This is a genomic window from Streptomyces sp. CC0208, from assembly GCF_003443735.1.
Taxonomy (GTDB): Bacteria; Actinomycetota; Actinomycetes; order Streptomycetales; family Streptomycetaceae; genus Streptomyces; species Streptomyces sviceus.
Genome location: NZ_CP031969.1, coordinates 7,532,902 through 7,643,851 on the forward strand (window position 1 = coordinate 7,532,902; position 110,950 = coordinate 7,643,851).

Sequence of the window (110,950 nt, forward strand, 5' to 3'; positions counted from 1 at the left end):
GGGGCTGTCGAGGTCGTTGAAGACCAGGTCGAGCAGGGCGGCGCGGGTGCCGGGGGCCGCGGGGCGCTTGCGGTAGCCGTACTGCTGGAGCAGTTCCTCGACCCGCGCGCGGGTGTGCGGGGACACGTCCGACCGGCCGTTGACCACGCGGGAAACCGTCGGCACCGAGACCCCGGCCTGCCGGGCGATCTCCGTGATGGTGACTCTGCCCCGGGGCACGGCGTCGGCCTCGCCTGCTGTCACTTGCCCACCTCCGCGTCGGAGCCTCGAGAACGTCGGGCTCGAAACTTCCAGGAGTCTTCCGGAAACGTGGGCCCATACACAAGGCGTCACAGGGAGTGATCGCCGATGGACATGCGTCGGGGCCGGTGCGCAGACAGTCGCTGCGAGCCGGCCCCTCGAGGTCCCCGGGCGGTACGGCGGCCGCCGCCCGGTCGTGCTCAGGCGGCGGTGGCTGCCGCGACTGGGCGGTGCGGGGCGATGACCCGACCGTCGGGCAGGAGCTCACCGGTGTCCTCGAAGAGCAGAACGCCGTTGCACAGCAGGCTCCAGCCCTGTTCCGGGTGGTGCGCCACGAGGCGGGCGGATTCCCGGTCGGCGGAGTCGGCGGTGGGACACGGTGGCTGGTGCTGGCACATTGGTGGGATCTTTCGCTGTGTTGTGGTCATGACGTCCCCCGTTGCGATAACTCAGTCGGAACCCAGTGTTGCCCTACGGGCGTCAATCCGCAGGGATTTCGCATCACCACTTCTTCACAGGTTGGAGACGCATCACCCGGTCGGACGGTTCAGCCCAACTGCACTGTCCCTTCGGGTGGTTCGAGGGGGCCGGAAAGGGCTAGCCCACCTGGAGCCGGTCCCGCAATCGGCTCGTCCGAGCAATTGCCTGCTCGTACGAGCAAATGGCTTCCGGGTGATCCCTGGGGATTGCGTAACGACCTTAATGGCGCACGAAACGGAGTCGTACCCCGCTACCCGGAATTCGGGGCGCGGGGTACGAGCATGGCGGGCGGGGTGTCAGGCGGGTGAGCCGAGCAGCGGGGCCGGAGTCACCCGATGGGTCAGTACCGGCAGCAGTTCGGCGGCCCGGTGCGGGCGGTGCGCGGCGATACCGGGCGGGGCCGGTGCCAGCGGGACGAGCAGGTCGGTGGCGGCGAGGCGGCCCGTGCCGGCGTCCGCCGCGCAGTCGCCGTGCAGCCACAGCGCGAGCATGTACAGACCCGGAATCGACAGCAGGCGCGGCTGGTAGGGCTGCTGCATCACCTCGGCCTGGCGCAGCGCGCGCTCGGTGGACGCGATGTAGGGCCCCTCGAAGAAGTGCGAGAACGCCCAGCCGTCCGGGGTCAGCATGGTCTCGGCCGCGGCCACCGAGCGTTCGCCGCAGCGGATCAGGAACCGCCATCCGGCCAGCCTCGTGCCGGTTCCGTCCAGGATGTGCACGGGCAGCGGGAGCTCGGGTGTGACGGGTCCCTGCGCGCGCAACAGGGAAGGAGTCCGGGCCTCGCGGACCGCGGTGGGCGAGGCGAGTGCGGTGAGGACGGAGCGAAGTGCTGGTGCGGGAGCCGGAGGGACATGCAGCGGCATGGTGGGTCGCCTCTCATTCGACAGGCACGGTGGCGCGAGGGCGGGGGCGGACGACGCTGTCAGCTCAAGGGGTCAGAGAGGCGGGGGCCGGGGTCCGGTGACGCAGGTGCGGGTGAGGCTGCCGGACGTCACCTGACGGCAGGATCCAGGACCGCGGGTGCCAACCCTCTGCCTTGTTCGCGGAGTTTATACGACGTGTGTTCAGTCGATGTTTCGTCTAGCCGGTTCCGCTGTATCGGGCAAGGACTCATTCGGTCGGCGATACGCGGGAATCATCCCGATACCGCGGCTACTTCGCGCCGGTGACCTCGGGGAATGTTCGGGAAGCGGTCGGCCAATTCTCGTCGGCGTTTTTCACGAGTTCTTCGGGGCACTCGAAACTGCTGGCAGCCCCATGCCGAGTGAATGTGCCACCGGTCACATCCGACAGCGTAGCGGGTTCGGGGCCGCGCCGGGACGTTATCGATCGTTCCGGCTGGGCATTATCCCACCTGACGCATGACGCAACGAGGAGGGACCCTTCATGGGGGAGAAGGTCGTGGCAGGCCAGTTCGACCTGTCCGATCGCCAGCGCTACCGCGACAAGCTCCGCAGGTGCCTGACGGGGCTGGAGCGGCTTCTGGCGGAGCAGCGGTTCGATCGCCCCAAGAACCTGATGGGTCTGGAGATCGAATTGAATCTGGTCGGCGCCGACGGTATGCCGAAAATGCTGAATGGAGAGGTGCTGGAACGCATCGCAAGCCGAGATTTCCAAACAGAACTCGCCATGTTCAACCTGGAAGTCAACATAGCCCCACACCGGCTGGGCGGGCGGGTATTCGACCAGCTCGCGGAGGAACTCCGTACCTCACTGGCATATGCCGACCGTAAAGCGGGCGAGCTCGACGCGGGAATCGTCATGATCGGCATCCTGCCGACCCTGGACCGGGACGACCTGGTCTCCTCCAACCTGTCCGACGTCGACCGCTACACGCTGCTCAACGACCAGATCGTGGCCGCCCGCGGTGAGGACTTCGTCCTCGACATCGACGGGGTGGAACGCCTCACCTGCACCTCGAAGTCCATCGCCCCGGAGGCCGCCTGCACCTCCGTGCAACTGCACCTCCAGGTCACCCCCGGGCGCTTCGCCGACGTGTGGAACGCGGCGCAGGCGGTGGCCGGCGTGCAGATCGCCGTCGGCGCCAACTCGCCCTTCCTGTTCGGCCGCGAGCTGTGGCGCGAGTCCCGGCCGCCCCTCTTCCAGCAGTCGACGGACACCCGCCCTCCGGAACTCCAGACCCAGGGGGTGCGGCCGCGCACCTGGTTCGGGGAGCGGTGGATCTCCTCGGCGTACGACCTCTTCGAGGAGAACCTGCGCTACTTCCCGGCCCTGCTGCCGATCTGCGACGACGAGGACCCGCTGAAGGTGCTCGACGAGGGCGGCGTGCCCTCGCTCGCCGAACTCGTCCTGCACAACGGCACGGTGTACCGCTGGAACCGGCCCGTCTACGACATCGCCGACGGCGTCCCGCACCTGCGCGTCGAGAACCGTGTGCTGCCCGCAGGACCCACCATCACCGACGTCATCGCCAACGCGGCCTTCTACTACGGCCTCGTCCGCGCCCTCGCCGAGGAGCCGCGGCCGGTGTGGACCCGGATGCCGTTCGAGGCGGCCGCGGCCAACTTCGACGCGGCCTGCCGGCACGGCATCGACGCGCGCATGACCTGGCCCCGGCGCGGCCGGTACGGCGGCACTGTCGAGGTCGACGCGGTGACCCTCGTACGGGACGAACTGCTGCCGCTGGCCGAGGCGGGGCTCGCGGCGTGGGGCGTCGAGGCCGCCGACCGGGACCTGTATCTCGGGGTGATCGAGGAGCGGTGCCGGCGCCGGGCCAACGGGGCCTCCTGGCAGGCGGCGACGTTCCACCGGGCCCGGGAGGCGGGAATGTCGCGGGACGCGGCGCTGGCGGCCACGACGCGGCGGTACGGCGAGCTGATGCGCACGGGAGAGCCGGTGCACACCTGGCCGGTGGGGCTGCCGGAGCCGGCGCCGCTGGGGTGAGGGGCGTCGCCGGGCGTGAGGTCAGCCGCCGCTGCCGCCCTGGGCGCCCGCGGCCACGATCGCCTTCAGGATCACCGTGTGGATCTGGGCCGGGTCGTTGACCTGCTGGCCGGAGCCGCCGGTGGCCTCGGCAAGCTGTTCGGCCTCCGCGCGGTCGGCGTCGGGGCCCACCGCGATCACGATCAGGGGGACCGGGCGGGCGGGGCTGGAGAGCTTCTCCAGTTCGGAGATCAACGCCCCGCGCGAGATGCTGCCGGGGTCCTGGTTGACCCCGTCGGTCAGCACCACCAGCGCGTTGAACTTCCCCTTGGCGTAGGAGGAGGTGGCCGCCTTGTACGCGGCGAGCGTGGTGTCGTACAGCCCCGTGGCGCCGCCCGGCACCGGCTCCAGGCCGCCGAACGCGGCCGACAGCCGCTCCCGTTGGGTGGTGCCCGCGGCCGTGCTGTCGCCCAGCCGGTCCGTCGGCACGAGGATCTTGTAGTCCTTGTCGCCGTCCAGCTCGGTGGAGAACTCCCACAGGCCGATCTCGTCCTCCTGGGTGAAGGTGGCGAGAGCCTGGAGGAGGGAGGCCCTGGTGACGTCCATCCGGGAGCGGCCGGTGCCCGGCACCGCCTCCGACATGGAGGCGGAGGCGTCCACGACCGTGGTGATCCGCGCGCTCTGGACGGTGATCGTCCAGGTGCCGAGGGCCTCCTGGAGCGCTGTCGCGGAGGCGGGCTCACCGGCCGCCGCCGCGTACGGCTGCGGCGCCCGGCCGCCCGCCTTCGCGACCAGTGAGGCCGACACCTGGTCGTCGGAGGTCCTGAACCCCCGGTCCGTCAGCAGCTGTTCCTGCTCGGGCCTGCGCAGGTACGTCATGAAGCGGATCGCCGCCCGGCTCTCGTCCGTGCTCAGCCGTGTCTCGTCGACCAGCGCGTACGGGTAGTCCAGCCGCGGTGAGCCGTCCTTGGGGTAGAAGAAGTCCAGGTCGTCCCCGGACTCCGCCGAGGAGTTGTGCGCGAAGGCCGCCTGCTCGGACACGACCAGCGCCTGGTTGCGCTTGGGATTGCCCTGCTCGGTGCCCGAGGAGTCCCGCGGCAGCGTCTCCACGAGCTGGCCGTCGCTGTCGGAGATGCGCTGCGAGAGCGACTTCATCATCGCCGCGGCCTGCGTCGCCCCGCCCTTGACCTGTCCCGCCGCACTGCTGAGCCGGGTCAGGGCGAGCAGCCCGGACGCGCTGCGCGCGGGATCGGCGGCGCCCAGCTTCAGGGAGTCGTCCCGCAGGGTGGCACCCGCCAGTTCGAGCCAGCCGTACGTCTTCTGCGGCCAGCCCAGCGACTTCGCGGCGGCCGGCACCATCGCCATCCCGACCGGACTGGAGGCCACGTTGCCCACGCGGGCCACCTTCGTCGCGCCCGCGTCCGCGGAGAGCTGCTCCAGCCACACGTCCGAGTCCGGCACCCACACCTGCGCCCCGGGGTCCTTGCCGGCCCCGAGCGTGTCCCTGACCTTGTACGACTCACGCGCGGTCACCGAGATGTCGAGGCAGCGCCCGTCGGAGGTGAGGTTCTCGTCGTGGGCCCGCTCGGCCGCGGCGCGCAGTACGGGGGCCACGTCGGGGGAGGCGGCGACCTCGATCCGTACCGCCTCCTCCCGGCAGGAGGAGCCGAAGGAGAGCAGACCGCCCTGGACGGCGGCGGCCGTACCGCCGGCGACGGTCAGGACGAGCACGGTCGCGACGGCCACGGTGCGGCGGCGGGTGCGTGGACGGGGGTCGCTGCCGCCCGCCCCATACTGATCGGGCAAGCTGTGACGTCCCATGACGGTGGTGCCCTCCCCTGATCCTCGTGCCGGCACAGCCTTGGCGGCAGGAGGGAGGGAGGCACGCCCCCGTACGGCGTCCGTCCCCCCGACGGCCTTGCGCACGATCTTCGTAACTTCTTTCGAAGGACCCTAGCGGGGCGGGGATACGGATGAGGCTGGATTACTCAACTGGAGGCAGGTGTGCAGGCGGAGGAAGGGGCAGTGGCCGATTCTTTTCCGCAGATGGCGCTCTCACGGAAGTTCTTCCGTGACGAGACGCTGCTCGTTCTGGGGCTTTCGCTCGGTGCGAGCGGTGTGTCCGCGCTGATTAGTTTTGTCGGATCGGTCACGAAACCAGGGGGTCTCAAGGACCAGGCAGCCACCCTCAACGCCTCGGCCGCGCCCGGCCGTCCCTGGCTGGATCTCGCCTGGCAGCTCTTCGGGATCGCGTCGGCCCTGGTGCCCGTGCTGCTCGTCGCGCACCTCCTGCTGCGCGAGGGGCAGAGCCTCAGAACCCTCGGCTTCGACCGCACCCGGCCCGGCCCCGACCTCGCCCGCGGAGCCGGGATCGCGGCCGTGATCGGCAGCACCGGAATCGCCTTCTACCTGGCCGCACGCGGCCTGGGCTTCAACCTCACCGTGGTGCCCGAGGCGTTGCCCGACGTGTGGTGGAAGTACCCCGTGCTGATCCTCTCGGCGATGCAGAACGCGATCCTCGAAGAGGTGATCGTCGTCGGCTATCTGCTGCGCCGGCTGAACCAGCTGGGCTGGACTCCGGGCACCGCCCTGGTGGCCAGTTCCGTACTGCGCGGCAGCTACCACCTGTACCAGGGCATCGGCGGCTTCCTCGGCAACATGGTCATGGGCGTGGTGTTCGTCTACTTGTACCGGCGGTGGGGCCGAGTGGGCCCCCTGGTGGTGGCGCATTCCCTGCTGGACATCGGGGCGTTCGTGGGCTACGCGCTGCTCGCGGGCAAGGTGGGCTGGCTGCCCACGGCGTAAAGCCCCTGGGGCGTGAAGCCCTTGGTCAGACGAGCAGCTCGCCCTCGATGACCGTGACCGCGCGGCCCGTCAGCAGCGTGCGTTCGCCGCGCAGCCCGGTGCGGACCCGGCCGGAGCGGGGCGAGGTCTGCAGTCCGGTGAGATCCGTACGGCCGAGACGCTCTGCCCAGTAGGGCGCCAGGGCGGTGTGGGCGCTGCCGGTGACCGGGTCCTCGTCGATGCCGACGTTCGGGAAGAAGCAGCGGGAGACGAAGTCGTGGCCCAGGTCCGGGTTCTCGGCGCGGGCGGTGGCGATGATCCCCCGCTCCGAGCAGGCGCCCAGGGCCTTGAGGTCGGGGCGCAGGGCATGGACGGTCTTCTCGTCGGCCAGTTCGACCAGCAGGTCACCGATGTTCGGACCGGTGTCGAAGGCGGTCAGCGGCTCGGCTCCCAGCGCCTCGGCGAGTCGCTCGGGAAGCGCGACCGGCGTCAGTGGGGCGGTCGGGAAGTCCAGGGTGATCGAACCGTCCTCGCCGGGCATGGCGACGAGGACACCGCTGCGGGTCGCGAACCGCACCGGGCCCCGGTGGGCGCCGGTGCCGTGCAGCACGTGGGCCGTGGCGAGCGTGGCGTGCCCGCACATGTTCACCTCGGTGGCGGGCGTGAACCACCGCAGCGCCCAGTCGGCCTCGCCGCCCGCGGGGAGCCGGTGGGCGAAGGCCGTCTCGGCGTGGTTGATCTCCAGGGCGATGTTCTGGAGCCGGTCGTCGTCCAGGAACGCGTCGTCCAGGAGCAGGACCCCTGCCGGGTTGCCGGCGAAGGGGCGGTCGGTGAAGGCGTCGACGATTCGGATGCGCATGCGCCGACGGTACGGCGCGCTCTCGCGGCCGGGACAAGGCCAATCGGAGGTCGCTGGACCGATTTCCCCCCTCTGGGTGTGATCTGGGTCACAGCCTGTCACAGGGTCCGCCCGCCCGGTGTCTTGAGGCCGAACCCCTTGAGACGGAGGAGACACCATGAGCACCGAAGTCCTCGTGATCGGCGGCGGATACGCGGGCGTCATGGCGGCCAACCGCCTGACCCTGCGCGCCGACGTGACGGTGACCCTGATCAACCCGCGCCCGGACTTCGTCGAGCGGATCCGGCTGCACCAGCTGGTCGGCGGCTCCCACGACGCGGTGGTCCCGTACCGCAAGGTCCTCGCCGAGCGGGTGCGCCTGGTCGTCGGCACCGTGACCGGGATCGACTCGGCCGGGCGCGGCGTGACGCTGACGACCGGGGACACGCTCGGCTACGACTACCTGGTCTACGCCGTGGGCAGCGGCAGCGCCGACCCGGACGTGCCCGGGGCGGCCGAGTTCGCCCACCCGATCGCCACGCTGGAGGACGCGCGGCGACTGCGGCCCGTCGTCGACGCCGTGCCCACGACGGCACCGGTGACGGTGGTGGGGGCCGGCCCGGCCGGTATCGAGACCGCCGCCGAACTGGCGGAGGAAGGGCGCGCGGTGACCCTGGTCTGCGGTGGCGTCCTCGGCCCGTACCTGCACCCGCGGGGCCGGCTCTCGGTCGCGCGGCGCCTGGCCCGGCTCGGGGTGACCGTCCTCGAAGGCCCGGGCGCCAGGGTGACGGCCGTGACCCGCGACGCCGTACGGCTCGACGACGGTCGCGAGCTGCCGAGCGAGGTGACCGTCTGGACCGCCGGATTCGGTGTGCCCGACCTTGCCGCGCGCAGCGGGCTGAGCACCGACGCCCTCGGGCGCCTGCGCACCGACGAGACCCTGACCAGCGTGGACGACGAGCGCATCGTCGCGGCCGGCGACTCGGCCGCGCCGTCGGACCTGCCGTACCGGATGGGCTGCCAGTCCGCGGTACAGCTGGGCCCGCAGGCCGCGCAGACCGTGCTCAGCCGGATCGCGGGCGAGCGGCCCGCGACCGTCGACGTGGGGTTCGCCGGTCAGTGCATCAGCCTGGGCCGACGCGTCGGGATCTTCCAGTTCGCGCGCAAGGACGACACCGCCATCAGCCTCTACCTCGGCGGCTTCCTGGGTGCCAGGCTCAAGGAGATCGTCTGCCGGAGCACCGTCTGGCAGCTCGGCTACGAGGCGCGCAAGCCCGGTGTGCGCACCTGGTGGGCCAAGGACGCCAAGCGCCGGGAGAAGCTGACCGCGGAGAAACTGACCGAGGCGCCGGTCACCGCCGAACAGGCGGCCTAGGCCGCGCGCTGCGACGGGGGAGGGACCCACACATGAGCGAGCGCACCACCGACCCGGCGACCGAGACGTTCGTCGCCCACCGCAACCTGCTGTTCACGGTCGCCTACGAGATGCTCGGGTCGGCGGCCGACGCCGAGGACGTCCTCCAGGAGACCTGGCTGCGGTGGATCAAGGTCGACCTCGGGCAGGTCCAGGACCGGCGCGCCTACCTGGTCCGCATCACAACCCGGCAGGCCCTCAACCGGCTGCGCACCATGACCCGCCGCAAGGAGGCGTACGTAGGACCCTGGCTGCCCGAGCCGCTGCTCACCGCACCGGACGTGGCCGAGGACGTGGAGCTGTCCGAGAGCCTGTCGATGGCGCTGATGTGCGTCCTGGAGACCCTGTCGCCGACCGAGCGTGCCGTGTTCGTACTGCGGGAGGTCTTCGACGTCGACTACGACGAGATCGCGGCCGCCGTGGAGAAGAGCTCCGACGCGGTGCGCCAGATCGCCCACCGCGCCCGCCGGCACGTTGACGCCCGGCGGCCCCGCAGGACGGCGTCGGTCGGTGAGGCGCGGGCGGCCGTGGCGTCCTTCCGGCGGGCGCTGGAGACCGGGGACCTCCAGGGGCTGCTCGACGTGCTCGCCCCCGATGTCGTGCTGGTCAGCGACGGCGGCGGCGTCAAGCAGGCCGCGCTGCGTCCGATCGTCAGCGCCGACAAGGTGGCCCGCTTCATCGCGGGTGGAATCGCCAAGTACACCGTCACCCTCACCGGCGAGGCCACCGAGGTCAACGGCAGCCCGGCGCTCGTCCTGCGGGTGAACGGCGAGATCGACGGTGTCCTCGCGGTCCGTGTCGAGGACGGCCGTATCAGCGGCCTGTACTACGTCCGCAATCCGCAGAAGCTGACCCGCGTCGCGTCGGAGACCCCGCTGACGCTTCGGTCGGCGCCGACAGCGGAGTGAGACTCCGCCCATTGCGCTCCTGGCGGCGAGCATCCATCATCAGGATTCCTGTTATTTTAATCTTGCAGCGATGGGTGCTCAGTTATGCCGTTCAGCCCCGGAATCAAGGCCAGGGGGATCCAGCTCCTGCTCGGCCGCATGATGTCCCGTGTACACAAGGACCTGCGCTTCACCGACATCCCGGCGCGCACCGAGACCCTCCGCGTGGAGACCGGTGCCGGACCGGTGACCTGCACCGTCTACCGCCCGCCGGCCACCCCCGCCACCCCCGCCCCCGTGTACGTCAACTTCCACGGCGGCGGGTTCGTGGTCGCCCGCCCCGAGCAGGACGACCACATCTGCCGCTACATCGCCGCCACGGCAGGCTGCGTCGTCATCAACGTCGACTACGCGGTCGCGCCGCAGCGGCCGTACCCCGCACCGGTCACCCAGGCCTACGACGTCACCGCCTGGGTCGCCGAGAACGGCGCCGCGAACGGCTGGGACGGTTCACGGCTCGCCGTGGGCGGACACAGCGCCGGGGCCAACCTGACCGCCGCGGTGTGCCGCCTGGCCAGGGAGCGCGGCGCCTTCTCGCCCCGGCTCCAGATCATCGACTCGGCACCGCTGGACCAGGTCGCCGACCCGGCCACCAAGCGGTCCCTCGTGGCCAAGCCGCTGCTCACCCCGCAGCTCATGAGGATCTTCACCGCCGCTTATGTCCCCGACCTCGCCGACCTCGCCCACCCCCTCGTCTCGCCTGCCCTCGCCGACGATCTCGCCGGGCTCCCTCCCGCCCTGGTCGTCACCGCGGAGAACGACCGCCTGCGCGACGAGGGGGACGCATACGCCAAGGCCCTGGAGGCCGCCGGGGTCCCGGTCACCCACCGCGTCTTCGAGGGGGTCGACCATTACTTCACCCACACCGGCCCGGTGGCGGCCGGAAAGGAAGCCATCGACCTGATGGCCGGCACGCTGCGCGACGCCCTGAGGTGACGTTCCGCCCCGACGAAGTCAGTCCCTCGGCAGGGAGCGCGCAAGCTCGCGGGTGTGTCGTGCCTGGGCGGCGGACGGACGCCGCGCCGCCCACAGGCTAGTGAATCTGGAGCGTTGTTCCTCCTGTGAGTGAGCGGACCAGCCGCAGGAGGTCACGGCGTTCGGCCGCCGGGAGACGCGCCGTCGAGCGAGGACGAAGAGGTCGATGGTGTGGAAGCCCAGTGCGGGCGCCAGCCGCCGGAGCGCACCGCACGGACCTCGCCTTCGCCCAGCCCGGCACGGTCGGCCAGGTCCTGCCGGCCGAGGCCTCCGTGGTTCAGCCCGCAGGCTGGTCACGCCGACCCGGCCATGCCCGGCCTCTCGACCTGTTGCGACAACTCGGTCGACGCAAGCCCCCCGGGCTCGTAGCCTCTCGCTGTGATCGACACGACCGAGGCCGACGGCGCTTTCCAGAACCGGTGTGAGCACGCGGCGCGCACTCTCGCGCCGTGCGTCGGCCATGTCATCCACCGCATCGCGTTCGACGCCTTCCCCGAGGCCGGCTCACTGGAGATCACTCTCCGCGCGGGACCGCACAAGCCCGACATCGTGGTCTCGCTCGCCGGCGTGCGCTACGTCTCGGTCGCGAAGGACTCCGGCCTCGAGGGCTTCGTCGACGAGATCTCCCTGGTCCACCTGCCGCGGACACCGCGCCCCTGGCCCGCCGAAACCGCCGACATGGTCGGTCGCTTCGGCGGATTGCCCGAGCTCGCATGGCTGAGGATCGTCGGTCCCGTCGAGGTGGACGTCGTCGCGTCGATCGTCACCGTCTACTCGGCCATGAGCGACGACGAGGCCGCCGCGGACCGGACCGCCTGAGGGGTCGGGCGAACCGGGCCGGATCGGTGGAGACCGGGCACGGACCGTTGTGGTGCGTCACGCCCGACCTGCGCATTCTGCGGGGTACCACTTCCAACGTCCAGGCCGGTCAGTTCAGCAGGGCAGCCGTGAACGTCTCGCGGTGGTCCACCAGCCACTTCTGCATGCGGTCCCAGCGTTCCCATCCATCACGCTCGGCCAACGCCCGGAGATAGACGGGGTCTCCGTCGGCCACGCGACGGGTGACGAAGGCCCGGCAGACCTCCGTGGCCTGCTCGATGACACCGGGCAACTCGGCGCGGTCCCCCGCCGAGAGGCCGTAGCCGTCCGCAAGAATCCGCAGCCGTGCGGCCGCATCCAGCCCGGAGGGATAGAGCGCGGCCGCGGACCCGGGATCGAGCATGGGCACCCAATAGCGGGCGGTCATGGCGATGTCCCAGAGGGCACGGCCCGGGGCGGCCAAGTCGAAATCGATCAGGGCCGCGGCACGACCGTCGCAGAAGACGACGTTCTCCGGGCACACATCGTTGTGGCACAACATGGTTCCCCCCTCCGGGTCGGCAAGGTCGCGAGGCCACTCGGCACGGGTGTCGACCGCGACGGCCGCGCTGGTCTCATGCAGACGCCGCAGCAGGCTCCCCACCGATTCGAGGGCAGAACTCGTCATCGCCCAGTCCGGGAACGGCGGCAGAGCCACGTCGCCGGGGATGAAGGCCAGCTGCTCACGGCCGTCCGCGGTGAGACCGACAGGGGCCGGCGCCGCGTCGAAGCCGTGCTCCTTCAGCGCGAGGAGATAGGCGTGCAGGGCACGCGCGTTGCGCGGTGCCGGTCGCTCCACCAACTCCCCCCGGCGGAAGACCGCCCCCGCGTTCGCCATGCCGCCGACCAGCGCCTCGCCTTCAGCCGTCATGAGGATCACGCTATCGCCGGATCGATTCCGCGGGCCGGGTCCTCCGCTTTCAAGCACACGACGGAACGCGCGACGCGGAAGCCCACGATCCACGTCGTGGCCAGCGAGAACGGGGAGCACGTCACTCCGTCCGCGTCGACATGGAAAGTCGGATGGCCCACTCGATGTCTTCGGCCTCGGCACGGAAGTGGTACACGGGCGTGAGGCCGGCGCGCCGGGAGAGGGCGTTGCAGAACCGCGCCGCGTCCCACCAGGAGACGCCTTGTCCTGTCTCAGCGAAGTTAGTCGTCTGCGTGGCGCTGACCTGCGTGGACTGGATTGGGTGAGACGCGTGGACTCGGTTCGTTGAGACAGACTGCATCTGTCCGTCTCATGTGACCTCAGTTGATCGGGTTCGCCTGAGACGACGTCGATGGAGTGTCGCCGTGCCGCATCCGCCGACGCCGCTGGTTAATTCCCAGGTCAGCAGCTTGCTTCGACTGACAGGATCGGCGCCATGTCGATGGATGCGTTGGTGGTCCGAGCCCGTGGGCTCTGGGAAGACCTGGCCCAGGTGCCGGTGTCGTTCGCCCCGCAGGGCGGTGTGAACGTGGTGGTCTCCCCTCGGTCAGGGCTGTGCCCGGTGGGCTGGGTCGGAGTGGTAGCTCTGGGCGGATCAGCGATTGTGACCGCGCCGAGTGACAGTGCCGCCGTGATCGTTCGTGGCGCATTCGGGAGACTGCCGGTTGAGGCCGTCGTGGATAGCGCTTTGGTCCGGAAGGCCCTTCCGGTGGCTCGGGTGCTCGGGCCAGCGGCGCTGTCATATGTGTCCCCAGGCAGTTTCCGGCCGGTGGAAGCTGGCGCGTTGCCGGTGGAGCAACTGTCAGCGGCTCACCCGGATTTGCGGATACTGGAGCAGGTGGCTGGTCATGAGGACGCTGGTGAGGCTGCTCTGGACGAGATCACGTCGCCCGCGTTCGTGGTTCGCGAGCATGGCCAGGTTGTTGCTGCTGCGGGATATCTGGCCTGGCCGAGGCGGACGGCCCATATCAGCGTACTGACGGCGCCAGAAGCGCGAGGGCGAGGTCTGGCACGAGTGACGGGCTCAGCTGCGGTCGCTCACGCCTTTGCCGCCGGGCTGCTGCCGCAGTGGCGCGCGCGTCCTCCCGCCTCCCGGCGTGTTGCGGCCGCATTGGGCTTCGAGGAACTGGGCTCGCAACTCAGCATCGAGATCGCTTGAGAGGGGCGGTGCCGTGGGGCTCGGTGGGGATCAGTAACGGTAGTAGGGGTGGAACGGGCTCCACCGTGTTTCGGCGTCGGTTTCATTCGGCTGGCGTGGTGGCGGGATGGTTTCGCGGGGGAAGAACGCGTCGTAGATCGTCGGACTTCGGTGGAAGGCGACGAACTTGTGGATGGAGAAATGCTGCTCAACCCACTGGATCAGAGGGTCCGTGCGCTCCTTGGGGACGTAGCCGAGAAGGATGTTGCGGGCGGTGATCTGCTCGACGAGCCAGGCGACGTGGCCGGTGGCGACAGCGCGGCGTTCCCACTCCCGGCCGGCGAGAAGTCCGGCGAGCGTCACGACTTGAGGGTGGAAGACCATCGTGAGCGTCAGGTCGGGAGAGGGGAGGTTCCCGGTGCCGTCGGTGAGGATGTGGCGTGCAGTGTCGAGCAGATCGAACGGGTCAGCGGACTGCTGCAGCCAGGCGAAGTACATCTTTCGCGCATCCGGATAGGCGTTGCGAACCCAGCGGCGGCCGTGGCGGGCCACCAGATTTCGGTGGTGTCTCTGAGCTCGTAGCGTGTCAGGGAGCCTGCTGACGTCGACTTGCTCGTCGGCGTTGGCGATGCCGTTACCGATCCAGAGGCGGTGGCGGAGACAGACGTTGCGGTCATGAGTGGTCCAGCAGGTCACGGTCATGGTGATGCCTGCGGCGTGGGTGCAACGGCGGCAGGCGGGGCGCTGGATGGCGGTGTGCAGGGTTGAGCGCGGACGGCCGATGGTGCCGGGCATGTCGGTGGCGTTGGCGTCGAGGAATTCAGGCAGGGCCAATTCCAGGGCGCGTTGGCGGACTCCGGCCGCGACGGCGAGAGGCTCAAGGAGCGCGCTGGCCGGAGTCTTCCTGGTGCGGCGGATCGCCAAGAGGGGCAGCAACTGGTCGGCGGGAAGGTGGTTGGCTGCGGCGAGCCTGTGGAGGAAGGAGTCCAGGGTCTCGTTGTGAAAGGGGGGAACGGTGCGCGGAAGCGGCTGTCGCGGCGGCACTAATCGTCGCGTTCCCGCAGACGGCGGAGGTCGGGGAGGGCTCTGAGGCGTTCACGGTGGGCCGCTGCGCGGCAAAGACGGGAACACCACACCGGCTGGCACCGACTTCCGCGTGAGGAGCCTGTCTTCTGCTGCAGATCCTGCCCGCAGTGTCCGCACTGCCCCCTGGCCCACCGGGCTTCATAGGAGGCTTGCCTGCAAGGTTCGGAACACCAGCGAAAAGGGCGGTTGCGTTCGACGACGGTGCCGCAGCGGGCGCAGGGTGCTCTATGGACGGTGTGCCGGCGGGCGCCTTGGGGCGAGAGCGGGACGCGCTTGCGGCGGGCGATCACGCGGCAGCGGTCGGAACACCATCGTGCGGGTCGGCCCTTGACCCTCCGGGAGCGTAGGGGCTGGAAGCAGTTGCCGCATCGCGTGTCGATCAGCGCTTGTTGCAGATCAGCAAGGGGACGTCCCGTGACCGCGGCCACCTTCTCGACGAGGGGCGGGCCGACGGAGCCCACCGCGCAGAGGTGGGAGCGCAGATCAGCGGGCGGGAGATGGTTGGCGTGCGCCAGGCGCCGGATATAGGAGTCGACGGTGTCGTCGTCGGCCGGGCGAACGTAGATCGGCAGGCGGGGAGGAGGGATATCGATCATCGCTGCCTGGTGGGCTTTCGAACGGGACGAACGGATTCCGCAGCGTGATCCAGGGGGATGGCGTCGAGGCCTTCCTTGGTGACGCGCTCGGTGCCGTTGAGGATCGCGTCGATCGCGGCGCCCCGGATGGCGTGGGACAGGGCTCCGATCATCCCGTCGGTGCGGTTGTGCAGGTAGCGGTCCAGTTTGACCAGGCTGCGCGGTGGATGGTCGTGCAGGATCAGCGTCTCTTCCATGGTCGCGATCAGCCCTTTCCATTCGTCGCCGTAGGGGAACGGGCCGGTGGGGACGAGGGTGAAACGGCCCGCGATCTGAGCGCCTCGCGTCCCGACCAGCAGTTCACTGGTCTCCAAGCCGATCCCCGCATAGACGAAGGTGGCGGGGATCCGCTCGGAGAAGTACTTCAAGGTGTCGGAGACCTCGGCGCCGGCCTGGGTCCTCTGCGAGATGTTGTGGATCTCGTCGACGACCACAAGGCCGGTGCGGGTGTCGGTGCAGACACCCACCACGGCCTCGATGATGTCGGTCATGTTCGACCGGGGACGGACCGGAAGTCCTAGGAACCGGGCGAACTCCGCCGAGACCATGCGGGCAGTCGCGGCAGGCGGAACCGTGATGTAGAGAACCGGAATTCGGTCGCCGACCGTCGGGTGACGGGCCCGGTCGAGAAGTTCGTGAGCGCGACCGAGTTGAGCGATGGCGCTGGTCTTGCCTGTGCCTGGAAGGCCCGAGACCATTAGCCCGCGGCGGGCGCTGATCGCGTGCCGGTTCAGCAGGACCAGGCGACGGCCGCAGATCCGCGTCTTCTCGACGAATGACGTGGAGACCGTGAGCATCCGGGCGTGATGGTCGAGGCGGTCCTCGTCGTAAAGGTCCCGCTCGGTTGGTGACAGATGCCGCAGTTCATCCGCGGACAGCCGGGCCGGGGGCGGAGGCGGGCCGTCGATGAACTTCCGCCAGCCGGCCAGAGTGGTCAGCTGCCGGTTCGCCTCGGCGTCGGCCTCCTGCACTGTCGTGGGCCCGGCCGCTGGGCAGGAAAGGGTCATGGTCGCCTCCAAGGGTTGGCGAGCGGGTCGAACAGGCCCAGCGGGATGACATCGGCGAGCTCGGTGTCCGACTCGTCGTTGTGTTCGGGCTCGGTGACGGGCGGATCGAGGACCGGCCGGTCGGTCGTGGTGGCCCGGGTGCGAGCGGCGACGCGGCGGTCGCGCTTCGAGCGCTTGGTCCGACGGTCCTGTTCCGCAGCGGGACCGTCGTGGGCCCGCCGCAGCAGGGCCGCGGCCGCATCGGCGATCTCTTCCTCGGTGCCGCCGGGGACCTGGGCGCGAGCGTGGTCCCAGGCGAGCTCGCCGAAGGGGACTCCGACGCGGCGCAGATGCTTCCAGAACACGGTGATCCACCGATCGGCGCGGGAGTCGCGTACCCAGATCCGGGAGATGTCGTAGGGGTCGTAGTGGACCTCCCACAGACCCTTCTTCGTCGTCACCCCGGAGCGCTGGCGGCGCAGCGGGTTCAACTCGGGGCTGTCATAGGTGCGGTGCTTGATGCGGATCCCGTAGGCGTTGATCGCCTGCCAGCGCTCCGGCAGCAACTCGACGTAGTCCTCCCCGCTGAGCGGCACGGGCACGTATCCGCAGGACTCGAGCAGCGTGGCGTACTTCTCGTTCGGCGAGAACGCCCGTGCCGGTGAGTCCGGGTCGCGCAGAGAGTCGTGGGGCCTGGCCTGCCAGACGGCGATGATCCATTCGTCGAGGAGGTTCTGAAGTTCGGGCAGCGACCACAGCGGTCCTTCTTCCAGGCCACGGCCGCGGCGGTCTGTCGTCGAGCCGGTGTATCCCGCGACGAACTGGGCGAACAGCGTGGCAACAGAGCCCAGGGACTTCTCGATCGTGCCCTTGTCGGTCGGCGTCGCCTTGTGCGCCGGCTGCAGGTTGATGCCCAAATAGCGGCAGGACGCGCGGAAGGCGTGCGAGATGAAGACGCTGCCGTGGTCGCAGACGATCGTCTCCGGCACGATCACCGGGCGGGCGGCCGCGTGTTCCAGGCGCTTGTCGATGCTCAGCAGCCGCCGGTGCGGCAACGCTGACCGGGACATCCGCAAGGCTTCCGCCCAGCCAGGACGCATCGGCTCAGGGGTAACACTGCGAGCCAGCAGCGCGGAGGCGTCCGCGGCCTTCGTGGAGGGACGCAGCACCGCTGCGGTGATCGACCTGGTGGCGATGTCGACCATGGCCGTCAACTCGACCTTCTCGGCGACGCCGTCATCCAGCCGCACCAGCACGTCCATCGGCGTGGAATCGATCTGCATCAGCTCGCCGGGCGCGCTGGCCGGCACTTCGCCGAACGGCCCGGACGGCCGTGCTCCGACGGAGCGGCGGGTGCGGGCCGACCCGTTGGCGTGGGTGCCGACGGCGAGCCTGTCGAACAGCCGGTAGAGCGTGGCCCGTGACGGCAGCTCAACCTCGGCGGTCTCCTCCCGATCGGAAAGGATCTGCTGGGTCCGCCAGATGATGAAACCGATGGTCCTCGATGACGCGTCGGCGGTCTCCGTGATTGCCTGTCGCATTGCGTCCACCACGGCCGACTCGACCTGGCCGAAGGCCTGCATCCGCTTGGCCGACCGGCCGTCCGCTAGCCCGACCAGCCCATCCCGCTGGTAGCGCTGGCGCCGCTGTTTGATGCCGCTGGCTGACACCTGGTGCCCAGCCGCAGTCAGCTCGGCCGCCTTGGCCCGCTCGCGCTGGGCCAGCGAATGCCGTTTCGGATCGAACCCTGGCCGCGGCCTGGTCCCTTCCGGAGCATCGGGCGGCAGACCGTGCAAGACCTCCAGGATGTGCCTCTCCCACCAGCAGGCCTGTTCAGCGGCGGCCTCTGGGAACTCCGCGATCCGGGACGTCGGCGGCACCCGCCTCTTCCCGGTCACCGGTCAACTCCGTCGGTCAAGTGCACGATCGTGTGCGGTCCCAGCAACTCGGCCGCCATGTCCTCGGCGCTCAGCTCCTGAAGCCAGAGGAGGTGGAACAGCACGGGCAGCGTCGCCAGCCGGTCCCCGGCGGCTTCTGCCCCCACCATGAGAGGTCCCGGGGCTGCGAAGACCTCCCGGAGCCGGGCAGCCGCCGGGGGGTGCAGACACCGTGGATGCCGGTAGCGCGACAGCCACCGGACATTCGCGAGCAGCACCGCGTCCGGCACCCCCAGCCGCTCGAACCTCCACCCGGCCTGGGCGCAGAGCAGACGCGTCACCTCGAACGCCTCGGCGTCCTTCGGCTCGATCCGATCGTCCGCACGAACATCGACGACCACCGCCGAGCCGTCCGCGCGGCGCACGAAGTAATCCGGGGCGTGCCGACGCTCCCGCTCACCGTCATGCCAGTGCAGCCAGAACGGCTGCGAGCCGATCCCCACCACGCTCGGATCGAAGTCCATCAGCAGCAGCCGGTCCCGCTCCAACCACGACTCAAAGCCGACGTGCCGTCCGGTCGTCGCCGACCAGTACCAGCCCGGGAAGTGACGCTCACCGCGCGACCAGCGAAACGTACGCACGGGATCGACATCCTCGAACCGGCCCGTCACACAGTCCCGTAGCGGACGCCGACGACGCTCGTGCACCGCGTCGACGTACGACAACTCGATACACCGCCCTGCCTGATCCACCCCAGCCGGTACAGCCATCCAGCACCCCCAACGCGCTCAACCGCGCGACTAGGTTCGCTGAGACAGAAGCCCGAACGACTCGGTTCGTTGAGAAAACGACTCGATTGAGTGAGACAGGACAACGCCTTCCCGCAAGAAGGGTCTTGCCATGCGATCGGTTCCGATATATCGTTGAAGCATCGCGACAGATCAACGATGGATGGAGTGATTGAGATGCGTTCCCACGGATTCGAGCGTGGACATGGTGGAGCCGGTCGTCGGGGCCGTGGTGGTCCCGAGAGCTTGCGGGGTGCCTTCGGGCCCTTCGGGCCGGGCGGCCCCGGTGGCCCCGGCTTCGGAGGGCCGGGCTTCGGCCCCGGGCCCTGGGGGCCGAGGGGTCGGGGCGGACCCAGGGGGAGGGCGCGGCGCGGTGACGTGCGCGCCTCGATCCTGGCCCTGCTCAAGGACCGGCCCATGCACGGTTACGAGATGATCCAGGAGATCGCCGAGCGCAGTGGCGGGGCGTGGAAGCCCAGCCCCGGTTCGGTGTACCCCACCCTCCAGTTGCTGGAGGACGAGGGGCTGATTGCCAGTGAGACCGAGGGCGGCAAGAAGCTGTTCTCGCTCACCGAGGCCGGCCGTACCGCGGCCGGCGAGGGCCCCGACGCGCCCTGGGAGGAAGCCTCCCGCGGCATCGACTTCGAGGCGCTCGGCGAGATCCGGCAGGCCGGCTTCGGTCTGATGGAGGCCTTCGGCCAGGTCTGGAAGACCGGCAGCAAGGAACAGCGAGACAAGGCGGTGGCCGTCATCAACGAGGCCCGCAAGAAGCTGTACCTCATCCTCGCCGACGAGGACTGATCACAGGCGTACGGCGGCGACAGGCGCCCCGGGAGGAGACTCCCGGGGCGCCTTCCTGCGCGCCGCCGTCAGGACACCAGCCCGGCCAGCTTGCGCAGCGACTCGTTCAGCGCGGCGGTCCCCGAGTCCTTCAGCTTGCCCGCCATCAGGGAGACGGCGGCGCCCGTGAACTCGCCGTCGATGCGGACCGTCGTGGCGTCCCCGTCGGGAGTCAGGGTGTAACGCGTGGCCACACTCACCGCCATCGGGCCCTTGCCCCGGATGGCGAACAGCCGGGCCGGCTCCACCTGGTCGATGGTCCACTCGACCTCGGCCGGGAAGCCCATCAGCTTCATGTTCTCCTGGAAGGTCCCGCCCGGTTCCAGGACCGTCGGGCCGCCGTTGGGGAAACTGGTGTGGGTCGCGTTCCACTCCCCGTACGCGGACCAGTCGGTGAGCTGGGCCCAGACCTTCTCCGCGGGTGCCGGGATGCGTGCCTCCGCGCTGATTTCCGCCATGCGGCCACCTCTTCGTGTCGGGCTGTGGTGTCGCGGAAAGTAGCCGCCGGGGGCGCAACATTCAATACTGATGAACCGTCAGAAAGCGGGGATGTGGGGAGGTGTGCTCACCCCACCTGACGTGTGCTCACCCCACCTGCCGTATCACCGCCGCGTCGAACAGGTCCCGCGCGCGCGGGTACGCGCTCTCGTCGTGACAGTGCCAGGCCTCCCAGAACAGGTCGGCGAGCAGCGCGTCCTCCGGGGCGTACACCCGGTACACGTACTGTCTGCCGTCCACGGCCGGCAATGCCACCAGCCAACTCCTGCTCTCCACTCCTGTGTGGGACGAACGGCGTCGTACGGCGGTTGCGCGAGGGGCGCACGGCAAGGCGGCGCACGCCCACCGGGGCGGAACGGCGTGATCTCATCCGTAAGGAGGAGATCCCGGCCCCGGCGTCCGCTCTCCGTGGGACGCGAAGATGCTTCCCCTCGGGGATGCCCGGATTCGGTGGGACTGATGGGATGGGGGATGTGCACCCCCGTATCCCCCGGCAGTCGGCCCGCGAGCAGAGCGGCCCGCCGCCGGTCCGCCCGGACGGCGATGTCAGGCTCAGCGCGGAACTGGCAGCGGTGGTGTCCGGTGCCCGCAGGCGCGCGCTGAGGGACGGGGACCGGCAGATCGACACGGCCCATCTGCTGCACTCGCTGCTGGACGCCGACGCCGAGGCGTACGCCGTCCTCGACGCGGAACCCCAGCTGCCGCGGCTCCTCGGATATCTCGTGCAGCGCAGCATCGGCTACGGACTGCGCTGGCAGGGCACCGTCGAGGACTCCGGCGCGGTCCCCGTGGTGCCGGTGGCCGAGGGTTTCTCACCGCTCGCCGCGGGCGCGATGGAGTACGCCTGCGCCCGGGCCGAGCACCGCGCCGATGGGCCCGCCCGCGGGATCGACCTGCTCGCGGCGATTCTGGTGGACCCCGAGTCGCGGGCCGTCGAGGTGCTGACCCGTGCGGGAATCGACGCCCTGGCCGTGTCGGCGCGGATCGACGACCGTCTGCGCGGGGGGCTGTGGGGCGGCCCCCCGCGGTCCAGCCGATGAGACAGGAGTCAACGGGGGTGACGCTCATGTCGTGCCCTGTCATCATGGGCCGGTGCATACGTCTGAGAGCAGCAGGGCCGGTGGCGGCAAGGGAGTCGGTCCCGGTGACGGCAAGGGCGTCGGACTCGGTCTCGCGCTGGTGTCCGCGCTCGCCTTCGGCGGATCCGGGGTCGCGGCCAAGCCGTTGATCGAGGCGGGCCTCGATCCGCTCCACGTGGTGTGGCTGCGGGTGGCCGGCGCCGCCCTGGTGATGCTGCCGCTCGCCGTCCGCCACCGCGCGCTGCTGCGCAGCCGTCCCGCCCTGCTCGCCGGTTTCGGGCTGCTCGGCGTGGCGGGCGTCCAGGCCTTCTACTTCGCCTCGATCTCCCGCATCCCGGTCGGTGTCGCCCTGCTCGTCGAGTACCTCGCCCCGGCCCTGGTGCTCGGCTGGGTGCGGTTCGTGCAGCGAAGGCCGGTCACCCGCGCCGCCGCGCTCGGCGTGGTCCTCGCGGTGGGCGGGCTCGCCTGTGTCGTCGAGGTCTGGTCGGGCCTGAGCTTCGACGCCCTCGGACTGCTCCTCGCCCTCGGCGCCGCCTGCTGCCAGGTCGGCTACTTCGTCCTGTCCGACCAGGGCAGCGAATCCGGGGACCAGGCTCCCGACCCGCTCGGAGTGATCGCCTACGGCCTGCTCGTCGGCACCGTCGTCCTGACCGCCGTGGCCCGCCCCTGGACCATGGACTTCTCCGTCCTCGCACAGCGCGCCGACATGAACGGCACCCCGGTCGCGGCCGGGCTGCTGCTCGGCTGGATCGTGCTGATCGCCACCGTCCTCGCCTATGTCACCGGCGTGGTCTCGGTACGCAGGCTGTCACCGGCCATAGCCGGGGTCGTGGCCTGCCTCGAAGCGGTCGTCGCGACCGTCCTCGCCTGGGTGCTGCTCGGCGAGCACCTCTCGGCCCCGCAGATCGTGGGCGGCGCGGTCGTCCTGCTGGGCGCCTTCATCGCACAGTCCTCGACCCCGGCCAAGGGGTCCGCGGAGCCGGTCGCCGCCGGCGGCGCCGAAAGTCGGTTGTCCGCCCGGGAGAACGCCGCCTAGGCTCCCGCATCATGCATACGCGCACGCTGATCGTCTCTCCTCCGGCCGCCTGAGGCGGGCCCTCCGGAGACCATGCCCGGCCTGTCGCCGGGCCGGACGGTGCTGCCCGCAGACGAAGTCCGCGGACCCCGCCCACGAGCGGGCGTCCTCTTCCGAACTTCCGCGCCTCGGCGCGACTGCGGAGAGAACACGTGTCGCATGCTTCCTCAGGCCTGCCCGTCGGGCGAGGCCTCCTCTATCTGATCGTCGCCGGCACCACCTGGGGCACCGCGGGAGCGGTCGCCTCCCTGGTGTACCGGGCCAGTGACCTGGGCCCGGTGGCCCTGTCCTTCTGGCGCTGCGCGGCCGGGCTGATGGTCCTGCTCGCGGTCCGTCTCGTACGGCCACGCGCGCGTACGGCCGTCCCGGAACCGCTCGGTCGCAGGGCCCTGCGGGTCGGCGCGTCCGGCATCGCGCTCGCGGTGTTCCAGACCGCCTACTTCGCCGCCGTACGGTCCACCGGGCTCGCCGTGGCCACGGTCGTCACCCTCGGCGCTGGGCCCGTCCTCGTCGCGCTCGGGGCCCGCCTCGTCCTCGGGGAGCGGCTCGGGCGCGGCGGAACCGTCGCCGTCACCGGAGCACTCGCCGGACTCGGTGTGCTGACGCTGGGCGGTGCGGACGCGTCGGTGCGCCCCCTGGGTGTGCTGCTCGGGCTGCTCTCGGCGGCGGGCTGCTGTGTGATGACCCTGATCACGCGTGCCGCCGGGGCGGAGTCCTCCGGAACGTCCGTGGCGGTGTTCGCGGTCACCAGCCTGTGTCTGCTGCCCCTCGCACTGGCCGAGGGACTGCTCCCGCACACGGCCCGACCCGCCCTGCTCCTGGGTCTGTTGGCCTACCTGGCGACCGTCCCGACGGCTCTGGCCTACGGCCTCTACTTCGCGGCCGCAGCGGTCGTCCGCTCCACCACCGTCTCCGTGATCATGCTGCTCGAACCGGTGAGCGCGGCGGGGCTGGCCGTTGTGCTGTTCGGGGAGCGCCTCACCCCGGCCGTCCTCCTCGGCACCCTGCTGATGCTGGGCGCGGTCGCGGGGCTCGCGGTGACGGAGACGCGTGTGCCCGCCTGACGGGCGCAGGGGCCCTTCTCCGAGAAGGGCCCCTGAGGTCACGCGCCTTGCCGCCGCAACAGATGCTGGCGTGCCGCCGCGTCGCCGGGACCGCCCCGGTCCGCCAGCCCGTCCGCGATCCGGTCCCGCACCTCCGCGGTCCGCTTCCCGGCGTACTTGAACTTCGCCCGCACACCGGTCACTTCGAGCCGCAGTCCGCGAATCCCCGACAGCATCCGCCCGTACGGCACCTCACCCACCGCCACCCGCGCGGAGCCGCCCTCCGGCTGGAAGTGGCCGACCTGCTGGTTCAGGAGCGCGGCTTTGTCGGCCGGGTCGTCCACCACGTGGGCCCGGCACCGCAGTTGGACCGCCGCGTAGAAGCTCGTGGGCGTGCCGTGCTCGGACGGGCCGTCCGGGTCGGCCTGCCACGGGCCCGGGACGTACGCGTAGTCGTCGACCACGCTCAGCAGGCAGTCCGGACTCGCCTCCAGCGCACCCCACAGCGGGTTGGGCCGCGCGAGGTGGGTCAGCGCCTCGGCCCGCGCGGGGTCGTAGACGAAGTGCAGCGGCTGCACGAACGGCGGCTCGCCCGCGGGGCCGTTGACGGCGAGCTGCCCGAAGTCGTGGACGGCGAGCCACTGCTGCCATTCGGCGTCGTCACGGGCCGCGTCCCAGGGGTGGATCAGCATCACAGCACCGCGAGGTAGTCCGGGACCTCGGTGCCGGGGTCCAGGTGCCCGTCGGCGACCGGGGTGCCGTAGCCCTTGCGCAGCGGGACCACGCCGGCCCAGTGGGGGAGGGCGAGGTCCTCGGGCTCGTCGTTGACACCGCCGGTGCGGAGCTTCGCCGAGACCTCGTCGAGGTCGAGGCGGATGACGGCGGTGGCCGCCAGTTCCTTCTTGTTGGCGGGGCGGGAGTCGAGGGCCCGCCCGGGGACCACGTGGTCGACCAGCGCGTCGAGGGCGAGGCGCTTCTCCTCGGGGTCCGTGACGTCGTACGCGAGTCCGTGCACCACCACGGACCGGTAGTTGATCGAGTGGTGGAAGGCCGAGCGGGCCAGGATCAGCGCGTCGACATGGGTGACCGTCAGGCACACCGGCAGCCCGGGGTCCGCCTGGCCGGTCATCCGCAGCGGGCGCGAACCGGTCGAGCCGTGGACGTAGAGCCGCTCGCCCACCCGGCCGTACAGCGTGGGCAGCACCACGGGGGCGCCGTCCCGGACGAAGCCGAGGTGGCAGACGTAGCCCTCGTCGAGTATCGAGTGCACCAGTTCCCTGTCGTACGAGGCCCGGTCGGGGGAGCGCGTCGGGACGGTGCGGTCGGTCGGCGCGTACGCGGTCGGCTCCGGCGTGGTCGCGGTGGTCCCCTGCATTGCGGTCTCCATTGCACTAGTGCATAATCTGCTTTGTGCTAGGAGAATATCGGATCGAAGGGCGGCGCGCAGCAGAGATTGCGGCGAGCGTCGAGGGCGCGGTGGGTGCCGGGGAGCTGGAGCCCGGTCAATTGCTGCCACCCATGCGGGAGTTGGCGAACGAGCTGGGCGTGAATCCCAATACGGTCGCGGCGGCGTACCGCACCCTGCGCGAGCGCGGGGTCATCGAGACCGCCGGCCGCAGGGGCAGCCGGGTCCGGCCGAAGCCGGCGACCACGGCCCGCGAGGACATCCGGGTGGAGGTACCGGAGGGCGTGCGGAACGTGGCGAACGGCAACCCGGACCCCGCGCTGCTGCCTCCGCTGGCGCCCGCCTTCGCGACGGCCGCCGCACAGGGCGACCGGGAACCGGTCCTGTACGGAGAGGCCACCGTGGACCCCGAGCTGGCACGTCTGGCGCGCGGGGCGCTCGATGCGGACGGCGTCCCGGACGGCCCGCTCGCCGTCGCCTCCGGATCCCTCGACGTGATCGAGCGTGTGCTGGCCGCCCACCTCAAGCCGGGCGACACGGTCGCCGTGGAGGATCCCGGCTGGGGCAGCCTCCTCGACCTGGTCCCGGCACTGGGCCTGCGGATCGCCCCGGTGGGCGTGGACGACGAGGGACCGCGCCCCGAGGACGTCCGCCGGGCCCTGGAGTCGGGCGCCCGAGCCCTGATCGTCACCGACCGGGCCCAGAACCCGACCGGTGCCTCGGTGACCGCCACGCGTGCGCGTGCCCTCCGCGCGGTCCTCGTGGACCACCCCGACATCCTCCTCGTCGAGGACGACCACGGCCACGGCATCGTCGACCTCCCCCTGCGCCCCCTGGCCGGAGTCACCCGCCACTGGGCCTTCGTCCGCTCGGTGGCCAAGGCGTACGGCCCCGATCTGCGGCTGGCCGTCCTCACCGGCGACGAGGTCACCGTCGACCGCGTCCACGGCCGCCACCGCCTGGGCCCCGGCTGGGTCAGCCGCATCACGCAGCGGGCGGTGGTGCACCTGTGGGCGGACGGGGTCCTGGACACGGCTCACGTGGCGGCCGCCTACCGCGAGCGCCGCGACCGGCTGATCGACGCGCTGGCGGAACGCGGAGTCGAGGCCCACGGCCGCAGTGGCCTGAACGTATGGATCCCGGTCCCGGACGAGACGGGCGCGGTGTCCCGCCTCCTGCACGCGGGCTGGGCGGTGGCCCCGGGCGCCCGCTTCAGGATCGGCGCACCGCAGGGGATCCGGGTGACCGTGGCCACCCTGCGGGACGCCGAGGTCGCCCCGCTGGCGGACGCCGTCGCGCGGGCGCTGGGCCCGGCGCGCCCCGCGGGTACGTACAGGTGAGTTGCTCAAGGGGGCCGCGCGACCGGCCACGACGGGCCCGCCACCCGTCGGAATCCCAGTGGCCCCACCCCTCAGGTCAGGCGCGCCGCCGAACCTGCGTGAGCGCGGCCCCCGCCAGCACCACCACCGTCCCCACCGGCGTGGACCAGCTCAACGACTCCCCGAGCAGCGCGACGCCCGCCCCCGTGGCGATGACCGGAATGAAGTACGTGACCATCTGCGCGGTGGTCGGCCCCACTTCGGCGACCAGCCCGTACTGCAGGAGCACGGCCAGTCCCGTGCCGAGCGCCCCCAGGGCGGCGACGGCGAGCAGGGGCAGCAGGCCGACGTGGGTCGGAACACCGGTGAACAGCGGAGTGACGACCGCCAGTTGCAGTGTGGCCAGCAGCAACTGCGCCCCCGTCAGGGATATGTGGGAGTACCCCACCCCGGCCAGGGTCCGCCGCACGTAGATCCACCCGACCGGATAACTGAGCGAGGCCAGTAGGGCCATCGCCGTCCCCCTGCCGTCCAGTCCGCTGAAGCCCTGCCACGCGCCGAGAACCGTCAGCACTCCCAGAAACCCGAGCCCGAGTCCCGCGACACGCACGTGCGTGGGCCGGTCCTCGGACAGGGCCACGAGGGACAGCACCATCCCCCACAACGGCGAGGTCGCGTTGCAGATCCCCGCCAGCGTGGAGGGGATCGTCAGCTCCGCGTAGGCGAAGAGCGAGAACGGCAGCGCGTTCAGCAGGAACCCGGCGACCGCCAGGTGCCCCCACGTCCGCACCCCGCGAGGGAGCCGCTCCCGCTTCACCGCCATCGCCGCGGCGAGCACCAGCGTCCCGAACACCAGCCGCCCGAGCGTCACCTGGAAGGGCGCGTATCCCTCGGTGCCCACCTTGATGAGGAGAAAGCTGAACCCCCAGATCAGCGAGAGCACGCCGAAGCGCAGGCGCCAGTCGAGGGCGGGGCGGCGGGCGGCCCGGACAGGGGCTTCGGCGACGGTCGCGGTGGTCATGCCGACCACGATCCAGTAAGCGATCTCGTAGCACAAGCGAGTTTTTCCGCGAGATATCTCGTAGGATTGCTTACATGTTGAACCTGGAGCGCCTGCGCACCCTCGACGCCCTCGCCCGGCATGGTTCGGTCAGCGGCGCGGCCGAGGGCCTGCACATCACGACCTCGGCCGTCTCGCAGCAGATGTCCAAACTGGAGCGCGAGGTCGGCCAGCAGCTCCTCGCCAAGAACGGCAGGGGCGTGCGGCTCACCGACGCAGGCCGACTCCTCGCCGACCACGCGGCGCGCATCCTGTCCCAGGTCGAGGTCGCCCAGTCCGACCTGGAGGCCCAACGCGGCCAGGTGGTGGGGGAGTTGCGGCTCGCCGCGTTCCCGACGGCCGTGCGCGGACTGTTCCCGGCCGCGATCGCCGGGCTGCGCTCGGCGCATCCCGCGCTGCGGATCAGCTCGCGCGAGATGGAGCCGGAAGCCGCGGTCCTGGCCGTGATCCGCGGTGACTACGACCTCGCGGTCGTCCTGGACTGGTACAACAAGCCGTTGCCGATGCCGGACGGGCTGGTGAAGGCCTCGATCGTCGACGACACGGCCGACGTGGCGATGCCCGCGACCCACCGCCACGCGCACCGCGACGAGGTCGACCTGGAGGACTTCGCCGACGACGACTGGGTCACCTGGGGCGAGGGCGAGTTCTGCGACGAGTGGCTGATGCACACCCTGCGCTCCAAGGGGATCGAGCCGCGCGTCGCGCACCGCGCGGAGGAGCATCCGACCCAACTCGCCCTGGTCGGCGCCGGACTCGGCGTGTGCGTGGCGCCCCGGCTCGGACGCGGGCCCATCCCGCAGGGCGTGCGGACCGTGCCCGTACGGCAGTCGGTCAGGCGGCACATCTACGCCGTGTGGCGCGCGGACGCCGACCGCCGCCCGTCGATCCGGGCGGCGGTCGAGGCACTGAAGTCGGCGGCGGAGAAGGCCGTTTGAGTCCGGCCCGGACAGCGCGGCCGGACCAGCCCGTGTCAGGGTGTCCGGTGAGGCGCTGTCCCCCGCGGCCGGCGTCGTCCGCGGAACGGGCCTACGCGTAGCCCAGCTTGCGGAAGTCCCAGGAGACGATCTTCTCCGGGGTCAGTCGTATCCACGCGTGCCGTCCGTCGTGCGGCATCTCCTCCAGCCGGAAGTTCTTGCGGGCGAACAGCGTCTCGGGGACGTCGAGTTCGGCGCGGAGCTCGCCGGTGCGCGGGGCCTCGCCCACGAAGTCCACGGTCCCGGACAGCTCCACGCCGCGCAGTTCGTCGTACTCCTCGCCCGTGTCGACCACGATCGCGACCCGCGGATCGCGCCGCAGATCCGTCCAGCGCTTGCTGCGCACCACGGAGTACAGCCACATCGAGGTGCCGTCCCAGGCGAACCAGAGCGTGCTCACATGCGGAGCGCCGTCGGCGGAAACCGTGGCGACCCGGCAGGTGCGCTGGCTGGTGAGGAACTCGTCCAGTTCGCCCGGCGTCATCATGATCTTCCGGCCTCGGCGCTGAGTGACGGTCATGCATCCCCCTCTTTCTCTCACGTCGTGTCAGAGGAAAGATCCTCTGACATCACGTCAGAAAAGGATGGGCCGTCTTCCGCCCACACGCAATGGTCGCTACTGTCACCGGCTCCGGGCCGTCGGCGACGAGGGGGAACCGTGCCGTCGTACGAACAACTCAGCGAGCTGATCGATCCCGAGAGCACCGTCCTGCTCACCGTCGAGTGCCAGCAGGGCGTGGTCGGACCCGAGAGCGCCCTGCCCGAACTCGCCCGTGCGGCACGGAACTCGGGCGTACTCGCCAACGTCGCCCGGCTGGTCGCCGCCGCGCACGAGAGGGGGGTCCAGGTGATCCACGCGATCGCCGAACGCCGTCCGGACGGTCGCGGCGCGAACCGCAACGCCCGCCTCTTCCACGCCGCCGAACGCCTGCCAGTCCAGCAGCTGTCCGGGACCACCGCGGTGCGGGTGGCGCCCCCGATCGAGGTGAGCGAGTCGGACTTCGTCGTACGACGGCTGCACGGCCTGTCGCCGATCCAGGGCACCGAGGTCGACGCGCTGCTGCGCAATCTCGGCTGCCGCACCCTGGTCGTGACCGGGGTCTCCGCCAATGTGGCGGTGCCCAACGCCGTCTTCGACGCGGTGAACCGCGGCTACCACGCCCTGGTGGTGACGGACGCCATCGCAGGGGTGCCCTCCGACTACACCCCGGCGATGATCCGTCACACGCTCGCCCTCGTGGCCACCCTCGCGACCACGGACGAGGTGCTGACCTGTCTGCAACGGTCCCGCCGCGGCTGACATCTCATGCGAGGGAGATCGAGTCGCCGCTGACGGTGATCTTCTCCTCGGGCAGCGGCTGGGTCGCAGGACCCTTCTTCACGCTGCCGTCGGTCACCGAGAACTCGCTCTTGTGGCACGGGCAGGTGATGACCCCGTTGGTGATGCCTGTCACCGCACACCCCTGGTGGGTGCACTTTGACGAGAACGCCTTGAACTGGCCCGCCGTGGGCTGGGTGACCACCACCCCCGAGTCCTTGAAGATCTTGCCGCCGCCCTCGGGGATGTCCGAGGTCTTCGCGAGGACACTGCCGGCCGGGGCAGCGTCGGACGACGAGGAGGAGTCGTCCTCCGACCCGCACGCGTTCAGGGTGAGGGCGAGTCCTGCCGCGCCGACCGCCGCGACGACGACCCGGCGACTGGGAGCCGATGCGGGATGAATCGATTCGCTGGCCATGCTGACTTCCCCTTCCACGGATTCTCCGAACTGCCCTGAGGTACGGCCCCGGGGTGCCCGTTGTTCAGACACCCCTCAGTAACCTGGGGCGATGCTCGGATCGGGCATCCGGCCCGGGCGGCGCCGTACGCGGCTGGGCAGCCGCTGGGTGCGCGGTTACGGGGTCGTGTAGGGGTCCTGGCTGATCAGGTGGGCCTTCAGACCCTCGCCGATGCCAGGTTCCGGGGTTCCGGCCCAGTCCTTGATGAGTACGGCGCCGGTGCTGCAGCCCCACGGATTCCAGGTCCATGCGAGATAACCCATGTTGTGCGCGTCGGCCCAGTCCACCAGCCGCTGCATGTAGTCGAAGCCGCAGTTGTCCTGGCCGAACTCACCGATGACGACCGGCACCTGTTGTGCGAGCGGCGCGACCTGACTGTCCCAGCAGGATTCGGTCGCACAGGCGTTGAAGCTGTAGGAGTGCCATGACGCGGCGAGGTTGTTCAGTGGGTCGGTCGGCTTGTACGTCAGCCACTCCCGCATGTCGTTGGCCCACTCCAGGCCACCCAGCATCAGGACGTTCGTCGCGCCGGTGGCCCGGACGGCGTCGACCAGGTCCTGCATGCCGGCGGTTTCATAGGGAAGGCCGGTGCAGGTGCCGCCGTCTCGCCAGCACGTCCAACCGAGGGTCTTGTCCCAGTTGCTTGCGACCTCCGGGTACGGCTCGTTGAACAGATCGAAAACGACGGCGTCGTCGCCCTTGAACGCGTTGGCGACACCGGTCCAGAACTGGGGGGCGTACTGCGCGTCCGGCATCGGTTTCTGGCAGGTCGCAGTGGCGTCCTTGCAGTGCCAGTCCGGCCCGTTGGTGTAGGCACCCCGGGTCCAGTGCAGATCGAGGATCGGGGTGATGCCGTTGGCCACCAGCAGGTTGACGTAGTCCTTGACGCCCTGCTGGTAGGTGGCTCCACTGGGCGAGCCGTTGATACCGAGCCAGCATTCCTCGTTCAACGGCACGCGTACCGCGTGGATGTTCCAGGTCTTCATCGCGTCGACGGACGCCTGGTCGACCGGGCCGCTGTCCCACAGCCCCTTGCCCTGCACACAGGCGAATTCACCGCTGGAGCGGTCCACACCCAGCAGCCGATACTGCTTCTCGTCCGCGGTGACGATCTTGTTGCCGGAGACCTTCAGCTTCGGGGCCGGGCCGCCGGAACCGCCGGGCGGAGTGGGAGTGGGGGTGGGGGATGTCGCCGAGCCGGTGCAGGTCACGCCATTGAGCGCGAACGACGCCGGTTCCGGATTGGCGCCCTTCCACGCACCGGTGAACCCGATGGAGATGGACTTGCCGGTGTCCAGCGACTGGTTCCAATCCAGACTGGCGGCGGACACCTCGGTCCCGGACTGTGTCCACGTGGCACTCCAGCCGTTGGTGACCTTCTGGTCGGAGTTCGGGAAGCCGAACGTCGCGGTCCACCCTCGCACGGGGGAGCCGAGATTGGTGATGGCCAGGTTCGCGGTGAACCCTCCCGGCCATTCGCTCTGCACCTTGTACGCGATCGAGCAGCCGGTGGCGGCTGCCGATGCGGGCAGGGTGGCGAAGGCAAGGCCACCCAGGATCAGTGCACCGGCGGCGCCGGTGGCCATCAGGGCGTGACGACGTTTCACTTGATCTCCTCGTTGCCGTAAGGAATCGATGAGCTCGATGCCCAGCTGATCGACGACCTCGTGAGCCGGGCCCAGGCCGAGGGCCTGCGGCTGACCGGTCCACCAGGCGGGTACTGCGTGCCGTACGGATCAAGGAATCAACGACTGTCGCGCGTTCGAATCCTGTCCCCCCGACGGATCCCACGCGGGCGTCAGCAGCCGATCGGTGAGGAGCCCAGGGCAACGTCGTCGAACCAGAGAGTGTCGTCCCCGGTGCCGTAGCTCTCCCAGCCCAGGCGCAGGGCGGTGGGGCGGGGAGGGGTCCTACGGGCGAGCCACTGCCCGTCGACGTTCTGGGTCGCCACTCCGTCCACGTGCAGTCCGGCGACCTCCTGGTCGTCGACCCAGGTGCGCATGGACTGGGCGGTGGTGTCGATCTGGAACCGCAGGCACAGCCACCGGCCGGTCGGCAGCGGCGTGCTGAGCGCGACCCCCGCCGGGCTCTGTTCCGGCAGCGTCGCGTCGTCGCTCTCGCGGTTCCACTGCAGCGCGCCGTTCTGCCCGCCGACGCGCAGCGCCCTGCCGCCCTGTGCGGCGTCCGGCATGGATACGAAGGTGACGTGGTTGGTGGGCAGGGCGGTGGTGTGCCGGACCCGCATGCGTACGTACACCACGGGCCCGACGGAGGACAGATCGCGGGTGGAGGCTGCGAAGACGTGGTTGCAGTAGCCGGCGCCGCCGTCGACGCGCAGCGACCTGGTGCCGCTGTAGGCGACGGACGTGTCGACGCTGACCTTCCCCGTGCCCTGGCAGTCGGGTGCCGTGGTCTGCCAGGGGCCCGAGGGCACGGAACCGGTCTGGTCCTCGAAGTCGGAGCAGATCGTGGCCCCGGCGCATTCGGCCGGCGCCGTGGCTGTCGCGGTCGCTGTCGGTGAGGGGGTCGCCGGCGGGGTGGGACTCGCGGTTCCGCCGCACGGCGTGCCGTTGAGGGCAAAGGCGGTGGGAGCCGGGTCGGCGGTGCGCCAGGTGCCCTGGAGCCCGAAGTCCACGGACCCGTCGGCGGCGAGTACGGCATTGTGCGCGACGTTCACAGCGGTCACCGCGCTGCCCGACTGGGTGACCTGCGCGTTCCAGGCGGACGTGACCTGCTGGTCGCCGCCGTAGGTCCACTCCAGCCGCCAGCCGTTCAGGGCGGCGCCGAGATTCGTGACGCGGATCTGGGCGGTGAAGCCGCCGGACCACTCGTTGGTGGTGTACGTGACCGTGCAGCCCGTCGCCGCGCCCTGAGCGCGCGACGTCGCGATGGCAGGAAGGGCCACCGCCACCACGGTCAGCACCCATGCCCAGACCGGCAGGCGGTGGCGGCGCACGCGCAATGAAGTCATGACCATGATCAATCTCCGGGAGTCAGGACGCGGTGCAGGAGAGTGTGCCGAGGTCTCGGTCGTCGCCGCTGAGCGTCATCCCCCAGGTCGTCGACGCGCCCGGTGCCAGCGAGCCGTTGTAGGAGGCGTTGTGAACGGTGGTGGCGGGACGGGACGGATCCACCACCGCGTTCCAGCGGTTCGCCACGGTGACACCGCCCGGCAGGGTGTGGTGCACCGACCAGTCGGTGACCGGCCGGGACCCGGTGTTGGTGACCGTGACGTCGGCCTGGTACCCGCCCTGCCACGAGCCGGTCAGCTTCCACTGCGCCGTGCAGGCGGTGTCGCCGGAGGGGCTCGGCGCGGGAGTGGGAGGTGGTGTCCCTCCGGAGCCGTCGGTGGTGTAGGCGACGGCGGTGTAGTCCTGCGAGCAGCCTCCCGCGCAGCCTGACGGCAGCGAGAAGGAGTACGTACGGCCGCCGCCCAGCCAGGCGTCGGCTGCGTCGCGGATCCGTATGGTGAAGCCGCTCTGGCCGGAGGCCGTCGCGCCGATGACGTAGGACTGCCCCATGTCGCTGTTCATCGCGGCGTCGGTCCAGGTGCCGTTCGCCAGGTACTGGACGCCGTGGATGCCGCCCGGCAGATGGGAGACGGCGATGGCGGGCCAGTACCGCTGGGCTCCCCTGAGGAAGCCGATACGGATGTCGCCGCTGTAGTCAGGGGCCGGGACGAAGCTCCAGGAGACGTGACGGTTGTTCCAGTGGTCCGGGTACATCGTCCCCACTGGGGTGCCGCCGATCCGGAAGCGGTTGAGGGAGTCGGTTGCCAGGTCGAGGTGGTTGGGGTCGTCCCGGCACCAGGCGTTGGAATCGGCGCAGCTGTCCGCGACGAGCATGGTCATGGCGGCCCCGTTGTACTTGTCGGCCACCCAGGAGCCGTTGCGACAGAAGGGCAGGCCCGGGGCGCCGTCGTTGGTGCCGGTGCAGTAGTCCCCGATGGTGACCTTGACCCAGCGGCCGCAGTTGCGGCCGTTGTCGAAGACGCCCTTGACCGACGCGCTTGAGTCCGGCACCGGGCGGGGGTAGGTGCTCGAGTAGTCGCCGGGTGTGTTGAACACGTTGAGCGCCACGAAGTCCTGACTGTCCAGTTCGCGCTGCGGCAGACCGCAGCCGCCGTAGGGGCTGCCGAGCCCGGCGAAGTGGGTCGCGTTGCCCAGGACCTCAGGTGCGGCGGCATTCGCCGCGGGCGGCTGGGCCGCCGCGGCCATGACGGGTAACGCGGCGCAGCAGAGCGCTGCCAGCAAGGTGGCGGTGCGCCTTCGGGCCGGCGAGCGGAGGGTCGAAAGAAGCTGCATGGGGGGATCCGCCTTCTTCGTGACGGGGCGCCGTGACGTTCGTGTGGAGTCCTCTCGGAGGGAAGGGAGTGAGCGCTGGAACACCTCACCATGGGAGCGCTCCCACGACATCCGTATCCGGGGACTGTAGAAGAGGGTCATGCCCCTGACAAGGGGGTGGGTCAAGTCGGAGTTTTCGCCCTGTCCGAGCCGGGCGTGCCCGGCCCGGGCAGGGGTGGAGTCAGCCGAGGTTGCACGGCCAGGTCACTACCTTGGTGCCGGCGGCCTTCTGGTCCCGGGCGGGCGACCTAGTCGCAACCGGCTGCCGTCCTCGTGCCGCACTGGGCCTCCACCCACTTGAGTGCGCTGTCAGGAGCGGCCGGCGTGCAGCGCCTCGCGGTCCCACAGGTGGCGCGGCTGCGTGTGCAGGTGCCAGTAGTGCTCGGCGATGTCGTCGGGGTCGAAGTCGGTGCCAGGGGCGACCGGGCCATCCACGGTGACGCTCGCCGCGTGGACTCCGAAGGAGCCGTAATGCTGATCGAGCAGCGTGATCAGGGTTCGGACGCCCGCTTTACCCAGGGAGAGGCTCACATACTCCGGCTTGGGTTCGGGCATGCCGCCTGTGACAAGGAACGTTCCGCTCCCTCGTGCTGCCATTGCCGGCGCGAGGTGCGCTGCGGCATTCAGTGCGCCGACCACATTGACCGCCCATGCTTCCATATGGTCGCGCACCGACAACTCGCCCAGCTCGTCCGCGCGGACGAGCGCGGCGTTGTGCACGGCAACCTCCGGTACGCCGTGCTCGCCGACGGCCTGGTCCAGGGCCGCGTCCAACGCGGCCCGGTCGGCGCTGTCGGCCTGCAACGTAATGATCGGGACGTCATAGGGAGCAAGGCCGTCCGCGACGACACGCAGCGTCTGTGCGCCCCTGGCGACCAGCGTGATCGGCATCCCCTCTCGGGCGAACCGACGGGCGACTGCCTGCCCGATCCCCGGTCCCGCACCAATGATCACTGCACCAGGCATGCTTCGGCCCCTCCATTTTGTGATCAGCAATACTGGAGACGGTAAGACCTTCACATCAGTGTGAAGGTCAAGGGGAAGGCCTCGGATGCGAATTGGCGACCTCGCCCGCGAAACGGGGGTGAGCAGGCGGCTGTTGCGCTACTACGAGGCATGGCGACGTCTGCCTCTGCGTACTCGCGGTAGCCGTTGTCCGACCGTGCTGGCCGGAGCAGACCCTGCTCCGCTCTCCACCGCGATGCCTGTACCTGGAGGCCCGCGTTGGCCGAGGTCGGCATCATCCCGCCGCGTTCCACGGGAGCGAAACCGTGGCAGTGGGCGTCGCCGGAGGACGACTTCCACGTGCTGCGGCACACCTGTGCCTCGCTCATGTACTCGTCGCCGTCGATCACCCCTGGTTACGATGCACACTTCATGCCGGAGGCCGGAGTCGGTCGTGGATTTCAAGGTTGATGGGATAGGTGGCCCGAGGAAATGCTGAAAGAGGTCACCGTGACCCGCTACATCACGCCCCTGCGTGAGGGCGGCTCGCTGCCGGGGCTCGTCGAGGCCGACGACCGCGGGACGTACGTCATCAAGTTCACCGGCGCCGGGCAGGGCCGCAAGACGCTGGTCGCCGAGGTGGTGGCCGGGGAACTCGCCCGCCGGCTCGGCTTCCGGGTGCCGCGGCTGCTGACCCTCGACCTCGACCCGGACCTGGGCCTCGGCGAGCCCGACGAGCGGGTGCAGGGGCTTCTCAGGTCCAGCGGCGGCACGAACCTCGGCATGGGTTTCCTCTCCGGAGCGCTCGGCTTCGACCCGCTCGCCTTCCCGGTGAGCCCCGAGGAGGCCGGCCGGATCGTCTGGTTCGATGCCCTGGTCAACAACGTCGACCGTTCCTGGCGCAACCCCAACCTGCTGTGGTGGCAGCGCGAGGTGTGGCTCATCGACCACGGCGCGACCATGATCTGGCAGCACAACTGGCCCGGCGCCGAGAAGTCCGCCGATCGTCCCTACGACGCCTCGGACCACGTCCTGAAGCCCTTCGCGCCGGATCTCGCCACTGCCGCCGCCGAACTCGCCCCCCGCGTCACCGAGGACCTGCTCGCCGAGGTCACCGCCGAGATTCCGGACGCCTGGCTGGCGGACGAGCCCGGCTTCGACACCCCGGACGAGCTCAGAAGGGCGTACGCCCGGCCCCTGCTCCTGCGGGCCGCCGCAGTCCGCGAACGGATCACCGGCATCGAGGGGGACAAGTGAGCGAGCGCCACATCCACATGGCCGGCAGTGTGGTGGAACGCCACGTGATCAAGGGCGGGCGGGCCAGTGATCGGGACGTCTTCGAGTACGCCCTGCTGAGGGTCGTTCCCCGAGTCGAGCGCGGCGAGTCCATCAACGCCGGCGTACTTGTCTACTGCCGGGCAAAGGCATACGTCGGTGTGCGCACCCACCTCGACGAGGACCGGTTGCGCGTGCTCGACCCCGCCGTGGACGTGGCCGGTGTCCGGGCCGCCCTCAGCGGCATCGAAGCGGTCTGTGCGGGCGGCGAGACGGCCGGGCAGGCCGGGCGCGACGACGCCGGGCGCCGCTTCCGGTGGCTCGTCGCACCCCGCTCCACGGTCGTGCAGCCGGGCCCCGTGCACACCGGACTCACCCTGGATCCGGCCGCTGAATCGGAGCGTCTGCTCGGCCTGCTGGTGAGGTAATGGATCACACCGGTCCCGTGGGACGTTGACACCGAGTGCCAGGGCTTCTAGCGTCACGTCTGCCGAAGGTACTAAGCGGTCGCTCACCGACCCGGGCCGAACGTTCTCAAGGGCGAGGAGAATCAGCAATGTCCACCACTGAGCAGCGGGTAGCCGTCGTCACCGGTGCCGCGCGCGGCATCGGCGCCGCCACCGCCGTACGACTGGCGGCCGAGGGCCGCGCGGTCGCCGTGATCGATCTCGACGAGGCCGCCTGCAAGGACACCGTGGAGAAGATCACCGCGGCCGGTGGCCGGGCGATCGCGGTCGGCGCGGACGTCTCCGACGAGACTCAGGTGCAGGCCGCCATCGCGCGCGTGGTCGAGGAGCTCGGCGCGCCGACGATCCTCGTGAACAACGCGGGCGTGCTCCGCGACAACCTGCTGTTCAAGATGAGCGTCTCCGACTGGGACACCGTCCTGAACGTGCACCTCAAGGGCTCGTTCCTGGTGACCAAGGCCATCCAGAAGCACATGGTGGACGCGGGCTTCGGCCGGATCGTCAACCTGTCGTCGTCCTCGGCGCTCGGCAACCGCGGCCAGGCCAACTACTCCGCCGCCAAGGCCGGTCTGCAGGGCTTCACCAAGACCCTCGCCATCGAGCTCGGCAAGTTCGGCATCACCGCCAACGCCGTCGCGCCCGGCTTCATCGCCACCGACATGACCGCCGCGACCGCCGAGCGCGTCGGCATGGGCTTCGAGGAGTTCAAGGCCGCGGCCGCCACCCAGATCCCGGTCGCGCGCGTCGGCGAGCCCGACGACATCGCCAACGCCATCGCCTTCTTCACGGGCGAGGCGGCCGGATTCGTCTCCGGCCAGGTGCTGTACGTCGCCGGCGGACCGCTCGACTAGGGAAACGGGACCATGACTTCGCAACTCCCCGAGCTTTCGGGCAAGGTCGCGCTCATCACGGGCGCCAGCCGCGGTATCGGTTACGGCGTCGCCGAGGCGCTCGTCGCGCGCGGTGACCGGGTGGTCATCACCGGCCGCACCGAGGACGCCCTCAAGGAGGCCGTCGAGCAGCTCGGCGCCGAGCGGGCCCTCTACGTCGCCGGCAAGGCGCACGACGAGGAGCACCAGAGGGTCGCCGTCGAGCGCGCCATGGACGCCTTCGGCCGCGTCGACTACCTGGTCAACAACGCCGGTACCAACCCGGTGTTCGGGCCCATCGCCGACCTCGACCTGAACGTGGCCCGCAAGGTCTTCGAGACCAACGTGATCTCCGCGCTCGGCTTCGCGCAGAAGACCTGGCACGCCTGGCAGAAGGACAACGGCGGCGCGATCGTCAACATCGCCTCCGTCGCGGGCCTCGCGCCCTCGCCCTTCATCGCCGCCTACGGCGTCAGCAAGGCCGCGCTGATCAACCTCACCCAGCAGCTCGCGCACGAGTTCGCCCCGGGAGTGCGGGTCAACGCGATCGCCCCGGCGGTCGTGAAGACCAAGTTCGCGCAGGCCCTGTACGAGGGCCGGGAGGCTGAGGCCGCCGCGTCCTACCCGCTGGCCCGGCTCGGGGTGCCCTCCGACATCGGGGGCGCCGCGGCCTTCCTCACCTCCTCGCAGTCCGACTGGGTGACCGGCCAGACGCTTGTCGTGGACGGCGGCATCTTCCTCAACGCCGGCGTGGGCTGACCCTCGTCGCCTCGGCACGGGCGTCCGTTGACAGTGACGGCGCCCGTGTCGACGCACAAAAGCCTCACAAGTGCACTACAGGGTCATCACCGATGAGATGATCAAGCAGCCTGTGACCGAACCGGTTGAGTGTGCGCACCGCTGCGGTATGTTTTGCCGACTCTCGGCACGGCATTCGAGGAGCAAGCGCGTGTTCAAGCGGAACCGATACCTGCCGCCTCTCGCGGCGCTCGTGTCCATATCCACGGTGGCCGGATGCGGTGTGTTCTCCTCGGACTCCTCCGACAGCGGGAAGGCGATCGTCGTGGGGACCACCAGCGCCCCCGCCACGCTGGACCCGGCGGCCTCCTGGGACAACTCCTGGGAGCTGTTCCGCAACGTCTACCAGACGCTCCTGAACTACTCCCCGGGCGGGTCCGACCCCGAGCCCGACGCCGCCGAGCGCTGTGAGTTCACGGACGCGTCGAGCACCGTGTACAGCTGCACGCTGCGCGAGGGCCTGAAGTTCTCCGACGGGCACACCCTGGACGCCAACGCCGTCAAATACTCGATCGACCGCATCAAGAAGATCAACGTCAACGGCGGCCCCGCGGGCCTGCTGGGAACGCTGTCCCGGGTGCAGGTGAAGGGCGACCGCGAGGTGATCTTCCACCTCAGCCAGCCCGATGCCACCTTCCCCCTGGTGCTCACCACACCGGCCATGTCGATCGTGGACCCCGAGGAGTACTCCGCGACCTCGATCCGCAAGGACGGGAAGATCAGCGGTTCGGGGCCCTACAGCCTCGACTCCTACCAGGAGGGTGAGAAGGCCGAGCTGGTCCGCAACGACAACTACAAGGGCATCGCGGACCGCAAGAACAAGGCCGTCACCATCCGCTATTTCAAGCAGTCGGACGAGATGGTCAAGGCCCTCAAGGACAAAAAGATCTCGGTCGTCTACCGCGGACTCGGCGCCTCCGACACCGTGGACATCGAGGTCAACCAGCAGAAGGAGGGGCTCCAGCTGGTCGAGAACCCCACCACCGAGATCAGCTACCTGGTGTTCAACCCCCGCGACCCGTGGTCCGCGAAGCCCGCTGTCCGCAAGGCCGTCGCCCAGATCGTCGACCGCCCGGCGCTCGTGCACTACGTCTACAAGGACACCGTCGAGCCGCTGTACTCCATGGTCCCGGCCGGACTCACCGGCCACACCACCAGCTTCTTCGACGACTTCGGCGACCCCAGCGTGGCCAAGGCCAAGAAGCTCCTCAGGGAGGCGGGGATCACCGAGCGCGTCCCGCTGACCCTCTGGTACACCAGCGACCGCTACGGCTCGACGACCAAGCCCGCCTTCCAGGAGCTGAAGAAGCAGCTGGAGGCCTCCGGCCTGTTCACGATCACCCTCAAGAGCCGCCCGTGGAAGACCTACGTCGAGGGCTACCAGAAGGGTGAGTACCCGGTGTTCGGGCGCGGCTGGTTCCCCGACTTCCACGACGCCGACAACTTCATCTCGCCCTTCGTGGGCAAGCAGAACGCGCTCGGCACCCCGTACGACGCCCCCGAGATCACCGGCAAACTGCTGCCGGAGTCGCGCGCGGAGAGCGACCGCGGGGCCGTGGGGCCGCAGATCGAGGAAGCGCAGCAGGTCTTCGTGAAAGACGCCCGGCTGGTCCCGCTGTGGCAGGGCAAGCAGTACGTGGCCGCGAACGAGGAGATCGGCGGTCTCGAGAAGGTCATCGACCCGGCGACCATGATGACGATGTGGGAGCTGTACTGGAAGACCAGCTGGTAGGTCCCCTCACGGCAGCGATTGTCAGTGGGCGCCTGTAGGTTCTGAAGCCTGCAAGTGACCGCACATCGTGAGGAATTGACGTGACCGACACCGCCATGCTGCCCGAGTCCTGGCGCGGGGTTCTGGGCGACGAGCTGCAGCAGCCCTACTTCAAGGAGCTGACGGAGTTCGTCGAGGACGAGCGGGCGAGGGGTCCCGTCTACCCGCCGCGCGAGGAGGTCTTCGCCGCCCTCGACGCGACGCCCTACGACCGGGTGAAGGTCCTGATCCTCGGCCAGGACCCGTACCACGGCGAGGGCCAGGGCCACGGCCTGTGCTTCTCGGTCCGTCCCGGTGTCAAGACCCCGCCCTCCCTCCGCAACATCTACAAGGAGATGAAGGAGGAGCTGGGCCTGGAGATCCCGGACAACGGCTACCTGATGCCCTGGGCCCAGCAGGGCGTCCTGCTGCTCAACGCGGTGCTCACGGTCCGCTCCGGCGAGGCCAACTCGCACAAGGGCAAGGGCTGGGAGAAGTTCACCGACGCGGTGATCCGCGCGGTGGCCGAGCGGCCCGACCCGGCGGTCTTCGTCCTGTGGGGCAACTACGCCCAGAAGAAGCTCCCTCTGATCGACGAGAGTCGCCACGTGGTGGTCAAGGGCGCGCACCCCTCCCCGCTGTCGGCGAAGAAGTTCTTCGGCTCCCGCCCGTTCACCCAGATCAACGAGGCGGTCGCCCAGCAGGGTCACGAGCCGATCGACTGGACGATCCCGAACCTCGGCTGACCCCGCACACCGGGCCGGTCCGCACCGACCGGTCCCGGTCCCGCCTGACCGGGATTGTCGGTGCGGACGGCTAGCGTCGGGAAGGACAGCGACGACAGCCGACCAGGGCCTGGAGGACGAGTGACGGAGCGACAGGAGCAGACGGCGCCGGATGCCGTGATGACACGGATCGGGCAGGTCGTCATGCTGTGCCACGCGGGGGACCGCGAGGAGGCCCGGCACCGCTTCCTGGAGCTGTGGGCGGAGATCGGCGAGGACGGCGACCCGCTGCACCGCTGCACCCTGGCCCACTTCATGGCCGACGCCCAGGACGACCCCTGCGACGAACTCGCCTGGGACCTCAGGGCGTTGACGGCCGCCGAGGAACTCACCGACGACCGGCCGGCCCGGCACGAGAGCGCGATCGCCGTACGCGCCCTGTATCCCTCGCTGCACCTCAACCTGGCCGCCGACTATGTGCGGCTCGCCCGCGCGGACGCCGCCCGCACCCATCTGCGCCGGGCCCGCAGGGCGGCGGAGGCCCTGGGGGAGGACAACTACAGCGACGGGGTGCGGGCGGCGATCAGCAGACTGGAGCTGCGGCTCGGTGACGGAGGATCCACCGGCGACGGAAGGTGGGGGCCGCCGCGGCAGCGGCCCTGAGCCCTGGGGGCCTCAACGCCCGTAGGTCTGGTCACAGATGACCGACTCGGGGCTGCCCTCCTGCCAGCGGCCGTACTTCCTGCCCAGCGCACAGACGTCCTTCGGGCCCCGGGGAACCGACTTGGGGACCGACTTGGCCACGTCCGGGATCTCGACGCGCGGCTTGCGGTGGTGCGGGACGTCCGGGTGCCACGGCTCCGGACGGGCCGGGCGCGCGGGGCCCTCCGGGTGCGCCGGATGCGCGTGCGCCGGGGGTCGGTGCTGCGGCTGCGCGGGGGCCCCGGCGGTCCCCGGAGCCCGGTCGCGGGGCGCGGTTCCCCCCGGCTTCGAGGACGGGGACGGGTCGATCATGGACAGCGCCTCCTGGGCCGGGGCCTGCACGATCTGCGGCTCCGCCTGACCTTCCGGACGGGCGTCCCCCGCTCCCGGCAGCTGCGACGGTGCTGTCGTCGGCGGCCCGGACACGGGTGGACGCTGGACCGTCACACAGCCGGTGAGAGCCGAGACAGCCACGGTGACCAGGAGCGTTGCGGTAGTCGTGGTTCGATGCACCCGCGTCACTCTGCTGGGTCGGGCGACCTAGGCGACAGTGGACAAGCGGAGGTTGCCCCGCACGGGTGATCTCCGTCCCCGTACGGCGTGCTGAGACCGCCCGGTGCTGACGTCAGTCGCCGGCGGCGCCGTCGATGCGCTCACGGAGCAGATCGGCGTGGCCGTTGTGGCGGGCGTACTCCTCGATCATGTGGGTGTAGAGCCAGCGCAGGTTGTACCGCTCACCGGTGCGGCGGTGCTTGCCCACGGTGATGTCGTCCAGGCCGAAACGGGCCGTGTTCTCCCGGGCCTTGGCGATCTCGGCCTGCCAGGTGCCGTACGCCTCCTGCCAGGTGTCGGCCTCGGTGGTACGGAAGTCGCCGTCCAGATCGTCCTCGCTGTAGAAGATCGGCCCGGCGTCCTCGTCGGCCAGGACCCGGCGGAACCAGCTGCGCTCCACCTCCGCCATGTGCCGCACCAGCCCCATCAGGGAGAGCATGGACGGCTCCACCGAGGCGGTCCTGAGCTGGGCGTCGGTCAGACCCTCGCACTTCCAGGCCAGCGTCTGCCGGTGGTAGTCCAGCCAGCCCTCCAGCATGGTGCGTTCGTCGGCAGTGGTCGAGGGTTCGGTGCGCTGAGTCGTCATACTCGCATCCTTACCCAGCTCACCCCCGACCACCAGCGAATTCCCGGTCGCCGGCCGGGGCCCCGCGCCGCCGCCGTATGCTTCCGGCAAGGCCCTGGCCAGACAACTGGAGGAGTCCACGTGAAGGTCGGCTGCATCGGACTCGGTGACATCGCGCAGAAGGCGTATCTGCCGGTGCTCGGCGGTCGGCCCGGCGTCGAACTGCATGTGCAGACGCGGACCCCGGCGACGCTGACCCGGGTCGCCGACGGGCTCCACCTGCCCGAGGGGCAACGGCACCGGGACCTCGACTCGCTGCTCGCCCAGGGCCTCGACGCCGCCTTCGTGCACGCGCCGACGAGCGTGCACCCCGAGATCGTCGCGCGGTTGCTGGAGGCGGGCGTACCGACGTACGTCGACAAGCCGCTCGCGTACGAACTCGCCGACTCCGAACGGCTGGTGGCGCTCGCCGAGCAGCAGAACGTGAGCCTGGCCGTCGGCTTCAACCGGCGGTTCGCCCCCGGGTACGCGCAATGCGCCGAGCATCCGCGCGAGCTGATCCTCATGCAGAAGAACCGGATCGGGCTCCCGGAGGAGCCGCGCGCGATGATCCTCGACGACTTCATCCACGTCGTCGACACCCTGCGGTTCCTGGTGCCGGGGGCGGTCGACGACGTGACGGTACGCGCGCGCGTGGAGGACGGCCTGCTGCATCACGTCGTGCTCCAGCTCGCGGGGGAGGGCTTCACCGCGCTCGGGGTGATGAACCGGCTCAGCGGCTCGGCCGAGGAGATCCTGGAGGTGTCCGGGCAGGACACCAAGCGGCAGGTCCTCAACCTCGCCGAGGTGATCGACCACAAGGGCCAGCCGACCGTGCGGCGCCGCGGCGACTGGGTGCCGGTGGCCCGGCAGCGCGGCATCGAGCAGGCGGTGCTCGCCTTCCTCGACGCCGTGCGCGCGGGAAAGGTGCTCAGCGCCCGGGACGCGCTGGCGACCCATGAGCTGTGCGAGCGGGTGGTACGCGCGGTGCAGGAGCGGGCCGCCTGAACCGCCCGGCCAGTTGGAGGGCGCCCCACACGGCGAGGACCAGCAGTGCCGCGTGCACCGGCCAGTCGCCGAAGCGGACGTACGGCGTCGTCCCGGTGGCCAGCGGTACGTCGTACACGCGCGCGGTGCTGGCATCGGTGCCGACCCACGGTCCGACGCGCTGTCCGCTCGCGTCGTAGACGGCGGAGACCCCGGTCAGGGTCGAGTGCACCATCGGGCGGCCCGTCTCGGCGGCGCGCAGGGCGGCCAGCGAGGCGTGCTGCTCGGGGGCCCAGCTCTGCTGGAAGGACGAGGTCGCCGACTGGGCGATCAGCAACTGGGCGCCGTTCTCGGCGAGATGGCGGCTCATGTCGGGGAACGCCGACTCGAAGCACACCATCGGACCGACCTTCAGCCCGTGGCCCACGTTCATCACGACCTGCTCGGAGCCGTGCCTGCGGTTCTCGGCCGCCGCCTTGCCGACCGAGGTGACCCAGCCGAGCAGCGAGCGGGCCGGGATGTACTCGCCGAAGGGGACCAGGCGCATCTTGTCGTAGCGGTCGCCGGTGAGGCCGTCCGGACCGACCAGGACCGAACTCTTGTAGATGCCGGGCTTGTCGGAGCGGCGGGCATCCACGTTGACGAGGATGTCGGCGCCGGTCTCCTCGGAGAGCGCCGCGATCCGCTTCGACAGGTCGGGCCGGTCCCCGAGGTCGAAACCGACGCTGCTCTCGCCCCAGACGATCAGGTCGACGTCCTGCCCCGCGAGGTCGCGGGTCAGCTGCTCCTCGCGGGCGAAGCGCCGGTCGGGGCCGTCGATGACACCGGGCTGGACGACGGCGATGCGGGTGCCGCCGCCCGTGTCGGGACGCGGCGACCACATCCAGGCTGCCGAGGTCACGGCAGCGGTGGCGACCAGGCCCGCCACCGCGGGGACCCGGGACTCGCGGACCGTCACCAGCACGGCGAACGACACATTGACGGCCACGATCAGGAAGCTGATCAGCCACACCCCGCCCACCGAAGCCAGCCGCAGGGCCGGCGCGACCTCCCACTGGCTGGCCCCGAGCACGCCCCAGGGGCCGCCGAGCCCCTGCCAGGAACGGACGAGCTCGATGCCGAGCCAGCCCGACGGCAGTACGGCCAGGGCGGCGGCGATCCGGCCGCGCGAGGGAGTTCCGGCCAGGAAGTGCCGGACGAGCGCGCCCCACGGGGCCCACAGCGCGCCGAGCAAGGCGCCGATGACGAAGATGAACACGCTCAGGCTCGGCAGCAGCCAGTGGTGCATTCCCACCATGAACCCGAAACCGCCGGCCCAGCCGTCGTACGCCGCTCGTTTCGCCGTCGGAGCCGAGCGGATCAGCGCGATCCAGGGGACGAGGGCGACGTAGGCGAGCCACCACAGGGACGGTGCCGGGAACGCGAGGACGGGGAGGGCGCCTGCCAGCACCGCGACGGTCGAGCGCCGCCACGGGGAGGCAAGCCAGTGGCCGGACAGGTTCATACGGCACCTCCTACCCCGTGCGGGTGACCAGTGTGCGTGTGGTTGACCACCCCGAGGGTGCCGGCTCAGTTGATCACAGGTGTGGGCCGGGGGTCCGGCAGACGCCGCCACTTCTCCCGCACGACGACCTCGCGCAGCCGCCAGCCGTCGTCCGTGCGCAGCAGGGCGAAGGCGTAGCGGCCGCCGCAGACGAAGTCGGGGGCGGTGGAGGGGGCGTCGTCGGCGAGGCGCATGGGGTTGATGTAGTCGGCCTGGACGTGGGCCGTGTCGCCGGTGTCCTGGTCCAGGGTGTCGAACCGGACGCGGCGGTTGACGATCAGGTGCTGGCGCATCGAGAACAGCCGCAGGCTCTCCGCGAGCCAGGCGGCGACGTGGTGCGCGTCCCCCTCGATCCCGCCCGCGGAGCGGTAGTCGGCCCGGCCGTCCGAGGTGAACAGTCCCCGGTACGCCTCCCAGTCGCCGTCGTCGACGGCCACGGCGTAATCGGTGACGAGTGCGTCCACGGTCAGCCGGTCCATCACGGTCGCGAGCTCCACACGCTGCGTCATCGGCTCAGTGTTGGGCATGCGGCGAGCCGAGCCAAGGGGCGTGCGGGGACATTCGGAGGGCGGGGTGGGGGACGAGCGGGACGGCCGGTCGGCGGGGGCGGCCGGTCAGCCCTCGGCCAGGACGTCGAGGGGCCAGGCGGTCGAGTGGGGGCCGAACCTGTTCTTGGCCGCGAGGGCGACCATGCGGGCGTTGCGGGCTTCGGCCTCGGGGCCGTCCGGCACGTGGTAGTCGTCGCCGGCGCGGGCGGAGCTCGCCTGCACGGTCGTGGCCGCCGGGGCCCGCCTGCGGACGTACCGGTCCAGCGCGTCGGGCACCTCGTCCGGTGCCGTGTCGGTCAGGCAGTCGCCGAGGACGGCCGCGTCCATGACGGCCTGGGCCGCGCCCTGGGCCTGGAAGGGCACCATGGCGTGGGCGCTGTCCCCGAGGAGCGTGACCCGGCCGAGGTTCCAGCGCGCGAGCGGGGCGCGCGTGTGGATGCCGTAGCGGAACACCTGGCCCGCGCGGTCGAGGACGGTCAGCAGCCGGGGATCCCACCCGGCGAAGGTGCGCAGCTGCTCACCGGGTTCCGCCCGCGCGGTCCACGACTCCTGGGCCGCCCGGTCCGTCACGAACACGGCCACCATGTTGAGGAGTTCGCCGCCGCGCAGCCAGTAGTGGACGACGTGGCGGTCCGGGCCGAGCCAGCCGGCGTACTCCGGGAGGTCCAGGTCGGCGACCTCGGCGGCGGGGAGGAGGGCCCGGTAGGCGGCGGTGTGGGAGAACACCGCCTCGTCCGCGCCGAAGAGCCACTGGCGGGCCGCGGAGCGGATGCCGTCGGCGGCCACGACGAGGTCGGCGTCCAGACGTTCGCCGCTCGCCGTGGTCACATGGGCCGCCTTGTCGTCTTGGTCGATCCCCACGACGGCGGTGGCCAGGCGCAGCGCATCGGGCGGTACGGCGGCCACCAGGGCGCGTTGGAGATCGGCCCGGTGGATCTGGAGGTACGGCGCCCCGAACTCCTCCTCCGCCTCCCGGCCGATGACGTAGCGGCAGATCTCGGAGCCGTCGGACCAGGTGCGGAAGCTGATGTGGTCCGGGCGCGTGGAGTGTTCGGCGACGGTGTCGAGCAGTCCCAGACGGCGCAGTACGCGGGTGGCGTTGGGGGCGAGCTGGATGCCGGCGCCGACCTCGGTGAGCCGCCGCGACTGCTCGACGAGGGTCACGTCATGGCCGGCCCGGCGCAGGCTCAGCGTCGCGGTCAGTCCGCCGATGCCCGCGCCCACGACGATCGCTCTCATGGCATGTCCTCACTTCGAGGGATGTGCCTTCTTCTTGGGAAGTTCAGGCCGCCTTGATGACGTCACCGCGGATCGCGGCCGCCCACTCGACCACCAACAGCTCGTACTCCGCGCGCTCCTGGGAGGACAGGGTGCCGCCGGCGCGCATCCACAGCGCCCGGATCTGCTCGTTCACCTCGGAGGCGGAGCGCACGGAACCAGGGGTCAGGGAATCGGGGGACATGCGTACAAGCCTAGGCGCAAGCACTGACAGTGCGCTACCGGACGGCTACACAGAAGGTATGCGATGCGTCACGGGTTTTGGGGCGGGTGCGCGGGTCAGCCCGCCGACTCCGCCGCGTGGGGGCTCAGGACGCCGAAGGGCATGAAGCTCTTGGTCGAGATGAACTTCATGAACCAGTTCATGCGTCGAGGTCCTGAGCCGCTTTGACCTGCCGTTTTCCACCACTCTTCAAGATCGAATCAGGGAGCGGTGGGAGATGGCACTTTCCAGTGCTCTCCCTCGCTGGCCACGAAGCGCAGCCACCGAGTTTGCAGTGAATCGGCGATCTCCTGCTCCATGGTCAGGGTCACATGCGAGTGGAGACCTTCCACGCCGGCGACCTCGTGGCCGATGCGGGTCTCCACTGCGATTCGACTGTGCCGATCTTCGTCCAACCACTCCTTGCCGCCGTGCCGAAGCAGGTAAGCGGCGTTGTCACGTTGTCGGGTGGGCGGTGTCTGATGGTGCGTCGCGGCATGGTGGAGCCCGGTTCCGGGCTGTCTCAGGCAGCGGTGGCGAGGCCTGCGACGCCTAGGCGTCTGCCGCCGAGGACGCCTCCTTCTCCGACCCCGTCGTCTCTTCGGATGTGAGAGAGGGCCCGTCGCCGCAGGGACCTCCGCCGACGATGGCGTCGTCGGGGTTGACGAGGTGCCGGGCCGATTCCACGGCAGCGAGTGGCGCGACGTGGGCGCCGAGAGGTCGTTTGAGCCTCCATCAGACTCGGCGAGGTTGACTGGCCGTTGCAGTCCCAGATGTTCACGGCGGTGCCGTTGGCGGTGGCTGCGCCGACGACGTCCAGACACTTGGCGCCGCCGTAGACCCGCAGCTCGCCCGCGCTGGTGCTGGTGAACCGTTGGTTGGCGGCGCCGTTGCAGTCCCAGATCCCAGCGAGGGTTCCGTGGCCTGGGAGCGGCCGGTGATGTCCAGGCAGCGGCCGCAGCCCTGGCCCTTGAGTGAGCGTGAACGGGCCGACGCCCCGGAGAGGAATCTCCAGGGCGTGATGAGCTCTACACCGTGGCTATGTCTGCCATGCCGGACACGGAGAAGGCGGGCAGTCCGGTGGCGGTGATGACCTTGGTGAGGTAGCCGTTCCTGTCGATCATCGCCGGCCAGGCTGTCCAGGGTTACGACGGCGGAGGGCGCCCTCCGTCGTCGCGGACTGGATCCGGGGGACCACTGAGGCGCTGCGCTGCCACGGTCGCGTCGTTCTCCTGGACTGTTCGGTTTGAACACTAGGTGTCCGAGGCGGCCCAGGATGCGACGGGTGGCGGGCGGATCTGCCTGGGGAAATGAGCGGCAGGGTCACCCTGCTACGCGGTACGGTGCGCCGATGTCAGAGATCAAGAAGTTCCAAGTCACCTTTGACTGCGCAGAACCTGAGCGCCTCGCTCGCTTCTGGTGTGAAGTGTTGGGGTACGTCACGCCGCCGCCACCTGAGGGGTTCACCACCTGGGACGATTTCAACCGCACCCTGCCTCCTGAGAAGCAGGGATCATGGTTCTCCTGCAGTGATCCCTCAGGCGTAGGCCCGCGTCTGTTCTTCCAGCGCGTCCCGGAAGGCAAGCACGTTAAGAATCGGGTGCACCTCGACGTCCGGGTCGGGACCGGGCTCGTGGGGGACGAGCGCCTCGCTGCGCTCGAAGCCGAGTGCGCACGACTGATCGCGCTCGGTGCGACCCACGTGCAAACGCTGTATGCCGATGAGGAAAACGAGTCGTGCATCCCGATGCTGGACATCGAGGGCAACGAGTTCTGTATCGACTGAACATTCTTCGAGCCGGGAGGCCGGGAGCCACCTCCCTTGGGCCTCTCCGGTCTCGCATGGGGCGGAAGTTGGCCTGCGAGGGCGAGGTTGTGCAGCCGGGCGACGCCGAGTACGGCGGGTGTGAACGCCGTCGCCTTTCAGACGGCAGTCACGAAAGATCTTCCATGCCCTCATCCGGGCGAAAACGTGCTCGACACGGGCCCGGATGTTGTGGTGCGAGGGGTTGTGCTCCTCTTTGCAAGCTGGCAGTTCGGTCTGGCCGCATTCACGGCGGTGCGGAATGAGTAGACCGGTGCCCCGATAGCCGCCGTCCGCGATGACCGTGGCCCGGCCGACAGCGGCATTCGCACCGGAAAGTTCCCATGCCTTGCAATCGTTGCGGTTGCCGGGCAAGCAGGATGCGCCGGACCAGCGAGCGGCCCACCCTCGATCCCCTCGGCCCGCGCTGCTGCGGCCAGAGAATCCAGCATCCACTCGGGCGGCCCCAACTCGGGCGTCCGCGCACCCGGCCGGGCCATCTCGGCGGCGACAAGGCGTATTCCTCCCGCCGCAACCGCCGCTACCTGCGGCGGCGCCAGATCAAGCACACCATCCCCGAACCGAGGAACCAGCGGGCCAACCGCGAGCGCCGGGGCCGCGAGGGCGGCCGGCCCACCTGCTTCGACAAGACGAGCTACAAGAGGAGGAACGAAGTCGAGCGAACGATCAATGCCCTCAAGAACTCCCGGGCTGTGGCCACGAGGTTCGACAAGCGTGCCTACGTCGTCCACGGCACCGTCACCGTCGCTTCGATCAGACGCTGGCTCCGCTTGTGACCAGCTGAAGGGAGCTGATCAGACGCCGGTCCGTCCGTCGACGAGCTCTCGCACGATGTCGAGGTGCCCGTTGTGTCGGGAGATCTCTTCGATGAGGTGGAGGATCACCCAACGGAGGTCCACGTGGCGGCCGTCACTGATGGAACGCTTGGCCCTTGCGTTCAAGTCGTGGTCGGACAGCAGGCGACGGTAGCGGTCGCTCTGCTCTTCGTATGCGGCGAGAAGCTGGGGCAACGGGACGTCGACAGCTGTCCGCATCTCGGGGTCGGGGTCGTCGTCACTCGCCTGCGTGAGCGGACCCGCTGGTTCCTCCCCCAGGAACATCACTTGGACCCAGTGGTACTCGACCCACCGCAGATGGCTGATCAGCCCACACAGGGTCATCAGCGGTGAGTTCGGGAGCGGGGCCCTGCGGGCGTCTTGTGCGGACACGCCCTCGCACTTGGCTCGCGCCGTGTCACGAGCGTAGTCCAGGAAGGTGATCAGCTGCGTGCGCTCGTCCCAGGTGGGAGGCGTATCGGTTCGTTGCGTCATCGCGGGGAGTCTCCCGCAGGTCGTAGGGGCGCGCGAGTGATTAATGAACACCACCCCGTCGAGTACTGCCTCATCCACCCTGGGCACGTCGGCCCGGCGAGATCCGCCGGACAGGCTCACATGGGTGGGGGGCGCCGCAGGCAAGCGGCAGGTCCAGGCGTGGCATCTGCTCTACAGCGGACCTGCGGTTATCCCCAGGAGGAAAACTGAAGGTGGCAGGCTGCCCGGGACCTGCCGCCCATCGGCAGCCTTGATCCATGCCTGTATTTCACAGATCACATCGATTGCATCGCTTACTGCTACTCCTGCTGGCGCTGACGCTCGGGGTCGGCACGCTGACGGTCGCCGCCCGGCCGGCGCACGCGAACGTGAACGCGATGACCACCACCGATCCGGTGCGCGAACTGGCGCGCGTCGCGAAGCCGTTGCGTTCCACGGAGGCAGGCGCCCCCGGCAGCGATCTGCGCCCGCTCGGCCGCATGATCGGCTCGGCGAAGATCGTCGGCCTGGGCGAGGCTACGCACAGCTCTCGGCAGTTCTTCACGATGAAGCACCGTGTCTTCCGGTATCTCGTCGAGGAGCAAGGCTTCACCACCTTCGCGCTGGAGGCGCCCTGGTCCACCGGCCTGGTCCTCAACGACTACGTGTTGTACGGGAAGGGCGACCCGGAGAAGCTCATGCGGGAGGAGTTCCAGAGCTCGTACCGGATATGGAACACCCGCGAGTATCTCGACCTGCTGAGGTGGATGCGCGCCCACAACGTTCGCCACCCCGACCGCCCCGTGCAGTTCATGGGTGAGGACAACGGTTACGCGGGACCTGAGCTCTTCGACGCGGTCACGGACTATGTGGCCACGTACCACCCGGAGCTGCTGCCGGAGTTCCGCCGCCTTTACCGCGGGCTCCGGCCGACGGGGAGCGTGGAGGAGACCGTCAACGAAAACATGGCCAAGCCCATCGCCGAGCGCGAGCGGACGGCCGTGGATGTGCGGCGCGCCTACCAGCTGCTTCAGGCGCAAGGGCCGGACGAGAATCCGCAGGCGTACCAGTGGATCCTCCAGCACGCCAGGGCCATCTCCCAGACCGGCACCCTCTACGCGTACTACGACTTCTCCGACCCGGCGAAGATCGCTCGGGCCATGCTCTACCGCGACCAGATCATGGCGGAGAACACTGTGTGGTGGCAGCGGCACACCGGCCACCGGATGCTGTTGTCGGCCCACAACGGCCATGTCTCCTACGAGTCCGACAACCCTGAGCAGTATCCGAAGACCCAGGGGGAGTTCATACGCCAGACGGTCGGGGCCGAGTACGTGAACATCGGTTACACCTTCGGGCAGGGCTCGTTCAACGCGATGGATCTGACGGATCCGGAAGAGCCCTACCGTCGCTTCTCCGTGAAGCCGCTGGGCGCGGGCAGCAGTGAGGAGGTGCTGGAGAGAGTCTCGCGGCGGGACTACTACGTCGATCTACGGGCCGTGCCCGAGCCGACGCGAGACTGGCTGATGGCGAAGCGGCTGACCCGCTCCATCGGGAACGCCTGGCCGGAGGACCCCTACCAAACCTCGCTCGGGCGCCAGTTCGACGTGCTGATACACCTCCATCGCGTCACGGCCGCGGATCTCCTGTCAACGGCCAGAGACTGAAAGTCCCTGGCTGCGACAGCTCAGTAGGGGCGGGGACTGAGCCCTTTTCAACCTCAGTAGGGCTGTTGACGCGGCTCGCTCCTTGTTGAGCCGGGCGGAGACTGTGGGGGCAAGATGACCTCCGTGCCCACCATGGTTGTTGGGATCCACGTGCCGCTGGGGCGCGGAGGGTAGACCATGGGCCCGGGTGTCAGGCGTCTTCGCGGTAGAGGTCAGTGAACAGGGCGACGGCGGCGTGGGTGGCCGGGTGGGGGTCCTGTCGGCCCCAGATGAGGAGGACGGGGACAGGGACAGCGTCGCGCAGGGGGCGATAAGTGATGCCGTCGCGGCGGTACTGGGCGACGGTGGCCTGCGGGGTGACGCCGACAGAGCGGCCGGCGGCAATGGTGGCGAGCCAGTCGTCGACGTCGCGGGTGTACTCCACAGCAGGGCGGGCGTCTTCGGGCCACAGTTCCAAGGTGGTGGTGCCGGTTCGACGGTCCACCACCAGGGTGCGCTCGCGGATCTCCGCCAGGCGGATGCTGCGACGTCTGGTCCATGGGTCGTCGGAGGCGAGGGCGACGTAGCGGCGCTCGTGGCCCACGAGGGCGTGGGCGTAGCGGCGGGTGTCGACGGGGGTGCGGAGGACGGCCAGGTCGCACAGGCCCTCGGCGAGGCCGCCGGTGGGGGTGTTGTGGCGAATCAGGTGGAGTTCGACGTTGGGGTAGCGGTCGTGCCAGCGGCGCTGGAACTCGGCGGTGTGGCGGCCCATCGCGGACCAGGCGTGGCCGATGTGCAGCCGGGTGTGGCCGGTGGTGGCCTGGTGGACCAGTTCGTCGGCGTCGACCAGGAGATTCCGGGCGCGGGCGAGAACCTGCACGCCTGCGGTGGTGGGGGTGACAGTGCGGCTGGTGCGGTGCAGCAGTCGCACGCCGAGGATGCGCTCCAGTGCGAGCAGTGTGCGGGAGACCGCGGCCTGGGAGACTCCCAGCTCGATCGCGGCGTCGGTGAAGCTGCCGGTGTCGACGATCTCGACCAGGCAACGCAGGTGCCGCAGCTCCAGTTCCGTACGACCATCCATACGTCCAGCGTATAGCTGGGGGTTCGGATGCATTTTGCGTATGCGTCGGTCCGGCGGATGGTCGTGCCATGACACTCGAAGCTCGCGCAGAGACTTCGGCCGCCCCGGCGCAGGCGTCGTCGCCCCGGTGGTCCGGGGTGGCGCTGATGATGGGGAGCGGCCTGTCCAACCAGGTCGGAGCATCAATAGCCGCGCTCGCCTTCCCGGTGCTGGGGCCGGCGGGAGTGGTGGCGGTGCGCCAGTGGGTGGCCGCCGTGGTGCTGCTGAGCGCCGGCCGGCCGAACCTGCGTTCATTCACCGCCGCGCAGTGGCGTCCGGTCCTTGGCCTTGCCGCGGTGTTCGCGACCATGAACCTCACGCTGTATGCGGCGATCGACCGGATCGGGCTCGGCCTGGCGGTCACCCTGGAGTTCCTCGGCCCGCTCACTGTGGCGCTGGCAAGCTCTCGCCGGCGTATCGATCTGGCCTGTGCTCTCGCCGCCGCGGTGGGCGTGGTGGTCCTCACCCGCCCCCGGCCCAGCACGGACTATCTCGGCATCGGCCTGGCCCTGATCGCCGCCGTCTGCTGGGGCTGTTACATCCTCCTCAACCGCGCCGTGGGCGAGCGCCTGCCCGGGCTGCAGGGATCGGCCGCCGCCGCGGCCGTCTCCGGCCTGCTCTACCTGCCCCTCGGCGCTGCGGTCCTGTGGCTCCACCAGCCCACCGTCGGCTCCCTGCTGTGCGCGCTTGCTGCCGGTGTGCTGTCCTCCGCGGTGCCGTTTCTCGCCGACCTGCTCGCGCTGCGCCGGGTCCCCGCCCGCTTCTTCGGGATCTTCATGAGCGTCAACCCGGTGTTCGCCGCTCTGATCGGCATGCTCGTCCTTGACCAGTACCTCGGTGCGGCATCGTGGCTGGCCATCACCGTGATCGTCACCGCCAACGCCGTCTCGGTGGGCACCGCCGCCAGCCGCTCGGAGAAGGAGACCAACCTCTTGCGGTGAACCCGCGTCGACGCCCGCGCCACGGTGTGAGCCTTTGTCGAGGCAGGCAAGGTGGCTGACGCGGGTGCGGACGAACGGGTGGCCATTCCACCAGGCATCGAGGCGTACGAGGTTGAGTGCAACGGCGGAGAGGACGTGCTCCAGGTGGGTCTTCTGGAGGCCGGGGTAGCGGGCGCGTCTCTTCCTCGACCTGCCCATCGGAACGAGAAGGTCGACCGGCTCGGCGGGCGGAAGCAGGTCCGGCTCGCGGATCTTCAGCTTGCCGCCGACCCGGGCAGCAGGGATCTCGCTATCGGCAATCCGCTTACGGATCGTGATCGAGTGACCGTCGTTCGCGTGCTCCAGCTCGCGCATGTCGCACAGGCGCTCAAGTGTCGATGGGGTCGGCATCAGGGACCTCTTGTTCATCGATGAGTTGTCTCGTGTGTCCGCGCTCTACGCGGCGAGCTTCGATCGAGACCGTCCCTCGTCCACCGTGAGCGGGGACGGGCGGCGGTGGTGGAGCGCCAGTTTTAGGGCCGCGCGCCAGATGAGATCACCGGCGGCTGGGGACCTCCGGCTCCTCCAGGTCCTCGCGATCAACGGGGACATGGGGGAAGTCGCCATCGCGGTGTACGGGGCACGGTGAGGCAGCCACCTGGGACACGGTGGATGAGCGGCTGCGTTTCCGCGTGGTGAGGGTCGCGGCCCAGGCCGGACATGAACCTCAGCTGACCCGCACTACCCTCTGCGCGGAAGGGCCCGCACGGCATGCCGTGCGGGCCCTTCCCTTGCAAGATGATCATGGCGTGGTGATGCAGTCAGGCGCTAGAAAATGCTGGACAGCGCTAGATGCGCCTACCGTGTCAGCCCGCGGATTCGCCTGCGTGCGGGCTCAGCACACCGGCACCGACCAGCACGAACAGCAGGATCCCGAGCGCGATGCGGTACCAGACGAAGGGCATGAAGCTCTTGGTCGAGATGAACTTCATGAACCAGGCGATCACCGCGTAACCGACGGCGAAGGCGATCACCGTGGCGAAGATCGTGGGGCCCCAGGAGACGTGGTCGCTCTCCAGGGCGTCCTTCAACTCGAAGAGCCCGGAGGCGAGTACGGCCGGGATGGCGAGGAGGAAGGAGTAGCGGGCCGCGGACTCGCGCCGGTAGCCCATGAAGAGGCCGCCGCTGATGGTGGCGCCGGAGCGGGAGACGCCGGGGACGAGGGCCATGGACTGGCACAGGCCGAAGATCAAGCCGTCCTTGACTCCGAGGTCCTCAAGTCCCTTGCGCTGCTTGGGCGCGCGATGCCGGCCGCCGGTTTCGTCGCGTGCCGCCAGCCGGTCGGCGACGCCGATGACGATGCCGACGACGATCAACATCGTGGCGGTGATGCGCAGATCGCGGAACGGCCCCTCGATCTGGTCCTTGAACAGCAGCCCCAGCACGCCGATGGGGATGGACCCGACGATCACCAGCCAGCCCATCTGGGCGTCGTGATCGCTGCGCAGTTCCTTCTTGACGAGGGAACGGCTCCACGTAGAGATGATCCGCCCGATGTCCTTGCGGAAGTAGATCAGCACGGCGGCCTCGGTGCCGATCTGGGTGATCGCGGTGAAGGCCGCCCCGGGGTCCTTCCAGCCGGAGAAGGCCGCGGTCAGGCGCAGATGCGCGCTGGAGGAGACGGGAAGGAACTCGGTCAGCCCCTGGACGAGTCCGAGGATGAGTGATTCGAACCAAGACATGAAGTTACGGCGTCCAAGTGCTGGTCGTGTGACGGGAGTCGGGCGTGCCGCATCACCGGGCGCGGTGATCGGGGTGCGAGGGCAGCGTAACGCCCCGCGGTGACGGGCCGGCCACAGGGGCGGTCAGGCCGCCGTCGGCCCGGTCACCGTCCAGCCGGGGGCCTGGGGGTGAGCCGTCAGGTCCTCGTGGCGGACCGTGTCCCCACAGGCGGAGCAGGTGACCTGGGGCAGCAGTTCGTTGCCGCAGCCGTGCTCGACGACCATCGGCCGGTCGTCGTCCTTGCGCACGTGCCGGTCTCCCCAGGCCATGAGGGTCAGCAGCACGGGTTCCAGTTCGAGCCCTGCCTGTGTGGGCCGGTACTCGAAGCGCTGCGGCCGCTCGCTGTAGACCCGCTTGGTCAGCACCCCTGCGTCGACGAGTCGGCGCAGCCGGGTGGCCAGGATGTCGCGCGGGGCCCCGATGTTGCGCACGAGCTGGTCGAAGCGGCCGTTCCCCAGGCAGACCTCCCGCAGCACGAGCAGGGAGTACTTCTCGCCGACGAGCGCCAGGGTGTCGGCGATGGAGCAGGGACGCGGGTCTCGGGTGGCGGCCATGATCCCCAGTCTAGGGGAGAGTTTGGTTCTCCAACTTATGGGTTTGATTTTCCAACCCACAAGGCTATGGTGAGTTTGGATTTCCTACTCACCAGTAATCGCCCTCATTGATGGAGGCCCCACCATGCGTGACGCAGTCGTCGTCGAAGCCGTACGCACCCCCGTGGGCAAGGGCAAGCCGAGCGGCGCCCTCGCGCACGTGCACCCCGTCGAACTCCTCGCCCACACCCTGCGCACCCTCGTCGAGCGCTCCGGCGTCGACCCGGCGCTCATCGACGACGTCATCGGCGGCGCCGTCGACCAGGTCGGCGAGCAGGCCATGAACACCACCCGCTACGCGGCCCTGTCGGCCGGGTTCCCGGAGACGGTCCCGGCGACCACCGTGGACCGCCAGTGCGGTTCCTCCCAGCAGGCCGTGCACTTCGCCGCGCAGGGCGTGATCGCGGGCGCCTACGACATCGTCGTCGCCTGCGGGGTCGAGTCGATGAGCCGCGTGCCGATGTGGTCGAACGTCCCCGAGGGCAAGGACCCCTTCGGCCCCGGGGTCGCCGCACGCTATGAGGAGGGCCTGGTCCCGCAGGGCATCAGCGCCGAACTCATCGCCGCCAAGTGGTCGATCGGCCGCGAGCAGATGGACGCCTTCGCCGTCTCCTCGCACCGCAAGGCCGCGGCGGCCTGGGAGAAGGGTCTCTTCGACGCCGAGGTCGCGCCCCTGGAGGGTGTCTCACGCGACGAGTGCGTCCGCCCGGGCAGCACCCCAGAGATCCTCGCCGGCCTCAAGCCCGCCTACTACGACCCGATCTTCGCCGAACGCTTCCCCCAGATCGAGTGGAACGTCACAGCGGGCAACGCCAGCCCCATCAACGACGGCGCCTCGGCCGTCCTCATCATGTCGGGAGAGACAGCCGAACGCCTCGGCCTGCGCCCCCTCGCGAGGCTCCACAGCTTCGCCGTCACCGGCTCCGACCCGATCCTCATGCTCACCGGCGTCATCCCGGCCACCGAGCAGGTCCTGCGCCGGGCCCACCTCAGCCTCGACGACATCGACCTCTTCGAGGTCAACGAGGCGTTCTCCAGCGTGGTCCTGGCCTGGCAGCAGGAGACGGGCGCGGATCCGGCCAAGGTCAACGTCCACGGGGGCGCGATCGCGATCGGCCACCCGTTGGGCGCGAGCGGCACCCGTCTGACGACGACGCTGGTGCACGCGATGCGGGAACGCGGGGCCCGTTACGCCCTGCAGACGATGTGCGAGGCGGGCGGACTGGCCAACGCGATGGTTCTGGAGAGGGTGTGATCGACGTCTTTCAAGGGCGCCGCAGATGATGCCGCTTGCGCCACGCGACCACCGCCCCCGCCAACCCCGGCAGGGCGATCGCGGCCATGGCGATCAGGAACGCCGGCGAGGTCGGGGCTGAAGCCCGCGCACCGGCGACCACGTACGCGGCGGTGTTCGGAATCGACCCGAGCGCCGTCGCGGCGAGGAACGGCACATAGCCCATACGGGACACGGCGGCGCAGTAGTTGGCAGCCCAGAACGGCACTCCGGGGAACAGCCGCGCGGCCAGCATCGAGCGGAACCCGTGCCGGCTCAACTGCCCGTCCGCCGCCTTCAGCCACCGCCCCCGCAGCAGCGGCCGCAGCGCCTCCTGCCCGAGCACCCGGCCCAGGCCGAACGCGATCCCCGCGCCGAGCACCGTACCGGCGAGCGCCGAGGCGAGCCCGAGCTGTGACCCGAAGAGCGCTCCGGCGGCCAGATTGAGCAGCGGCCGCGGCACGAACGCCACCGTGCACAGCCCATAGGCCACCCCGAACACGACCGCGGCCGCCACCCCGCCGAGCTGGGGCGGCCAGCCGTCCGAGAGCAGTCTCTGCGGCTCGAACAGCAAGACCGTGGACGCGGCGCCCGCGAGCAGCGCGACGAGCAGGGAGAGCCGGGACCACGGCGACAGCAGCACTCTCGTGCAGCGGGCGGTGAGACCCACCGGAGCGGGGGCGGGGAGAGCGAACTCCGTGGCGATGGCCGGGGGAGTGGCCGTGGCGGTGCCCCCAGAGCGGGTGGTGGCATCGAGCATCCTGTGACGGTAACCGACACCGACGGGTGATCGCCGTACGGGTGCCGTCCGTTGTACGGACGGGCGGCGCAGAAAACCGTTCGACGTGGGACGACACGTCGGACATGATCTGCGTCATGTTCCGGTACGCCTTCGCTCTCGCAGCATCCGCAGTCGCGGATGCGCCGAAGGCTGCCGTTCCCGTCTTCCTGGCCGCCGCAGACGGCGCCCGAAGCTGACCCTTCCCGGATCGTCCGGCGGACCCCGCAGGGGGAGGGTCGGCGAGTCCTTGGGGTCCCCGTTCTTCCGCGAACACGAAGAGGCTTCGAGGTACAGCCATGTCCAAAACCGCTTACGTGCGCACCAAGCCGCACCTCAACATCGGCACGATGGGTCATGTCGACCACGGCAAGACCACCCTGACCGCCGCCATCACCAAGGTCCTCGCCGAGCGCGGCAGCGGCACGTTCGTGCCGTTCGACCGCATCGACCGGGCCCCGGAGGAGGCCGCGCGCGGGATCACCATCAACATCGCGCACGTCGAGTACGAGACCGACACCCGGCACTACGCGCACGTGGACATGCCGGGCCACGCCGACTACGTCAAGAACATGGTCACCGGGGCCGCGCAGCTCGACGGGGCGATCCTCGTCGTCTCCGCGCTCGACGGGATCATGCCGCAGACCGCCGAACACGTGCTGCTCGCGCGGCAGGTGGGTGTCGACCACGTGGTGGTCGCCCTCAACAAGGCGGACGCGGCCGACGAGGAACTGGTCGAGCTCGTCGAGCTGGAGGTCCGCGAGCTGCTCACCGCGCACGGCTACGGCGGCGACGCCGTGCCCGTCGTACGGGTCTCCGGGCTGAAGGCGCTGGAGGGGGACCCGCGCTGGACGGCGTCGATCGAGGCGCTGCTCGACGCGGTGGACACCTATGTGCCCCTTCCCGAGCGGTATCTGGACGCACCCTTCCTGATGCCGGTCGAGAACGTGCTGACCATCACCGGCCGGGGGACCGTGGTGACCGGTGCGGTCGAGCGGGGCACCGTGCGGGTCGGCGACCGGGTCGACGTGCTCGGGGCCGCCCTGGAGACGGTGGTGACCGGCGTCGAGACCTTCGGCAAGCCGATGGAGGAGGCGCAGGCCGGGGACAACGTGGCGTTGCTGCTGCGGGGTGTTCCCCGGGACGCGGTCCGGCGGGGCCATGTTGTGGCCGCGCCCGGCAGTGTCGTGCCCAGTCGTCGCTTCACCGCGCAGGTGTACGTGCTGTCGGCGCGGGAGGGCGGGCGTACGACGCCCGTCTCCACCGGGTACCGGCCGCAGTTCTACATCCGTACCGCGGATGTCGTGGGGGACGTGGACCTCGGTGAGGTCGCTGTCGCCCGGCCTGGCGAGAAGGTCGTCATGCATGTGGAGTTGGGGCGGGACGTGCCGCTCGAGGCGGGGCTCGGGTTCGCCATCCGTGAGGGTGGGCGGACCGTGGGGGCGGGCACGGTGACAGCCGTCGTGTGAGGGTGGTCGCCGTGTGTGGGGGACTGCGGGGCCGTTGTGGCTGGTCGCGCAGTCCCCCGCGCCCCTGATGGGGCGTTCTCGCCCAGGCACAATGAACAGATGACCGAGTCCCTGCCCGTCGCCCGTGCCGTTGATCACGGGTTCGCCAAGTTGATGCCTGACGTGGACCGGGAGCGGGCCTGGTTGCTGACGGTCGACGGGGCTCCGCAGTCGTACGTCGATCTCGACGAGCCGACCTATCTGGAGTTCGAGTACGCCCAGCGGCTCGGGCACGTCCTCGACGGCATCGGGGAGCCCGGGCGGGCGCTGGACGTGGTGCATCTCGGCGGGGGTGCTCTGACGCTGCCGCGGTATCTGGCCGCCACCCGGCCAGGGTCCCGGCAGGACGTCGTCGAGGCCGACCGGGCTCTGCTGGACCTGGTCGTCGAGCAGCTGCCGCTCGCGGACGGGGCCGGGATCGCGTTGCACGCGGCGGATGCGCGGGCGTGGCTGGAAAGCGCCCCGGCGGACTGTGCCGATGTGCTGGTCGCCGACGTCTTCGGCGGGTCGCGGGTCCCGGCGCACCTGACCTCACTGGAGTACGCCCGCGAGGCCGCACGGGTGCTCCGGAGCGACGGGGTCTATCTCGCGAACCTCGCCGACGGGGCCCCCTTCGCCTTTCTGCGGTCCCAACTGGCCAACTTCGCCGAGTCGTTCGAGGAGCTCGTGCTGATCGCCGAGCCGGGGGTGCTGCGCGGGCGACGGTTCGGGAACGCGGTGCTCGTCGCCGCGCGGGTGCCTCTCGACACGGCGGCTCTGGCGCGGCGTACGGCGGGCGATGCGTTCCCCGCGCGGGTTGAACACGGTGCCGGGCTGCGGAGGTTCATCGGTGCGGCGCGGCCGGTGCGGGACGAGGAGGCGGTGGCGTCGCCCGAGCCCCCCGACGGGGCGTTCGGCATCGGCTGAGTCGGTCATGGTGACCTTGTCGCCGCGCGGGTGCCTCTCGACACGGCGGCTCTGGCGCGGCGTACGGCGGGTGACGCGTTTCCCGCGCGGGTTGAACACGGTGCCGGGCTGCGGAGGTTCATCGGTGCGGCGCGGCCGGTGCGGGACGAGGAGGCGGTGGCGTCACCCGAGCCCCCCGACGGGGCGTTCGGCATCGGCTGAGTCGGTCACGGCGATCTGGGCCACCTGCTTGGTGCTCCGGCGCAGGTTGCGGACGTCCGGCACGCACAGCACGGCCGCCGTGACCGCCGCGATCAGGCCAGAGCAGCCCCACAGGGCGGCGGAACGTCCGAACGCCGACTCCGCGGGACCCGCCAGGGCCGCCGCGAGAGGCATGAGGGCGACCGAGCCGAACCAGTCGTAGGCCGAGACCCGGGAGAGCTTGTCCTCCGGTATCTCCTGGTGCAGGGCGGTCATCCAGGAGACGCCGAACACCTCGACGGTCGCACCGGCCACGAACATCGCCGTGCACAGCAGGGGCACCGAGACCGGCACGGCCAGCGCGGCGGACGGCAGCGCCATCGGGAACACGCAGAGGATCCCCACGAACAGCAGCCGGTGCGGCCTCCACCGGGTCATGAGGAGAGCCCCTACGACGGTGCCGGCGCCGAAGAAGCCGAGGGCCACGCCCCAGGGGCCCGCGCCGCCCAGGTCGTCCCGGGCGACGAGCGGGCCGTAGACCGCGTCGGCGGCGCCCAGGACCGCGTTGGCCACGGAGAACTGGACGACGACGCCCCACAGCCACGGCCGGCCCGCGACCTCCCGCCAGCCGTCCCGCAGGTCGGCGAGCATGCCGGCGCCCGGTGCGCGGACCGGGATGTGACCGACGTCGAGGAAGGCACGCAGCGAACCGGCGACCGCGAACGCGAGGGCGTCCGCCGCGAGCACCCAGCCGGGGCCCACCGCGGCGACCATCGCACCGCCGAGCGCGGCACCGCCCAGCGCCGCGCCCTGCATCGCCATCCGGAACACCGCGAAGGCCCGGCCGGCCTGTTCGCCGCTCACCGAGGACAGCAGCATGCCCTCGGCCGCCGGGCTGAAGAACGCGTGGCCCGTTCCGCCGAGCGCGGTCAGCAGCATCATCTGCCACAGCCGGGGTTCGCCGGCCAGGACGAGGACGGCGAACGCGCCCTGGGAGAGGCAGTTGAGGGTGTTGGCCGCGACCATCACGCGGTGCCGGGGCAGGCGGTCCGCCACGGCGCCGCCGATCAGCAGGAACACCACCAGCGGGAGGGTGCGCGCGGCGGCCACCAGACCCACGTCGCCGCTGTCGCCGCCCGCCTCCAGCACGGCGAACGCGGCGGCGATCAGGGCGCCGTTGCTGCCGAGGTTGGTGACGAACGCGGCGGCGGTCAGCAGACCGTAGTTGCGGCTCGCCCAGGCCGGTCTGCGGACGCGGGAGAAGTCGGTGGAGGGGGTCACCGGCCGACTATCGCCCGCGGGGTACGGCCTTGCCAAACGGTTTGCGGGCCGGATCGGGAGGAGACGCCGGTCACTGACGCCGGGCCTGGTCAGCGCTATCTACTCGTGGGTAACATCTCGGGCATGAGCGCAGACCAGATGTCCGTCGGTGAGATGCTCGCCGCGACCGTGCCCATGGTGCGGACCCTGAACCTCGAGTTCCTGGAGACCGGCCCGGAGAAGGTCGTGGTCGCCCTGCCCGACCAGGGGGAGTTCCACAATCACGTGGGCGGGCCGCACGCCGGGGCCATGTTCACGCTCGCCGAGTCGGCCAGCGGGGCGGTCGTCCTGGCCGCGTTCGGCGACCAGCTCTCGCGTGCGGTTCCGCTGGCCGTCAACGCCGAGATCGCCTACCGCAAGCTCGCGATGGGCCCGGTGACCGCCACGGCGACCCTGGGCCGCCCGGCCTCCGAGGTGGTCGCCCAGCTCGACGCCGGGGAGCGCCCCGAGTTCCCGGTCACGATCGAGATCCGCCGCGGGGACGGGGCGGTCACGGGCGAGATGACGGTGGTGTGGACCCTGCGACCGAACGGCTGAGTTCGGGGGCGGCGGCCTGAGTTCGGAGGAGCGGCGGCCTGTCAGGCCGCCAGTCCGCGTCCCCGTCCAGCCCCCTCCCGGCCCTCCAGCTCCGCCACGAACCCCTTGAGCCAGGTGGTGAATTCCGGGCCCAGGTCGGGTCGGGCGCAGGCCAGGCGGACTACCGTGCGGAGGTAGTCGGCCTTGTCGCCGGTGTCGTAGCGGAGGCCCTCGAAGACGACGCCGTGGACCGTGCCGTCGGTCGCCAGGGTCTGGAGGGCGTCGGTGAGCTGGATCTCGCCGCCGCGGCCCGGCGCGGTGCGGTCCAGGACGTCGAAGACCGCCGGGTCGAGGACGTAGCGGCCGATGACCGCGTAGGTGCTGGGGGCGGTTTCGGGGGAGGGCTTCTCCACGAGGCCGGTCACACGGACCACGCCCTCTTCCTCGGTCGGCTCCACCGCCGCGCAGCCGTAGAGGTGGATCTGCTCGCGAGGCACCTCCATGAGGGCGATCACGCTGCCCGCGTACCGTTCGCGGACGTCGAGCATGGTGCTCAGCAGGGTCTCGCGCGGGTCGATCAGGTCGTCGCCGAGGAGGACGGCGAAGGGCTGGTCGCCGACGTGGCGGCGGGCGCAGAGCACCGCGTGGCCGAGGCCGAGCGGCTCGCCCTGGCGGATGTGGTGGATGTTGGCCAGGCGCGCGGGATCGCGTACGGCGTCGAGCCGTACCGCGTCGCCCTTCGCCGCGAGGGCCTGCTCCAGCTCGAAGGCGTGGTCGAAGTGGTCCTCGATGGCCCGCTTGTGGCGGCCGGTGACCATCAGGACGTCGTCCAGCCCGGCCGCGGCGGCCTCCTCGACGACGTACTGGATGGCCGGCTTGTCGACGACCGGGAGCATCTCCTTCGGTGTCGCCTTGGTCGCCGGCAGGAACCGGGTGCCGAGCCCGGCGGCCGGGACGACCGCCTTGCGGACCGTGGGGGTGGGGGCGGGGGTGTCGGTCGTGTGGGGGACGATCATGCGGATCATGCTGCGGCACGAGGATGAGAGCACACCGGGAGACGCCTGGGAGCCCGCTGTGGACCCCGCTGTGGACCCGGCCAGGGCGGGAGATTTCGTGTGCCAAGCATCCGGCGGCCGCACACCACTCGACGCTCGCGTCCCGTTTATTTCGAATGCGGGTACGGATACCGGCGGTAACTTTTCTGAACTCGCCTCTTTTTGAACATGGGTCACTCCACCTTCTTGTTTGCCGTGCGTGAATTGTGCGAAGGTGAGCGCCCCCGCGACGGCCGGGTCACATCTGACGCGGCATAGGTATGCACCAATCAGGCGCCTGCTTTCCGAGGAGCGCATATTTCATGCGGTCCTGCGGCTTGGAAGGAATTGGTCCCGTGCAATCCGCTTACCCCCCACGTCCCCCTTACCCGCCACGTCCCGGATCGGGTCCGGCGGAGTCCGACCGCAATCTCCTGGCCCGGCTGGGGGAGAACAGCGTGGACGGCCATGCGGTCGCCCTGCTGATGGCGCGACATTGGCAGGCGACCTACGCGTACTCCGTCATCTGCCTCGCCTCCTGGTCCGGTTCGGCCTCGATGGCGGCCGCTGCTGCTTTTCACCGCGTGCTCGGCCGGGCGGGTGACGGCGCACTGCGTCCCCAACTTCTCGTCGCCGTGAGGGAGTCCGTCAAGGAGTGGGCCGCGGACGACGAAATCGCCGACGTACTTCCGGAACTCCGCAAGACGATCGGCGGCCGTGGTCTGCGCGCGGCGAGGTCCGTCACCCCCGAAAGGCGTCTGCTCGCCGAGCGCGCATTCAGGGCCCTTCCCGGGGCTTCCCAATGTCTGTTGTGGCATGCCGAGGTCGAGGCCGAACCCATATCCATACCGGCCGGTCTGCTGGGTGTGGAAACGGCCCGTGCGGCGAGCGCCCTCGAGCAGGCGCGGGAGCAATTCCGTACCGGCTGCGTCCGTGCCCACCGGGAACTCGCGCCCACCAGTGAGTGCCGTTTCTACAATCGTCTCCTGGATGTCCCGATTCGTCGGGGCGGGGGCCTTCTGCCCGATGTCCGCAAACATCTGACGGAATGCCGGTACTGCCGTCACGCCGCCGAACAGCTCAGCCATTTCGAGGGCGGCCTCGAGGTGCTGCTCGCCGAGACGGTGCTCGGCTGGGGCGCCCACCGCTATCTCGAGTCGCGCCCCGCGCGGGTCGCCGAGCGTCCGGCCCCGGCCCCGTCCGATACGGCCCGTACGAAGCCCGGCGGGCGTCACCGCCCTGTCCCGGCGGGTTTCCTCGCTCAGCCGGGCAGGAGCGCCCGGGCCGTTCTCGTGGGCGCCGGTCTGACCTCCCTGGCCCTGCTCGCGACCGTGCTGGTCGCCAAGGGGTGGTCCGAAGACGGCGGGGCTCCCACCTCGGGCGCCACCTGGGGCGCGGTGAGCGGCAACACCGTACGGCCGAGCCGGTCGGATTCCTCCCAGGACACCGGGTCCCCGTCCACCGCCTCCATGAGTCACCCTGTCGAGGCCGGCCACGGCAGGCTCCGCAGCGCCGACGCCGGCCTGTGCCTCGACACCCACGGCGCGCAGACCGTGGCGGGTGCGAAGGCCGTACTGGCCAAGTGCTCCTCCGCCGGGTCCCAGCAGTGGACGTACCTGGAGGACGGACTGCTGCGCAGCGCGGCCGACCCCGGGCTCTGCCTCGACGCGGACACCGAGAAACGGTCGGTCGTGGTCGCCGACTGCCTGACCTCCACTGGGGAGGTCCGCTACGACCTCACCGTGCGCGGCGAACTGCTGCTGCGCCGCGGGAAGGGGCTCCTGGTCGCGCCAGGCAAGGACGAGACCGTCGTCGTCACCGAGCGGAACGGCTCGAAGGGGCAGAGGTGGCTGCTGGAGTCCAACGGCGAGAGCGCGCCGGGACAACAGGGCACGCGGTCGCCGCAGGACGCGGAACCGGGCTGGCCCTCCGGAGGGCCGGGCGAGGATCCGGTCACCCCCCGTCTCGCCCCGGCCCCGCCCGCCGGTCCCGACGCCCTCCACGCCCCGAGTCCCGGACAGCCCTCGGACCAGCACGGAACCCCGCCCGAGCAGTACGGGACCCGGGCGGCGCAGGTCGACCACCGTGACGCCGGACCGGCCGCTCCAGCCCTCCCGGCCGCGCCGGTCGAGCGGGCCGGGGCCGCGGTGGGCGCGGTGGTGGGCACCGTGAGATCGGTGACGGCGCCCGGCACTTCGACGCCGGCCGGGCTCCTCGCCGGTGCAGTGCGGGGCATCAGCGGGTGACCCCGCGCACCGGACACCGGTTCTCGTGAGCCGGTAGGCTGCCTCGGCGTGCGTCTGCAGGGACGCGCGCCGGGAACGCGACTCAGGAGGAACCGGCGTTGCACGTCCAGGAATGGCTCGACACCGTGCCCCCGGCCGCTGTCTACGCCCTGGTGGGCCTGGTCATCGGCCTGGAGAGCCTGGGCATCCCGCTGCCCGGCGAGATCATCCTGGTCTCCGCCGCGCTGCTGTCCTCGCAGCACGCGGGCATCAACCCCGTGGTGCTCGGCGCGTGCGCCAGCGTCGGGGCGGTCGTCGGTGACTCCATCGGCTACGCGATCGGACGCAAGGGCGGCCGGCCGTTGCTCACCTGGCTGGGCGACAAGTTCCCGAGGCACTTCAGCGAGGGTCATGTCGCCACGGCGGAGCGGTCCTTCGAGAAGTGGGGCATGTGGGCGGTGTTCTTCGGCCGCTTCGTCGCCCTGCTGAGGATCTTCGCCGGGCCGCTCGCCGGTGTGCTGCGGATGCCGTACTGGAAGTTCCTGATCGCCAACGTCCTGGGCGGGATCATCTGGGCGGGCGGTACGACGGCGGTCATCTACTACGTCGGAATCGTCGCGGAGTCCTGGCTGAAGAGGTTCTCGTGGCTCGGGTTGGTGCTGGCCGTGCTGATCGGCCTCACCTCGATGCTCGTGCTGAAGCGCAAGGCGAAGAAGGCGACGGCACAGCAGCAGCAGGCGGCCGAGCCGGAGCCCGTCCCGGCCGCCGAGTGACCCTCACGGTGTCTCGTGCACCTCGTGGTGGGCCTTCGCCAGGTCCGCGTAGAGCGTTCCGTTCAGCGTGACCCCCTGACGCTCCTCCTCCGTCAGCTCCCGCCGCACCTTCGCCGGTACGCCCGCCACCAGGGAACCCGGCGGGACCTGCATGCCCTGCGGGACCAGCGCCTGCGCCGCGACCAGGGAACCGGCGCCGATCACCGCGCCGTTCAGCACGGTCGCGCCCATGCCGATCAGGCAGTCGTCCTCGACCGTGGCGCCGTGGACGACGGCGTTGTGCCCCACGGAGACCCGCTCGCCGATCGTCACGGGGAAGCCGGGGTCGGCGTGGAGCGTGCAATTATCTTGGATGTTGCTCTGGGCGCCGACTGAGATGCGTTCTACGTCGCCGCGGGCCACCGCGCCGTACCAGAGACTGGCCCCCGCCTGAAGCGTCACGTCCCCGATCACCGAGGCGGTGGGCGCCACGAAGGCCTCCTCGTCGATCCTCGGTTCCCTTCCGCCGATGCCCGTGATCAACGCCTTGTGCGCCATTTCGCCTCCTGGTTCGAGATATCCCGAACCGTACGCCACCCGGTGGGGCGAAGATCACAAGCCCTCGGACTCATGTGGACGGCGTGTGCTCAGTACGGTGAGCTCGTGCCGAAGAACAAGAACGCGTTCTCATCCTGGCGGGGCCGCCTCGTCCAGCGTGCCGTCCACGCGGGCTGGGCCTGGGTGCAGCGCACGGGCTCCGTCACGGCCGAGCGCCCGGGGCGCTTCCGCTTCGGCGCGCTGGGTGCGCACAGCCGCCTGGCCTTTCCGCTGGGCACGGTGTTCGGTGAGCCGTGGATCCATGTCGGCTCCCACTGCATCGTCGGCGAGCAGGTGACCCTGACCGCCGGTCTGATGCCCGACCTGGATCTCGGCCCGGAGCCGATCCTGCGCATCGGCGACGGGGTCGTGCTGGGGCGCGGCAGCCACGTCATCGCCGACACCACGGTCACCATCGGCAGCGACTGCTACTTCGGGCCGTACGTCTATGTCACGTCCACGAATCACTCCTACGACGATCCCCACGAGCCCATCGGCAAGCAGTGGCCGCGGATGGAGCCGGTGGAGATCGGGCCGGGGTGCTGGATCGGGACCGGGGCGGTGATTCTGCCGGGGGCGCGGATCGGACGGAACGTCGTGGTCGCCGCCGGTGCCGTGGTCCGGGGGGTGGTGCCGGACCACGCCGTGGTGGCGGGGGCGCCCGCCCGGGTCGTACGCCGATGGACCGCCGAGGACGGCTGGCAGCCACCGCTCAGGACCCCGGCACCGGTGCCGATACCGGAGGGCGCCACGGCGGAACAGCTCAACGCGCTGGCCGGCCTGGACGAGGAGACGGCGGCGAGACTCGCCGAACTGGACGAGGACGCGGCCACAAGACTTGCGGGACTGGACTGAGGGGCGCCGGACGGCGGCGCGGGCGTGCGCCGGGTCGGGAGGGCGCGGTATGAGCTGGGCTCAGGGGCGGCGGGCGGTGCCTGGCGAGCTGCCTTGGTGGAGGGGTTGGGCGGTTCTGCGCGAGGCGGTTGGGCGCAGGGGGCGGGCTGGCTGGGGGGAGGGGGCAGGGTCGGTTTGTTGTGGGGCGGCGGAGGCGTGAGGGCGGGTGGGCTCGTTGCGAGGTATGCCGGGGCGGCTTGGCTCAGGGCGGCCGGGGACGCTGACTGTGCCGGCTGGGGGGCGGTCGCCTTCGCCCCCGTCCAGGCGGATCGCTGAGGTGTGCTGCTGTCAGCCCGTCGCGAGGAGCAGGGTGCCTACCAGGGCCAGGCCCGCGCCCGCTGCCTGGAGGGTCCGGAGGCGTTCGCTGAGGAACCCGCGGGCGGCCAGGGCCGTGACGACCGGGTAGAGCGAGGCGAGGACGGCGGCCACGGTGACCGGGCCGTGCTGGGCGGCCACCGAGTACGTGCCGTTCGCCGCCACGTCCGCGAGGCCGACGAAGGCGAGCGCGGGGAGGGACGGCCAGGGGAAGCCGGTGGTCGGGAGGGCCGGGGCGCCCCGCCTCACCGAGACGTACAGTGCGGTGCCCCCCACCGCCACGTTGACCAGGCGCTGCACGAACAGGGCGAGGAACAGGCCGGTGACGGTCGTGGACGCCTCCGCGATCAGGACGAACACCGTGCCGAAGCCGAGCGCCGCGATCAGGGTGAGGACGATCGCCTGACGCTGCACCGGTGCCCCGCGCAACTGGGGGCCGCCCGCCAGGATCACTCCGACGACCGCCACCGCGATGCCCGCGGCCTGCACCGGCCCGGGACGCTCGCCGAGGCAGAGACCGACACCCACCGGCACCGCCACGCTCAGCGTGCCCAGCGGGGAGACGACTCCCATCGGGCCCAGCGCGAGCGCCTTGTAGAAGCAGATCAGGGCGACCGGCCCGGCCAGCCCCGCGGCGAACGCGAACCACAGCAGGGGCCCCGCCTCGCTCCAGCCACCGGTCGCCACCACGATCGCGCCGAGTACGGCCGCCGCGATTCCCTGCGACACGACCACCACGGTGAGCGCCGGGAGCCGTCGGGTCAGCATCCCGCCGCCGAAGTCGGCCAGGCCCCACAACAGGCTGGTGGCCAGGGCGAAGAATGCTGTCACGGCTCGCCTCGCAGTACAGTTCGGTGAACGATCGGGTGCACCCCACCGTAGTTCATTCAGTTGTACTGTGTCATACAGAATATTGGACGTGACGTGTCGGACCTCGACCTCCTGACCCAGTCCCTCGCGCGCAACGTCAAGCGCTGGCGGACCGAGCGCGGATTCACCCTGGACACGCTCGCCGCCCGAGCCGGCGTCAGCCGCGGCATGCTGATCCAGATCGAGCAGGCCCGCACCAATCCCAGCCTCGGCACGGTCGTGAAGATCGGCGACGCCCTCGGGATCAGCATCACCACGCTCCTCGACTACGAGCAGGGGCCGAAGGTGCGGATCGTCCCCGCCGAGCAGGCCGTACGGCTGTGGCACACCGATGCGGGGAGCTACAACCGGCTCCTCGCGGGCGCCGAGGCCCCGGGCCCGCTGGAGATGTGGGACTGGCGGCTGATGCCGGGCGAGAGCAGCCCGTCGGACCCGCACCCCACGGGCACGGTCGAGCTCGTGCACGTCATGGCCGGCGAGCTCACCCTCACCGTCGACGGGGTGGAGCACCGGGTCCCCGCGGGCGCGAGCGCTTCTTTCGAGGCGAACACCCCGCACACGTACGGCAATCAGGGCGCCGTTCCGATGGAGATGGTCATGGCCGTCTCGGTACCGGCGGTGTCCTGAGCGGCTGTTAGCGTGCCGCCATGGACGCACCCATCGGACACTTCGACCACGCCACCCCCGCCCCCGCCGCCCTCGACGAGCTGATCAGCCCGGTCGCCGACGCCGTACGCCGCTGGAGCGGCAGCGTCCCCGCCGAACAGATCGTGTACGTCGACACCGACCCGCGGTGGGCCGACACCGCGGTCTTCGTGGAGCACTACGGCCGGGAGCTCCTCGAACAGTCGGCGAACTGTGTCGTGGTGGCAGGCAAGCGCGGTGGCGAGACCACCCTCGCCGCGTGTGTGGTCCTGTCCACCACTCGGGTCGACGTCAACGGGGTCGTCCGCCGTCAACTCGGTGCGCGCAAGGCCTCGTTCGCGTCGATGGACACCGCGACGGGCGAGAGCGGGATGGAGTACGGCGGTATCACCCCGATCGGGCTTCCTGCCGCATGGCCGGTGCTGGTCGACTCGGCCGTGGTCGACCTGCCGTACGTCCTGGTCGGCAGCGGACGCCGACGCGGCAAGCTGCTGGTGCCGGGGAAGGCCTTCGCGGAACTGCCGGGAGCGGTGGTGCTCGAAGGGCTCGGCGTCGCCTGACCTCAGGCCGGCGCGTGGTGGGCGAGGGCGTGATGCGGGTCCGTCTCGCCCGGGGCCGGGGCCGGGTCGGCATGCACCAGGGCTGCCGTGAGGCGGGGCACCGCGTGCAGCAGGGCGTGCTCGGCCTCGACGGCGACCGCGTGCGACTGACGTACCGTCATCTCCCCGTCCACCACGACCGCCACCTCCGCGCGCAGCCGGTGCCCGATCCAGCGCAGCCTCAACTCGCCCACTCCGTGCACCCCTTCGACCTCCCGCAGCGCGTCCTCGGCTCGGTCCACGAGGGCCGGGTCGACGGCGTCGAGCACCCGCCGGAACACCTCGCGCGCAGCGTCCCGCAGCACCAGCGTGATGGCGGCCGTGATCGCCAACCCCACGATCGGATCGGCGAGTTGCCAGCCCAGGGCCGAGCCGCCGGCCCCGATGAGCACGGCCAGTGAGGTGAACCCGTCGGTGCGGGCGTGCAGTCCGTCCGCCACCAGCGCGGCCGAGCCGATGTCCCGGCCCACCCGGATGCGGTAGCGGGCGACCCACTCGTTGCCCGCGAAGCCCACCAGCGCCGCCGCGGCGACCGCCGGGACGTGCGCCACGGGACGCGGATCGAGCAGCCGGTCGATCGCCACCCACCCCGCGAAGGCGGCGCTCGCGGCGATCGTCAGCACGATCACGATGCCCGCGAGATCCTCGGCGCGGCCGTAGCCGTACGTGAAACGGCGGGTGGCGGCACGCCGGCCCAGCACGAAGGCGATGCCCAGCGGTACGGCGGTCAGCGCGTCCGCCGTGTTGTGCACCGTGTCGCCGAGCAGTGCGACGGACCCGGACACGGCCACGACGACCGCCTGCGCCATGGCCGTGACCCCCAGCACCGCCAGCGAGACCCACAGGGCGCGCAGGCCGCGGGCGGAGGACTCCAGGGCGGAGTCGAGCTTGTCGGCGGTCTCGTGGGAGTGGGGGGTGAGGAGGTGGGCGAGGCGGTGACGGAAGCCATGGCGTCGGTGCTCGTGCCCATGCGGATGGCCGTGGTGGTGGTCGTGGTCGCTCACGTGGTGCCCCTTCCGATGCGCGCGGTGGTGGACGTACCGCGCCCACGGAGCCATTATGTGCGTATGAGCGCACGCATGCACCTATCACCTGCACACGATGCGCACCCGCGCACCCCCGGCGAGGAACAGTTCGCCCTCGCCGCCGAGATCCTCGCGCTGCTCGGCGACCGCACCCGCCTCACCCTCCTGCACGCCCTGGCCGGGGGAGAGGCCGATGTCACGACCCTCACCGAGGCGTGCGGGGCGGCCCGGCCGGCCGTCAGCCAGCACCTGGCACGGCTCAGACTGGCCGGGCTGGTGAACACGCGGAAGGAGGGGCGCCGGGTGATCTACGCACTGCGCGACGGGCATCTGCGCCGGCTCGTGGACGAGGCCCTGAACGTGGCCGACCACCGGCTCAGCGACCGGCCGGTGCATGACTGACACGTCAGTACGCGGCCGCCGTACCCAGGTACTGCTCCGCGAAGGCCGCCGCGGCCGCCGGTGACGTGAACAGGCGACGCAGGCGGGCGAAGGTGGTCCCCGCGCGGTACTCGTCGCCCGACGAGGTGCCGTGGTAGATCTCCGAGAGCCACTGCGAGAACTCCTGGTAGTCCCACACGCGCCGCAGACAGGCCTGCGAGTAGCCGTCGAGGCCGCTGCCGTCGTCCTTGCCGAGGTAGGCGACGAGCGCGTCGCCGAGCAGGAAGGCGTCGTGCAGGGCGAGGTTCATGCCCTTCGCCGCTATGGGTGCGGTGAGATGGGCGGAGTCTCCCGCGAGGAAGAGGCGGCCGTACGTCATGGGCTCGACGACGTAGTTGTGCATGTCGAGGACGCGTTTCTCGATCAACGGGCCCTCGGTGAGCGGCGGGGTGCCGTCCGCGCCCAGACGCTGCTGCAGTTCGGCCCAGATCCGGTCGTGGGACCAGTTGTCGGGGTCGTCGCCGGGCGGGCACTCCAGGTAGTAACGGGTGACCTCGGGGCTGCGGGCCATGTGCCCGGCGAAACCGTTCGGGTGGATGCCGAACAGGACGCAGTCGGAGGACGGCGGTGCCTCGGCCAGCAGGGCCAGCCAGCCGATGCCGTAGTCGTGCCGTGCGATGTGCGTGGTGTGGGGAAGGACGGTGCGGCTCACCCCGCGGGCCCCGTCGCAGCCGGCCACGAACTCGCACTCGACCAGCTGTCGTTCGCCCGTCCCGGCATCGGTGTACGACACGGAGGGCCGGGAGGTCTCCAGGTCGTGCAGCCGGACGTCCCGGACGCCGAAGCGGATCTCGCCGCCTCTTGTGTCGGCGTACTCGTGGACCAGGTCCGTGACCAACAGAGGCTGCGGGTAGACGAAGTGGTGCTGTCCCGTCAGCTCGCCGTAGGCGAAACGGAAGCGGTCGCCGGCGAAGCGGAACTCGCACTCGCTGTGCAACTGGGCGCGCTCCAGCAGGGTGTCGGCCAGACCGCGCCGCTGCAGACCCCGTACGGCCCACTCCTCGATGACGCCCGCGCGGGGCCGCCGCTCGATGAACGCGCGGGTCTCCGCCTCCAGGACGAGGCAGTCCACGCCCGCGGCCCGGAGGATGTTGCCGACCGTCAGTCCGGCGGGTCCGGCACCGACTATGACGACCGGAAAGCGCTGTGGCGCACCGGAGTTGGAGTGGGAGGTCACCGTGCCATTATGTCGGCGGCGCGCGGCGCGGTGCGGTGCGGTGCGGGCGGGGAGGGGTGCCGGGTGCCTCGGTGCGCGGAGGCACCCGGTCCGCCTGCCTCAGTGCGCGGGCGCGTCGGTGACGACGACCTCGTCGATGCTGCGCTCGATCTCCGCGGCCGGGGACGCGGTGGCCCGCGCCCAGTAGTAGATCGCGAGGGAGAAGACCGCGATCAGCAGGATGTCCCACCACAGGCCGATCCGGCCCGAGCCGCCGCCGAAGCCGCCCTGCCAGGAGATCAGTCCCAGGCCCACCAGATAGACCGGCAGCCACTGGGCGGCTCTCCAGTCCAGGCGGGGTGCGTCGGGCAGGCCCTTGGCGAGGGCGTAGCGCGCGTAACCGCCGAGCAGCACATAGCCGAGGACGATCGCCACGCCCAGCCGCCACAGGGTGTGCCAACCCGCCCAGTAGATGATGAGGTTGGCCACCACGAAGGACACCGGGGACAGGACCGAACCGGCGGGCAGCCGGTAGGGCCGCTCGTGGTGGGGCAGGCGGTCGGCGAAGACGCCGTACGCCAGCGGGGCACCGGCGTACATCAGGACGCTCGCCGAGGTGATGAAGCTGACCAGCTGCTGCCAGCTCGGGAAGGGCAGGAAGCAGACCACGCCGGTCACGAAGGAGATCGCGAGGCCGAACCAGGGCACGCCCCTCCGGTCGGTCCGCTCGAACAGCCTGGGCGCGTAACCGTTCTTGGACAGGCCGTAGGAGACCCGCGAGGTCGCGGTCGTGTAGATGAGACCGGTGCCGCCCGGTGAGATCACCGCGTCCAGGTAGAGCACCACGCTCAGCCAGCCGAGGCCGACGAGCGTCGCCAGGCCGGCCCAAGGACCGCTGATCCCGGGGTAGTCGAGCTTCGCCCAGCCGTGCGCGAACGTGCTGTGCGGCAGGGCGCCGATGAACACGACCTGAAGCAGTACGTAGATGACCGCGCCGATCGCGACCGAGCCGATGGTCGCGCGCGGCAGGTCGCGCCTGGGGTTGCGGCTCTCGCCCGCCAGCTGGATGGCCTGCTCGAAGCCCAGCAGGGCGAAGATGATGCCGCTGGTGCTGATCGCGCTCAGCACCCCCTTGGCACCGAACGGCGCGAAGCCCTCCGAGTGGAAGTTGCCCGGGTGGAAGTTGCCGATCGCGATGATGAAGATGGCCGCCAGCGGTACCGCGATCTTCCACCAGGTGGCGGCGCTGTTGGTGTGCGCGAGCGCCCGTACGCCGAGGAAGTTGACGACCACGAAGACGGCCATGAGGAGCACGGCGACGAGGAGTCCGCTCGTCGTGAGCGTCTTGTCCGAGTGCTGGAGTCCCTGCGCCCACGACCAGTGACCGGCGTAACCGATCATCGCCTCGACCTCGATCGGCGCCACGGTCGCCGCCTGGAGCCAGGAGAACCAGCCGAAGGACATTCCGGCGAGGCCGCCGAAAGCGTAATGGGGATATCGGGCGGTGCCGCCCGCCACCGGGAACATTCCGCCGAGTTCCGCGTGGACCAGGGCGAGCAGCACGATGGCCACCGCGCCGATCACCCATGAGATCACGGCCGCGGGGCCGGCCACGACGACCGCCTCCTGGGCGCCGTAGAGCCAGCCCGAGCCGATGATGGAACCCACCGAGGCCCACATGAGCCCGATCAGCCCCACGTCCCGTCGCAGGCCGCCGCCTGACGTTCCCTTTGTTCCCGGTGCTGAATCGACGCTTACCATAAATTAAGGGGCCTCTCACGAATTACATACATTTACTGTGTGAGCGGCCCCAGATTACGAATCAACCGCCTTTGAGTTAAAGGTGGTTTTCGTTCATTTGACTTCTCTGCGGGGAATTCCTTGCGAGTGTTTCAGGAATTCGGGAGAGGAGTCAGCCCAGACGGGGGATCTCGATCGCCGGGCACTTGTCCATGACCATCTCCAGGCCGGCGGCGCGGGTGCGGTCGTACGCGGGCTCGTCGATGACGTCGAGCTGGAACCACACGGCCTTCGCGCCCTTGGCCACGGCCTCGTCGGCGACCGCGCCCGCCAGGTCGCTGTTCACGAACACGTCGACCACGTCCACGTCGAAGGGGATGTCCGCGAGGGAGGCGTACCCCTGCTCGCCGTGCACGGTCTCCGCCTTGGGGTGGACCGGCACGATCCGCTTGCCGTGGCGCTGGAGTACCTGGGCGACGCGGTAGGCCGCGCGCCCCTGATTCGACGACAGGCCCACGACGGCCCAGGTGTCGCCGAGTTCGGTGAGGATCTTGCGGATCGTCGCTGGGTCGCCGTACACGGTGGATCTCCTCGGGAGGGGGACTTCGGCATGTGGGGGAACACCGGATGCCGTCCTGGTCTTCCCGACGTGTGGCCTGGCCCGGTTGGTGGTGGCACTGTCGTTCCAGGGAGGCGAATGCCGGGAGATCTTCGTGGGACACGGGCGGGTGGGGTGCTCAAGGCCCGGCTGCGTGTGCCCTGGGCTGTGCGCCGCAGGTGGCCGCGGCTGGAGGAGGTTACCGAGGGGGCGTCGGCTCGGCGGCCTTGTGTGTGGGGGGGGGGAGTGGGTGACTGGCGGGCAGGCCCGCTCGGGTGCCTGGATGCTGCCGTGCCGCGCGGGCCGGGAGGTCGGTCGGTGTGCGGGACTTCCGCGGCGGTCCGGTTCCGCCTCGATCGATCGTCGGCGGGCTTGTGGCCGGGGGGGGAGTGGGTGACTGGCGGGCAGGCCCGCTCGGGCGCGCCGGTGCTGCCGTGCTGCGTCGGCCGGCGTGGGTGTGGGAGTGGTGGCGGGCGGCGCGGTGGCGGCGATCGCGCTGTACAAGCGCCGCCGGTAGCCGGTCGGGCGGTCGGTGTGCGGGGCTCGCGCGGTGGTGTGGTTCTGGCTCGGCCGCACGTCGACGGGCCTTCGGCGTGCGCGGGGCGGTGGCGGAAAGTACGGTGGCGGCCAGGTGTTCGACCTCGGGCACGGGACGGTTGTCCGGCGGTTGTCGGAGGGTGGAGGCGGCATGACCGAGAAGGGCGCGGAGAAGCTGCCGCGCAAGACCTACGAGAAGGAACTTCTGCGTCTCCAGACGGAGTTGGTGAAGCTTCAGGAGTGGGTGCGTGCGGAGGGCGCCCGGGTGGTCGTGGTCTTCGAGGGCCGGGACGCGGCGGGCAAGGGCGGCACCATCAAGCGGGTCGCCGAGCACCTCAACCCCCGCGTCGCCCGGATCGCGGCGCTGCCGAAGCCGACCGAGCGCGAGCGCAGCCAGTGGTACTTCCAGCGGTACGTCGAGCACCTGCCCGCGGCCGGCGAGATCGTGTTGTTCGACCGGTCCTGGTACAACCGGGCTGGCGTCGAGCACGTGATGGGTTTCTGCACCAGGGAGGAGTACCAGCTGTTCCTGCGCCAGTGCCCGATCTTCGAGCGGATGCTCGTCGAGGCCGGGATCGTGCTGCGCAAGTACTGGTTCTCGGTGAGCGACACCGAGCAGCAGGAGCGGTTCCGCAAGCGTCTGGAGGACCCGCTGCGGCGCTGGAAGCTGTCGCCTATGGACCTGGAGTCCATCACCCACTGGGAGGCGTACTCCCGGGCCAAGGACGAGATGCTGGTGCACACCGACATCGCGGAGGCACCGTGGTTCGTCGTGGAGAGCGACGACAAGCGCCGGGCACGGCTGAACATGATCGCCCACCTGCTCGGCTCCGTGCCGTACCGAGAGGTGCCCCCGCCGGTCCTCGAACTGCCCGAGCGGCCGGGGTCGACCGGGTACCAGCGCCCGCCGCGTGATCTGCAGACCTATGTCCCCGACCACGCGGCGAGTCTCTGAGCGGACCCGCTCATGTCCTGGAGGGAGCGGGCGCGGTCGGTTGAATTCCGCAACCGTGTCCGGAATACCGGCCAGTCACCTGCGCGGCGCGCTTCACCCGCCTACGCTCGCCCCGTGCTGCGCATCACCGACGCCCGAACCGGCGAGCCCGTCGACGCCGTCCCCGCCCGCAGAGGCCTGACCCGAGTCGAAGCCCATGTGCCGGGCTACGGCACCTCCGCCCTCCGCGTCCTGCTCGTCGCCGACCTCCTCGCCCGAGCTCTGGAGATCGGCGGCACGCCCGTGTGGGCGCTGCTCACCGGCGACCGCGAACAGGCGGAGCTGCACGCGGGCGCCGCCGCCCTGGGCATCCGGCCCTTCGAGGACCGCCGGGACGTCGGCCCCGGCTGGGGAGAGTCCCAGGTCGTCCATGTGGTGGGAGAGGGCGGTGCGGCCCCGGACGGGATCCGGGTCGCTGTCGCGCCCGTCGAGACCCCGGGCCTCCCGGAGGGCGCCGACCCCGCCGAGGTCCGTCTCGCCCTGCTCACCCCGCCCCGGACCACGCCCGCACAGCTCGACGAGGCAGCCCTGGCCGAGGCCCGCGGCACCCTCCAGCGCTGGCGCAGGGCCGTCGCCGCCTGGGCGCGGCAGCCGTCCCGGCCCGTCCCCGAGAAGGTGCGCGGACGGCTCCGTAGCGCCTGGGAGGACGACTTGGACGTACCCGAGGTGCTGCGCGTGCTGCGCTGGGTCGAGGAGTCGGACCTGCCGGAGGGCGCCCGCTTCGAGACGTACGCCTACGCGGACCGGCTGCTCGGCCTCGAACTCACCCGCGACCTGGGATCCCCGGCGTGATCGCGCGCACCGGAGCGGGCCCGCTGCGCCGCCTGGTCGTGCTCAGACACGCCAAGTCCGCCTGGCCCGAGGGCGTCGCCGACCACGAACGGCCCCTCGGCCCCCGCGGCCGCCGGGACGCGCCGGAGGCGGGCCGTGTCCTCGCCTCCTCCGACCTGCTCCCCGACCTCGCCCTGTGCTCCACCGCCGTACGCGCCCGCCAGACCTGGGAGCTGGCGTCCGCCCAGTGGGGCACCCCGCCGCCGGTACGCCTCGACCCCGGGCTGTACGGGGCCGGCGTACCGGAGTTGCTGGCGGCCCTGGACGAGACACCTCCCGACGTCGTGACCCTGCTCCTCGTCGGGCACAACCCCGGCCTGGAGGAGCTGGTCCTCACCCTGGCCGGGGACGGCCTCGACGACGCGCTGGACGAGGTACGGGTGAAGTTCCCGACGTCCGCGATCGCGGTGCTGGCCTGGCACGGCACGGCCTGGCGGGATCTGGAGCCGGGGACGGCGCTGCTCACGTCCGTGACGGTGGCGCGGGGGAGGAAGTGAGCGTCCCCTTCCTGGGACGTCCTCGACCACGGATTAGGCTGACCGGATGCCGGACGAGTACCGCACAGTGGCCCGCGCGGGTGTGCACGAGACCGAGGTCAACCGCTCCCGCTTCCTGTGCGCCCTCGCCCCGGCGGCCACCGAGCGGGAGGCCCAGGACTTCGTCGCCGCCGTCCGCAAGGAGCACGCCGACGCCACCCACAACTGCTACGCGTACGTCATCGGCGCCGACGCCGCGATCCAGAAGGCCAGCGACGACGGCGAACCCGGCGGCACCGCCGGCGTCCCCATGCTCCAGATGCTGCTGCGCCGCGACATGCGGTACGTCGTCGCGGTGGTCACCCGCTACTACGGCGGCGTCAAGCTCGGCGCGGGCGGACTCATCCGGGCGTACGGCGGCGCGGTCGGTGAGGCCCTGGACGCGGTGGGCACGCTCACGCGCCGCCGGTTCCGCCTCGCCACGGTGACCGTCGACCACCAGCGCGCGGGCAAGGTGCAGAACGACCTCCGGTCGACCGGACGCGAGGTACGGGACGTCCGCTACGGCGAGGCCGTCACGATCGAGATCGGACTGCCGGACGCGGACGTGGAGGCGGTCCGGGGGTGGCTGGCGGACGCGACGGCGGGGACTGCGGGGTTCGAGCTCGGGGGAGAGGCGTACGGAGACGTCTAGTTGCCCTTTTCGGGCATAACGCCCTTTCCTGTGTCTGGTCATGACGGGGCGATACGGGAGTAACCGCCCGTGGTGTCAGACCTGGCCGTTAGGGTCGGGGATCATGAGACTGCTGCACACGTCCGACTGGCATCTCGGCCGCGCGTTCCACCGGGTCAGCATGCTCGGGGCCCAGGCCGAGTTCATCGGTCACCTCGTCACCACCGTGCGGGAGCACGCGGTGGACGCGGTGGTCGTGTCGGGAGACGTGTACGACCGTGCGGTGCCGCCGCTCGCCGCGGTCGAGCTGTTCGACGACGCCCTGCACCGGCTCGCCGACCTCGGCGTGCCGACGGTGATGATCTCCGGGAACCACGACTCCGCCCGCCGCCTGGGCGTCGGCGCGGGACTGATCGGGCGGGCCGGCATCCATCTGCGGACCGAGCCGGCGGCGTGCGGGACTCCCGTGGTGCTCTCCGACGCCCATGGGGACGTGGCGTTCTACGGCCTGCCCTATCTGGAACCCGCTCTGGTGAAGGACGAGTTCGGGGTGCGGAAGGCCGGCCACGAGGCCGTGCTCGCCGCCGCCATGGACCGGGTCCGCGCCGACCTCGCGACGCGCGCGCCGGGGACGCGGTCCGTCGTTCTCGCCCATGCCTTCGTCACCGGTGGCGAGGCCAGCGACAGCGAGCGGGACATCACCGTGGGGGGAGTGGCCGCCGTGCCCGCCGGTGTCTTCGACGGGGTCGACTACGCGGCCCTCGGGCATCTGCACGGCAGCCAGACCATCACCGAGCGGGTGCGTTACTCCGGCTCCCCGCTGCCGTACTCCTTCTCGGAGAGCGACCACCGCAAGAGCATGTGGCTGGTCGACCTGGACGCCGGCGGCGCGGTCACCGCCGAGCGCGTCGACTGCCCGGTGCCACGGGCGCTGGCCCGGATCCGCGGGACCCTGGAACAACTCCTCGCCGATCCGCGGCTCGTGCCGCAGGAGGAGGCCTGGGTCGAGGCGACCCTCACCGACCCGGTCCGCCCCGCCGAACCCATGGCCCGCCTCTGCGAGCGGTTCCCGCACACGCTCAGCCTCGTCTTCGATCCCGAGCGGGCGCCGGACGACCCCGACGTGTCCTACGCCCGGCGGCTGGCGGGGCGCGGTGACCAGGAGATCGCCGAGGACTTCGTGGCCCATGTGCGCGGCGCCGGGCCCGACGAGCGCGAACAGGCCGTGCTGCGGGACGCGTTCGACGCCGTGCGCGCGGACGAGGCCGTGCGGGAGGTGGCGCGGTGAGGCTGCACCGGCTGGACATCACCGCCTTCGGACCGTTCGGCGGCACCCAGAGGGTCGACTTCGACGAGCTGTCGGCGGCCGGACTGTTCCTGCTGCACGGTCCGACGGGCGCCGGCAAGACCTCCGTGCTCGACGCCGTCTGCTACGCCTTGTACGGCTCGGCACCGGGGTCCCGGCAGAGCGGCCAGGGGACGGCACTGCGCAGCGATCACGCCGCCCCGAGCACCCGCACGGAGATCCGTCTCGAACTGACCGTCGCGGGACGCCGGTTGGAGATCACCCGGCAACCTCCCTGGGAGCGCCCGAAGAAGCGCGGTAGCGGTACGACGCTCGACAAGGCGCAGAGCTGGCTGCGCGAGTACGACGGCGCCGCCGGGGCCTGGAAGGACCTGAGCCGGTCCCACCAGGAGATCGGTGAGGAGATCACCCAGCTGCTCGGCATGAGCCGCGAGCAGTTCTGCCAGGTCGTGCTGTTGCCCCAGGGCGACTTCGCGCGCTTCCTGCGGGCCGACGCCGAGGCACGCGGCAAGCTGCTGGGACGGCTCTTCGACACCCACCGGTTCGCCGAGGTCGAGAAGCGGCTGGCCGAGCGACGCCGCGCGGCCGAGACGCAGGTGCGCGAGGGCGACGCGGCCCTGCTCGCCGACGCGCACCGCATGCAGCAGGCGGCCGGCGACGCCATGGAGCTGCCCCGGCTGACGCCCGGTGAGCCTGGCCTTGCCGAGGCCGTCCTGAGCGCGGCCGCCGTCGCCCGCAGCACCGCCCGCGAACAGCTGACGATCGCCCACTGCGGGCTCGGTGCCGCCGAGTCCGCCCAGGCCGCCGCCGAGCGCGCCCTGGCCGACGTGCGCGAAGTCGACCGGCTGCAACGCCGGTTCGCCCAGGCGCGTGAGCGGGCCGTGCTGCTGGAGGAGCGGGCCGACGGCTACCACCAGGCGCAGGCCCGGATGGAGCGGGCCCGCAAGGCGGAGGCGGTGGCGCCCGCACTGGAACTGCGGGAGGCGGCCGAGGCCGAGCACCGGCGGGCCGCCGAAGCCGAAACACGCGCGCGTGGGCTGCTGCCGGTGACCTTCGTGGACGCGGGCGCCGCCGGACTCGCGGCCGCCGCACGCCGGGCGGCCGAGGAGCTGGGCGGCCTGGACTCGGCCCGGCGCGCCGAGCAGCGGCTCGCCGAACTCGTACGCGAGCGCGCCGTGCTGGACAGCGAGGAGCGGTCCGACGAGGACGTCCTCCACGAGGCCGAGACCTGGCTCGCCGGGTGGGAGGAGGCCCGCGCGGGGCTCCAGCAGGCCGTCGAGTCGGCCCAGGAGGCGGCCACCCGCGCCGAACAGCTGGCCGTGCAGCGCGAGCCCGCCCGCAAGCGGCTCGCCGCCGCTCGTCAGCGCGACCAGTTCGCCCGGGACACCGACGACGCCCAGCAGCAGGTCATCGAGCTGACGGACCGCGCCCAGAAGGCCCGCGCAAAGTGGCTGGAGGTCAAGGAACAGCGGCTGAACGGCATCGCCGCCGAGCTGGCCGCACAGCTCACCGGCGGCGAGCCCTGCGCGGTCTGCGGCGCCACCGAGCACCCCGCCCCCGCCCGCAAGGACGCCGGGCACGTCGACCGGGAGACCGAGGAGCGCGCGCTCGCCGCCTCGCAGCACGCCGACGAACGGCGGACCGAGGCCGAGCGGCGCCTCGCCTTCGTCCAGCGGGCGCTGGCCGCAGCCCAGGGCGAGGCCGGCGACACCTCCACCGAGGAACTCGCCCTCCAGGCGGACGACTTGGAGCGCGAGTACGCAGAGGTCCGCACCCTCGCCTCGGCGCTGCACACCGCGACGGAACGGCTGCGGCAGGCCGAGCGGGAGCGCGAACAACGGCTGACGGCCCAGCAGGAGGCCGCCGTGCGCACCGCCACCCGCAGCGCCCGCCGGGACGCCCTGGACCGGGAACGAACCACTCTGGAAGCGGAGTTGGCCGAGGCGCGCGGTGCCGCCGACAGTGTGGCCGCCCGCGCCGTCCAGCTGGAACGACAGGCCGCGCTGCTCACCGACGCCGCCGACACCGTGCGCGTCGCCGAGGACACCGCCCAGCGGCTCAAGGACGCCGACGCCCGGCTCGCAGACGCCGCCTTCCGGGCCGGCTTCGACACCCCGCAGGCCGCGGCCGCCGCCCTCCTCGACGACCAGGCCCACCGTGATCTCCAGCACCGGCTGGACGCGTGGCAGGCCGAGGAGGCCGCCGTACGGGCCGTTCTCGCCGAGACCGACACCGCCGAGGCGGCCCAGCGGCCGCCCGCCGACGTCCTCGCGGCCGAGCGGGCCGCCGCCGACGCGGGCCGCCGGGTCCGCGAGGCCGCCTCCGCTCGCGACGCGGCGGCCCGGCGCTGTGCCGAACTCGACCGGCTCTCGGCCCGCTCGGCCGCCGGCCTTGGACGGCTGGCGCCGCTGCGCGAGGAGTACGACCGGGTGGCCCGGCTGTCCGCGCTGGCCGCGGGCACCTCGGCGGACAACGAGCGCAAGATGCGGCTGGAGTCCTATGTGCTCGCGGCCCGCCTGGAGCAGGTGGCGGCCGCCGCGACCGTGCGCCTGCAACGCATGTCGTCCGGCCGCTACACCCTCGTCCACTCCGACGACCGCACCGGCCGCGGCCGCAGCGGGCTCGGACTGCACGTCGTCGACGCCTGGACCGGACGGGAGCGGGACACGGCCACCCTCTCGGGCGGCGAGACCTTCTTCGCCTCGCTCGCGCTGGCGCTCGGCCTCGCGGACGTCGTCACCGACGAGGCGGGCGGGGTCCGGCTCGACACGCTCTTCATCGACGAGGGCTTCGGCAGCCTCGACGAGCAGACCCTGGACGAGGTCCTCGACGTCCTGGACTCACTGCGCGAACGCGACCGCAGCGTGGGCATCGTGAGCCATGTCGCCGATCTGCGCCGCCGTGTCCACGCGCAACTGGAGGTCGTGAAGGGGCGCTCGGGCTCGGTGCTGAGACAGCGCGGCGGAGGCTGAGGTCAGCGCCCCACGGGCCGCCGGGGCAGTGGGGAGGAGTAGACGACGCTCGTGGTCACCGAGCCCAGCGTGCCGATCCTGCCCGACACCTCCTCCAGGTGCCGCATCGAGCGGGCGGCGACCTTGATGACGAAGCAGTCGTCGCCGGTCACGTGGTGCGCCTCCAGGATCTCGGGCGTCACGGCGACCAGGTCGTGGAAGGGCTTGTAGTTGCCGTTGGGGTACCGGAGGCGGACGAACGCCAGGATCGGCAGGCCCAGCCGGTCGGGGTCCACGACGGCTGCGTACCCCTGGATGACACCCGCCTCCTCCAGGCGCCGCACCCGTTCGGTGACCGCGCTCGCGGACATCGAGACGGCACGGGCGAGCTCGGCGAAACTGGCCCGGCCCTCCCGTTGAAGGACATCGAGGATGCGCCAGTCGGTGGCGTCCGGGGAATACGCGGTCATGGCCGAGAAATAGCAGGGGAATCCCCGGCCGGGCAACACCGGTGCCGTGGAATCCCCCTTCAGGTCGGTGATCACCGCCCGTAGATTTCTGGCCATGACGACAACCGACTCGCTCACCTCGAACCCCGTCCTGCGCGTCGCCCCCGCCGCCCCGGCCGAGGCCGCCGCCTACTTCCGGGCCAGCCTGGTCTTCCACGCCGACGTCTCCGACGTCGCCGCCGCGCTCGCCGCCGACGGCGACCCCGGCTTCGTGGTCCTCGACTCCCGCTCCACCGCCGCCTGGGACCAGGGGCACATCCCGGGCGCGGTCCATCTGCCCACCGCCCTCATCGCCGAGCAGGCCGAACAGCTCCTCGACCGGGCCGTGCCCGTGGTGACGTACTGCTGGGGCCCCGGCTGCAACGGCGCCACCCGCGCCGCACTCGCCCTCGCCGAACTCGGCTACCAGGTCAAGGAGATGCTCGGCGGCTTCGAGTACTGGGTGCGCGAGGGCTTCGCGTTCGAGACCTGGGAGGGCCGAGAGCGACGCCCCGCAGACGCGTTGACCGCGCCCGCCGACTCGGAGGACTGCGGCTGCTGAGTCCCTGGGATTCCAGCGGGGTTCCTGTGCAGGTGCAACCTTGAGGTTCCCGTGCGTGTAGGTTCTGGCCCATGGTGCGATACGCGGAGCCGGGCGCGGTGGAGTGGGTGGAGTCGGGCGGCGGTCCGCTCATAGCGGTGCCGGAGACGGTGCTGACGTTCTGGGCGGGCGCCGACGGCGACGAGACGGCCTCCGACTACGACCGGGCCTGTGAAGTCGACGGCTGCGTGGGCCTGTTGCCGGTCGGCGACGCCGCGGCCCTGGTCCTCGGGGACGAGCCCGCCTCGACCTCCTATCTGCCCGACCACGACACCTTCGTACGGTGGTGCGCCGCCGACTCCGAGGACGAACTCCTCGCCGTGGTCCCCACCGCGCTCGCCGCGGCCGTCTGGGAGGACGAGGTGAGCTGGACGGTACCCGGTCCGGTCGTCCTCTTCGACGCGGCCTGGCCCGGCGACGACGCGGTCAACACCGACCACTTGAAGGTCTCGCTCACCCCCGGCCGGTACGCGGTCCGCGCCGCCGACGTGCGGCCCGGACCGGAGACCTGGCTGGGTCTCGTCCAGTTGCGCAGGCTCCCGGACTGAGGGGCCGTCCATCTGCGCGACGGTGGCGGCCGAACAGCTGCGGCCGGTGACCGACCTGGACCACGCGATCCGAGTCGGTCACCGGATCTCTGGCGTCAGAGCCGCGCCAGCTCGTCCACCAGGTCGTCCAGCCCCAGCGAACCCTGCGACAGCGCCGCCATGTGCCAGGCCTTGAGGTCGAAGGCGTCCCCGTGCCGCTCGCGGGCCTTCTCCCGGCCCAGCAGCCAGGCCCGCTCGCCCAGCTTGTAGCCGATCGCCTGGCCGGGGATCGTGAGGTAGCGGGTCAGCTCGCTCTCCACGAAGTCCGCCGGACGGCTGCTGTGCGCGCCGAAGAACTCCTGCGCCAGCTCGGGCGTCCAGCGCTCACCCGGGTGGAACGGCGAGTCCGCCGGGATCTCCAGCTCCAGGTGCATGCCGATGTCGACGATGACCCGGGTGGACCGCATCATCTGCGCGTCGAGATAGCCGAGCCGCTGCTCGGGGTCCGTGAGGAACCCCAGCTCGTCCATCAGCCGCTCCGCGTACAGCGCCCAGCCCTCGGCGTTGGCGCTCACCCCGCCCACCGAGGCCTGGTAGCGGGAGAGGTTCCCCGCCACATGCGTCCACTGCGCGAGCTGGAGGTGATGGCCGGGGACGCCCTCGTGGTACCAGGTCGAGACGAGGTCGTAGACCGGGAAACGGGTCTGGCCCATCGTCGGCAGCCAGGTGCGGCCGGGACGCGAGAAGTCCTCCGAGGGGGCCGTGTAGTACGGGGCCGCGGCGCCGCCGGGCGGGGCGATGCGGGACTCCACCTTCCGTACCCGCTCGGCGAGTTCGAAGTGGGTGCCGTCCAGCGCGTCGATCGCCTGGTCCATCAGGCCCTGGAGCCAGTCGCGGACCTCGTCGACGCCCTCGATGTGCTTGCCGTGCTCGTCGAGGTGGGCGAGCGCCACCCACGGCGTCTCGGCGCCGGGCAGGATCTTCTCGGCCTCCTGCTTCATCTCGCCCAGCAGGCGGTGGTACTCGGACCAGCCGTACGCGTACGCCTCGTCCAGGTCGAGGTCCGTGCCGTTGAAGTAGCGGGCCCAGCGGGCGTACCGCTCCCGGCCCACGGTGTTCGGGGCGCCCTCGATCGCCGGCGTGTACACGTCCCGCATCCAGTCGCGCAGCTCCACCACGGAGGCGGTCGCGGTGCGGGCGGCCTCGTCCAGCTCGGCACGCAGCGCGTCAGGGCCCGCCGAGACGAAGTCCTCGAACCAGCCGCGGCCGTTGCCGTCGGTGTCCGCCCACTCGGTGAGCTGCTCGACGAAGGTGGCGGTCGGGCGCGGTGCCGCGTACAGCTTGCGCTCCAGACCGAGTTCGAGGGACTGGCGATAACCAGCGTACGCGGTGGGCACGGCCCGCAGCCGCTCGGCGATCGCCGCCCAGTCCTCCTCCGTCTCGGTCGGCGTGACGGTGAAGATCTCACGGATCTCGTGCGCGGGCGTGGCCATGTTGCCGACCGCGCGCAGGCCCTCGTCGGCCTCGTGCACGGCGAGTTCGGCCGTCAGGCGTTCGCGCAGCAGCCGGCCGCACCGGCGCTCGATGTCGCTGTCCGCGCCGGGCCGGCCCTCGGCTTCGTCGAGCTTCGCGAGCGTGGCCCGCCGGAGCTCCGCGAGCGCCTCCTGGCCCGCCGGTGATGTGTCGGGCAGCCTGCTCGAACTCTCTTTCACACCCAGGTAGGTACCGGTGATCGGGTCGAGGGCGATGAGTTCGTCGACGTAGGTGTCGGCGACCTGACGGGGCAGCGGGCTCTGAGTCTCAGACATGCGGTCCATCCTCATACGGAGACCTGGTGGGAGTCACCCCGATTCCGCTGTCGGCGTGGCAGGCGGAAGGAGCGGCCCGCACTCCCACTGCTGGAAGATCAGCCGCGTCTCCACCCGGGCCACCTCGGGCCGGGAGGTGAACCCGTCCAGCACCAGCCGCTGCAGATCCGCCATGTCGGCCACGGCCACATGCACCAGGTAGTCGTCGGGACCGGTCAGGTGGAAGACGGTCCGCGACTCCGGCAGCGCCCGGATCCGCTCCACGAACGGCCCCACCAGTTCCCGTCGATGCGGCCTGACCTGCACCGACAGCAGTGCCTCCAGGCCCCGGCCCAGCTTGGCCGGATCCAGCCGCAGCTGATGCCCGAGGATGACGCCCGAGCGGCGCAGCCGGGTCACCCGGTCCAGGCAGGTCGACGGGGCGACCCCCACCTGGGCGGCGAGATCGCGGTAGGTGGTCCGGGCGTCGTTCTGCAACAGCCGCAGCAGCTGCAGGTCCACCGGGTCCAGTACGACAGATTCGGCCATCGGCCGAACGTAGCACGGGCTTCGTCCCGTAACCGCCGTTCGGTGTTCACCCTGGCGGTCATGGACTCAGCGCGCACCGCCACCGCCTCCCGTACGCCGCTCAGAGCACTGGCCACCGAGGCCGTCCACGCCGGCCGCGACGACCTCGCCCGCCAGGGACTGCACGCCCCGCCCATCGACCTGTCGACGACCTACCCGTCCTACGACAGCCGTGGTGAGGCCGCCCGCATCGACGCCTTCGCCGCGACCGGCGCCGAGCCGCAGGGCCCGCCGGTGTACGGACGCCTCGGCAACCCGACCGTCGCCCGCTTCGAGACGGCCCTGGCCCGCCTGGAGAACACCGAGGCCGCGGTCGCCTTCGCCAGCGGCATGGCCGCACTGACGGCCGTCCTCCTCGTACGGGCCTCCCTTGGCCTGCGCCACGTCGTCGCCGTACGCCCCCTGTACGGCTGCAGCGACCACCTCCTGACCGCCGGGCTGCTCGGCACGGAGGTCACCTGGACCGACCCGGCGGGAGTCGCCGACGCCCTGCGCCCGGACACCGGCCTGGTCCTGGTCGAGTCCCCGGCCAATCCCACCCTCGCCGAAATCGATCTGCGGGCCCTGGCCCACTCCTGCGGCTCCGTGCCCCTCCTCGCGGACAACACCTTCGCCACCCCGGTGCTCCAACGCCCCGCGGAGCAGGGTGCCCGCCTGGTACTGCACAGCGCCACCAAGTACCTCGGCGGCCACGGGGACGTGATGGCGGGGGTGGTGGCCTGCGACGAGGAGTTCGCCGGGCAGTTGCGGCAGGTCCGCTTCGCCACGGGCGGCGTCCTGCATCCCCTCGCCGGCTATCTCCTGCTGCGCGGCCTGTCGACCCTCCCGGTCCGCGTCCGCGCCGCCTCCACGACCGCCGCGGAACTCGCCGGCCGCCTGGCCGCCGATCCCCGGGTCGCCCGGGTCCACTACCCGCGCATCGGCGGCGCGATGGTCGCCTTCGAGGTCGAGGGCGACCCGCACGCGGTGATCGACCGGGTCCGCCTGATCACCCCGGCGGTGAGCCTGGGCAGCGTGGACACCCTCATCCAGCACCCGGCGTCGATCAGCCACCGCATCGTGCCCGCGGACGACCGCCGGGGCGCCGGAGTGAGCGACCGGCTGCTGCGCCTGTCGGTGGGCCTGGAGGACGTGGAGGACCTGTGGGCGGATCTGGACACCGCCCTCCAGGAGACCTCGGTCGTTACGGCGCCTCGGTCCTCGTGACTCCCACGGCGCGCTCCGGCTCCGGCTGCGGAGCGATGCGCGCGGTGATCACCAGGGTTCCCTCCTCGATCTGATAGTCGAGGGGGAGCCCCAGCCCCCGCATCGCGGCGACCATCCCGGTGTTGGACGACTGCGTCACGGCGTACACGCTCGCGCACCCGGCCTCGGCGGCCAGGGCCACCAGCCGCTCCAGCAGCTCGCCCCCGATGCCGCGGCGCTGCCACGCGTCCTCCACGAGGAGCGCCACCTCGGTCTCGTCCCCGTCCCACAGCAGATGCCCGAGCCCGACGATCCGGCCCGAAGCGGACCGCACGGCCAGGGTCTGCCCGAACCGCGGACTGAGCAGATGGTTCAGATAGCGGTCGGCGTCACCGACCGGCCCGTGGTACCGCAGGCCCAACGTCCGCGCCGAGCACCGCTCGTGCATCGCCACCGCGGCCTCCAGGTCCCCGGTGTCGGCCCGGCGCACGGTGATGTCGTGGCCCTCCGGCAGCGTCAGGACGTCCTGGCTGCGCGGCACCCGCGGACCGAGCCGGGCGTCCAGTTCGACCAGCGCCCGGGCGCGGGCGAACTCCGTCGGCGTGAACGGCAGATACGGCCGCTCCACGGTGATCACGCCGCCTTCGGGCGCCCGCAACCGCATCACGGTGTCCTCCAGGGCTCCTTCCACGGGCACTCCCTCCGGTCCTCGACCGCCTCCCACCGGAACGGCCGGCAGGGACCGGATCGTGCACCGGCCCAGCAACTGACGTAGTGCGAGCGGCAGTTCCGCCGCGTCCAGCGCGGTGCGGGTGGCGAGGCCCAGCACCCGGGTCGGGGCGTCCACCAGGTCGTGCGTGTCGGCCCGCTCGATCCAGGTGTCGGTGCCGCCGGCCCGCGCGACGGCCCGGGTGATCTCGGAGCCCTCCAGCGCGCCGGGGGCACGCAGCAGGAACTCGTCGACGGTGCCCGTGGCCAGCGGGTGGGTCTGCAGGCTGAGGATGTCGATGCGCTGCTCGGCGAGGACCGTGCACAGGGCGGCCAGCGAGCCCGGTGCGTCCTTCACCGTGGTGCGCATCCGCCACAGCGTGCTCTCCGCGGCCTCGGGGTCCGTGGTCCCCGACGGCTGGTCGCAGGGCCCGGCCCGCTCGCCCTCGGGCAGCGGCCGGGCGCCGGTATCGCCCGTCGGGGGCGCGTGGCCGTGGCGCCGTGCCCACCAGGTGTGGAATCCCGCCGTGGCGGCAAGCGCCACCGCCGAGATCACCAGCAGCGCGCTGCCGTCGGGGCCGTGTCCGATCAGGTTCGCCACGGTGTCGGCCACCGCGACGGCCGTGAACAGGGCGGCGAGTTCGATCACGTCGCGCCGCCAGTGGTGCACGGGGCGACCGTCTTTCGCACGGGTCACATCAGACATGTCTCGAGTCATGCAGCCACTGTGGAGGAACGGTGTTGCGTGATCACGAACGCATTGTGACTGGGCGGTAAAGTGTGGGTCCGTACGCTTTGTGCCCTTTTCAACCGTTCATGGGGCGCGCACCGGGGGATGACGCCGGTGCGCGCCCCGCTGTAGAGCCTACGGGAGTTACTGGCCCACCCGGCCCGGCTGGAGCACCTGGGTGAACAGCACCGTGCCGTCCTGCTCGCGCAGACGCACCGTCAGCTCGCCGCTGTGGCCGTCGATGTCGACCTCGCCGAAGAACTGGTAGCCGCCCGCGGGCGAGACGTTCGCGGCGGTCGGCGCCTTCACGAACACCCGCTCCGGACCGAAGGTGCCGTCGAGCGCGCTGGCCGGGAAGGCACCCGCGTTCAGCGGACCCGACACGAACTCCCAGAACGGCTCGAAGTCGGTGAACGCGGCCCGCGACGGCTGGTAGTGCTGGGCCGAGGTGTGGTGGACGTCAGCCGTCAGCCACACCGTGCCGGTGATCCGCCGGTGCTTGACGTACCGCAGCAGTTCGGCGATCTGCAGCTCCCGTCCGAGCGAGGCGCCAGGGTCGCCCTGTGCCACCGCCTCGATGTTCGCCTTGCCCTCCGTGGTGTCGGGCACGACCAGGCCGAGCGGCATGTCGGAGGCGATCACCTTCCACACCGCCCGCGAGCGCGACAGCTCCCGCTTGAGCCACTCCAGCTGCTCCCGGCCGAGGATGCCCTGCGGGTCCACGGTCTGGTCGTCGGGCGAGTTGGCGTTGCGGTACGTCCGCATGTCCAGCACGAACACGTCGAGCAGCGGCCCCTGCCGCAGCACCCGGTACACCCGGCCGTCCCGCGCCCCCGGCCGCAGGGTGGAGACCGGGAAGTACTCGCTGAACGCGCGCCGCGCCCGGCCCGCGAGCACGTCGACGCTCTTCTCGGTGTAGCGGGTGTCGGAGTCCAGGATCTTCTGGCCCGGGTACCAGTTGTTGCGCACCTCGTGGTCGTCCCACTGGATGATCGACGGGACCTGGGCGTTGAAGGCTTTCAGGTGGTGGTCGAGCAGGTTGTAGCGGAAGTTGCCGCGGAACTCGGCCAGGGTCTCGGCGACCTTGGACTTCTCCTCCGTGGTGATGTTCCGCCAGGTGCTGCCGTCGGGCAGGGCGGCGGTCGCCGAGATCGGGCCGTCGGCGTAGATGTTGTCGCCGCTGCACAGGAAGAAGTCCGGGTCCAGCTTGGCCATCGCCTGGTAGATCGTGTAGCCGCCGAAGTCGGGGTTGATGCCCCAGCCCTGCCCTGCGAGGTCGCCGGACCACAGGAACCGCACCCCGTCACGGCGCTTGTGGGACACCGTGCGGAAGGTGCCGGCGACCGGCTCGCCGGTGCGGCGCGGATCGTCCGGGTCGGCCAGCAGGACGCGGTAGTGGATCTGCTCGCCCGAGGGCAGTCCGCGCAGCCGGGTCGTCCCCGTGAAGTCGGTGTCCGCGCCGAGCATCGGGCCGTGCCATCTGCGCGGGTTGCGGAACGACTCGGTCGCGGACGTCTCCACGATCATCCGGGCCGGACGGTCGGAACGCACCCACACCAGACCGGAGTCGCAGGTCACGTCTCCCGTCTGCACCCCCCAGCCCGCCCCGGGGCGTCCGGAGAGGGCGAAGGCCGGCGCGCCTGCGGAGACCGCGGGAAGCGTGAGGGCCGCCGACGCGGCCAGGGAGCCGCGCAGCACGCTGCGGCGGCCGGGGAACGGACGGTGGGACATGAATGCGCCTCCAGGGACGGGATCCGGCCAGTGTGTGATGCCACACCTACTGGGGCGCCGCAGCGCACACGGAAACCGCGGGTGAACAACCGGCCGCGGGAACAAGGGAACCCGTGTGCCCGAACAGCGCGGCTCAGCCGCGGGCGGCCTCGGCCATCAGCCGTACGCCCTCCCGGATCCGCGTCGGGGACAGGTGCGCGTATCCGAGGACCAGCCGCACACCCCGCTTCTCGTCGGGCTCGGCACGCGCGTGTGCGTAGTCCGTCAGCGGACGGACGGTCACACCCGCCGCGGCGAGGCGCGGGAGGACCTTCTCCTGGGGGCCGTACCGACGCGGCAGTTCGGCGATGACATGCAGCCCGGCGGCGATCCCGGAGACCTCCGTGCCGGGCAGGTGCTCGTCCAGGGCGAAGACCAGCGCGTCGCGCCGCTCCCGGTAGGCGCGCTGGCAGCGGCGCAGTTGGCGGTCGTAGTCTCCGCGCTCCACGAAACGGGCGAACAGCGCCTGGTCGATCGTGGGATGGCCGAGGTCCATGGTCCGCTTGCGCTCGATCACCTCGTCGGCCAGCGTCTGCGGCACGAGCAGCCAGCCGAGCCGCAGTCCGGGGGCGAGGGACTTGCTGGCCGATCCCGCGTAGGCCACGCGGTCCGGGTCGAGTCCCTGGAGCGCCCCCACGGGAGCCCGGTCGTAGCGGAAGTCGCCGTCGTAGTCGTCCTCCAGGACGAAGCCGTCGACGGAACGCGCCCAGTCGAGCAGTTCCGCGCGCCGCCGCGCCGAGTAGGCGATACCGGTGGGGAACTGGTGGGAGGGCGTCGCGACCACGGCCCGCACGCCCGCGTCGCGCAGACGGCGGACGGAGATCCCGTCCTCGTCCAGCGGCACGGGAACGGTGGTGACACCCGCCGCCGTGTACAGGGCGTCGTGCTGTGGGCTTCCGGGGTGTTCCACGCCGACCGTCGGCAACCCGCGTGCGTGGAGCGCGAATCCGAGCAGCGTGGTCGCCTGTGCCACGCCGGAGACGACCACGATCCGCTCCGGATCGGCGACCACGCCCCTGCGGCGCGTCAGCAGTTCGGCCAGGGCGGCACGCAGCCGGGGCAGTCCGCGCGGGTCGGGATAGCCGAGGTCCTGGTGCGGCAGCTCCGACAGCACGCCCCGGTGCGCGGTGGCCCAGGCGGCGCGGGGGAACAACGACAGGTCGGGCGTGCCCGCGACGAAGTCCGCGCGGGTGCCCGGCGTGCGCGGGGCCAGGTCACGCGCGCGTGGCCGGGCGGCCCGCACGGCTCCGCCGACCCAGGTACCGGCTCCCCGGCCGCTGCGCAGATAGCCCTCCGCCGTCAGCTGCTCGTACGCCTCGGTGACCAGCCCGCGCGACACACCGAGGTCGGTGGCCAGGTCCCGGCTCGACGGCAGCCGGGTTCCCGGCACGAGCCGCCCGGACCTGACCGCCTCTCGCAGGGCCGCCTGAAGGGTGCGGCCACGCGTGCGTGCCGGAGCGGAGACGGCGGGCAGCAGCAGTTCCCAGGCGGCCGACCCGACGGGGTCGTCGGGCGGCCGTCGCTCCGGATTGGTCCCCGATGACGTCATGGCACTGGACCTTAAACCGGGCCGCGGCCCTTCCTAGCGTCGTCCCCATGAACGCCACCACCACGCGCGGCTCCCTCCTCGCCACGTTCGCCTGCGTCCTCGTCGGAGCGTCCTTCACCGCCAACAGCCTCCTCGGCGACTACCCGTACGCGGGCGGCCAGTTCCTGCGCTACGGCCTTGCCGCGCTGTTGCTGGTACCCCTGGCCGCGCAGGGCGCCGCGGCCCGGTTGCGTGCGCTGGAGCCCCGGCAGTGGACACGCCTCGCGCTCCTGGCCGGCGTGGGCATGGTCGGCTTCAACCTCGCCGTCATCGCCGCCGAACGCACCGCGGAACCGGCCGTGCCCGGCGTCTTCGTGGGCTGCGCCCCCGTGCTGGTAGCCGTCCTCGTCCCGCTGCTGGAGGGACGCCGGCCCCGACGCCGGGTCCTGCGGGGCGCGTCGCTGGTGGCCCTCGGCGCCTTCGCCGTGCAGGGCTGGGGGCGTACGGACGGCGTGGGTATCGCCTTTTCGGTGTGCGCGCTGGCCGGTGAGGTCGGTTTCGCGGTGCTCGCCGTACCGGTGCTCCGGCCCCTGGGCCCACGGCTGCTGTCCGCCACCGTCTGCGCGGTCGCCGCCGTCGAGGCAGCGGTGGCCGGACTCCTCCTGGACGGCACCGCGTGGCTGCGCCGCCCCGGCGCCGCCGAGGCCGGCGCGCTGCTGTGGCAGGCGGCGGTCGTCACCGTCGTCGGCTTCGTGTGCTGGTACATGGGCGTGCAGCGGATCGGCGCGGAGCGCGCCACGCTCTTCTCCGGCCTCATCCCGGTCGCGGCCGCCGGTACCGCACCCCTGGTCGGCACGGGCTCCTACGGCGCGGCCCAGGCGGTGGGCAGCGCCCTGGTCGGCGCCGGAGTCGCCCTCGGATCGGGGGCGTTGAGCCGCGAACGGAGGGTGTCAGCGGCTGCCGTCGAGGATGACCCGAGCGACCAGAGCCGGGTCGTCGTTCATCGGGCAGTGGCCGCAACCGGGCAGCCGTACGAGCCGGGCCCGGGGAATGATCTGCTTGGCCCGCACGCCCTGCCGACGCACGAGGATCATGTCCCTGGTGCCCCAGGCGACCGTGACCGGCAGCCCCGGGACGTCGTCGGCGAACTGGACGGCGGTACCGGCCCGGAGCGTCTCGTCGAACCCCGTGGCCTGCGCGAGGGCGAGCGTCTCGGCGACCACGGCCTCGGGTGAACGCCGGCCAGGGCGGGAGTAGATGGTGCTGGTGAGCATCGTGCGGCCGGCCGCGCTGCGGGCCAGCTGCTCGACCAGCGGCAGCGGCAGCCGCCGGGAGATGTGCCGCATCGCGAGCAGCACGCCGAACGCGTAGCGCCGCTCGGCCTCCGACCAGAACCCGGCGGGAGACAGCGCGGTGACGGACCGTACGAGCCGCTCGCGGCCGAGCTCCAGGGCCAGCAGTCCGCCGAGGGAGTTGCCCGCCACGTGCGGGCGGTCCAGCTCCAGCGCCTCGCAGAGCGCCCCGAACACGGACGTCGTGGTGGCCAGGTCGTACGACAGCCCCTCGGGCAGCCCCGGCGACGCGCCGAACCCCGGCAGGTCCACGGCGATCACGTCGCGTTCGGTCGCCAGGATGTCGACCACCGGGTCCCAGGCCTGGCGGTGGTGGCCTATGCCGTGCAGCAGGAGCAAGGGCTCTCCGCGTCCCACGCGCGCGTAGGAGACGGTCACGGGCTGCGGCCCCGTGGCGGAGGGGACCTTGAAGGAGACGGTGGCGGACATGAGGGCTCCTTGACGGCGACTCACGGGGCTGAGGCGGTGACGCACGGCGGACGCGTCGTAGACAGCTTGTCAGCAATTGCTACTGGCGGGTAGACCCCTCCGGCCGGAAGGGCGCGCCGCACGCCCATATCGCCTGGACACGCACCGGCGTCTGCGTTGGGATGAACCCGTGGCCACTGACACCGAGACCGACGTCTTCGAAGAACACCGACCCGTCCTCCTGGGCGTCGCCTACCGCATGCTCGGGCGCGTCGCCGACGCCGAGGACGTGGTGCAGGAAGCCTGGTTGCGCTGGTCGGCGGCCGACCGGAGCGAGGTGCGCGAGCCGCGCGCCTACCTGGTCCGGGTCACCACGCGCCTGGCGATCGACCGGCTGCGCCAGGTCAAGGCGCGCGGCGAGACGTACGTCGGCCCCTGGCTGCCCGAGCCGTACGTGACCGACTTCGGGGACACCGTGCCCGACACCGCCGAGCAGGCGGTCCTCGCCGACTCGGTCTCCCTCGCGGTCCTGGTCGTCATGGAGTCGCTGTCACCGCTGGAGCGGGCGGTGTTCGTCCTCAGGGAGGCCTTCGGCTACCCCTACGCCGACATCGCCGCCATGCTCGACCGCGGCGAACCCGCCGTACGCCAGCTCGCGGGACGGGCCCGCAGGCACGTGGAGGAACGACGGCCGCGCTTCGACGTCGACCCGGTCCGGCGCCGCGACCTGACGGAGCGCTTCCTCGCCGCCGCGGGCGGCGGCGACCTGAAGGAGCTGCTGTCGCTGCTCGCCCCGGACGTCCGGCTCGTCGGGGACAGCGGCGGCAAGAGCAAGGCGCCGCTGCGGGTCCTGGAGTCCGCCGACCACGTGGGCCGCTTCCTCGTCGGTGTCGCCGGGAAGGGCGTCCCGGACATCTCCTGGCGGTTCCTGGAGGTCAACGGCGGGCCCGCGGTGCTCATCCTGTCGGGGGGCAAGCCCGACTCCGTCTTCCAACTGGACGTCCTGGACGGCCGCATCCAGTCCGTCTACGTCATCCGCAACCCCGACAAGCTGCACTCCCTGGCCGCTGTCTGAACACCTCGTCAACGCTGTGTGGCATCAGGCCCGCGCGCCCCGCAGGGGATCGACGATTGGTCTTGACCAAGGGTGGGGGCCGCCCTATGGTCGCAGAGAAGTGCAACAACCTTTAATAAACAAGGGCGCGAAAACGCCGCCGGACCACGGCGATTGCGGAGGACAGGGTGGGGACCACGCAGCTCGAATCGGTGCCGGAACCGAAGTACTGGCATCTCAAGACCGTGCTCAGTGAGGCACTGGACTCCGAATTCTCCGTGGGCGAGATCCTGCCCAACGAGCGCGACCTCGCCGCCCGTTTCGGCGTCGCCCGCGCCACGCTCCGCCAGGCTCTGGAGCAGTTGGAGCTGGAAGGCAGGCTGCAGCGCCGCCGCGGTGTCGGGACGACCGTCGCCCCGCCGCGGGTGGGCGTGGCCGTCGGCAGCGAGCAGCAGGCCTGGCCCGGTGCGGCCGGCGACGACTGGCAGACCGTCGACTGCGCCGCCGCGGTGCCGCCCGCGTCCGTCGCGGACGCGCTCGGCACCGACCGCGAGCAGGCGGTGCACACCGTGCGCCGCTCCCGGATGACCCACGGCCAGCCCGTCGCCGCCGAACTGCTGTACATCCCCGAGGCGTCGGTGCCGGAGCTCTCCGCCATAGACGCGCCGTCCGGGGCCGCACGCGCGCGTGCCGTGCTGCGCGAGCTGCAGCGGCTGGAGCTGGAGAGCCGTGAGAACGCCGTCGAACTCGGCTCGGCCCGCGCGGACGACGCGAAGGAACTGGACCGCCTGCCCGGCGCCCCGGTGCTCGTCGTCACCACCCGCTACCTGGCCGGGGGCCGCACCGCCGCGGTCTCGGTGGCCACCTACCGCGCGGACACCTGCCGGCTGACCTTCGGGGACTCCGGCGCCGTGGAGATCCACGAGGGGCCGGAACGCCAGGCCTCCTGAGCGACACGGCCGCACCCGGGCCTCTCCCGAGGTCCGGGCGCCGCTGCGTCACCGTCGTGCGGTGACCGTGCCCTCCACAGCGAACAGCTGCTCCTCCACGTGGTCCAGGGCCAGGCGCAGCGCACCCGTCGCGACGGCCGCCTCGCCCAGGATCGACAGGGCGACCTTCGGCGGACGCAGGCAGTAGCGGGCCAACTCGCGCCGCAGTGGCTCCAGTACACCGTCCAGGCCGGCCGCCCAGCCGCCCACCACGACGAGTTCCGGGTCCAGGGCCAGGACCAGGGCCGCCACGTCGTGCACGAGCCGCTGGAGGAAGCGGTCCACGGCCGCTCGGGCCCGCTGGTCGCCCTCCCGGGCCTGCGCGAAGACCTCGGCGACGGCCTGCTCGTCGAGCGGGTGCAAGGGCTCGTCCGTGGTGGACAGCAGCGTCTCCGGAGTGACCTCGCGGCCCAGCAGATGCAGCGCGCCGATCTCCCCGGCCGCCCCGCCGTACCCCCGGTGCAGCCTGCCGCCGATCAGTGAACCCGCCCCCGGGCTCAGCCCGGCCAGCACGAACACGACGTCGTCGGACTCGGTCGCGGAACCCTTCCAGTGCTCGGCGACCGCGGCCGCGTTGGCATCGTTCTCGACCAGCACCGGGCACTTGAAGGAACGGCTGAGCCGCTCGCCCAGCCGCAGCCCCGTCCACTCGGGCAGCGCCGCGCACAACCGTATGGTGCCGTCCGCCTCCACGATGCCCGGCGAGGCGACCCCCACCGCCCACAGGGAGTCGCGCGCGACCCCGGCCCGGCGCAGCAGTTCGGCGACCGCGGTGCGCAGCCGCTCCAGGCGCTCCTCGGCCGAGGCCGTCTCCTCGACGTCCTTGGCCACGGCGCCGAGCACCCGGCCGTCGAGGTCGGACAGCAGCGCGGCGACCCGATGCGGGCCGATGTCGAGGCCCAGCAGGTGCCCGGCCTCCGCCCGGAACCGGAAGCGCCGCGCGGGCCGCCCCTGTCGTCGGGCGACGCTCTCGTCCGCGGCCTTCTCGACGACCAGGCCGCCCTCGATGAGCCCTTCGACGACCCCCTCGACCGTCGGCCGGGACAGGCCCGTCACCCGGGTGATCTCGGTCAGCGTCGCGCAGTCCGTGGCACGCAGCGCGTGCAGCACCACCGCGGAATTGATCCTTCGCAGGAGCGAGGGGTCCCCGCCGGTCAGTCGCCCCAACGTCCGTCCTCCCAGCTCGCGCGCGTGTTGGGCGGATCGTACTCGGCCGAACGCCCCCTCGGCAGTGCCGGGCAGGGAGATACGTCCCACGCCCCGGCCGGGCGCTCGGCTCAGCCCGGCGCCACGAACCCCGACTCATACGCCGCGATCACCGCCTGGGTGCGATCGCGCGCCCCCAGCTTCGCCAGCACGCCGCTGACGTGCGACTTGACCGTCTCGGTGCCGACGACCAGGCGCGCGGCGATCTCCGCGTTGGACAGACCGCGCGTCATCAGCCGCAGCACCTCGGCCTCCCGCTCGGTGAGCTGGGCCCGTTCCATCGCGGCCCGGGCGGCCCGGTTGCCGTCCTCGTCGCCGCCGTACTGGGCGGCCAGCTGCCGTACCGAGGCGGGGAACAGCAGCGACTCGCCCTCGGCGACCAGCCGCACGGCGTGCACGATCTCGGCAGGGCGGGCCCGCTTCAGCAGGAACCCGTCGGCACCGGCCCGCAGTGCCTCGTACACGTACTCGTCGTTCTCGAACGTCGTCACCACGACGATCTTCGGCGGTCGCTCGACCGTCCGCAGCACCGCGCGCGTGGCCTCGATGCCGTCCATCAGGGGCATCCGTACGTCCATGGCGACCACGTCGGGCCGCAGCCGCCGCACCAGGGGGATCACCGCCGCCCCGTCGGCCGCCTCGCCGACGACCTCGATGTCGGGCTGCGCCTCCAGCACCGCCCGCAGACCGGCGCGTACGAGGGGCTCGTCGTCGACGAGGAGAACGGTGACCGGCATCCCGTCAGCGTAGATCAGCGCAACGGCAGCTCGGCATGCACCTGCCAGTCACCCCGGTCGGGTCCGGTGTGCGCGTGGCCGCCGAGCAGGGCCGCGCGTTCGCGGATGCCGCGCAGCCCGCTGCCCCGCCCGGGGCCCGGTATGTCGGCCGTCAGCGGATTGCGGACCTCCAGGGCCAGGGCCTCACCCGTGACGTCGATACGGACCCGGACCGGGACGGCCCCCGCGTGCCGCAGCACATTGGTCAGCGCCTCCTGGAGGATCCGGTAGCCCTCCCGGGAGACAGGCCCCGGCACGGTGTCCACCGGCCCGGTCAGTTCGGCGTCCACCTTCGCGCCCGACGCGCGCGCGGACTCCAGCAGCCGGTCGGCGTCCGTCAGCGTCGGGCGGCTGCTCACCGGCCGCTCCGACTCGCGCAGAATGCCGAGGACACGCTCCAGGTCCTCCAGCGCGGCCCGGCCGGTCTCCTCGATGGCGTCCAGCGCACGGTCCGTGAACGCCGGATCGCCGGCCGCGCGGGCGGCGCCCGCCTGGACGACGGCGACGGTCAGGGCGTGCCCGATCGAGTCGTGCAGCTCACGCGCGATACGGGTGCGCTCCAGAAGCTGCTCGGTGCGCTCCTCCAGGGCAGCCAGACGCTCGGCGGGGGAGGGACCGAGCAGCCGCAGCGCGAGCGCGGTGATCAGCAGGCCCGAGCCGACCACGGTCGCCGCCAGCGCGGCCAACGACACGGGCGCGAGCAGGACGTGCCACCACCGGTGCCCGCCGAGGAGGATCAGCACCCCCTCGTCGACGTCCTGGCCGAAGGCCGACGCCACCAGGTCCACCGAACTGAGGAGCAGTTTCACGCTGAGCATCGCCGTCGCCCAGCCGAGCAGCAGCCGCGCCTCCAGCCACAGCACGAGCCGACCCCGGTCGCGCCAGGACACCGACGGCGCGACGACGATGTCGCTGCTCTCGCTGTTGTGCCGGTGCCCGGTCAGCAGCAGCCTCGCCTGGAGCCCCTCCACGGTGCGCATCGCGGGCACCAGAGCGGCGGGCGCGAGCGTCACGGCCGCGACCAGCCAGGTCCACCACGCCTCCTCGACGAACATCCACATGGCCGGCCACACGACGGCGATGAACAGATGCAGCCATCGTGTGTACGTCACCGCCCGGCCGAACGGGCGCAGCAAGCGGACCATTGCGTCATCGTGCCAGCCGCCACCGACAACCAGCCTCCCCCGCACGGGGGAGACGATCTCCACGCGCGGGGGAGGCCCCGCTTCCGCGGCACCGGCCAGGCTGCTGCCATGACCAGCATCGAAGTCCAGTCCCTCACCAAGGAGTTCGGCACCCGACGAGCCGTGGACGACGTCACCTTCCGTGTCCTCCCCGGCCGTGTCACCGGCTTCCTCGGCCCCAACGGCGCCGGAAAGTCCACCACCATGCGACTCGTCCTCGGCCTCGACCACCCGACCTCAGGGACGGCCACGATCGGTGGCCGCGCCTACGTCACACTCGACGAACCCCTGCGCCATGTCGGCGCCCTGCTCGACGCCCACGCCGCGCACGGCTTCCGCACCGGCCGCGCCCACCTGCGCATCCTGGCGGCGAGCAACCGCATCCCCGACCACCGGGTCGACGCGGTGCTGGCGGAGACGGGGCTGGCCTCGGTCGCCCGGCGTCAGGTCAGGACGTACTCCCTGGGCATGCGGCAGCGGCTCGGCATCGCGGCCGCCCTGCTCGGCGACCCCGGCGTGGTCATGCTCGACGAGCCCTCCAACGGGCTCGACCCCGAAGGCATCGTCTGGATCCGCGAGTTGCTGCGCCGACTGGCCGCGGAGGGCCGCACGGTGCTGGTCTCCAGCCACCTCATGAACGAGACCGCGTCCTTCGCCGACCACCTCGTCGTCCTGGGCCGGGGGCGCCTGCTCGCCGACACACCCGTACGGGAGTTCATCCACGCACGCGTGCGGCCCGGCGTCCGCATCCGCACCACCGACCCCACCGCACTCAGGAGCGCCCTCGCCCGGCACGGCCATGACGCCGTGGAGCACGAGGACGGGCACTGGACCGTGCAGCACGCACGCGTGGACGAGATCGGCTCCATCGTCTCCGCCGCGGGCGTCCACCTCCTCGAACTGGCCGCGGAGGAAGCCACCCTGGAGCAGGCCTACCTCGACCTGACCTCCACCGAGACCGAGTTCACCGCCCACCCCCAGGAGGCCTGACATGCCCTTCGCCCCCGTCCTCCGCTCCGAGTGGCTGAAGATCCGTACGCTGCGCTCGCTGCTCGGCGCACTGCTCGCCCTGTTCGCGGCGACCACCGCGTTCTCCGCGATCGCCGGGGCCTCCGAGACCTCCGACCCCGAGTTCGACCCCCTGTTCATGGCGCTGTCGGGGGTGATGCCCGGCCAGATCGCGGCCATCTCCTTCGGTGCCATGGCCCTGTCGTCGGAGTTCCACGGAGGTGGGCTCCGGCTGTCGCTGGCCGCGGTGCCGCGACGCGGGCGCTGGTTCGCGGCGAAGACGACGGCCATCGCCGTCCCCACGCTCGTGGTCGGCCTGGTCACCGCCTTCGCCGCGCTCGTCGTGGCACGTGCCGGTCTGGGCGAGGCGGCGAGTGGTCTCAGCACCGGTGAACAAGTGCGCGGTGTCGTCGGCTGCGGGATCTACCTCACCCTGATGGCGTTGCTGGCGGCCGGTCTCGCGGCGGTGCTGCGCAGCGGGGTGGCAGCGCTCTCCCTCCTGATCCCGTTCATCCTGGTCGTCTCGTTCGTGATCGGCGACGTGGCCGGCGGGGCCACCGACTTCCTGCCGGACAGGGCGGGCCAGATCGTCCTGTACGAGACGTACGACGGGCCCCTGGGACCGTGGACGGGACTCGCCGTGACCGCGGCCTGGGCGGCCGCCGCCCTGGCCGCGGGGGCCTGGAGCGTGCGACACCGGGACGCCTGACCCCATATATCGCCTGACGCCCCGCCAAATGTCAGTGGCGGCCGCTTTACTGGATCACATGGACAGTGCGAAGTACCTCGCCGCCATCGACTCGCTGTGCGCCCGCGACCTGACCGCGGCGGACGGCGGGTCCGGCGCCTACCGGTCGGGGCCCGGTTACCGCATCGAGTCATTAGCGGTGAGCCATGGGACGCGGGACGGCGACGCGGCGCCACGCATGGCGATCGTGGGGGACTTCTACGCCCTCAAGAGCCGCATAGGCCAGGAGTTGGACGACCGCTGGGGCAGGCAGCAGCGGCCCTGGGGCATGGACACGCTCAAGCTGCGCCTCGACCGGGGCGAGGAGATACCCGAGCCCTGGTTCACGACGAGCATCGTGACGGACGACCTGGACCTCTGGCAGCCTCCTGGCTCGGACCGCTGGATCGCCCTCGGCGTGGGCTACCGGGACGAGGCCGACGAGGTCCACGTCCTCGCCGTGGCCTCGGACATCGACCCGGTGTGAGCCGCTAGCCCTGCTCCGCCGCCACCCGCAGCCGGGCGAACTCCTCCGCCATCGTCGCCGCGGTCCAGTGCGCGTTGAGCCCGCTCGGATTGGGCAGCACCCACACGCGCGAGGCCCCGATCGTCCGCTCCTGCGGCCCGACCCTCGCCTTCTTGTCGTCGAAGGCCGCCCGGTAGGCGGTGACCCCGACCACGGCCAGCCAACGCGGCCTGAGCCGCGCCACCTTATCCGCCAGCAGCCGCCCGCCCTCGCGGTACTCCTCGGCGCTCAGCTCGTCCGCTCGCGCGGACGCCCGGGCCACGACATTGGTGATCCCGAGCCCGTACGACAGCAACTCCCGCTGCTCGGACGGCTTCAGAAGCCTCGGGGTGAAGCCGGACAGATGCAGCACCGGCCAGAACCGGTTGCCGGCCCGGGCGAAGTGATGGCCCGTCGCGGCCGTCATCAGACCGGGGTTGATGCCGCAGAACAGCACATGGAGACCGTCCGCGACCACGTCCGGCACCAGACGGTCGCGGGCGGCCTCCAACTCCTCGGGCGTGAAGCGCGTCATCGCGTCAGGCGGGTCAGAGGATCGCCCCGGGCGTGTAGCCCGCAGCCGCCGGGTGCTGCTTGACGATCTCCTCGATCCGGCCGACGACGACGGCGACCTGGTCGGCCGCGGCGCCCGTGAAGGACAGCTTGTCGGCCATCAGCTCGTCCAGTTGGGCGCGGTCGAGCGGGATGCGCTCGTCGGCGGCCAGCTTGTCGAGGAGCTCGTTCCGCTCGGCGCCCTGCTCGCGCATCGCGAGGGCGGAGGCGACGGCGTTCTCCTTGATCGCCTCGTGCGCCACCTCACGGCCGACACCCGCGCGCACCGCACCCATCAGCACCTTGGTGGTGGCGAGGAAGGGCAGGTACCGGTCCAGCTCGCGCGCGACGACGGCCGGGAAGGCGCCGAACTCGTCGAGCACGGTGAGGAAGGTCTCCAGGAGGCCGTCGAGCGCGAAGAACGCGTCCGGCAACGCGACCCGGCGCACCACCGAGCAGGACACGTCGCCCTCGTTCCACTGGTCGCCCGCCAGCTCGCCGGTCATCGAGGCGTAGCCGCGCAGGATGACCATGAGGCCGTTGACGCGCTCGCAGGACCGGGTGTTCATCTTGTGCGGCATCGCGGAGGAGCCGACCTGACCCGGCTTGAAGCCCTCGGTCACCAGCTCGTGCCCGGCCATCAGGCGGATCGTCTTCGCCAGTGACGACGGAGCCGCCGCCACCTGCACCAGCGCGGTGACGACCTCGTAGTCCAGGGAGCGGGGGTACACCTGGCCGACCGAGGTGAAGGCCTGCGAGAAGCCCAGGTGACCGGCGATCCGCTGCTCCAGCTCCGCCAGCTTTGACGCGTCCCCGCCCAACAGGTCCAGCATGTCCTGCGCGGTGCCGACCGGGCCCTTGATGCCGCGCAGCGGGTAACGGGCGAGGAGCTCCTCGACCCGGCCGTACGCCACGAGCAGCTCGTCCGCCGCGGTCGCGAAACGCTTGCCGAGGGTGGTGGCCTGCGCGGCCACGTTGTGCGAGCGGCCGGCCATGACCAGCTCGCCGTACTCGCCGGCCAGCTTGCCGAGGCGGGCCAGGACGGCCACGCTGCGGTCCCGGATCAGCTCCAGGGAGAGCCGGATCTGCAGCTGCTCGACGTTCTCGGTGAGGTCCCGGGAGGTCATGCCCTTGTGGACCTGCTCGTGCCCGGCGAGGTCGTTGAACTCCTCGATCCGCGCCTTCACGTCGTGCCGCGTGATCTTCTCGCGCTCGGCGATGGAGGCCAGGTCGACGGTGTCCAGGACCCGCTCGTAGTCGGCGAGGGCCTGCTCCGGCACCTCGATCCCGAGGTCCTTCTGGGCCCGCAGCACGGCGAGCCAGAGCTGACGCTCGAGCCTCACCTTCTGCTCGGGCGACCAGAGCGTGGCGAGCTCGGCGGAGGCGTAGCGTCCGGCGAGGACGTTGGGGATGCGGGGCTTGGCGGGAGCGGAAGTCACGTGTACGGAGTTTACCTGCCGTCCGTGGGGGGCTCTGAAACGTCCATGGAGTCCGGAGAGCGCAGGTCGGATGCACTCCGACCTGCGCTCTTCCGTGGGGTCTGTGGGACGAGTGGAAGACGCCCGATCTGCTGCCCGCACCGTCAACCACGATGTGGGACTTGGACAAGCTCGCGCCGCCCCGCGACCCGGAGTACGAGGTGTGGTGGCCCGGTGCCCTCCGCCGGGCAGCACCTCCCCGATGCCGCCCTCCAGTGCCCGGCCGACTGTGCCATCCGGAAGCCGGACGACAAGGTAGGCGGGGGCGGGTTGGGGAGCCTCCTCGGTCACGTCAGCGGTGACAAGGTGTAAAGCTCTCGCCGAACGGGCGCTGTCCGCGCGAAGACACCGGAGCGAGAAGAAGACGCGCCTCTTGCGGTGAACCCGCGCCGGCCGCCCGCGCTCCGGTGCGGGCCTTCGCCCTCTGCCACCGCGCCGTACGGCCCCCTCCCGGCAGCGGGATCCCGCTCGGCAGAAGGCTCACCCGGCGCTACGAGGTCTATGGCGCCGGTACGGCACCGATCTGCTGCATCACCCCGAGGAGATCGGGCTGGCCCCGTTCGCCGACGATCCGGCCGTCGGCCAGGTAGTAGAAGTTCATGGCCTGCACCGAGATCTTGTTGCCGCTCGCCGGGATCCCGAAGAACTCACCGTCGTGGGTTCCCCGCATGGTGAACCGCGCGGCCACGGTGTCGCCTTCGGTGACCTTCTCCTCCAGCGTCCACTGGACGTCGGGGAAGGCGCTGCGCATCATCCCGATGACTTCCAGGTACCCATCGGGCCCCCGCAGAGCTTCCGGGTGGCTTGGCGCGTGGAACACCGCGTCCGGAGAAATGACCTCGCGGGCGAGATCTTCGTTGCCCGTGTTGATGAACTCGACGAAACGGTTCATCACTGACTCGGTGGACTGCGATGGCATCTTGCTGTGCCTCTCCAGAGACGTTCGGGCGGGTATCTGCGAGCGTAACATCGAATCGATGTTCACATCGAATCGATGTTCGCGTGCGAAGGTGTACTCATGCTGGAACTCGCGATACTCGGCTTCCTCGCCGAGGGACCCCTGCCTGGACACGAGCTGCGCCGCCGCGTCTCACAGCTGACCGGCTATACGCGGCCGGTCAGCGACGGCAGCCTGTATCCGGCGATCAATCGCCTGACCGGGGCGGGCTTGATCGAGCGGCACGCCGACCCGGCCGCGGGGGCGGCCCGGTACGTGCTCAGCCTGACCGCGGCCGGGCGGGCCGACATGCTTCAGCGCCTGCGCAAGCCCGCCGACCACGAGATCACCGACTTCACCCGGTTCTACGTCGTCCTGGCATTCCTCTCCCACCTGCCCGACGTGGCCGAACAGCACACGGTGCTGCGCAGACGGCTGGAGTTCCTGGAAGAGCCCGCGAGCTTCTTCTACGACAACGAGCGGCCCCTGCGTGCCGAGCAGATCGCCGACCCCTACCGGCGGGGCATGCTGCTCACCGCCCGCGCCACCAGCCGCGCCGAACGAACCTGGCTGCGCGAGGCCCTCGGGGAGGAACCGCCCGTATTCGACACCGGACGCACTGACAGCGATCCGCATGCGCCCGCCCCTCCCGCGAGCTGACTGTCCACGGAGGTACCCCCATGCTTGCATCCTGGTACGACGACCAGGGCCTCGCCGCCGACGTGCTGCACGTCGGCGAACTCCCTGATCCCGCCCCCGGCCCCGGCGAGGTCCGCGTCCGCGTCACCGTCTCGGGCGTCAACCCCGGCGACACCAAGAAGCGGCGCGGCTGGCTCGGCTCGTCCATGCCCTACCCGCGGGTGATCCCGCACAGCGACGCCGCCGGAGTCATCGACGCCGTGGGCGCCCAAGTCGACGCCCACCGCGTCGGACAGCGGGTCTGGGTATACGGCGCCCAGTCCTACCGCCCCTTCGGCACAGCCGCCCAGTACACCGTCGTACCTGACCACCAAGCCGTGCCTCTGCCAGATCATCTGAGTGATGAGCTGGGGGCGAGCCTCGGCATCCCCGGCATCACCGCCCACCGCACCGTCTTCGCCGACGGCCCGGTCGACGGCCGACTGGTCCTGGTCCACGGAGTTCTCGGCGGCGTCGGCTCCCTGGCCGCCCAGCTCGCCCACTGGGCCGGCGCCACTGTGATCGCGACCGTCCGCCGAACCGCGGACCTCGGCCGCGTCGACGCGGCCGTCGTCTCCCACGCCGTCGCCCTGGATGCCGGCGAGCCCGCCGCTGCCATCCGCTCGTACGCGCCGCGGGGCGTCGACCGGATCATCGAGGTCGCGCTGTCCGACAACGCCGATCTCGACAACGCCGTCGCCGCCCAGGGGGCTGTCATCGCCGCCTACGCCACCCGCGCGGACCACACTGAGATCCCCTTCTGGCCTCTGCTGTTCAACAACGTCACCCTGCGGCTGCTCGGCAGCGACGACTTCCCCGCCGAGGCCAAGCGCCAGGCCGCCCGCGACCTCACCTCCGCCGCCGCCGTCGGCGACCTCACCGTCGCCGTCGGCGACTGTTACCCGCTGGACGACATCGCCAAGGCCCACGACCACGTCGACGCCGGCGGTGGCCACGGCCGCATCCTGGTCACCATCCCCCAATAGCGCAGACCCTCCAGCTGCTGAGGGAGCAGCAGTTGGAGGGAGACGAGACTCGCCCGGCGGATCTTCGTCGCGCTGACGGCACTGCGACGTTCCGGCGGGAGTTTTCGTGGCTGAAATCCAAACCCAGCACCAACCCTTACCTGCGCCGGGTGCTGGGAGAATGATCTTCGTATCGGCTACGGCGTTGCTGTTATGGTGCTGTTCCAGGAGGTGGGACGTCCGTGGCAGAACCTGATACTGCGCGAGCGGGCGCCACATCGGCCCGGCGTTCTCCGGGGCGGCCGCCGGTGCCGTTGGAGCGCATCGTCGCTACAGCACTGCAGATCGTGGACGAGGAGGGCGCCGACGCTCTGTCGATGCGGACGCTGGCCCAGCGTCTGGGCTCGGGCACGGCGACGCTGTACCGGCATTTCGACAACCGGGCAGCGCTGGTCGCCCATGTCGTGGACCGCATGTTCGGCGTCGTGGAGCTGAACGCCGACGAGCTGCTCGCGATGGGCTGGAAGCAGGCGCTACGGACGGGCGCGCACACCATGTTCGACGCCTTGGCCCGGCACCGGAACGCGGCTCGCCTGCTGGTCGAACAGGTTCCCATGGGGCCGAACGCCATGGCACTGCGGGAGAGTTGTCTCGCGGTGCTGCTGAACAGCGGCTTCCCGCCGCGCGTGGCCGCGCACGCGTACGCGACCCTTGGCCGTTACGTCCTCGGCTTCGCCGTACAGGTCGACGCGCACGGCGGCGCAGGGCAACCCGATGACGCACAGCTGTCAGCCGTCTTCAAGAGCATGGATCCGGACCTGTTCCCCGCAACCGTTGCCGTTGCCGGGTCGATGCCGGTTCCGATCGAGGAGGAGTTCTCCTTCGGCCTCGAGCTGCTTCTCAGCGGGCTTGCCCGCCTGCGCGACGAGGTCTGACCGAGGACCGCGAGCAGGTGTCGGTCATGGCGGTCCCTGGCGGGGCCGTCGAGCGGCTGGGCCGTCATGGCGGTCAGGAACCAGGGGTGCCGGACACACATCGCACGCACGGGGTAGCCGTCACGGCCCTGTTCACGTCTCCTTCTGGCGCGTGTGAGGGAGGCACGCGGATCCGAGGGCCGGGGACGGCGACCGTCGCGCCGACGAGCACGGAATGCGGTGCCCGTCGGCGCGCGGTGCCTGCGTCGAGACCGCTGCGGGGTGTCAGTCCCGAGGGCCTGCGGGCCCGATGCTGCGCAGCAGCCGCTCCCCGGACTCGCGGAGCCGGTCCTTGACCTCGTCGAGCCGGGACACGAGCAGGGCGTGATCACGTTTGCGCCAGACACCGGCGACCATCACCGCCTCGATGTTGGCGATGTCGGCGTGCAGGACCGTGGCGACCGGGTCGTGCGCCGGCCACAGGTTGAGTGCCCGGGCGTCGACGGCGACCAGGTCCGCCTGCATACCCACCTCGATCCGGCCCACCTGGTCGGCCAGGCCCAGCGCCCTCGCCCCTTCGACCGTGGCCCAGGCCAGTGCCTGTCTGCCGGTGACCGAGGCGGTGTTGGCGTGCGTGCCGGTCATCTGTCGGTGCTGGGCGTGGTCCAGGCTGCGCTGGTGGGCCAGGGCGATGCGGGCCGCGGTGAGGACCTTGCCGGGTACGGCGGTGTCGATGTCGGTACCCAGGGAGGGCGCCGCGTCCAGGCGCAGCAGGGACCCGGTGATGGGCGTGCCGTGTCCTTGGCCCAGTTCGTTTTCCGGGGTGGTGGTGAAGGTGACGCCCGCTTCGAGGAGCATCTTCAGCCAGTCGTCGGGCAGGTCGATCCCGTGCACGATGTTGGTCAGAGGGCTGAACAGTCCGGCGTCGCGCACGGCTTCCCAGCCGGGTGTGGGTTCTCCGCCGCTCTGGTGCATCGAGACGACGAGGCCGCGTTCCGCGCCGGCCCGGAAGTCGGCCACCGCGGTCTCGACGGAGGAGTACTGCGGCCCTTGGAGCGCCATGCCCAGGGTGAGGAGGGCGTGCTCGCGCACGGGCCCGTCGAGCAGCCGGTCGATCTCGGCGAGCGGGTGGGGGATGTTCGGTGCGCGGTAGGGCGTGCCGTGCAGGAAGACGGCGCGGACACCGGCCTGGGCAAGGCCCTCCACGGCCGCGTCCGCGTGCTCGGACGAAAGGACGTTGTGGCACCAGTCGCCCACGGTGGTCGTACCGCAGTCGAGCTGGGTGAGCGCGCCGGCGAGGTTGCTGATGTGCATGTCGGCCGGGGTGTAGTGCCCGACACACTCGCCGTGGAGGTGGGTGAGGTACTCCATCAGCGTCCAGTCGGCGCCCGCGGAGCGCAGCGCGGTCTGCCAGGTGTGCAGGTGGGCGTTGACCAGGCCGGGGATGACGATACGGCCGGTGAAGTCGACGACTTCGGCGTCGGGTGCCTCGATGTTCTCGCCGAGGTCGGCGATGCGGTCGCCGTCGACGAGGACATCGGCGTGCTCGGCGTCGGGACGGCCCGGCGCCATCGTGATGACCTGCGCTCCGCGCAGCAGTACGCGGCTCACGCGCCGGCCCCCGAACCGGGGGAGGTGCGGCTCTGCTGGGACATGGTGCGGCTCCTTGCTCATGGCGTCATTGCCCGCGCGGCGGTTTGTGTGGCGGTGAGGAAGTCCCGGGTGGCGATGTGCCCGATGTAGCCGTCGGGACGGATCAGCAGCAGCGTGTCGCCGTCCAGGCCGTACGCACTTTTCAGCGTGTTCTCAGGATCGGAGAGGGCGAGACCGTCGGCGGCACTGGCCCCGACCGTCAGCCTCTTCAGCGGAGCGCCGGCCGTCGGCCAGGCGAGCACTTCGAGGTCGCGGGCGGCATCGGAACCGTAGGCGAGGGCGGTGAAGTGCGGCCCGCGGCAGACGTCGAACAGCCGGGTCCCGGTTCCGTCGGCGCGGCGCAGTTGCGCGTCCGGGGCGCGGTCGCCCACGCGGAGCGTCGAGGTACGCATGCCGTCGGCGGGGGCCAGCGGGCCGCCGTAGTAGCTCAGGGCGAGTTGCTGTTCGTCCTTGCCTCGCTTCATGCTCGACGGGTCGAGTCTGGCGATGCCGCCCCACTTCGCCGTGGACAGGCCCAGGACCCCGGCGGCGATCGGCTGTCTTTCGGCCTCGTAGGTGTCCAGCAGCGCCGCGTTCGCCCCGGCGAGTACCTGACTGATCTTCCAGCCGAGGTTGTAGCCGTCCTGCACGCCGGTGTTCAGGCCCTGGGCACCGGCCGGGGTGTGGACGTGCGCGGCGTCACCGACAAGGAAGACACGCCCTCGGCCGTAGTTCTTCGCCAGGCGGATGTTGGGCCGGAACACCGAAGTCCAGTGGATGTCGTGCAGCTGGATGCGTCGATCACGGGTGTGGGAGTGGATCCGCTGGACAATGTCGT

The 110,950-nt window shown here is 71.1% G+C and carries 110 protein-coding genes and 4 pseudogenes (2 of these 114 running past the window's edge); 56 read left to right on the top strand and 58 right to left on the bottom strand.

The genetic code is table 11. The features are described from left to right. The 3 genes from D1369_RS34595 to D1369_RS34605 form a co-directional block, all read right to left on the bottom strand. A protein-coding gene (locus tag D1369_RS34595; RefSeq protein WP_118082812.1) for a LacI family DNA-binding transcriptional regulator crosses the window boundary here: on the bottom strand, positions 1-243 show its 5' end (the start). Its footprint begins 795 nt before the window's first position; only the first 243 of its 1,038 coding nucleotides appear in the window; the start codon lies at positions 241-243; the stop codon falls past the left edge of the window. A 197-nt stretch (positions 244-440) separates the two neighbouring features. Next, on the bottom strand, positions 441-638 hold the full coding sequence (locus D1369_RS34600; protein WP_007380568.1) for a DUF5999 family protein: 198 nt from the start codon (positions 636-638) through the stop codon (positions 441-443). A gap of 378 nt (positions 639-1,016) precedes the next feature. Beyond that, a complete protein-coding gene (locus D1369_RS34605) occupies positions 1,017-1,583 on the bottom strand; it encodes a hypothetical protein (protein WP_037899239.1) in 567 nt (188 codons plus the stop codon). A gap of 523 nt (positions 1,584-2,106) precedes the next feature. Here D1369_RS34605 and D1369_RS34610 point away from each other — a divergent pair. Beyond that, the gene (locus D1369_RS34610; protein WP_118082813.1) at positions 2,107-3,624 is read left to right on the top strand and encodes a glutamate-cysteine ligase family protein; all 1,518 of its coding nucleotides are present in this window, start codon (positions 2,107-2,109) and stop codon (positions 3,622-3,624) included. Between the two features lie 21 nt (positions 3,625-3,645). Here the strand turns inward: D1369_RS34610 and D1369_RS34615 are convergent, their stop codons facing one another. After that, a complete protein-coding gene (locus D1369_RS34615; RefSeq protein WP_007380565.1) occupies positions 3,646-5,424 on the bottom strand; it encodes a substrate-binding and VWA domain-containing protein in 1,779 nt (592 codons plus the stop codon). A gap of 183 nt (positions 5,425-5,607) precedes the next feature. On the opposite strand from D1369_RS34615, the gene D1369_RS34620 reads away from it, so the two are divergent. Continuing rightward, positions 5,608-6,408: a type II CAAX endopeptidase family protein gene (locus tag D1369_RS34620; RefSeq protein ID WP_007380564.1), complete on the top strand. Its 801-nt coding sequence runs from the start codon at positions 5,608-5,610 to the stop codon at positions 6,406-6,408. A gap of 25 nt (positions 6,409-6,433) precedes the next feature. Here the strand turns inward: D1369_RS34620 and D1369_RS34625 are convergent, their stop codons facing one another. Next, positions 6,434-7,246: a PhzF family phenazine biosynthesis protein gene (locus tag D1369_RS34625; RefSeq protein ID WP_007380563.1), complete on the bottom strand. Its 813-nt coding sequence runs from the start codon at positions 7,244-7,246 to the stop codon at positions 6,434-6,436. A gap of 157 nt (positions 7,247-7,403) precedes the next feature. Here D1369_RS34625 and D1369_RS34630 point away from each other — a divergent pair, with 157 nt between their 5' ends. From D1369_RS34630 to D1369_RS34645, 4 genes are all read left to right on the top strand, one after another. After that, a complete protein-coding gene (locus D1369_RS34630; protein WP_007380562.1) occupies positions 7,404-8,600 on the top strand; it encodes an FAD-dependent oxidoreductase in 1,197 nt (398 codons plus the stop codon). Between the two features lie 32 nt (positions 8,601-8,632). After that, the gene (locus tag D1369_RS34635; RefSeq protein WP_007380561.1) at positions 8,633-9,547 is read left to right on the top strand and encodes an RNA polymerase sigma-70 factor; all 915 of its coding nucleotides are present in this window, start codon (positions 8,633-8,635) and stop codon (positions 9,545-9,547) included. A gap of 84 nt (positions 9,548-9,631) precedes the next feature. Then, a complete protein-coding gene (locus D1369_RS34640) occupies positions 9,632-10,522 on the top strand; it encodes an alpha/beta hydrolase (protein WP_007380560.1) in 891 nt (296 codons plus the stop codon). Between the two features lie 417 nt (positions 10,523-10,939). Then, positions 10,940-11,380 carry a hypothetical protein gene (locus D1369_RS34645; RefSeq protein WP_007380559.1) on the top strand — a complete coding sequence of 147 codons (441 nt, stop codon included), beginning with the start codon at positions 10,940-10,942 and terminating at the stop codon, positions 11,378-11,380. 109 nt (positions 11,381-11,489) lie between these two features. Here D1369_RS34645 and D1369_RS34650 read toward each other — a convergent pair whose 3' ends face one another. Continuing rightward, on the bottom strand, positions 11,490-12,290 hold the full coding sequence (locus tag D1369_RS34650) for a phosphotransferase (RefSeq protein WP_007380558.1): 801 nt from the start codon (positions 12,288-12,290) through the stop codon (positions 11,490-11,492). 496 nt (positions 12,291-12,786) lie between these two features. Here D1369_RS34650 and D1369_RS34660 point away from each other — a divergent pair, with 496 nt between their 5' ends. Beyond that, positions 12,787-13,509: a GNAT family N-acetyltransferase gene (locus D1369_RS34660; protein ID WP_007380557.1), complete on the top strand. Its 723-nt coding sequence runs from the start codon at positions 12,787-12,789 to the stop codon at positions 13,507-13,509. A gap of 30 nt (positions 13,510-13,539) precedes the next feature. Here the strand turns inward: D1369_RS34660 and D1369_RS34665 are convergent, their stop codons facing one another. From D1369_RS34665 to D1369_RS34680, 4 genes are all read right to left on the bottom strand, one after another. Further along, positions 13,540-14,532: a TniQ family protein gene (locus D1369_RS34665; RefSeq protein WP_007380556.1), complete on the bottom strand. Its 993-nt coding sequence runs from the start codon at positions 14,530-14,532 to the stop codon at positions 13,540-13,542. 634 nt (positions 14,533-15,166) lie between these two features. Continuing rightward, on the bottom strand, positions 15,167-16,216 hold the full coding sequence (locus D1369_RS34670; protein WP_037899233.1) for a TniB family NTP-binding protein: 1,050 nt from the start codon (positions 16,214-16,216) through the stop codon (positions 15,167-15,169). Then, positions 16,213-17,736, bottom strand: coding sequence for a Mu transposase C-terminal domain-containing protein (locus D1369_RS34675; protein ID WP_106433587.1), 1,524 nt, complete (start codon positions 17,734-17,736; stop codon positions 16,213-16,215). Before D1369_RS34675 ends, D1369_RS34670 begins: the two co-directional genes overlap by 4 nt. Positions 17,737-18,089: 353 nt before the next feature. Further along, on the bottom strand, positions 18,090-18,842 hold the full coding sequence (locus D1369_RS34680) for a TnsA-like heteromeric transposase endonuclease subunit (RefSeq protein ID WP_007380553.1): 753 nt from the start codon (positions 18,840-18,842) through the stop codon (positions 18,090-18,092). Between the two features lie 195 nt (positions 18,843-19,037). Between D1369_RS34680 and D1369_RS34685 the strand changes: the two genes are divergently transcribed. Then, the gene (locus D1369_RS34685) at positions 19,038-19,661 is read left to right on the top strand and encodes a PadR family transcriptional regulator (protein ID WP_082319365.1); all 624 of its coding nucleotides are present in this window, start codon (positions 19,038-19,040) and stop codon (positions 19,659-19,661) included. A 68-nt stretch (positions 19,662-19,729) separates the two neighbouring features. Here the strand turns inward: D1369_RS34685 and D1369_RS34690 are convergent, their stop codons facing one another. Further along, on the bottom strand, positions 19,730-20,158 hold the full coding sequence (locus tag D1369_RS34690) for an SRPBCC family protein (protein WP_007380551.1): 429 nt from the start codon (positions 20,156-20,158) through the stop codon (positions 19,730-19,732). A gap of 127 nt (positions 20,159-20,285) precedes the next feature. After that, on the bottom strand, positions 20,286-20,453 hold the full coding sequence (locus D1369_RS43180) for a hypothetical protein (protein WP_007380550.1): 168 nt from the start codon (positions 20,451-20,453) through the stop codon (positions 20,286-20,288). 218 nt (positions 20,454-20,671) lie between these two features. Here D1369_RS43180 and D1369_RS34695 point away from each other — a divergent pair, with 218 nt between their 5' ends. The 3 genes from D1369_RS34695 to D1369_RS34705 all read left to right on the top strand — a co-directional run bounded on the left by D1369_RS34695 (position 20,672) and on the right by D1369_RS34705 (position 23,416). Further along, positions 20,672-21,238, top strand: a complete 567-nt coding sequence (locus D1369_RS34695; RefSeq protein WP_037903117.1) for a Clp protease N-terminal domain-containing protein — start codon at positions 20,672-20,674, stop codon at positions 21,236-21,238. Positions 21,239-21,290: 52 nt separating this feature from the next. Next, the gene (locus D1369_RS34700) at positions 21,291-22,313 is read left to right on the top strand and encodes an EamA family transporter (protein ID WP_007380548.1); all 1,023 of its coding nucleotides are present in this window, start codon (positions 21,291-21,293) and stop codon (positions 22,311-22,313) included. A gap of 191 nt (positions 22,314-22,504) precedes the next feature. After that, positions 22,505-23,416: a DMT family transporter gene (locus tag D1369_RS34705; protein WP_037899230.1), complete on the top strand. Its 912-nt coding sequence runs from the start codon at positions 22,505-22,507 to the stop codon at positions 23,414-23,416. Between the two features lie 38 nt (positions 23,417-23,454). Here D1369_RS34705 and D1369_RS34710 read toward each other — a convergent pair whose 3' ends face one another. Then, complete coding sequence (locus D1369_RS34710) at positions 23,455-24,087, bottom strand: FMN-binding negative transcriptional regulator (protein ID WP_037899229.1); 633 nt, start codon at positions 24,085-24,087, stop codon at positions 23,455-23,457. Then, the gene (locus D1369_RS34715; RefSeq protein WP_007380545.1) at positions 24,087-24,770 is read right to left on the bottom strand and encodes a pyridoxamine 5'-phosphate oxidase family protein; all 684 of its coding nucleotides are present in this window, start codon (positions 24,768-24,770) and stop codon (positions 24,087-24,089) included. The genes D1369_RS34710 and D1369_RS34715 overlap by 1 nt, the downstream gene beginning before the upstream one ends. A gap of 35 nt (positions 24,771-24,805) precedes the next feature. On the opposite strand from D1369_RS34715, the gene D1369_RS34720 reads away from it, so the two are divergent. Then, positions 24,806-26,140 (top strand): aminotransferase class I/II-fold pyridoxal phosphate-dependent enzyme, encoded by a 1,335-nt coding sequence (locus D1369_RS34720; RefSeq protein ID WP_007380544.1) that lies wholly within the window; start codon positions 24,806-24,808, stop codon positions 26,138-26,140. Between the two features lie 76 nt (positions 26,141-26,216). Here D1369_RS34720 and D1369_RS34725 read toward each other — a convergent pair whose 3' ends face one another. Beyond that, positions 26,217-27,140, bottom strand: coding sequence for a DMT family transporter (locus D1369_RS34725; RefSeq protein ID WP_237557603.1), 924 nt, complete (start codon positions 27,138-27,140; stop codon positions 26,217-26,219). 74 nt (positions 27,141-27,214) lie between these two features. Between D1369_RS34725 and D1369_RS34730 the strand changes: the two genes are divergently transcribed. Continuing rightward, positions 27,215-28,117, top strand: coding sequence for a LysR family transcriptional regulator (locus D1369_RS34730; protein WP_007380542.1), 903 nt, complete (start codon positions 27,215-27,217; stop codon positions 28,115-28,117). Positions 28,118-28,208: 91 nt separating this feature from the next. Here the strand turns inward: D1369_RS34730 and D1369_RS34735 are convergent, their stop codons facing one another. Next, positions 28,209-28,676, bottom strand: a complete 468-nt coding sequence (locus tag D1369_RS34735; RefSeq protein WP_007380541.1) for a pyridoxamine 5'-phosphate oxidase family protein — start codon at positions 28,674-28,676, stop codon at positions 28,209-28,211. Positions 28,677-28,814: 138 nt separating this feature from the next. Between D1369_RS34735 and D1369_RS34740 the strand changes: the two genes are divergently transcribed. Further along, on the top strand, positions 28,815-29,456 hold the full coding sequence (locus D1369_RS34740; protein WP_007380540.1) for a cysteine hydrolase: 642 nt from the start codon (positions 28,815-28,817) through the stop codon (positions 29,454-29,456). A 4-nt stretch (positions 29,457-29,460) separates the two neighbouring features. On the opposite strand, the gene D1369_RS34745 is transcribed toward D1369_RS34740, so the two are convergent. The 5 genes from D1369_RS34745 to D1369_RS34765 all read right to left on the bottom strand — a co-directional run bounded on the left by D1369_RS34745 (position 29,461) and on the right by D1369_RS34765 (position 35,241). Next, positions 29,461-29,892 carry a Rieske (2Fe-2S) protein gene (locus tag D1369_RS34745; protein ID WP_037899227.1) on the bottom strand — a complete coding sequence of 144 codons (432 nt, stop codon included), beginning with the start codon at positions 29,890-29,892 and terminating at the stop codon, positions 29,461-29,463. Between the two features lie 156 nt (positions 29,893-30,048). Further along, positions 30,049-31,539: a cellulase family glycosylhydrolase gene (locus tag D1369_RS34750; RefSeq protein WP_007380538.1), complete on the bottom strand. Its 1,491-nt coding sequence runs from the start codon at positions 31,537-31,539 to the stop codon at positions 30,049-30,051. A gap of 191 nt (positions 31,540-31,730) precedes the next feature. Beyond that, on the bottom strand, positions 31,731-32,903 hold the full coding sequence (locus D1369_RS34755; RefSeq protein ID WP_202476935.1) for a cellulose binding domain-containing protein: 1,173 nt from the start codon (positions 32,901-32,903) through the stop codon (positions 31,731-31,733). Positions 32,904-32,925: 22 nt separating this feature from the next. Then, the gene (locus D1369_RS34760; protein WP_007380536.1) at positions 32,926-34,236 is read right to left on the bottom strand and encodes a cellulose binding domain-containing protein; all 1,311 of its coding nucleotides are present in this window, start codon (positions 34,234-34,236) and stop codon (positions 32,926-32,928) included. Between the two features lie 348 nt (positions 34,237-34,584). After that, positions 34,585-35,241 carry an SDR family NAD(P)-dependent oxidoreductase gene (locus tag D1369_RS34765; RefSeq protein ID WP_007380535.1) on the bottom strand — a complete coding sequence of 219 codons (657 nt, stop codon included), beginning with the start codon at positions 35,239-35,241 and terminating at the stop codon, positions 34,585-34,587. Positions 35,242-35,326: 85 nt separating this feature from the next. On the opposite strand from D1369_RS34765, the gene D1369_RS44800 reads away from it, so the two are divergent. The 8 genes from D1369_RS44800 (at position 35,327) to D1369_RS34815 (ending at position 41,767) form a co-directional block, all read left to right on the top strand. After that, on the top strand, positions 35,327-35,719 hold the full coding sequence (locus D1369_RS44800) for a MerR family transcriptional regulator (protein ID WP_346426745.1): 393 nt from the start codon (positions 35,327-35,329) through the stop codon (positions 35,717-35,719). Further along, a complete protein-coding gene (locus D1369_RS34785; protein WP_007380534.1) occupies positions 35,713-36,477 on the top strand; it encodes a HipA family kinase in 765 nt (254 codons plus the stop codon). The genes D1369_RS44800 and D1369_RS34785 overlap by 7 nt, the downstream gene beginning before the upstream one ends. Further along, a complete protein-coding gene (locus D1369_RS34790) occupies positions 36,474-36,923 on the top strand; it encodes a DUF3037 domain-containing protein (RefSeq protein ID WP_037899222.1) in 450 nt (149 codons plus the stop codon). The genes D1369_RS34785 and D1369_RS34790 overlap by 4 nt, the downstream gene beginning before the upstream one ends. 128 nt (positions 36,924-37,051) lie before the next feature. Next, positions 37,052-37,813, top strand: coding sequence for a 3-oxoacyl-ACP reductase FabG (fabG, locus tag D1369_RS34795; protein WP_007380532.1), 762 nt, complete (start codon positions 37,052-37,054; stop codon positions 37,811-37,813). Positions 37,814-37,825: 12 nt separating this feature from the next. Further along, entirely contained in the window at positions 37,826-38,590 is a 765-nt protein-coding gene (locus D1369_RS34800) for an SDR family oxidoreductase (RefSeq protein ID WP_007380531.1), read from the top strand. A gap of 190 nt (positions 38,591-38,780) precedes the next feature. Beyond that, positions 38,781-40,361, top strand: coding sequence for an ABC transporter substrate-binding protein (locus D1369_RS34805; RefSeq protein WP_007380530.1), 1,581 nt, complete (start codon positions 38,781-38,783; stop codon positions 40,359-40,361). A gap of 80 nt (positions 40,362-40,441) precedes the next feature. After that, entirely contained in the window at positions 40,442-41,125 is a 684-nt protein-coding gene (locus D1369_RS34810) for a uracil-DNA glycosylase (RefSeq protein WP_007380529.1), read from the top strand. 120 nt (positions 41,126-41,245) lie between these two features. After that, the gene (locus D1369_RS34815) at positions 41,246-41,767 is read left to right on the top strand and encodes a hypothetical protein (protein WP_037899221.1); all 522 of its coding nucleotides are present in this window, start codon (positions 41,246-41,248) and stop codon (positions 41,765-41,767) included. A gap of 12 nt (positions 41,768-41,779) precedes the next feature. Here D1369_RS34815 and D1369_RS34820 read toward each other — a convergent pair whose 3' ends face one another. Together D1369_RS34820 and D1369_RS34825 are read right to left on the bottom strand one after the other, a co-directional pair. Then, on the bottom strand, positions 41,780-42,232 hold the full coding sequence (locus tag D1369_RS34820; RefSeq protein WP_106433477.1) for a hypothetical protein: 453 nt from the start codon (positions 42,230-42,232) through the stop codon (positions 41,780-41,782). Positions 42,233-42,431: 199 nt separating this feature from the next. Beyond that, positions 42,432-42,944: a DinB family protein gene (locus tag D1369_RS34825; protein ID WP_007380526.1), complete on the bottom strand. Its 513-nt coding sequence runs from the start codon at positions 42,942-42,944 to the stop codon at positions 42,432-42,434. A 120-nt stretch (positions 42,945-43,064) separates the two neighbouring features. Between D1369_RS34825 and D1369_RS34830 the strand changes: the two genes are divergently transcribed. Further along, positions 43,065-43,970, top strand: a complete 906-nt coding sequence (locus D1369_RS34830; protein ID WP_007380525.1) for a Gfo/Idh/MocA family oxidoreductase — start codon at positions 43,065-43,067, stop codon at positions 43,968-43,970. On the opposite strand, the gene lnt is transcribed toward D1369_RS34830, so the two are convergent. The 6 genes from lnt to D1369_RS44140 form a co-directional block, all read right to left on the bottom strand. Beyond that, a complete protein-coding gene (gene lnt / locus D1369_RS34835) occupies positions 43,894-45,453 on the bottom strand; it encodes an apolipoprotein N-acyltransferase (RefSeq protein ID WP_007380524.1) in 1,560 nt (519 codons plus the stop codon). The genes D1369_RS34830 and lnt overlap by 77 nt on opposite strands. A gap of 65 nt (positions 45,454-45,518) precedes the next feature. Next, positions 45,519-46,001: a nuclear transport factor 2 family protein gene (locus D1369_RS34840; RefSeq protein WP_037899219.1), complete on the bottom strand. Its 483-nt coding sequence runs from the start codon at positions 45,999-46,001 to the stop codon at positions 45,519-45,521. A gap of 105 nt (positions 46,002-46,106) precedes the next feature. After that, the gene (locus tag D1369_RS34845) at positions 46,107-47,279 is read right to left on the bottom strand and encodes an FAD-dependent monooxygenase (protein ID WP_007380522.1); all 1,173 of its coding nucleotides are present in this window, start codon (positions 47,277-47,279) and stop codon (positions 46,107-46,109) included. A 43-nt stretch (positions 47,280-47,322) separates the two neighbouring features. After that, positions 47,323-47,502 (bottom strand): hypothetical protein, encoded by a 180-nt coding sequence (locus tag D1369_RS34850; RefSeq protein ID WP_007380521.1) that lies wholly within the window; start codon positions 47,500-47,502, stop codon positions 47,323-47,325. A gap of 239 nt (positions 47,503-47,741) precedes the next feature. Further along, the gene (locus tag D1369_RS43185; protein WP_007380520.1) at positions 47,742-47,936 is read right to left on the bottom strand and encodes a hypothetical protein; all 195 of its coding nucleotides are present in this window, start codon (positions 47,934-47,936) and stop codon (positions 47,742-47,744) included. A gap of 107 nt (positions 47,937-48,043) precedes the next feature. Beyond that, entirely contained in the window at positions 48,044-48,535 is a 492-nt protein-coding gene (locus D1369_RS44140; RefSeq protein ID WP_346426752.1) for a ricin-type beta-trefoil lectin domain protein, read from the bottom strand. A 336-nt stretch (positions 48,536-48,871) separates the two neighbouring features. Between D1369_RS44140 and D1369_RS34860 the strand changes: the two genes are divergently transcribed. Then, complete coding sequence (locus tag D1369_RS34860; RefSeq protein WP_037899217.1) at positions 48,872-49,306, top strand: VOC family protein; 435 nt, start codon at positions 48,872-48,874, stop codon at positions 49,304-49,306. A gap of 71 nt (positions 49,307-49,377) precedes the next feature. Here the strand turns inward: D1369_RS34860 and D1369_RS34865 are convergent. After that, positions 49,378-49,699 (bottom strand): annotated as a pseudogene (locus D1369_RS34865) (transposase); the annotation flags it as partial. Positions 49,700-49,797: 98 nt separating this feature from the next. Here D1369_RS34865 and D1369_RS34870 point away from each other — a divergent pair. Beyond that, positions 49,798-50,121 (top strand): annotated as a pseudogene (locus D1369_RS34870) (transposase); the annotation flags it as partial. Positions 50,122-50,139: 18 nt separating this feature from the next. Here the strand turns inward: D1369_RS34870 and D1369_RS34875 are convergent. After that, on the bottom strand, positions 50,140-50,655 hold the full coding sequence (locus D1369_RS34875) for a DinB family protein (RefSeq protein ID WP_007380517.1): 516 nt from the start codon (positions 50,653-50,655) through the stop codon (positions 50,140-50,142). A 284-nt stretch (positions 50,656-50,939) separates the two neighbouring features. On the opposite strand from D1369_RS34875, the gene D1369_RS34880 reads away from it, so the two are divergent. Continuing rightward, a complete protein-coding gene (locus D1369_RS34880) occupies positions 50,940-52,301 on the top strand; it encodes an erythromycin esterase family protein (protein ID WP_237557602.1) in 1,362 nt (453 codons plus the stop codon). A gap of 190 nt (positions 52,302-52,491) precedes the next feature. Here the strand turns inward: D1369_RS34880 and D1369_RS34885 are convergent, their stop codons facing one another. Then, positions 52,492-53,361: a LysR family transcriptional regulator gene (locus D1369_RS34885; RefSeq protein WP_037899215.1), complete on the bottom strand. Its 870-nt coding sequence runs from the start codon at positions 53,359-53,361 to the stop codon at positions 52,492-52,494. A gap of 68 nt (positions 53,362-53,429) precedes the next feature. Between D1369_RS34885 and D1369_RS34890 the strand changes: the two genes are divergently transcribed. Beyond that, on the top strand, positions 53,430-54,341 hold the full coding sequence (locus tag D1369_RS34890) for an EamA family transporter (protein ID WP_007380514.1): 912 nt from the start codon (positions 53,430-53,432) through the stop codon (positions 54,339-54,341). A gap of 845 nt (positions 54,342-55,186) precedes the next feature. Here D1369_RS34890 and D1369_RS34900 read toward each other — a convergent pair. Further along, a complete protein-coding gene (locus D1369_RS34900; protein ID WP_007380513.1) occupies positions 55,187-56,062 on the bottom strand; it encodes an undecaprenyl-diphosphate phosphatase in 876 nt (291 codons plus the stop codon). Between the two features lie 123 nt (positions 56,063-56,185). Continuing rightward, positions 56,186-56,656: a helix-turn-helix domain-containing protein gene (locus tag D1369_RS34905; protein ID WP_007380512.1), complete on the bottom strand. Its 471-nt coding sequence runs from the start codon at positions 56,654-56,656 to the stop codon at positions 56,186-56,188. Between the two features lie 124 nt (positions 56,657-56,780). On the opposite strand from D1369_RS34905, the gene D1369_RS34910 reads away from it, so the two are divergent. Beyond that, positions 56,781-57,950 (top strand): thiolase family protein, encoded by a 1,170-nt coding sequence (locus D1369_RS34910; protein ID WP_007380511.1) that lies wholly within the window; start codon positions 56,781-56,783, stop codon positions 57,948-57,950. Positions 57,951-57,960: 10 nt separating this feature from the next. Here the strand turns inward: D1369_RS34910 and D1369_RS34915 are convergent, their stop codons facing one another. After that, a complete protein-coding gene (locus D1369_RS34915; RefSeq protein WP_007380510.1) occupies positions 57,961-58,728 on the bottom strand; it encodes a TVP38/TMEM64 family protein in 768 nt (255 codons plus the stop codon). A 317-nt stretch (positions 58,729-59,045) separates the two neighbouring features. Between D1369_RS34915 and tuf the strand changes: the two genes are divergently transcribed. The 3 genes and pseudogenes from tuf to D1369_RS44150 all read left to right on the top strand — a co-directional run. Next, positions 59,046-60,215 carry an elongation factor Tu gene (tuf, locus tag D1369_RS34920; protein ID WP_007380508.1) on the top strand — a complete coding sequence of 390 codons (1,170 nt, stop codon included), beginning with the start codon at positions 59,046-59,048 and terminating at the stop codon, positions 60,213-60,215. Between the two features lie 99 nt (positions 60,216-60,314). Then, complete coding sequence (locus D1369_RS34925; RefSeq protein WP_007380507.1) at positions 60,315-61,160, top strand: fused MFS/spermidine synthase; 846 nt, start codon at positions 60,315-60,317, stop codon at positions 61,158-61,160. 3 nt (positions 61,161-61,163) lie between these two features. Further along, positions 61,164-61,361, top strand: a pseudogene (locus D1369_RS44150) (spermidine synthase-like protein); the annotation flags it as partial. On the opposite strand, the gene D1369_RS34935 reads toward D1369_RS44150, so the two are convergent. Further along, positions 61,323-62,621, bottom strand: coding sequence for an MFS transporter (locus D1369_RS34935; RefSeq protein WP_007380506.1), 1,299 nt, complete (start codon positions 62,619-62,621; stop codon positions 61,323-61,325). The pseudogene D1369_RS44150 and the gene D1369_RS34935 sit on opposite strands and share 39 nt — an antisense overlap. A gap of 138 nt (positions 62,622-62,759) precedes the next feature. Between D1369_RS34935 and D1369_RS34940 the strand changes: the two genes are divergently transcribed. Beyond that, positions 62,760-63,197: a DUF4442 domain-containing protein gene (locus tag D1369_RS34940; RefSeq protein ID WP_007380505.1), complete on the top strand. Its 438-nt coding sequence runs from the start codon at positions 62,760-62,762 to the stop codon at positions 63,195-63,197. A 41-nt stretch (positions 63,198-63,238) separates the two neighbouring features. Here D1369_RS34940 and galU read toward each other — a convergent pair whose 3' ends face one another. Continuing rightward, the gene (gene galU / locus D1369_RS34945) at positions 63,239-64,192 is read right to left on the bottom strand and encodes a UTP--glucose-1-phosphate uridylyltransferase GalU (RefSeq protein ID WP_007380504.1); all 954 of its coding nucleotides are present in this window, start codon (positions 64,190-64,192) and stop codon (positions 63,239-63,241) included. A 476-nt stretch (positions 64,193-64,668) separates the two neighbouring features. Between galU and D1369_RS34950 the strand changes: the two genes are divergently transcribed. Beyond that, a complete protein-coding gene (locus tag D1369_RS34950; protein ID WP_118082814.1) occupies positions 64,669-66,456 on the top strand; it encodes an RICIN domain-containing protein in 1,788 nt (595 codons plus the stop codon). Positions 66,457-66,554: 98 nt separating this feature from the next. After that, complete coding sequence (locus D1369_RS34955; protein ID WP_037899211.1) at positions 66,555-67,208, top strand: DedA family protein; 654 nt, start codon at positions 66,555-66,557, stop codon at positions 67,206-67,208. A 3-nt stretch (positions 67,209-67,211) separates the two neighbouring features. Here the strand turns inward: D1369_RS34955 and D1369_RS44620 are convergent, their stop codons facing one another. Beyond that, positions 67,212-67,745 carry a gamma carbonic anhydrase family protein gene (locus D1369_RS44620; RefSeq protein WP_007380501.1) on the bottom strand — a complete coding sequence of 178 codons (534 nt, stop codon included), beginning with the start codon at positions 67,743-67,745 and terminating at the stop codon, positions 67,212-67,214. A gap of 105 nt (positions 67,746-67,850) precedes the next feature. Between D1369_RS44620 and D1369_RS34965 the strand changes: the two genes are divergently transcribed. Then, positions 67,851-68,639 (top strand): acyltransferase, encoded by a 789-nt coding sequence (locus tag D1369_RS34965; RefSeq protein WP_037903108.1) that lies wholly within the window; start codon positions 67,851-67,853, stop codon positions 68,637-68,639. Between the two features lie 327 nt (positions 68,640-68,966). Here D1369_RS34965 and D1369_RS34970 read toward each other — a convergent pair whose 3' ends face one another. Next, positions 68,967-69,824, bottom strand: a complete 858-nt coding sequence (locus tag D1369_RS34970) for a DMT family transporter (RefSeq protein ID WP_007380499.1) — start codon at positions 69,822-69,824, stop codon at positions 68,967-68,969. A 93-nt stretch (positions 69,825-69,917) separates the two neighbouring features. On the opposite strand from D1369_RS34970, the gene D1369_RS34975 reads away from it, so the two are divergent. Both D1369_RS34975 and D1369_RS34980 read left to right on the top strand, forming a co-directional pair. Continuing rightward, the gene (locus D1369_RS34975; RefSeq protein ID WP_037899209.1) at positions 69,918-70,490 is read left to right on the top strand and encodes an XRE family transcriptional regulator; all 573 of its coding nucleotides are present in this window, start codon (positions 69,918-69,920) and stop codon (positions 70,488-70,490) included. Positions 70,491-70,510: 20 nt separating this feature from the next. Further along, complete coding sequence (locus D1369_RS34980; protein WP_007380497.1) at positions 70,511-71,068, top strand: YbaK/EbsC family protein; 558 nt, start codon at positions 70,511-70,513, stop codon at positions 71,066-71,068. 2 nt (positions 71,069-71,070) lie between these two features. Here the strand turns inward: D1369_RS34980 and D1369_RS34985 are convergent, their stop codons facing one another. Further along, a complete protein-coding gene (locus tag D1369_RS34985; protein WP_037903107.1) occupies positions 71,071-72,111 on the bottom strand; it encodes a cation diffusion facilitator family transporter in 1,041 nt (346 codons plus the stop codon). 63 nt (positions 72,112-72,174) lie between these two features. Between D1369_RS34985 and D1369_RS34990 the strand changes: the two genes are divergently transcribed. Next, positions 72,175-72,534, top strand: coding sequence for a metalloregulator ArsR/SmtB family transcription factor (locus D1369_RS34990; RefSeq protein ID WP_007380495.1), 360 nt, complete (start codon positions 72,175-72,177; stop codon positions 72,532-72,534). A gap of 4 nt (positions 72,535-72,538) precedes the next feature. Here D1369_RS34990 and D1369_RS34995 read toward each other — a convergent pair whose 3' ends face one another. The 3 genes from D1369_RS34995 to D1369_RS35005 all read right to left on the bottom strand — a co-directional run bounded on the left by D1369_RS34995 (position 72,539) and on the right by D1369_RS35005 (position 76,049). Next, a complete protein-coding gene (locus D1369_RS34995) occupies positions 72,539-73,750 on the bottom strand; it encodes a 4-hydroxybenzoate 3-monooxygenase (protein WP_007380494.1) in 1,212 nt (403 codons plus the stop codon). Between the two features lie 99 nt (positions 73,751-73,849). Continuing rightward, positions 73,850-75,490, bottom strand: coding sequence for an APC family permease (locus D1369_RS35000; RefSeq protein WP_007380493.1), 1,641 nt, complete (start codon positions 75,488-75,490; stop codon positions 73,850-73,852). 151 nt (positions 75,491-75,641) lie between these two features. Further along, positions 75,642-76,049: a CoA-binding protein gene (locus tag D1369_RS35005; RefSeq protein WP_007380492.1), complete on the bottom strand. Its 408-nt coding sequence runs from the start codon at positions 76,047-76,049 to the stop codon at positions 75,642-75,644. 706 nt (positions 76,050-76,755) lie between these two features. Here D1369_RS35005 and ppk2 point away from each other — a divergent pair. The 6 genes from ppk2 (at position 76,756) to D1369_RS35035 (ending at position 83,856) form a co-directional block, all read left to right on the top strand. Then, complete coding sequence (gene ppk2, locus D1369_RS35010) at positions 76,756-77,559, top strand: polyphosphate kinase 2 (RefSeq protein WP_007380491.1); 804 nt, start codon at positions 76,756-76,758, stop codon at positions 77,557-77,559. 114 nt (positions 77,560-77,673) lie between these two features. Further along, a complete protein-coding gene (locus D1369_RS35015) occupies positions 77,674-78,390 on the top strand; it encodes a cysteinyl-tRNA synthetase (protein ID WP_037899206.1) in 717 nt (238 codons plus the stop codon). After that, the gene (locus D1369_RS35020; RefSeq protein ID WP_007380489.1) at positions 78,387-78,926 is read left to right on the top strand and encodes a histidine phosphatase family protein; all 540 of its coding nucleotides are present in this window, start codon (positions 78,387-78,389) and stop codon (positions 78,924-78,926) included. The genes D1369_RS35015 and D1369_RS35020 overlap by 4 nt, the downstream gene beginning before the upstream one ends. A gap of 46 nt (positions 78,927-78,972) precedes the next feature. Further along, on the top strand, positions 78,973-79,599 hold the full coding sequence (locus D1369_RS35025; RefSeq protein ID WP_007380488.1) for a YigZ family protein: 627 nt from the start codon (positions 78,973-78,975) through the stop codon (positions 79,597-79,599). A gap of 103 nt (positions 79,600-79,702) precedes the next feature. Continuing rightward, on the top strand, positions 79,703-80,866 hold the full coding sequence (locus D1369_RS35030; protein ID WP_007380487.1) for an exonuclease SbcCD subunit D: 1,164 nt from the start codon (positions 79,703-79,705) through the stop codon (positions 80,864-80,866). Then, on the top strand, positions 80,863-83,856 hold the full coding sequence (locus D1369_RS35035; RefSeq protein ID WP_118082815.1) for an SMC family ATPase: 2,994 nt from the start codon (positions 80,863-80,865) through the stop codon (positions 83,854-83,856). Before D1369_RS35030 ends, D1369_RS35035 begins: the two co-directional genes overlap by 4 nt. Before the next feature lie 2 nt (positions 83,857-83,858). On the opposite strand, the gene D1369_RS35040 is transcribed toward D1369_RS35035, so the two are convergent. Continuing rightward, positions 83,859-84,305 carry an Lrp/AsnC family transcriptional regulator gene (locus D1369_RS35040; RefSeq protein ID WP_007380485.1) on the bottom strand — a complete coding sequence of 149 codons (447 nt, stop codon included), beginning with the start codon at positions 84,303-84,305 and terminating at the stop codon, positions 83,859-83,861. A 94-nt stretch (positions 84,306-84,399) separates the two neighbouring features. On the opposite strand from D1369_RS35040, the gene D1369_RS35045 reads away from it, so the two are divergent. Both D1369_RS35045 and D1369_RS35050 read left to right on the top strand, forming a co-directional pair. Next, a complete protein-coding gene (locus tag D1369_RS35045; RefSeq protein ID WP_037899204.1) occupies positions 84,400-84,885 on the top strand; it encodes a rhodanese-like domain-containing protein in 486 nt (161 codons plus the stop codon). A 71-nt stretch (positions 84,886-84,956) separates the two neighbouring features. Continuing rightward, positions 84,957-85,472, top strand: coding sequence for an immunity 21 family protein (locus D1369_RS35050; protein ID WP_007380483.1), 516 nt, complete (start codon positions 84,957-84,959; stop codon positions 85,470-85,472). 95 nt (positions 85,473-85,567) lie between these two features. On the opposite strand, the gene D1369_RS35055 is transcribed toward D1369_RS35050, so the two are convergent. Beyond that, positions 85,568-87,259: a DUF885 domain-containing protein gene (locus D1369_RS35055; RefSeq protein WP_007380482.1), complete on the bottom strand. Its 1,692-nt coding sequence runs from the start codon at positions 87,257-87,259 to the stop codon at positions 85,568-85,570. Between the two features lie 33 nt (positions 87,260-87,292). After that, complete coding sequence (locus D1369_RS35060) at positions 87,293-87,787, bottom strand: Lrp/AsnC family transcriptional regulator (RefSeq protein WP_007380481.1); 495 nt, start codon at positions 87,785-87,787, stop codon at positions 87,293-87,295. A gap of 60 nt (positions 87,788-87,847) precedes the next feature. On the opposite strand from D1369_RS35060, the gene D1369_RS35065 reads away from it, so the two are divergent. Further along, positions 87,848-89,032: a PLP-dependent transferase gene (locus D1369_RS35065; protein WP_037903104.1), complete on the top strand. Its 1,185-nt coding sequence runs from the start codon at positions 87,848-87,850 to the stop codon at positions 89,030-89,032. On the opposite strand, the gene D1369_RS35070 is transcribed toward D1369_RS35065, so the two are convergent. From D1369_RS35070 to D1369_RS35080, 3 genes are all read right to left on the bottom strand, one after another. Beyond that, on the bottom strand, positions 89,010-90,389 hold the full coding sequence (locus D1369_RS35070; protein WP_037899202.1) for a GNAT family N-acetyltransferase: 1,380 nt from the start codon (positions 90,387-90,389) through the stop codon (positions 89,010-89,012). The two genes, D1369_RS35065 and D1369_RS35070, sit on opposite strands and share 23 nt — an antisense overlap. A gap of 204 nt (positions 90,390-90,593) precedes the next feature. After that, a complete protein-coding gene (locus tag D1369_RS35075) occupies positions 90,594-92,180 on the bottom strand; it encodes an alkaline phosphatase D family protein (RefSeq protein ID WP_007380478.1) in 1,587 nt (528 codons plus the stop codon). A 133-nt stretch (positions 92,181-92,313) separates the two neighbouring features. After that, positions 92,314-93,768, bottom strand: coding sequence for a PLP-dependent aminotransferase family protein (locus D1369_RS35080; RefSeq protein ID WP_118082816.1), 1,455 nt, complete (start codon positions 93,766-93,768; stop codon positions 92,314-92,316). A gap of 47 nt (positions 93,769-93,815) precedes the next feature. Between D1369_RS35080 and D1369_RS44165 the strand changes: the two are divergent. Next, positions 93,816-94,220 (top strand): annotated as a pseudogene (locus D1369_RS44165) (EamA family transporter); the annotation flags it as partial. A 477-nt stretch (positions 94,221-94,697) separates the two neighbouring features. On the opposite strand, the gene D1369_RS35090 reads toward D1369_RS44165, so the two are convergent. Continuing rightward, the gene (locus D1369_RS35090) at positions 94,698-95,528 is read right to left on the bottom strand and encodes an alpha/beta fold hydrolase (RefSeq protein WP_082319363.1); all 831 of its coding nucleotides are present in this window, start codon (positions 95,526-95,528) and stop codon (positions 94,698-94,700) included. 169 nt (positions 95,529-95,697) lie between these two features. Between D1369_RS35090 and D1369_RS35095 the strand changes: the two genes are divergently transcribed. Both D1369_RS35095 and D1369_RS35100 read left to right on the top strand, forming a co-directional pair. Beyond that, on the top strand, positions 95,698-96,582 hold the full coding sequence (locus D1369_RS35095; RefSeq protein WP_007380474.1) for an RNA polymerase sigma-70 factor: 885 nt from the start codon (positions 95,698-95,700) through the stop codon (positions 96,580-96,582). Between the two features lie 167 nt (positions 96,583-96,749). Then, positions 96,750-97,511 carry a GntR family transcriptional regulator gene (locus tag D1369_RS35100; protein WP_007380473.1) on the top strand — a complete coding sequence of 254 codons (762 nt, stop codon included), beginning with the start codon at positions 96,750-96,752 and terminating at the stop codon, positions 97,509-97,511. Positions 97,512-97,559: 48 nt separating this feature from the next. On the opposite strand, the gene D1369_RS35105 is transcribed toward D1369_RS35100, so the two are convergent. The 3 genes from D1369_RS35105 to D1369_RS35115 all read right to left on the bottom strand — a co-directional run bounded on the left by D1369_RS35105 (position 97,560) and on the right by D1369_RS35115 (position 100,677). Beyond that, positions 97,560-98,717, bottom strand: coding sequence for an ROK family transcriptional regulator (locus D1369_RS35105; protein WP_007380472.1), 1,158 nt, complete (start codon positions 98,715-98,717; stop codon positions 97,560-97,562). A gap of 110 nt (positions 98,718-98,827) precedes the next feature. After that, positions 98,828-99,493: a response regulator transcription factor gene (locus tag D1369_RS35110; RefSeq protein ID WP_007380471.1), complete on the bottom strand. Its 666-nt coding sequence runs from the start codon at positions 99,491-99,493 to the stop codon at positions 98,828-98,830. Positions 99,494-99,507: 14 nt separating this feature from the next. Next, positions 99,508-100,677 carry a histidine kinase gene (locus tag D1369_RS35115; RefSeq protein WP_007380470.1) on the bottom strand — a complete coding sequence of 390 codons (1,170 nt, stop codon included), beginning with the start codon at positions 100,675-100,677 and terminating at the stop codon, positions 99,508-99,510. Between the two features lie 108 nt (positions 100,678-100,785). Here D1369_RS35115 and D1369_RS35120 point away from each other — a divergent pair, with 108 nt between their 5' ends. Genes D1369_RS35120 through D1369_RS35130 form a run of 3 tightly spaced genes read left to right on the top strand, consistent with a single transcriptional unit; the run spans position 100,786 to position 102,938 of the window. Then, positions 100,786-101,706 (top strand): ATP-binding cassette domain-containing protein, encoded by a 921-nt coding sequence (locus D1369_RS35120; RefSeq protein WP_007380469.1) that lies wholly within the window; start codon positions 100,786-100,788, stop codon positions 101,704-101,706. 1 nt (position 101,707) lies between these two features. Then, positions 101,708-102,433: an ABC transporter permease gene (locus D1369_RS35125; RefSeq protein WP_007380468.1), complete on the top strand. Its 726-nt coding sequence runs from the start codon at positions 101,708-101,710 to the stop codon at positions 102,431-102,433. Positions 102,434-102,491: 58 nt separating this feature from the next. Further along, the gene (locus D1369_RS35130; protein WP_007380467.1) at positions 102,492-102,938 is read left to right on the top strand and encodes a hypothetical protein; all 447 of its coding nucleotides are present in this window, start codon (positions 102,492-102,494) and stop codon (positions 102,936-102,938) included. Between the two features lie 4 nt (positions 102,939-102,942). Here the strand turns inward: D1369_RS35130 and mug are convergent, their stop codons facing one another. From mug to D1369_RS35145, 3 genes are all read right to left on the bottom strand, one after another. Then, positions 102,943-103,491, bottom strand: coding sequence for a G/U mismatch-specific DNA glycosylase (mug, locus tag D1369_RS35135; RefSeq protein ID WP_007380466.1), 549 nt, complete (start codon positions 103,489-103,491; stop codon positions 102,943-102,945). Positions 103,492-103,504: 13 nt separating this feature from the next. Next, positions 103,505-104,947 carry an adenylosuccinate lyase gene (gene purB, locus D1369_RS35140; RefSeq protein WP_007380465.1) on the bottom strand — a complete coding sequence of 481 codons (1,443 nt, stop codon included), beginning with the start codon at positions 104,945-104,947 and terminating at the stop codon, positions 103,505-103,507. Between the two features lie 538 nt (positions 104,948-105,485). Then, a complete protein-coding gene (locus tag D1369_RS35145) occupies positions 105,486-105,878 on the bottom strand; it encodes an ester cyclase (protein WP_237557601.1) in 393 nt (130 codons plus the stop codon). Between the two features lie 126 nt (positions 105,879-106,004). On the opposite strand from D1369_RS35145, the gene D1369_RS35150 reads away from it, so the two are divergent. From D1369_RS35150 to D1369_RS35160, 3 genes are all read left to right on the top strand, one after another. Further along, positions 106,005-106,583, top strand: coding sequence for a PadR family transcriptional regulator (locus D1369_RS35150; protein WP_007380463.1), 579 nt, complete (start codon positions 106,005-106,007; stop codon positions 106,581-106,583). A gap of 20 nt (positions 106,584-106,603) precedes the next feature. Continuing rightward, positions 106,604-107,587 (top strand): NADPH:quinone reductase, encoded by a 984-nt coding sequence (locus D1369_RS35155; protein ID WP_007380462.1) that lies wholly within the window; start codon positions 106,604-106,606, stop codon positions 107,585-107,587. 287 nt (positions 107,588-107,874) lie between these two features. Then, positions 107,875-108,501 (top strand): TetR/AcrR family transcriptional regulator C-terminal domain-containing protein, encoded by a 627-nt coding sequence (locus D1369_RS35160; RefSeq protein WP_037899195.1) that lies wholly within the window; start codon positions 107,875-107,877, stop codon positions 108,499-108,501. Positions 108,502-108,765: 264 nt separating this feature from the next. Here the strand turns inward: D1369_RS35160 and D1369_RS35165 are convergent, their stop codons facing one another. Continuing rightward, positions 108,766-110,091, bottom strand: a complete 1,326-nt coding sequence (locus D1369_RS35165) for an amidohydrolase family protein (protein ID WP_037903102.1) — start codon at positions 110,089-110,091, stop codon at positions 108,766-108,768. Positions 110,092-110,150: 59 nt separating this feature from the next. Then, on the bottom strand, positions 110,151-110,950 hold the 3' portion of the coding sequence (locus tag D1369_RS35170) for an FAD-dependent oxidoreductase (protein ID WP_037899192.1). Its footprint extends 730 nt past the window's final position; only the last 800 of its 1,530 coding nucleotides appear in the window; its start codon lies off the right edge, out of view; its stop codon occupies positions 110,151-110,153.

What these genes read in the sequence shown, in the direction of transcription:
- D1369_RS34600 (WP_007380568.1), bottom strand. Translation starts at nt 638, where the DNA reads ATGTGCCAGCACCAGCCACCGTGTCCCACCGCCGACTCCGCCGACCGG.
- D1369_RS34605 (WP_037899239.1), bottom strand. Translation starts at nt 1,583, where the DNA reads ATGCCGCTGCATGTCCCTCCGGCTCCCGCACCAGCACTTCGCTCCGTC.
- D1369_RS34610 (WP_118082813.1), top strand. Translation starts at nt 2,107, where the DNA reads ATGGGGGAGAAGGTCGTGGCAGGCCAGTTCGACCTGTCCGATCGCCAG.
- D1369_RS34615 (WP_007380565.1), bottom strand. Translation starts at nt 5,424, where the DNA reads ATGGGACGTCACAGCTTGCCCGATCAGTATGGGGCGGGCGGCAGCGAC.
- D1369_RS34625 (WP_007380563.1), bottom strand. Translation starts at nt 7,246, where the DNA reads ATGCGCATCCGAATCGTCGACGCCTTCACCGACCGCCCCTTCGCCGGC.
- D1369_RS34630 (WP_007380562.1), top strand. Translation starts at nt 7,404, where the DNA reads ATGAGCACCGAAGTCCTCGTGATCGGCGGCGGATACGCGGGCGTCATG.
- D1369_RS34635 (WP_007380561.1), top strand. Translation starts at nt 8,633, where the DNA reads ATGAGCGAGCGCACCACCGACCCGGCGACCGAGACGTTCGTCGCCCAC.
- D1369_RS34640 (WP_007380560.1), top strand. Translation starts at nt 9,632, where the DNA reads ATGCCGTTCAGCCCCGGAATCAAGGCCAGGGGGATCCAGCTCCTGCTC.
- D1369_RS34650 (WP_007380558.1), bottom strand. Translation starts at nt 12,290, where the DNA reads ATGACGGCTGAAGGCGAGGCGCTGGTCGGCGGCATGGCGAACGCGGGG.
- D1369_RS34660 (WP_007380557.1), top strand. Translation starts at nt 12,787, where the DNA reads ATGTCGATGGATGCGTTGGTGGTCCGAGCCCGTGGGCTCTGGGAAGAC.
- D1369_RS34670 (WP_037899233.1), bottom strand. Translation starts at nt 16,216, where the DNA reads ATGACCCTTTCCTGCCCAGCGGCCGGGCCCACGACAGTGCAGGAGGCC.
- D1369_RS34675 (WP_106433587.1), bottom strand. Translation starts at nt 17,736, where the DNA reads ATGCGACAGGCAATCACGGAGACCGCCGACGCGTCATCGAGGACCATC.
- D1369_RS34680 (WP_007380553.1), bottom strand. Translation starts at nt 18,842, where the DNA reads ATGGCTGTACCGGCTGGGGTGGATCAGGCAGGGCGGTGTATCGAGTTG.
- D1369_RS34685 (WP_082319365.1), top strand. Translation starts at nt 19,038, where the DNA reads ATGCGTTCCCACGGATTCGAGCGTGGACATGGTGGAGCCGGTCGTCGG.
- D1369_RS34690 (WP_007380551.1), bottom strand. Translation starts at nt 20,158, where the DNA reads ATGGCGGAAATCAGCGCGGAGGCACGCATCCCGGCACCCGCGGAGAAG.
- D1369_RS34710 (WP_037899229.1), bottom strand. Translation starts at nt 24,087, where the DNA reads ATGCTGATCCACCCCTGGGACGCGGCCCGTGACGACGCCGAATGGCAG.
- D1369_RS34715 (WP_007380545.1), bottom strand. Translation starts at nt 24,770, where the DNA reads ATGCAGGGGACCACCGCGACCACGCCGGAGCCGACCGCGTACGCGCCG.
- D1369_RS34725 (WP_237557603.1), bottom strand. Translation starts at nt 27,140, where the DNA reads ATGACCACCGCGACCGTCGCCGAAGCCCCTGTCCGGGCCGCCCGCCGC.
- D1369_RS34730 (WP_007380542.1), top strand. Translation starts at nt 27,215, where the DNA reads ATGTTGAACCTGGAGCGCCTGCGCACCCTCGACGCCCTCGCCCGGCAT.
- D1369_RS34735 (WP_007380541.1), bottom strand. Translation starts at nt 28,676, where the DNA reads ATGACCGTCACTCAGCGCCGAGGCCGGAAGATCATGATGACGCCGGGC.
- D1369_RS34745 (WP_037899227.1), bottom strand. Translation starts at nt 29,892, where the DNA reads ATGGCCAGCGAATCGATTCATCCCGCATCGGCTCCCAGTCGCCGGGTC.
- D1369_RS34755 (WP_202476935.1), bottom strand. Translation starts at nt 32,903, where the DNA reads ATGACTTCATTGCGCGTGCGCCGCCACCGCCTGCCGGTCTGGGCATGG.
- D1369_RS34760 (WP_007380536.1), bottom strand. Translation starts at nt 34,236, where the DNA reads ATGCAGCTTCTTTCGACCCTCCGCTCGCCGGCCCGAAGGCGCACCGCC.
- D1369_RS34765 (WP_007380535.1), bottom strand. Translation starts at nt 35,241, where the DNA reads ATGCCTGGTGCAGTGATCATTGGTGCGGGACCGGGGATCGGGCAGGCA.
- D1369_RS44800 (WP_346426745.1), top strand. Translation starts at nt 35,327, where the DNA reads ATGCGAATTGGCGACCTCGCCCGCGAAACGGGGGTGAGCAGGCGGCTG.
- D1369_RS34785 (WP_007380534.1), top strand. Translation starts at nt 35,713, where the DNA reads ATGCTGAAAGAGGTCACCGTGACCCGCTACATCACGCCCCTGCGTGAG.
- fabG (WP_007380532.1), top strand. Translation starts at nt 37,052, where the DNA reads ATGTCCACCACTGAGCAGCGGGTAGCCGTCGTCACCGGTGCCGCGCGC.
- D1369_RS34800 (WP_007380531.1), top strand. Translation starts at nt 37,826, where the DNA reads ATGACTTCGCAACTCCCCGAGCTTTCGGGCAAGGTCGCGCTCATCACG.
- D1369_RS34825 (WP_007380526.1), bottom strand. Translation starts at nt 42,944, where the DNA reads ATGACGACTCAGCGCACCGAACCCTCGACCACTGCCGACGAACGCACC.
- lnt (WP_007380524.1), bottom strand. Translation starts at nt 45,453, where the DNA reads ATGAACCTGTCCGGCCACTGGCTTGCCTCCCCGTGGCGGCGCTCGACC.
- D1369_RS34840 (WP_037899219.1), bottom strand. Translation starts at nt 46,001, where the DNA reads ATGACGCAGCGTGTGGAGCTCGCGACCGTGATGGACCGGCTGACCGTG.
- D1369_RS34845 (WP_007380522.1), bottom strand. Translation starts at nt 47,279, where the DNA reads ATGAGAGCGATCGTCGTGGGCGCGGGCATCGGCGGACTGACCGCGACG.
- D1369_RS34850 (WP_007380521.1), bottom strand. Translation starts at nt 47,502, where the DNA reads ATGTCCCCCGATTCCCTGACCCCTGGTTCCGTGCGCTCCGCCTCCGAG.
- D1369_RS34860 (WP_037899217.1), top strand. Translation starts at nt 48,872, where the DNA reads ATGTCAGAGATCAAGAAGTTCCAAGTCACCTTTGACTGCGCAGAACCT.
- D1369_RS34875 (WP_007380517.1), bottom strand. Translation starts at nt 50,655, where the DNA reads ATGACGCAACGAACCGATACGCCTCCCACCTGGGACGAGCGCACGCAG.
- D1369_RS34885 (WP_037899215.1), bottom strand. Translation starts at nt 53,361, where the DNA reads ATGGATGGTCGTACGGAACTGGAGCTGCGGCACCTGCGTTGCCTGGTC.
- D1369_RS34890 (WP_007380514.1), top strand. Translation starts at nt 53,430, where the DNA reads ATGACACTCGAAGCTCGCGCAGAGACTTCGGCCGCCCCGGCGCAGGCG.
- D1369_RS34900 (WP_007380513.1), bottom strand. Translation starts at nt 56,062, where the DNA reads ATGTCTTGGTTCGAATCACTCATCCTCGGACTCGTCCAGGGGCTGACC.
- D1369_RS34905 (WP_007380512.1), bottom strand. Translation starts at nt 56,656, where the DNA reads ATGGCCGCCACCCGAGACCCGCGTCCCTGCTCCATCGCCGACACCCTG.
- D1369_RS34910 (WP_007380511.1), top strand. Translation starts at nt 56,781, where the DNA reads ATGCGTGACGCAGTCGTCGTCGAAGCCGTACGCACCCCCGTGGGCAAG.
- D1369_RS34915 (WP_007380510.1), bottom strand. Translation starts at nt 58,728, where the DNA reads ATGCTCGATGCCACCACCCGCTCTGGGGGCACCGCCACGGCCACTCCC.
- tuf (WP_007380508.1), top strand. Translation starts at nt 59,046, where the DNA reads ATGTCCAAAACCGCTTACGTGCGCACCAAGCCGCACCTCAACATCGGC.
- D1369_RS34925 (WP_007380507.1), top strand. Translation starts at nt 60,315, where the DNA reads ATGACCGAGTCCCTGCCCGTCGCCCGTGCCGTTGATCACGGGTTCGCC.
- D1369_RS34940 (WP_007380505.1), top strand. Translation starts at nt 62,760, where the DNA reads ATGTCCGTCGGTGAGATGCTCGCCGCGACCGTGCCCATGGTGCGGACC.
- galU (WP_007380504.1), bottom strand. Translation starts at nt 64,192, where the DNA reads ATGATCGTCCCCCACACGACCGACACCCCCGCCCCCACCCCCACGGTC.
- D1369_RS44620 (WP_007380501.1), bottom strand. Translation starts at nt 67,745, where the DNA reads ATGGCGCACAAGGCGTTGATCACGGGCATCGGCGGAAGGGAACCGAGG.
- D1369_RS34980 (WP_007380497.1), top strand. Translation starts at nt 70,511, where the DNA reads ATGGACGCACCCATCGGACACTTCGACCACGCCACCCCCGCCCCCGCC.
- D1369_RS34990 (WP_007380495.1), top strand. Translation starts at nt 72,175, where the DNA reads ATGAGCGCACGCATGCACCTATCACCTGCACACGATGCGCACCCGCGC.
- D1369_RS35000 (WP_007380493.1), bottom strand. Translation starts at nt 75,490, where the DNA reads ATGGTAAGCGTCGATTCAGCACCGGGAACAAAGGGAACGTCAGGCGGC.
- ppk2 (WP_007380491.1), top strand. Translation starts at nt 76,756, where the DNA reads ATGACCGAGAAGGGCGCGGAGAAGCTGCCGCGCAAGACCTACGAGAAG.
- D1369_RS35025 (WP_007380488.1), top strand. Translation starts at nt 78,973, where the DNA reads ATGCCGGACGAGTACCGCACAGTGGCCCGCGCGGGTGTGCACGAGACC.
- D1369_RS35030 (WP_007380487.1), top strand. Translation starts at nt 79,703, where the DNA reads ATGAGACTGCTGCACACGTCCGACTGGCATCTCGGCCGCGCGTTCCAC.
- D1369_RS35040 (WP_007380485.1), bottom strand. Translation starts at nt 84,305, where the DNA reads ATGACCGCGTATTCCCCGGACGCCACCGACTGGCGCATCCTCGATGTC.
- D1369_RS35045 (WP_037899204.1), top strand. Translation starts at nt 84,400, where the DNA reads ATGACGACAACCGACTCGCTCACCTCGAACCCCGTCCTGCGCGTCGCC.
- D1369_RS35050 (WP_007380483.1), top strand. Translation starts at nt 84,957, where the DNA reads ATGGTGCGATACGCGGAGCCGGGCGCGGTGGAGTGGGTGGAGTCGGGC.
- D1369_RS35055 (WP_007380482.1), bottom strand. Translation starts at nt 87,259, where the DNA reads ATGTCTGAGACTCAGAGCCCGCTGCCCCGTCAGGTCGCCGACACCTAC.
- D1369_RS35060 (WP_007380481.1), bottom strand. Translation starts at nt 87,787, where the DNA reads ATGGCCGAATCTGTCGTACTGGACCCGGTGGACCTGCAGCTGCTGCGG.
- D1369_RS35065 (WP_037903104.1), top strand. Translation starts at nt 87,848, where the DNA reads ATGGACTCAGCGCGCACCGCCACCGCCTCCCGTACGCCGCTCAGAGCA.
- D1369_RS35075 (WP_007380478.1), bottom strand. Translation starts at nt 92,180, where the DNA reads ATGTCCCACCGTCCGTTCCCCGGCCGCCGCAGCGTGCTGCGCGGCTCC.
- D1369_RS35080 (WP_118082816.1), bottom strand. Translation starts at nt 93,768, where the DNA reads ATGACGTCATCGGGGACCAATCCGGAGCGACGGCCGCCCGACGACCCC.
- D1369_RS35090 (WP_082319363.1), bottom strand. Translation starts at nt 95,528, where the DNA reads ATGTCCGCCACCGTCTCCTTCAAGGTCCCCTCCGCCACGGGGCCGCAG.
- D1369_RS35110 (WP_007380471.1), bottom strand. Translation starts at nt 99,493, where the DNA reads ATGCCGGTCACCGTTCTCCTCGTCGACGACGAGCCCCTCGTACGCGCC.
- D1369_RS35115 (WP_007380470.1), bottom strand. Translation starts at nt 100,677, where the DNA reads ATGGTCCGCTTGCTGCGCCCGTTCGGCCGGGCGGTGACGTACACACGA.
- D1369_RS35120 (WP_007380469.1), top strand. Translation starts at nt 100,786, where the DNA reads ATGACCAGCATCGAAGTCCAGTCCCTCACCAAGGAGTTCGGCACCCGA.
- D1369_RS35125 (WP_007380468.1), top strand. Translation starts at nt 101,708, where the DNA reads ATGCCCTTCGCCCCCGTCCTCCGCTCCGAGTGGCTGAAGATCCGTACG.
- D1369_RS35130 (WP_007380467.1), top strand. Translation starts at nt 102,492, where the DNA reads ATGGACAGTGCGAAGTACCTCGCCGCCATCGACTCGCTGTGCGCCCGC.
- mug (WP_007380466.1), bottom strand. Translation starts at nt 103,491, where the DNA reads ATGACGCGCTTCACGCCCGAGGAGTTGGAGGCCGCCCGCGACCGTCTG.
- D1369_RS35145 (WP_237557601.1), bottom strand. Translation starts at nt 105,878, where the DNA reads ATGAACCGTTTCGTCGAGTTCATCAACACGGGCAACGAAGATCTCGCC.
- D1369_RS35150 (WP_007380463.1), top strand. Translation starts at nt 106,005, where the DNA reads ATGCTGGAACTCGCGATACTCGGCTTCCTCGCCGAGGGACCCCTGCCT.
- D1369_RS35155 (WP_007380462.1), top strand. Translation starts at nt 106,604, where the DNA reads ATGCTTGCATCCTGGTACGACGACCAGGGCCTCGCCGCCGACGTGCTG.